This window comes from Mesorhizobium australafricanum (assembly GCF_033977265.1).
Lineage (GTDB): Bacteria > Pseudomonadota > Alphaproteobacteria > Rhizobiales > Rhizobiaceae > Mesorhizobium > Mesorhizobium australafricanum.
Genome location: NZ_JAVIIT010000005.1, coordinates 167,225 through 279,112, shown reverse-complemented (window position 1 = coordinate 279,112; position 111,888 = coordinate 167,225). Strand labels below are relative to the sequence as shown.

Here is a 111,888-nt window from a genome sequence, read left to right as displayed (position 1 = left end):
GATCGAGCCACGTGCCATGCCGCCGGCGCCGGCCGCCGCGAAGCTGATCGCGGAACACAACCTTGCGGTCGACCAGCTCTCCGGTTCCGGCAAGCGCGGCCAGGTGCTGAAGGGCGACGTGCTCGATGCCATCGCCAGGGGTGCGCCCTCGCAACCCGCCGAGACGCCGAAGGCGGCTCCCGCGCCCGTCGTGGCCCGCGCGCCGTCCTCGGCCGACGATGCGCCGCGCGAGGAGCGGGTGCGCATGACCAAGCTGCGCCAGACCATCGCGCGCCGTTTGAAGGAAGCGCAGTCGACCGCCGCCATGCTCACCACCTTCAACGAGGTGGATATGAGCGCGGTGATGGCGCTCAGGGCCAAATACAAGGACGTGTTCGAGAAGAAGCATGGCGTGAAGCTCGGCTTCATGGGCTTCTTTACCAAGGCGGTGACGCATGCGCTCAAGGAGATCCCGGCGGTCAATGCCGAGATCGACGGCACCGACATCATCTACAAGAACTTCGCCCATGTCGGCGTCGCCGTCGGCACGGACAAGGGCCTGGTGGTGCCGGTGGTGCGCGATGCCGACCAGATGTCCATCGCCGAGATCGAGAAGGAGATCGGCCGGCTGGGCCTCGCCGCGCGCGACGGCAAGCTCTCGGTCGCCGACATGCAGGGCGGCACCTTCACCATCTCCAATGGCGGCGTCTATGGCTCGCTGATGTCGACGCCGATCCTCAACGCGCCGCAGTCCGGCATCCTGGGCATGCACAAGATCCAGGAGCGGCCGATGGTGGTCGGCGGCCAGATCGTCATCCGTCCGATGATGTACCTGGCGCTCAGCTACGACCACCGCATCGTCGACGGCAAGGAGGCGGTGACCTTCCTGGTGCGCGTCAAGGACAGCCTGGAGGACCCCGAGCGGCTGGTGCTCGATCTGTGATCGGACCGGTCGCGCCGTGAGCGGCTGGCTGGAAAGGTTCGGTTTCAAGCTCGGCCGAGTGGCGCGGGGTTCGATGCGGGTGTTCCGGCGCAGTATCGTACCGCTTGGCCTCTCCGCCGCCATCCCGTCGATAGCAGTCGCCGCCGACTGGGATCCGGCGACGGCCAGCAGCAATTTCGGCATCTTTGCGCTCAGCGACGCGCAATTGGCGGAGCGCAAGATCACCGCTACGCCGATCGGCGAGCTCGAACTTCCGACCGGCGAGATCATCGCCTGCGATCCTCTGATCACGACCGACGACTGGCCGGCGCTGAGCCGCAGGGTGAAGCCCGGGCGCTACCCGGTCACGCTGTTCGAGGCGCAGGGTCGCGTGGCCGCCGCATTCCTCCGCTTCCGTTCCGGCGTGCCGGTGCGCTGGGAGCTCGCAACCTTGCCCGACCAGGACGTTTCGACGCTGAATGGCGACGAAATCTTCGGCTATCCCGTCGATGCCGGCCTCGGCTCGTTCATGGACAAGGCCGCGATGGCCTTGATGTCGGCCGCGCAGGACAAGCTCAAACCCGATCAGAACTACTATGACGATGTGCTGGCGGCCGAGTTCGCGCCCAACCAGGACCGGTTCGTCATGCATCATCCGGCCGCCGGCAATCCGGTCAACATCGCCATGTTCTGGAGCGGCTGGGGCGATGGTTTCTACCCGTCCTTCTGGGGACTGGACGCAGCCGGCGAACCGCTGGTCTTGATGACCGATTTCGGCGTGCTCGAAAACGCCGATGGCCGCGAGGGCGAGCAGGCCAACTGATGACGAACGCCGCCTCGCCCATGATCGGATTTGTGGCCGGGTCGCTGGCTCTCACAGCCGTGGGCTCCAGCGCCCAGGCGGCCTGTCCGATCCAGCTTGCCGTCTATGGCGAGGCGCAGAGCGGCGCCGAGATCGATTTCACCCCGACCGGAACCTCGGCGACGATCACCAACACTTTCCGCATGATCCTCGACAACAATGTCGTGCTCGACGGCATCGCCATGTGGACTGAGGGCAGCGCCGCGCGGCCGCACGGCTCTTTGATGTACAAATGCCCGACCGGCGACGTCACCGGCGAGGAGCTTGCAGCCTGCACGGTCTGGGAAGGCGTCATCTACAGCGCCGATGAGAAGGGCACGATCGGCCTGCTCCCGGCCGAAGGCGCGGGCGCGCCGAAAAGCCTGATCTTCCCCGATCTCGGGCCGTCGCTCGAAATGTCGGCCGCTTATGGTCCCGCCGGCTTTTCGAAAGTGCCATGGGACACATTCGTGCTGAAAGGCTGCCAGGAATGAACGGCGACAAGAAAACGCTGCTGGTCAGCGGCGGCAGCCGCGGCATCGGCGCCGCCATCTGCCGGCAGGCGAGCCAGGCCGGCTACCGCGTGGCGGTCAACTACGTCTCCAACCAGGCGGCGGCCGATGCGCTGGTCGCCGAGTTCAAGGCCGGCGGCGGCGATGCCGTTGCCGTCAAGGGCGACGTCGGCAACGAGGCCGACGTGATCGCGATGTTCGACGCGGTGGACCGGGTCTTCGGCCGGCTCGACGCCTTCGTCAACAATGCCGGCATCGTCGACGTCAAGGCGCGCGTCGACGAGATGAGCGCGGCGCGGCTGGAGCGCATGATGCGCATCAACGTCGTCGGCTCCTTCCTTTGCGCGCGCGAAGCGGTGAAGCGCATGTCGACGCGGCATGGCGGCAAGGGCGGCGCCATCGTCAACCTGTCCTCGGCGGCAGCCAGGCTCGGCTCGCCCGGCGAATATGTCGACTACGCCGCCTCCAAGGGCGCGATCGACACCATGACCATCGGGCTCGCGCGCGAGGTGGTGCTGGAAGGCGTTCGCGTCAATGCGGTCAGCCCCGGCATCACCGAAACCGAAATCCACGCCTCCGGCGGCCAGCCCGACCGCGTGGCGCGGATGCAGGATCTGCTGCCGATGAAACGCGCTGGCACGCCGGATGAAGTCGCGAGCGCGGTTCTCTATCTTCTGTCGGATGCGGCCTCCTATATAACGGGCGCGATCCTGAATGTGAGCGGCGGCCGCTAGAGCAATTCCAGGAAAAGTGCCCAGCGGTTTTCCGTCCGGAATTGCGTAAGAAGAAACAACCTGGAGCGGTTCGATCTCGAACCGCTCCAAAGCCCGGTAAGAAGGACACCATCATGGCATATGACGTCGTAATCATCGGATCGGGACCGGGCGGCTATGTCTGCGCCATCAAGGCGGCGCAGCTCGGCCTGAAGACGGCGGTGGTCGAGAAGAACGCCACCTTCGGGGGCACCTGCCTCAACATCGGCTGCATTCCCTCGAAGGCGCTGCTCTATGCGTCCGAGATGTTCGCCGAGGCCGGCCATGCCTTCGATACGCTCGGCGTCGAGGTCGGCGCGCCGAAGCTCAATCTGAAGAAGATGATGGCGCACAAGGACGCGACGGTCGCCTCCAACGTCAACGGCGTTGCCTTCCTGTTCAAGAAGAACAAGATCGATTCCTTCCGCGGCACCGGCAAGGTGACCGGCGCCGGCAAGGTTTCGGTCACCGGCGAGGACGGCAAGGTCGAGGAGATCGAGACCAGGAACATCGTCATCGCCACCGGCTCGGACGTCGCCGGCATTCCGGGCGTCAAGGTCGATTTCGACGAGAAGGTGATCGTGTCCTCCACCGGCGCGCTGTCGCTGGCCAACGTGCCCGCCAACCTCGTGGTCGTCGGCGGCGGCGTTATCGGGCTGGAGCTCGGCTCGGTGTGGGCCAGGTTGGGAGCAAAGGTCACGGTGGTCGAGTTCCTCGACAGTATCCTCGGCGGGATGGACGGCGAAGTGTCGAAGCAGTTCCAGCGGCTGTTGTCCAAGCAGGGTTTCGAGTTCAAGCTCGGCGCCAAGGTCACCGGTGTCGCCAAGGCCAAGAAGGGCGCCAGCGTCACCTTCGAGCCGGTAAAGGGCGGTGCCGCCGAAACCATCGAGGCGGATGTGGTGCTGGTCTCTACCGGTCGCCGTCCCTATGCCGACAGCCTTGGGCTCAAGGAGGCCGGAGTCGAGATGGACGAGCGCGGCCGGGTCAAAACGGACGGCCATCTCAGGACCAATGTGCCCGGCATCTACGCCATCGGCGATGTGATCGCCGGGCCGATGCTGGCGCACAAGGCCGAGGACGAGGGCGTGGCGGTGGCCGAGACGATCGCCGGCCAGGCCGGCCATGTGAACTATGACGTCATCCCGAGCGTCGTCTACACCAGCCCGGAGATCGCCTCGGTCGGCAAGACCGAGGAGGAACTCAAGAAAGCCGGCATCGACTACAAGGTCGGAAAATTCCCGTTCAGCGCCAATGGCCGCGCGCGCGCCATGCTGCACACAGACGGTTTCGTGAAGATCCTGGCCGACAAGGCCAGCGACCGCGTGCTCGGCGTCCATATCGTCGGCTTCGGCGCCGGCGAGATGATCCACGAGGCGGCGGTGCTGATGGAGTTCGGCGGCTCCTCGGAAGACCTCGCCCGCACCTGCCACGCGCATCCGACGATGTCGGAGGCGGTGAAGGAAGCGGCGCTGGCGACGTTCTTCAAGCCGATTCATATTTGACCGCAGGTTAGGCGCCGAACACAGCGCTTCGTCATGTATGGACGGCCCCTCTTAGGCAAGAGGCAAAATAGCGGCGGCGGCGCAAGTCTGGAGCGGTCATGTATTCGGCCTTTAGTGCGGTCGCTTTCGATGACCGCTGGCCCGCAAGGGTTACGCGGATCGAGTTCCAATCATTCTAGCGCGCTTTGTATCGCGATGACGAAGGCGGAGTGTCCCGATCCAGGTCCTGACCATTTTGCCGTGCTGCCTTTTGCTCCTTACGCTGTTAAGGGCCTCGATTGCGGTTAAGCCGCAGCTGGTGCCCTGTATTGTTGTCCCGATTGCAGCATGGCCCAGATGATGCGGGCGGTCTTGGCGGCCTGGGCGACGACGGCGACCTTGACCGGCCGCCTGGCCAGCAGGCCGCGAACCCAGGGCGAGCCCTTGTCGGGTTTGGCCCTGACCTGACGCAGCCAGGAACTGGCGCCGAGAATGAGCAGCCTTCGCAGGTCCCTGTCGCCGGCGCGGCTGATATGGCCCGTCAAGCTGTGCTTGCCGCCGGTGTCATGGCTTTTGCGGGTCAGGCCGACCCAAGCGGCGAAGTCCCTGGCCGAGGCGAACTGACGGCCGTCGCCGATGGCTGCGATGGTTGCATGCGCGATGATCGGGCCGACGCTCGGGATCGTCGTCAGCCGCAAGGCCGCTTGCTGCTGCCTGACCTGAGCCAGGATCTGCTTGTCCAGCTTGCCGATCTCGCCATCCAGCGCCCGCCATTGCCCGGCCAGAGGCGTCAAGCAAAACAGCAGCGCCGCGGGGATGGCTTCATCGGCTGCCTCGATGCGCTGCAGCAGGGCTTCGATGCCCGCAGCTCCCTTGGCGCTTGTCTGGCCCATCTCGTAGAGCAGGCCGCGCATGGCGTTGGCCAGTTGCGTGCGCTGGCGCACCAGAAGGTCACGCGTGCGGTGCAGCGCCCGGGCCCATTGCTGTTCGATCGTCTTGATCGGCACGAAGCGCATCTTCGGCCGGCTCACCGCTTCGCAACAACCGTCTGCGTCGCGTGCATCGTTCTTGTTGCGCGGCACATAGGGCTTCACATAGGCCGGCGGCATCAGCTTGACCTCATGGCCAAGCGCTTGCAGCGTGCGGCCCCAATGATGAGCCGAGCCGCAGGCCTCCATGCCGATCAGCGCCGGCGGCTGCGCGGCGAAGAACTTCTCCACCTGCGCGCGGCGCAGCTGACGCTGCACCACCACCTGCCCGCTCGCATCCACGCCGTGGACCTGAAACACATTCTTGGCCAGATCGATTCCAAATCTGATAACTTGCATGACGGACGGTCTCCTCCGCTGGGGTTTCAATAACGGCCAGCTTGGCACATTCGATGCCGCAAGGGGCCGTCCACCCATCATCCTAGGGCGGAGCAAGGAGCGAAGCGACGCGCGCAGACCCTAAAGCGCGTCGCGCTGAACCGGATTCAGGCGACGCGCTTCAAGTCTTTGTTTTGATGCATGTCGTTGTCCCAGACCCGCTGCACACTTCTGGGCGACATGCATTAGGATCCATGCCGCGACGCTAAGGCGTTGCAACGATTACAGAATTCTGCACCGTTGCACCCTATGGCAACGGTCACGGCATGGATACTCGGGTCAAGCCCGAGTATGACGAAGGCGCTGGGAGCTCAGTTCGCTGTTACCGAAAATGAAAACGGCCCGCCTTTCGGCGGGCCGTTCGTCGTCAAGCTGTAGCCTGATTACTGAGCCGGCGCAGGTGCCGGAGCCGGCGCAGGTGCAGGTGCCGGAGCAGGTGCTGGTGCTGGTGCTGGTGCCGGAGCGGGTTCTGGCGCCGGGGCCGGGGCGGGCGCTGGGGCCGGTTCGGCTGGCTTCATCGGCTCGGCCGGAGCAGGCGCTGGGGCCGGCGTGCTCGCGGCCGGCGGCTCAGCCGGGGCCGGGGCATGCTCGCCGCCGCTTCTGCCAAAGACATAATACGCAACAATGGCCAGGATAATGACAACTAGGGCGATCAGCCACCCGCTGCCGCCGCCACCCGACTTGGGAGGCGTGCTCGAAGGGGTGAAGGGGTCGTTAGGGTTCGCCATGAAACGTGTCCTCCTTGGATGAAAGCATCAAAATAACAGCCATCAACGCGCGGATCCCGCAATGGGTTTCACACGGACGGACCGAAAGCGCTGAAAAACAGGCGTTTTCGGGCCCGCCAACCGCCAGGCGACTCAGTTGACGACGGTAACACTATACCCTGCCTTGCGAAAATCCTCGACCAGTCCTTCCGGGCCGGGCAGATGCATGGCGCCAACGGCCATGAAGACGTTGCCTTTGGCCAATATCGGCCCGGCATGCGCCGCCATCACCTTGTTGCGGCTGGTGATCATGGTCTGCTCGAAGGCGGCATAGCCGGCCTTGTCGTCGGCCGAGTCCGGCAACACGGCCCGGAACAGCGGCCAGAACATGCCGACCTCGCCTCGCTGGTAGAGCACGATCATCGTCTCGTTGACGTCGTTCACCTTGTCGCCGAGCTTCATCGTCTCGACCAGGCTCTTCATGTGGAATTCGAGCGGCAGCGAGGCCATGGCGCGTAGCTGATCGACAGCGGTTTCGAGCCCTTCGACGTCTTTTCCCGAGGCCTTCGCGTCCGACGCGAGCTTGACGTCCAGCACCGGTTCGCCGGCGGTCTGGCGCGCCACCTCGCAGGCCGGCAACGCCATCATCGCCGACAGGATCCACGGCTTCATCTTGGCAACCGTCGCCGGCGGAATGCCGCGGGCGTCGAGCCCCTTGTCCAGCGCCGCCGCATCCTCAGGTGACAACAACGACGACAGCGTGGTGTTGTCGGTGAACATCATCAGCCCGGGTTCGCTGGCCATCGCGGCCATCATCTTGGCCTTGTCGAGCGCGTCGGTGGTCTCGATGATGATGGTGCTGGCGCCGTCATAGGCCTTTTGCGCGGCAGCCGGCAGCGTGGTGACGCGCGTGTCGGTCATGTGCATGGTGCCGAACAGGTAGGACGGTTTTTCGCCCGGCTTCTCCAGCTTCCACAGCAGGCCTTCGCCGTTGGGAACGGCCGTCGCCTCGGTCTCGACCTTCCTGAACGCCACGGGATCGTTCTTTTCCAGCGTGGTCAAAAGATCGGTGCCGGCGCAACTGGGCGCTTCGGCATGCGCCCGGACGGCGAGCAGCAGAACGGCGATGAAAGACAGGAAAAACAGCAGGTTGAGCGCCGCAAGCAGCTTCAACGAAACAAGGACCGCGCGGTCGGCGATGGCGATGACGCGTTTCATGAGGAAGCGTCTTAGCGATGAAAAGCGGCAAAACGGTTAACTGGTGGGGTGAAATTGTTTGCGGTGCGGTGCCCTTGGTGGTTAGCGGAAACGCCCATCGGGTCGTCATCCGCCCTAGAATGACGAAGTCCGGAGGGCTCAGGATGCCTCAGAGGCTATCACGCCCTCGGATGCGCCCGCTCGTAGATGTCGAGCAGCCTTGCCGTGTCGACGCCGGTATAGATCTGGGTGGTCGACAGGCTGGCGTGGCCGAGCAATTCCTGGATGGTGCGCAGGTCGCCGCCACGGCCGAGCAGATGAGTGGCGAAGGAATGGCGGAGCGCATGCGGCGTCGCGGTGTCCGGAAGGTTCAGCGCCGAACGGAGCTTCGCCATCTCGCGCTGGACGATGGCCGGGTTGAGCGGGCCGCCACGGGCACCGCGGAACAGCAGGCCCTTTGGATCGATATGGAAAGGGCAGAGCCGGCGGTATTCGGCGACCGCGCGCAACGCGACAGGCAGCACCGGCACCAGCCGCGTCTTGCCGCCCTTGCCGGTGACGCGCAGCACGGTATCGGCCTCCGTTGCGATGTCGGCGCCGGTCAGGCCGAGCGCCTCTGAGATGCGCAGACCGGAGCCGTAGAGCAGCGTCAGCACTGCGGCGTTGCGGGCGGCGATCCATGGCTCTTCCGCCAGTTGGCCCTCCATCGCCACGACCTGCTTGGCGTCGCTTGCCGTCAGCGGCTTGGGCAGCGATTTCGGCTGGCGCGGCGCGCGCAGTGCCGCCGCACCCGCCGCGTTGGCGAGACCTCGCCGTTCGAGATAGCGCAGCAGCGAGCGGACACCGGCAAGGCCGCGCCCCAGCGTGCGGGCGCCGGCGCCTTCATTGCGGCGCGCGGCGAGGAAGCCGCGCAGGTCGGCGGGGCGCAGGTCGGCGATGTCGGAAATGCCTGGCGGGCCGCCGCGGTGTCCGGTCAGGAAATGCAGGAACTGGCGCGTGTCGCGCTCATAGGCCTCGACCGTTTCCGGCGACAGCCGGCGCTCGCGCGCCAGCATCTTCAGCCAGGTCTCGCGCGCCGCCTGAAGGTCGGGTTTTGCCGGGATGAGGAATTGCTGCATGGCGGCAGTTTCAGGCATGCGGGTTAGGAAGCGGTGAACAGGCCGTCATTGAAATGGCGGCTTCAGGGGGTTAGAGCAGGGCAAAGGAAGTGGCGCCGATGTCGAAGCTCGAAAACCCTGTACAGATGGCCGTCATCGGTGCCGCGCACGGCATCAAGGGCGAGTTGCGGGTGAAAACCTTCACCGGCGATCCGATGGCGCTGGCCGATTACGGCCTGCTTCATGCCAAGGACGGCCGCACCTTCCAGATCATGGATATCAGGCCGGCGGGCACCGTCGTCGTCGTGCGCTTCAAGGGCATCGGTGACCGCAATGCCGCCGAGGCGTTGGCCGGCACCGAGCTTTTCGTCGACCGGTCGGTGCTGCCGGACGACGGCGAGGAGGACGAGTTCTACCACGCCGATCTCATCGGCCTCGATGTCAGGGACGATACGGGTGTCATCGGTAAGGTCGTCGCCGTGCATAATTTCGGCGGCGGCGACATCCTCGACGTCACGCTCGCCGGCCGCAAGGGCGTGCTGATCCCGTTCACGCAGGCCGCGGTGCCGCATGTCTCGATCGCCGACGGGTTCGTCGAGATCAATCCGCTGGCGGCGGGACTGGTCGATGACGAGGAAAGCGAGGCGCCGAGCCGCTCCGGTTTCGATCCGAAAGGCAGGCCGCGCGGACCGAAGGATGCCGGGGGCAACCGTTGAGCTTTGCCGCCTCGGTGCTGACGCTCTATCCGGAGATGTTCCCGGGCGCGCTTGGCCTGTCGCTGGCTGGCCGGGCGCTGGAGGCCGGGACATGGTCGCTGCAGGCGATCCAGATCCGCGATTTCGCCACCGACAAGCACCGCACCGTCGACGACACGCCGGCCGGCGGCGGCGCCGGCATGGTGATGCGAGCCGATGTGCTGGCCAAGGCGATCGACCACGCCTCGCCGCCGGACGATCCGCGCCCGCGCCTGCTGATGAGCCCGCGCGGCAAACCGTTGACGCAGGCGCGCGTGCGCGAGCTGGCCGATGGTCCGGGCGCCGTGATCCTGTGCGGCCGCTTCGAAGGCGTCGACCAGCGGGTGATCGATGCGCGCGGGCTGGAGGAAGTTTCCGTCGGTGACTTCATCCTGTCGGGCGGCGAGCCGGCCGCACTTGTGCTGCTCGACGCCGTGGTGCGGCTGTTGCCCGGCGTCATGGGCAACGCCGTCTCGGGCGAGGAGGAAAGTTTCGAGAACGGCCTGCTCGAGCACCCGCACTATACGCGGCCGCAGGAGTTTGAAGGCAGGCCGATCCCCGAGGTGCTGATTTCCGGCAATCACAAGAAGATCGCCGAATGGCGGCGCGCCGAGGCCGAGAAGCTGACGCGCGAGCGGCGGCCGGACTTGCTGGGCGTTCAGCCCTTGGTGAAATAGTAAAACGCCAGAAATAGGCCGACGGCGACGACGAAGCCGCGCACGACGCCTTGCGGCACGCGCCTGGCGATCCAGACACCGGCATAGCCGCCGAGCGCGCCGCCCGGAATCATGACGATCGCTTGCGGCCAGGCGACGACGCCTCCCGAGGCGAAGACCAGGATGGCGATGGCCGCGATGACCACGGCCAGCATGTTCTTCAGCGCATTGAGCCGGTGGTAGTCACCGGCCTGCGTCAGGCCGAGCGTCGCCAGCATCATCACGCCCATGCCGGCGCCGAAGAAACCGCCATAGACGGAGGTCGCGAACTGGGCGAGCGAACCGGCGAATGAGCCGAGCGAGGCCTTGTGCTCCGGTCCGGCCGCGGGCTTCAGCCACGGTCCGGCGGCGAACAGCGCGGTCGCGGCGATGAGCAGCCAGGGGACTAGGGCGCGGAACGACGGGTTGGACAGCGCAAGCAGGATCAGCGATCCCGCCAGCGCGCCGCAGGCGGAGATCACGCAGAGCAGCAGCGCCTGGCGCCAGAAATGCCTTAGGTCGTCGAGATAGGCGAGCGTCGAGGTGATGTAGCCGGGAAACTGCGTCACCGAGGAGGTGGCGTTGGCGACGATCGGCGGCACGCCGACTAAAGTCATGGCGCCGAAGGTAACGAAAGTGCCGCCGCCGGCGACGGCATTGACCGCGCCGGAGACAAAACCCGCGAGAAACAGCAAGGCGGCATCGAACATGGTCATTGAGAAGACGTCTGGGAAATACACATTTCCCCGCTTAGAAAGCTTGCAAGGCGCGCGCAACCGGGCACGGCGGGAATATCATGGTGCCATCAGGTTCAAAAAATACGCGTCAAAGTCCTTGTTTTGATGCATGTCGCGGTCCTAGAACCGCGCACACTTCTGGGCGACATGCATTAGGGGCGTGACAAAGCGCTGAAATAGCTGTATGTGCCCGCCCGAACCGGAAGAACGATCTTCTGGACCCGTCAACAAGTGCGGTGTAGTCGTCCCTGCCCAATGGGCATAGCCGAGCGGTCAATGGAACTGCAAGGCGAACGCAGGACGCTCTGACTGTCGGAAGAACAAGAAGTGGATATTTGAGATGGATCTCATCCGTCAGCTCGAGGCCGAACAGGCCGCTAAGATCGAAGCCAAGCGCAAGCTGCCTGAATTCCAGCCGGGCGACACCGTGCGCGTCCAGGTGCGCGTCACGGAAGGCACCCGCACCCGCGTCCAGGCCTATGAGGGCGTCGTCATCGCCCGCTCCGGCTCCGGCTTCCAGGAGAATTTCACCGTTCGCAAGATTTCCTACGGCGAAGGCGTCGAGCGCGTTTTCCCGGTCTACTCGCCGATGGTCGAGGGCGTCGAGATCGTGCGCCGCGGCAAGGTGCGCCGCGCCAAGCTCTATTACCTGCGCGACCGTCGCGGCAAGTCGGCCCGCATTTCGGAAAACACCGGCGTCCGCGCCCGCAAGCTTAACGACGAAGAGCGCGATGCGCTGAACGCCGAGCGCGCCCGCATCGAGGCCGAGAAGGTTGCCGCCGCGCAGGCGCTGGCCGCCGAGACGGCCGCCAAGGAAGCCGCCGAGAAGAAGGCCGCCGCCGAGGCTGCTTCGGCCGAGGCCGCCTCAGCCGAATAAGGCTTCGTCGAAACAGATTTTGGAAAGGCGGCTTCGGCCGCCTTTTTTCGTTGTGCGGCTATGGCAAGCGTTCGGAATTTGATCGAAGTCTTCGCGAAGGGGATAGGTCAGCGTTCCTTCACACCCCTTCTGTCCTGCCCATCCTCCGCGGCGGCTACGCCGCAGCTTCGGAGGGTAAACCGAACATCTCCCCGCAAGGGGGGAGATTGGCAGCTTGGGCGCAGCGCCCTCCTTTCAAAGTCGACAATTGGCGAAAGCCGCGGTGACGTCCGATCTCCCTCCTTGCGGGGGAGATGGCCGGCAGGCCAGAGGGGGGTGCTGTCCCGCCAGCGTTTCGAATGTCTACGCTGCAGCAGCGCTTTGATCCACGGGTCTGCCCTCAGCTTCACGTCGCTCCGCCCGTGCATGATGACATCGGGGTTGCCTCTCATCCATCCGAGCATCAGACGGGGGCGCACATCGTGCCCTTGACAGGCAATTATCTTGTACGCTAAATAATCGTGTACAAATCAAATGGAGATCAAGATGTCGGCACTTTACAGCACCCAGGCTCACGTTACCGGCGGTCGCGCCGGTCACGGCGAGACCAGCGACGGCCTGCTCAAGGTCGATCTGGCGATGCCGAAGGAGCTCGGCGGCAAGGGTGGCGCCACCAATCCCGAGCAGCTTTTCGCCGTCGGCTACGCGGCCTGCTTCGAAAGCGCGGTGCGCTTCATCGCGCGCCAGCAGAAGCTGCCGCTGCAGGATGCTTCGGTGACGTCCACGGTCAGCCTCTATCCGAACGACCAGGGCGGCTTCAAACTCGGCGTCGCGCTGGCGGCTGAGATCAAGGGCCTTGATCAGGCGGGCGCCGAGGCGCTTGTATCGGAAGCGCACAAGATCTGCCCCTATTCCAACGCCATCCGTGGCAATATCGATGTGGCGCTGTCCACCACTGGACTGCCGGCAAAGGCAGCATGACCAGAACGATCGACACGAATGCAAGCAATACCCCGGTGGCAAATGCCGCCGGGACGATCGACGTGCCGCGCCTCGACCAGCAGCTTTGCTTCGCGCTCTATTCGGCAAGCGGGCTGATGACCAGGCTCTACCGGCCATTGCTCGATCCGCTCGGCCTCACCTATCCGCAATATCTGGCGATGCTGGCGCTGTGGCAGCATTCGCCGAGCACAATCGGCGAGCTCGGCGCAGCACTCGGTCTCGATTCGGCGACGCTGACGCCGCTGATCAAGCGGATGGAAGCGGGCGGCCTCGTCACGCGCCGCCGCGATCATGCCGACGAGCGCCGCGTGCTGGTCGAGCCGACCGCCAAGGGCCAGGCGCTGCGGGCGAAGATGAAGGACGTGCAGGAAGGGCTGAGCTGCGGCGTGCCGCTGGGGCGGGCCGAGCTCAAAGCCCTGCATGGCACGCTTACCCGCCTGGTCGCCGGGTTGCGCGAGGCCACGGCCGATCAGGACTGATCGCCGCAACGGCCGTCCTCGAAACCGTCGCTGAAGAGCATCGGATTGCGTATTGGCGTGGCCGCGGCAGTGCGGACCGGCTTGCAAGGCGCCTGCGGCAAGCTAAAGTCGGGCCGGATTTTCCTGGCCGCGAGAATTGCATCGCGGCCCTGCACCTTCGGAGATTTGTCATGACCAAGTCGAAACTGCTGCTGGCCGCCATGGTGGCCTGCTTGCTCGCCCCCGTCGCCGCGCTTGCCGACAGCCTGCCCGATCTCGGCGGCAAGAAGGTCGTGGTGGTGACGGAGAACGCCTATCCGCCGCTGCAGTTCATCGACAAGAAGACCGGCAAGCAGATCGGCTGGGAATATGACGCGATGGACGAGATCGCCAAGCGGCTGAACTTCAAGGTCGAGTACCAGAACACCTCCTGGGACGCGATGATCCAGGCGGTTTCCGACAACCAGTACAACATCGGCATGACCGGCATCACCATCAAGGACGACCGCAAGGAGAAGGTCGACTTCTCCGATCCCTACATGCGCTCGGAGCAGTTCATGCTGGTGCGCGGCGATGAAAGCCGCTTCACCGACGCCAAGAGCTTCGGCGCCTTCAAGGACGGGCTGATCGGCGCCCAGCCCGGCACCACGCCGTTCTACACCGCCGTCTACAGCGTGCTCGACGGCAATGAGCAGAACCCGCGCATAAAACTGTTCGAGACCTTTGGCGCGACCGTGCAGGCGCTGAAGACGGGCGATGTCGATGTGGTCTTGACCGACGGTACCGCCGGCCGGGGCTATGTCGATGCTTCCGAAGGCAAGCTGAAGCTGATCGGCGGGCCGCTCGGCACCGAGGACTTCGGCTTCATCTTCCCGAAGGGCTCGGACCTGGTCAAGCCGGTCAACGCCGCGATCGCCTCGCTCAAAGCCGACGGCACGTTGGACAAGCTCAACAAGAAGTGGTTCCTTGATTACAAGATGGGGCAGTAGGCGCTTTTGTTGCCAATGATGCGCGACAGTGGCGGGCCGAAGTCTCCAAAGGCCTCATTCCTTCACACCCCCCTCTGTCCTGCCGGACATCTCCCCCGCAAGGGGGGAGATTGGCAGCTTCACCGCTGGCGCATTTCCTCCAACGTTGGAGATTGGCGAAAGCCTACGCGACATCTGATCTCCCCCCTTGCGGGGGAGATGCCCGGTAGGGCAGAGGGGGGTGTGCCGGAACGCGGCCTTCGCAACTACGCCGCTGTGGCCGCCTGATGTCCGCTGGACCATCCACCGCCAAGTCCGAATTCCCCTGGTGGCTGGCCGCCGCGACCGTGCTTGCTTTGGCCGCGGCGCTGGCCATTGCTTCCAGCGACCTCTACGCCGAGGTCTTCGCCACCGTCGCCAAGGGCATCGGCATCACCATCTTCGTCACCGCGGTCGCGTTCGCGCTGGCCTCGGCGTTCGGCCTCGGCATTGCGCTGATGGCGCTGTCGGGATCGCGGTGGCTGCGCCAGATCGCGCGCTTCTATGTCGAGATCATCCGCGGCGTGCCGATCCTGGTGCTGTTGTTCTGGATCGCCTTTGCCGGCGCGCCGGCCTTCGTCGCCGCCTGGAACGCGCTTGCCGCACCGCTGCAGAGCGCCGGGCTGATGGGCGAACTCCTGGTGCGCGACGTCTCGCTGCTCTGGCGCGCCATCATGGCGCTGACCATCGGCTATTCGGCCTTCATCTCGGAAGTGTTCCGTGCCGGCATCCAGTCGGTCGAAAAGGGCCAGATCGAAGCCGCCAAGGCGCTTGGTCTGACGCGCGTGCAGCGCTTCCGGCTGATCGTGTTTCCGCAGGCGATCCGCACCATCCTGCCGCCGCTCGGCAACGACTTCGTCGCCATGGTCAAGGATTCCTCGCTGGTCTCGGTGCTCGGCGTCGCCGACATCACCCAGATGGGCAAGGTCTACGCCGCGGGTTCGTTTCGCTTCTTCGAGACTTATTCGATCGTCGCCTATATATACCTCATCCTGACCGTCGGCCTGTCGCTGGCGCTGCGCGCGCTGGAACAGCGGCTGCGCCGGCAACACGGGGAATAGCCGGCAGTAAAAGTCCACGCTACGATCCTCAGCTGGATATCGCGGAGGAGACGCCCTATGAATTTCGACAAGGCCAACGCGGCGCTGGATTCCGTCTATTCGGCCGACACGCCGGAAGGGCTCGCCAAGGCTTATGCCGAATGGGCGGCGACCTATGACAGCGAGACCGCCTCGCTCGGCTATCTCCTGCCGTTCCTGATCACCGCCTGGGTGGCGCGGCACGTGCCGGCGGGCGAAGGCCCGTTGCTCGACGCCGGCTGCGGCACCGGCCTTTCGGGACCATCGCTCAAGGCGCTCGGCTATGGCGACATCGCCGGGCTCGATCTTTCCGACGACATGCTGAAGCTTGCCGGCAGCCGCAATGCCTATGGCGAGTTGAAGAAGGCGATGCTCGGCGGGCCGCTGCCCTGGCCCGACCGGCATTTCCGCGCTTTCTTCTCGACCGGCGTCTTCACCATCGGCCACGCGCCGGCTTCCGGGCTGCATGAACTGGTGCGCATCACCAGAAGCGGCGGCCACGCCATCTTCACCGTGCGCGACCAGGTGTTCGAGAGCGGCGACTTCCAGGCGGTGTTTGATGAGTTAACGCAGGCAGGGAAATGGCGGCTGGCCGAGGAGAGTCCGTGGTTCCGCTGCTATGCGATCGGCGACCCGGAAGCGCTGGTGAAGACGTTTGTGTTCCAGGTGGTTTGAGCGCGGTCTTCCCTTCTCCCCTTGTGGGAGAAGGTGGATCGGCGCGATAGCGCCGAGACGGATGAGGGGTGTTCCAGCGGAGTGAGACGCTGGCATTCCCTGGAGCACCCCTCATCCGTCGCCTTCGGCGACACCTTCTCCCACAAGGGGAGAAGGAAAGTCGTCGCAATTGCCGAAAAGCCAAAACATTGCTATTTAGCCGCCATGGAAAAGCTTTTCAGCGATCCGGCCTACAAGGGTTTCGTGCTGCAGGACAGAAAGCGCCTGCCGTCGCGGTTTGCCGCGCGCGTCTGCGGCGCGCCTACCAGCCGACTTAGCTGAGCCGACGGATCGCAGTCGTTGCGCCGGACTGCCGGCGCTCCCTCTTCCTATTCTCATATCGACGGATTTACGCACATGAGCGCACCGCGCACCCTCTACGACAAGATCTTCGACGACCACACGGTCGACCGCCAGGACGACGGCACCTGCCTGCTCTATATCGACCGCCACCTCGTGCACGAAGTCACCAGCCCGCAGGCCTTCGAAGGCCTGCGGATGAGCAACCGCAAGGTCCGGCATCCGGAAAAGACGCTGGCCGTCGTCGACCACAACGTGTCGACCTCGCCCGAGCGCAAGTTCGGCATCAAGAACGAGGAAAGCCGCATCCAGGTCGAGGCGCTGGCCAGGAACGCCAAGGATTTCGGCATCGAATACTACTCCGAAAACGATATCCGCCAGGGCATCGTCCACATCATCGGTCCGGAGCAAGGCTTCACGCTGCCGGGCATGACGATCGTCTGCGGCGACAGCCATACCTCCACGCACGGTGCTTTTGGCGCATTGGCGCATGGCATCGGCACGTCGGAGGTCGAGCATGTGCTCGCCACCCAGACGCTGATCCAGCGCAAGGCCAAGAACATGCTGGTGCGCGTCGACGGCCAGTTGCCGGAAGGCGTCACCGCCAAGGACATCATCCTCGCCATCATCGGCGAGATCGGCACAGCCGGCGGCACCGGCTATGTCATCGAATATGCCGGCGAAGCCATCCGATCGCTGTCGATGGAAGGCCGCATGACGATCTGCAACATGTCAATCGAGGGCGGGGCCCGTGCCGGCCTGATCGCGCCAGACGAGACGACCTTCGCCTATGTCAAGGACAAGCCGCGCGCGCCGAAGGGCGCCGCCTGGGATGCAGCACTTGCCTATTGGAAGACGCTGCAGTCCGACGAGGGCGCGCATTTCGACAAGGTGATCGTGCTCGACGCGGCGAAACTGCCGCCGATCGTCTCCTGGGGTTCCTCGCCCGAGGACGTCGTCTCGGTGCAGGGCATCGTGCCCAATCCCGAAGAGATCGCGGACGAGAACAAGCGCACGTCGAAGATCCGCGCGCTCGATTATATGGGGCTGACGCCGGGAACCAAGATCACCGACATCGCGCTCGACCGGGTGTTCATCGGCTCCTGCACCAATGGCCGCATCGAGGACCTGCGCGCCGCCGCCAAGGTGGTCGAAGGCAGAAAAGTCAATCCGCGTGTCAACGCCATGATCGTTCCGGGCTCCGGCCTGGTCAAGGAACAGGCCGAGGCCGAGGGACTGGACAAGATCTTCCTCGCCGCCGGCTTCGACTGGCGCGAGCCCGGCTGCTCGATGTGCCTGGCCATGAACGACGACCGGCTGAAGCCGCATGAACGCTGCGCCTCGACCTCGAACCGCAATTTCGAGGGTAGGCAAGGCTTCAAGGGCCGCACCCATCTGGTGTCGCCGGCCATGGCGGCGGCGGCGGCGATCGCCGGCCACTTCGTCGACATCCGCGACTGGAAATAACGGCGCGGTTTGGAAAGCAGTAGGGCCCGGAAATCAGCGCAAGCGCTGGGGATTGGCCGAATCCTCCCCAAACTCGTCAATCCCAGGGCGAGGCCGGAGCGTAAGCTCCGTCGCGGAGACCCTGGGATCCTGCCGTTACCTTGATCGAAGGGCGCAGTGGAGCAGAATTCTGCACTGTAGAAGCGCTCATGCCTCACGGCAGGATCCTCGGGTCTGCGCCGCGTGGCTTCGCGTGTGGCCGGACAACGCGGTTTCCGCGAGCCGGTTCCGCTCGTGTTCGCACAGTATCGGCCGCCGCTTAACCGCTTGTTTGGGCTTACATCCTAGTATCTCCCCCTGGGTAAGTTGGGGAAAGTCGCAGTCCTTTGGACACCGGTCTGCTCATAGCGCTGCTCAATCCGACGATAGCGTTGGCGCTTGGCGCGGCGTTCCTCGTGCTGTGGTCCTATCAGCGCCATCGTCCGTATCTGGCGGCGCTGGCGGCGAGCTACTGCCTGTCGGCCCCGGGCTTCCTGCTGCAATATTTCACGCTTCCGGTCGGCGTCGTGCTGACCAAGCTGATCTCCAACATATGCTTCACGATTGCCGCCTGCTGCCTTTCCGGCGCGATCGTGGCACGCTACGGCCGGCGCGTGCCCTATATCGGCATCGGCATCATGACCGGTGGCGGACTCGCCGCCTTCGCATGGTTCATGTTCGTCCAGCCGGATCTCACTTGGCGCGTGCTCGGCATGAACTTCGGCTTCGGCGGCTTGAGCCTGCTCGTCGCTGCCGAGCTCAGGCCGGTGCGCAACAATGGGCCGACCGAAAAGATCCTGTTCGTGCTGTCGCTGCTTTCAGGGCTGAACTTCACCGCCCGCACGCTGGTCGTCGTGATCGCGCATGGACCGTTCCCGAGCTATGACGGCTTCTACGGCTCGTCTTACTGGACTACGGCGCTGCTTTCGCATGCGCTTTTGTCGCTGCTGATCGCGCTTTGCCTGTTCACCGCCGCGGCGCTCGATGTGTTGAGGGCGCTGAAGGCGGAGACCCACACCGATCCGCTGTCGGGCATCCTCAACCGTCGTGGCTTCGAGGAGCGGTCGACCCTGCTGCTCGATCAGTGCGGCAAGGCCGGATTTCCCGTCGCCCTGGTGCTGGCCGACCTCGATCACTTCAAGGCGCTGAACGACCGGTACGGGCACGAGGCCGGCGACCGGGTGATTGCCGACTTCGCCGCCAAGCTGCGCTCCGCCACCGGTGCGCGCGGGGCCGCCGGCCGCATCGGCGGCGAAGAGTTCGCCGTGCTTTTGCCGCTCAGCGACCTTGCTTCGGCAAGGCTCTTTGCCGAAGCGATCCGCGCCTTCTATTCGGCCGGCGCGATCGACGGCCTGCCGCCCGGCACCCGGGTCACGGCAAGCTTCGGCGTTGCCGCCCGCACCGGCAAGGAAGGGCTGATGCCTTTGATGCGGCGCGCCGACGAGGCGCTCTACAAGGCCAAGAAGAACGGCCGCGACAGCGTCCGTCTGTCCTACGAGCGGCCCGAAACGACTTTCGTTGCCGACCCGCTCGCCGTCGGCTGAGGTAAGGCCACGGCGAAGTCGCCGAGCCCGAACGCTGCACGCTATTTCTGGGTTGCTTCAAGCAACTCATGCGCGCATTAACGTGTTCTTCGCCCGTCGATGGTTTTCTGTCCGGAACGTCCGACGAAGGAAGATATGGGCAGCGCCGACTTCATCCTGATGATCAACCTGCTCGTCGCCGGGCTCCTGGCAGCGGCGTTCATGGCGATTGCCGTCTATGATGCCGGGCGCGTGTCGGCGCGCTGGCTCGCCTTCAGCTACCTGCTCGGCATGGCCTATTTCGCCATCGAATTCAGCATCCCCGCCTTCGCGGACGCGCGGCTGCCGGTCGTTGCCGCCTTTGCCGTGTTCCTCGGCGCGACCATCGCCTTCAATGGCGGGCTGGCCCATAAATATGGCGTGCGGCCGCCCTGGGCGCCGATGCTGTGCTTCCTGGTCGTCGCCTCGGTCGCCGTCTATCTGGCGCAGGATCTGCCGCGCCACTCGCTCACGCGCATGATGGCCTACCAGCTTCCCTACGCCGCCATGCAGTTCGCCGCGCTCGGCATCGTGCTCTCCTCCCGGCAAAGGCTTGGGCGGCTCGACCACCTGCTTGCGCTGGTGCTCGGCGCCAGCGCCGTGCAGTTTGCTTCCAAGCCTCTCATCGCGGGAGCGCTGGGTGGCTGGGGCGCCAACCCGCAAGCCTATGTGCAGACGGCTTACGCGCTTGTGTCGCAATCGCTCGGCACCGTGTTCGGGCTGGCGCTGGCGCTGCTTGCCTTAGCCGTCCTGGTGCGCGACGCGCTGGCCGAGGCGACCTCGAAGTCGGAAACCGACGCATTGTCGCGGCTCTTCAACCGCGGCGGCTTCGAACGTCACGCGGACCTGGCCATGCGGGATGCCGTTCGGCGTGGCGTGCCGGTGGCGCTGGTGATCGCCGATCTCGACTATTTCAAGAGCATCAACGATAGCTATGGCCATGCCTGCGGCGATCGCGTGATCGAGACGTTCGCCGGTTTCCTGCGCGAAGCCGCCGCCAAGCACCATGTCGCCGGCCGTATCGGCGGCGAGGAGTTCGCCATCATCCTGCCAGGCACCAATCTTGCCGCCGCGCGGCTTTTCGCGGAGGGCGCGCGCAACGCGTTTGGAGCCTTGCCGATCGAGGGCGTGCCCGCCGACCATCGCTGCAGCGCAAGCTTTGGCGTGGCGGAGCTGGCCGCGGAAGAAGGTTTTGCCGATCTTTTGCGGCGCGCCGACGCCGCGCTCTACGAAGCCAAGAATGCCGGTCGCGACTGCGTCCGGGTATCAGGCTCGGCGCGGCGGCGCCAGGCGCCGACGGTTTTCAACGGCAAGGGCTGAGATTGGGCATCTCGCCGTCGGAAAGCCCGTACATATAGGAGCGGCCTTTCACCAGCACCGGCGCCTGGTAGCAGCCGGGCGCGCCAGGCTCGTCCGCATCGTCATAGACGACATCCGGCTGACCGGCGCCGGTGTATTCGGAAAGCTTCCTGGCAAGCTTGCCTTCGCCGACGATGATGCGCTTGTAGCCGGCGGCGCTGTCGATGACGAGATTGCCGAAGGAATCGGCATAGACGCGGTCGTGATGGCGCAGCCCCGCTTCGGCCGGCGCGGCGGCGATCGCCACGACAAGCGCCGCCAGTGATGCGGCCGCAAGAACTATCCGCACTGAATTCAAACGCATGTCGCTCTCCCTTGATGGGCGCGACAGGTCGCGCCCGGAATCCGGTACGAATCAGAAATTAACTCTTTATTAACCTTTGTTAAGAGGCGGGCGTCCTTCGACGCCGGTTCTTAAGGAACATGGTTAATTTCCGGGGCCGGTTTCCCAGGGGGAGTTGGAGGCGGAACCGGGCTGACTCTGGGTGAACTTGATCTTGGGGCGCCGCATGGCTAGAGCGTTTGACGCAATTCCGGACGGAAGGCTACGGCGAATGCGCCGAGCCCAGCCGTTTCACACTTTCCCTGGAATTGCTGTAGCGTGCCGCGCACGAAAGGGGCAGCGCATGAGCTTTGGCCATACGGTTCGGGTGTCGATAACGATCCCACTGCTTCTCGCGGCCGCGGCCTGCGTGCCGCAGGACAACGCGCCGAAGGCGGCGAATGCCGCGCCGCCGCCGGTCTTGCCCGCGCCAACCCAGCAGTCCGCTGCAGCTGGGGCGCCGCCGATACCGGCAACACCCCCGGCATCCGCAACGGCCAAGACACCGGCAACGCCTGCGCCACCCACAACCAAGACCATCACCGACCTTACCGTGCCGCGATCCGGTATCGGCACGGCCACCTACAGATGCGGCAATGGCGGCATGATCACCATCCAAAATCTCGGCGCGTCGCTGCGCGTGGTCCGGCCGGATGGCACGGCCGAGGAGTTTGCGGCTTCGCCCGCCAACCAGAGCAGCCGCTACCAGGAGGCTGCGACGCATGACGCAATCGTGATCGACGGACGCGAGGCGTTGGTGATGAAGCGGGGATCGACGCCGCAAACCTGCAAGCGCTGAGGGCGCGCTGCCATTCAGGTCCCGCCGGCCTGACAGCACACCCCGGGACTTGCCCGTACAGATGAGAATACCGCACTGCAGCGAAGCCTGCGCCGGCTTCAAAACAGCCGCTAATCGATTGAAGCGCGCAGCCGCCAATTTGTCAGACTAAATGATGTTTCCAAAACGATTTTCCGGCTTTGACGCGGTGCAAAAAGAGCATTAGAAACCGGCTGTCCGGAGCCATATATGCGGGCGGCAAACGCCGCATTCCATCGCGGCTCCAGGATGCCGTACTGGGGGAGCCATGAGCAAATCACCAGCCACCCGCGCAGTTGCCAGACGTGAACGGCCGCTCTCGCCGCATCTGTCGATCTACCGGCCGCCGATCACGATGACGATGTCGATCATCCATCGCATCACCGGCGGCGCGCTTTATTTCGGCACGCTGCTGGTGGCGGCGTGGCTGATCGCCGCTGCGAGCTCGCAGGCCGCTTTCGACCGGGTCGACTGGGCCTTCGGTTCCTGGCTCGGCCGGCTGGTTCTGTTCGTCTACACCTGGGCGCTGATGCACCACATGCTGGGCGGACTGCGCCACCTCGTCTGGGACACCGGGGCGGGATTGGAAAAACACACCGCTTCGAAGATCGCCTGGGCGACGCTCGCTGGCTCGATCGTGCTGACGCTTTTGATCTGGATCGCCGGCTACATGGCGCGGGGAGGCCTGGCATGAGCGGCAACAATAACGATATGCGCACGCCGCTCGGCAAGGTGCGCGGCCTGGGCTCGGCGCGCGAAGGCACGCAGCATTTCTGGCGCCAGCGGCTGACGGCGATCGCCAACATCCCGCTGCTGTTGTTCTTCGTCGGTTTCCTGATCGCGGTCAACGGCCACGGCTACACGGAAGTGCGAGCGGCGCTTGCCAATCCCTTCGTGGCGCTGGTGCTGGCGCTGGTGCTGATCTCCGGCCTCTACCACATGCGGCTCGGCATGCAGGTCATCATCGAGGACTATGTGCATGGCGAAGGCATGAAACTGGCGCTGATCGCTCTCAACACCTTCTTCGCAGTCGCAGTCGGCGTCGCTTCGCTGTTTGCCCTGCTCAAACTGGCATTCGGAGGCTGAAGTCTTGGCCAAGGACGCAAACAACACGGCTTCCGCTTACACTTTTGTCGACCACAAATTCGACGTCGTGATCGTCGGCGCCGGCGGTGCCGGCTTGCGCGCCACGCTCGGCATGGCCGAGCAGGGATTGCGCACCGCCTGCATCACCAAGGTGTTCCCGACCCGTTCGCACACCGTCGCGGCGCAGGGCGGCATCGCCGCCTCGCTCTCCAACATGGGCCCGGATTCCTGGCAGTGGCACATGTACGACACCGTCAAGGGCTCGGATTGGCTCGGCGATGTCGACGCCATGGAATACATGGTGCGCGAGGCGCCGGCCGCGGTCTACGAGCTCGAGCATTACGGCGTGCCGTTCTCGCGCACCGAAGAGGGCAAGATCTACCAGCGGCCGTTCGGCGGCCACATGATGAACTATGGCGACGGTCCGCCGGTGCAGCGCACCTGTGCCGCCGCCGACCGCACCGGCCACGCCATCCTGCACACGCTCTACGGCCAGTCGCTGAAGAACAACGCGCAGTTCTTCATCGAGTATTTCGCGCTCGATCTGATCATGGAGCCGGACGGCACCTGCACCGGCGTCATGGCCTGGAACCTCGACGACGGCACCATCCACCGCTTCTCGGCCAAGATGGTGGTGCTGGCGACCGGCGGCTACGGCCGCGCCTATTTCTCGGCCACCTCGGCGCACACCTGCACCGGCGACGGCGGCGGCATGGCCGCGCGTGCCGGGCTGCCGCTGCAGGACATGGAGTTCGTGCAGTTCCACCCGACCGGCATCTATGGCGCCGGCTGCCTGATCACCGAAGGCGCGCGCGGCGAGGGCGGCTATCTGGTCAATTCCGAGGGCGAGCGCTTCATGGAGCGCTATGCGCCGTCGGCCAAGGACCTTGCCTCGCGCGACGTGGTCTCGCGCTGCATGACGCTGGAGATCCGCGAGGGCCGCGGTGTCGGCAAGAAGAAGGACCACATCTTCCTGCATCTCGACCATCTCGATCCGGCGGTGCTGCATGAAAGGCTGCCGGGCATTTCGGAATCGGCCAAGATCTTCGCCGGCGTCGACCTCACCAAGGAGCCGATCCCGGTGCTGCCGACGGTGCACTACAACATGGGCGGCGTGCCGACCAATTACTGGGGCGAGGTGCTCAACCCGACGGCCGAGAATCCCGACCGCGTTTCGCCCGGCCTGATGGCGGTCGGGGAGGCCGGCTGCGCCTCGGTGCATGGCGCCAACCGGCTTGGCTCGAACTCGCTGATCGACCTCGTCGTGTTCGGGCGGGCGGCCGCCATCCGCGCCGGCAAGGTGATCGACCGCAAGTCGGCGATCCCGTCGCCCAACGAAGCTTCGGTCGAAAAGATCATGGAGCGCTTCGATCACCTGCGCCACGCCAACGGCTCGATCCCGACCGCGGTGCTGCGTGAGAGAATGCAGCGCGCCATGCAGGAAGACGCCGCCGTGTTCCGCACGCAGGAATCGCTCGAGAACGGCTGCAAGCGCATTTCGGAACTCTGGGGCGAGCTCAAGGACATCAAGGTCACCGACCGCTCGATGATCTGGAATTCCGACCTCGTCGAGACGCTGGAGCTGGAAAACCTGATGGCCAACGCCATCACCACGGTCTACGGCGCCGAGGCGCGCAAGGAGAGCCGCGGCGCGCATGCGCGTGAGGATTTCGACAAGCGCGACGACGCCAACTGGCGCAAGCATACGCTTGCCCATCTGAGCGAGGACGGCAAGGTGGCGCTGACCTATCGGCCGGTGCACACCGAGCCGCTGCTGGCGGAAAAGGACGGCGGCATCAACCTCGCCAAGATCGCGCCGAAGGCCAGGGTGTATTGATGATGGCGCAGGCGGCCACGGGATATTCCGGCACGCCTCTTCCGGCCAAGCTCGGCCTGAAGGACGGCATGGTCGCCGCCTTTATCGCGCTGCCGCCGGAGCTCGATGAACTGACCGAGGCCGTTTCCTTTGCCGGCGTCGATCGGCTCGCGGAGTGGTCGGCGATCTCGGGCAGCCAGAAATACGACGCCGTGCACGCCTTCACCCGGCAGCGCGCCGAGATCGAGGACGGCCTGTCCGGCATCGAGACGGCGATCAGGCGCGACGGCATGGTCTGGGTCTCGTGGCCGAAGAAGGCTTCGAAGGTGCCGACCGACGTCACCGAGGATGTCATCCGGTCGGAGGCGCTGAAGCGCGATCTCGTCGACGTCAAGGTCGCCGCCGTGAACGAAATCTGGTCCGGGCTGAAGCTCGTCATCCGAAAGGACCGCAGGTAATGGTCGAACTCACGCTTCCCAAGAATTCCAAGGTCCAGCAGGGCAAGACCTGGCCGAAGCCGGAAGGCGCGACCAACCTCAGGGAATACCGCATCTATCGCTGGTCGCCGGACGATGACGAGAATCCGCGCATGGACACCTATTTCGTCGACATGGACGATTGCGGGCCGATGGTTCTCGACGCGTTGCTGTGGATCAAGAACAAGATCGACCCGACGCTGACGCTGCGCCGCTCCTGCCGCGAGGGCATTTGCGGTTCCTGCGCCATGAATATCGACGGCTCGAACACGCTGGCCTGCACCAAGGGCTGCGACGACATTTCCGGCGCGGTCAAGGTCTACCCGCTGCCGCATATGGCTGTGATCAAGGACTTGGTGCCCGACCTCACCAATTTCTATGCCCAGCACGCGTCGATCCAGCCGTGGCTGCAGACGGTGTCGCCGACGCCCGCCAAGGAATGGCTGCAGAGCCACGAGGACCGCGCGAAGCTCGACGGGCTATACGAATGCATCCTTTGCGCTTGCTGCTCGACGTCCTGCCCGAGCTACTGGTGGAATGGTGACCGCTATCTCGGCCCGGCCACCCTGCTGCAGGCCTATCGCTGGCTGATCGACAGTCGCGACGAGGCGACGGGCGAGCGGCTCGACAATCTCGAAGATCCGTTCCGGCTCTATCGCTGCCACACCATCATGAACTGCGCGCAGACCTGCCCGAAGGGGCTGAACCCGGCGAAAGCTATTGCCGAGATCAAGAAGATGATGGTGGAGAGAAGGGTTTAGGAGCCTAGCGGTTCAAGTTCGTACGTAGCGATCCTTCGCGGGTGCTGTCCCGCCAGCCCTCAGAAAGGATAGCAAACCCAATGACCGATCTCCCCGTCCTCTCTCCCACCGAAGCCCGTGTGCTTGGTTCCTTGATCGAGAAGAAGGAGCTGACACCGGACGTCTACCCGCTGACGCTCAATGGCGCGCATCAGGCCGCCAACCAGAAGACGGCGCGCGAACCGGTGATGGCGCTGGAACTGGCGGAGATCAGGCGGGCGCTGAGCTCGCTCGAGCAGAAAGGGCTGGTGCGCCAGGCCTTCGCCTCGCGCGTCGAGCGCTACGAGCATCTGATGGCGCAGCGCTTTTCGCTGACCACGCCGCAGATCGCCGTTATCGGCCTTTTGCTCCTGCGCGGGGCGCAGACGGCGCATGAATTGCTTGCCCGTTCGGAGCGCATGGCGCGCTTTGCCTCGATCGAGGAGCTTCGCGACAATCTCGATCTCATGATCGGCCGCCGGCCGCCGCTGATCCAACTGCTGGAACGCGCGCCCGGGCAGCGCGAGGAGCGCTATGTCCATCTCTTGAGCGGGCCGGTGGAAGCGACAGCGGTGGCGGCGCCGTGGCAGCCGGCGGCGACAGCTGCGGATGTGGATCTCGAAGCGCGCGTGCGGGTGCTGGAGGAAGAGGTCGCGGCGTTGCGGGCGAAGATCGAGGCGCTGGGCGCGTAGTCCATTCGCCAGAAACGTTGGCGCGAGGCGCCCCCCTCTGTCCTGCCCATCCTCCGCGGAGGATGGGCAGGGCAGAGGGGAGTGTGAAGGATCGCGACCTTAGCCAAATATGCGCCTGATCACCCCAGCCTTGCGTCGAGCGAGACCTTGATGGCGCCAAGCGCCTTCGAGACCGGGCATTCGGCCTTGGCCTTCTCGGCCAGTTCCTTGAATTTCGCGGCATCGATGCCAGGTACCTTGCCGACCAGGGTGATGGCGCTGCCGGTGATGCCGGTGCCGGGGACCAGCGTCACCACCGCTTTGGCGTCGAGCTCGGCGGCGGGGGTGCCGTTCTCGGCCAGGAAGTGCGACAGCTGCATGGCGTAGCAGCCGGCATGCGCGGCAGCGATCAGCTCTTCCGGATTGGTGCCGGACTTGCCGCTCTCGTCCTCGAAACGCGCCTTGAACGAATAGGGCGTACCCTTCAAGGTGCCGCTCTGCGTGTCGAGCGTGCCCTGGCCTTCCTTCAGATTACCTTTCCAGACGGCGTTTGCGGTGCGGTCCATGAAATTCCTCCTGCGCGTCGGGGTTTCTCGCCGGCGGGCGCCGACGTTCTGTCGAACTATAGCGCGGGCGGGCCGGAAGACCATCCGTGGCTTGATATGATTGTGCTTGCGCGACGCACTTCGAAAATTTCTCGAAAAAATGCGCGTGCAAAAATGTCGACTTCCCATCGGCCCGGCCGTCCTGCGGGCGGCCACTTACGGCCGATGGAGATTAGGATGGACAATCTGTTTCTCGTGATCTGGCGAAAGCCGGGGCGAAAAGCCCAGCAATCGGAAGAGTTCTGGCTGGATCCGCCGTCGCCCGGCTTCGGTCGGCTGGCCGCGGCCATCGCCATCATCGGTGTCGCGGCATGTCTGCTCGATCATGCGGCAACGGCAAGCAAAACTGACACCGTCGCCTTCGCCCCCTATAACGCATCGACGGAAGGGAACCTGAAATGAAATATGTCCTGCTGGTCTATGGCGAGGAAAAGGATCTCTATGCGCTGACCCCTGAGCGCGCGGCCAAGCTCGATGCCGACTCGCTCGCCTATGACAGGGAGCTCGACCGACAGGGCAAGCTGATCATCGCGCAGGCGCTGCAGTCGGTGAAGACCTCGAAATCGCTCAGGCGGCGCAAGGGCAAGGCGCTGGTGACCGACGGGCCGTTCGCCGAGACCAAGGAACAACTGCTCGGCTTCGTCATGGTCGAGGCAGCGGACCTTACCGAGGCGCTGAAGCTTGCCGGGGGCATTCCGCTGGCCGAACTCGGCACGGTCGAGGTCCGGGCGATCTACGACGTACCGGGGTCATAACCGCCGCCGCTCAAGGACAGGATCCGGAACGGTCGAAGCGTTCTGAGGGGAAATCTTCAGCGTTTCTTCGCCACCGCAACCGTTGCGTGTTGAAGCGGAGCCGCGGTTCTCTTATCGTCGCCGCGATTTCGGGGGAATTCGGCATGCCTTTCCTGATCGCTATCCTTGGCTTGCTCGGAGCGGCCGCCATCTGGTGGTACCGGCTGAAATACATGAGCGACGCGGCGCGTGAGGTTGCCGACGTCGTCGGACGTGTTCAGGGCAACATGCGCCGCAAGAAATTGCGCAACCAGGCCGCGCTGTCACCGCTGACGGCGATCGACGATCCGGTGGTGGCCGCGGCGACACTGATCACCGCGATCGTTTCGGAACACGGCCCGGTCCTGCCGCAGCGCGAGGCGGTCATCCGCGAGGTGATCTCGCAGATCGCCGACAGTCAAAAGAAGACCGATGAGGCCGTGGTCTACGCCAAATGGGCGACCTCGCAGGTCGACGACACGACGATCGTCATCGACAAGCTGGCGCCGTTCCTGCGCGAGCGCCTCGATCCGCACGAGCGGGACGATCTGCTCAGGATGCTGAACCGTGTCGCGCAGCAGGGCGGCGAGCAGAGCCTCAAGATCGCCGACCAGCGGATGCTGAGGCTGCGGCAGAAGCTGGGTTTCGAGGTGAACTAAGTTTCTCTGCGTCACAAGGGGTCAGGTCGCCGGCCTCGGCGATTGACGCGAAACGCCTCTCGCATCGTCATACTAGGGCGGAGCAAGGAGCGAAGCGACGCGCGCAGACTCTAGGATCCATGCCGTGACGCTAAGGCGTTGCAACGGTTAAGAATTCTGCTCCGCTGCGCCCTTCGGCAACCGTCACGGCATGGATCCTCGGGTCAAGCCCGAGGATGACGAAGGCCGCGCGTCAGGGCGCTACAGTGTTCAGATCGCCTCGCCCTTCAACAGCCGTGGAGTATCCCCCGACAGGCCCGAGGCCTGGCGGATGAAGAAGTCCTTGAGCCTCGGCATGCGCTCGACGAGGCCAAGGCCCAGGTCGCGCACGGCGCGCAGCGGGCCTATGTCGTTGGAGAAGAGCCGGTTCAAAACGTCGGTGGTGACGCCCATCTGCAGCGTGTCGAAGCGGCGCCACTGCTGGTAGCGCTCGAGCACGTCGAGGGCGCCGATGTCCTGGCCGAGCCGATCGGCCTCGACCACGACTTCGGCCAATGCCGCGACATCCTTGAAGCCGAGATTGAGGCCCTGGCCGGCGATCGGGTGGATGCCGTGGGCGGCGTCGCCGGCGAGCGCGATGCGGGGCGCGACGAAGGCGCGGGCGAGCGTCAGGCCAAGCGGCCAGGCGCGCGGCTTGTCGGCAACGCGGATCTCGCCGAGCTTCAGGCCGAAGCGCTGCTCCAGATCGTGTTCGAAGACGAACTCGTCGCCCTCGACCAGCGCCTGTGCGTCTTGCGTGCGCTCCACCCAGACGATCGACGAGCGGTTGGTGCCATCCTTGTCCGGCTTCAGCGGCAGCGTGGCGAAGGGGCCCGCCGGCAGAAAATGTTCTTCGGCGCGGCCGTTGTGCGGACGCTCATGCGCCACCGTGCAGACGATGCCGGACTGGCCGTATTCCCATTTGACGGTCTTGATGCCGGCCATGTCGCGCAGCCTGGAGTTGACGCCATCGGCGGCAATCAGCAGCCGCGCCTTCAGCGTCGCGCCGTCGGCAAGATGCACCGTGATGCCGGCGCCGTTGGTATCGAAGGCGCTGACGGCCATGCCTTCGATGATATCGATGCCGAGCTTCGCGGCGCGCCGCCGCAGCGCGCCGTTGAGGTCGCGGTTGGCGACCATGTGGGCGAAGGGCTCGCCGGGCGCCACCTCGCCGTCGAAGGTCAAGAACACCGGGCGCACCGGGTCGGCAGCGCGCGAGTCGGTGATGATCATTTCGGTGATCGCCTGTGCTTCCGGCGCGATCTCTCGCCAGACGCCGAGCTGTTCCAGCATGCGGCTGGCGGCCGCCGCGATGGCCGAGGCACGGCCGTCGCGCTGCCAGGCGCCTGCAGGGGCGGCGTCGACGATGGCGATGGCGAGGCCGGGCCGTGCCTGCTTCAGCGACACGGCGGCGGTGAGGCCGACATAGCCTGCGCCGGCGATGAGCACGTCGAGCGGCGCCTCGCGGTTTCCATTGGTCCCTGTTGCATCCGGCTTGCGGTCGACCATGGCATCATCCTTTCGCGGCTTCGGCCGGCTGCCGTCTGCGGCCTTGACTGCATGCGCGTCCTGTCCGAAACCGGCCATGGCACATCTTTGAAGGATTTCAAACATGACAGCGGCCATGGACGAGCTTCTCGACATTCTCGACCTCGAGCAGCTCGAACACAATCTGTATCGTGGTCGCAGCCCCAAGGTCGACTGGCAACGCGTCTTCGGCGGCCAGACCATCGCCCAGGCGCTGGTAGCCGCGCAGCGCACCGTGGAGCCGGAACGCCACGTGCATTCGCTGCACGGCTATTTCATGCGGCCGGGCGACACCAAGCTGCCGATCGTCTACGAGGTCGATCGCATCCGCGACGGCGGCTCCTTCACCACGCGCCGTGTGGTGGCGATCCAGCATGGCCAGGCGATCTTCTCGCTGGAGGCTTCATTCCAGCAGGATGAGGTGGGCCTCGAACACCAGCTGCCGATGCCGCGCGATGTGCCGGCGCCCGACACGCTGCTGTCCCAGCGCGAGCTGCTGGGCAAGTTCGGCGAGGCGGTGCCGGAAGGCATCAGGCGCTATTGGGAGCGCGACCGGCCGATCGAGATGAAACCGGTGATGCTGAAGCACTACACAAGCCGCGAGAAGCTGGAGCCTGAGCAGAATATCTGGATCCGCACCACCGGCCCGGTGCCGGAAAACCGCGCCATCCAGGCAGCGGTGCTTGCTTATCTCTCGGACATGACGCTGCTTGACACCTCGACCTTCGCGCATGGCCGCGCCATCTTCGACCGCGACATCCAGGCGGCCAGCCTCGACCACGCCATGTGGTTCCACCGCAGCCATTCGCTGGACGACTGGATCCTCTACAATCAGGACAGTCCGTCGACGCAAGGCTCGCGCGGCTTCACGCGCGGTTCGCTGTTCGCGCGGGATGGCACGCTCATCGCCTCGGTCGCCCAGGAAGGCCTTATCCGTCTCAAACGCTGAGCCCGCTTCTGGTCAAAGCCTGCTAAGTAGGCATTTCCGAATTTTTGCCTATTTTTTAAGCAGATAGCTCGATGCGTTTGCGCACAAACAATGTGCGTGGGCCGTCCGTTCCCTTTATTTACAACAGGTTAACACCCTGCTTCGGCAATTGGCACGGAGCTTGAATCCTATTGGGCACTCTCCGGCTCTCCTCGGGATCGGTGAAGGTGTGCAAACGCGGGGGACCGCAACAGCAAAGGGTGAAACCTTATGAAAATCGTGATGGCAATCATCAAGCCGTTCAAGCTCGACGAGGTGCGCGAAGCGCTCACCGCCGTCGGCATCCAGGGCCTGACCGTCACCGAAGTCAAAGGCTACGGGCGTCAGAAGGGACACACGGAAATCTATCGCGGCGCGGAATACGCGGTCAGCTTCCTGCCCAAGATCAAGATCGAGGTCGCGGTCGGGGCCGACCTGGTCGACAAGGCCGTCGAAGCCATCACTTCGGCCGCCAAGACCGGCCAGATCGGCGACGGCAAGATCTTCGTCTTCGGCATCGACCAGGCGGTGCGCATCCGCACCGGCGAAACAGACACCGACGCGCTCTGAGCGGCGACCAGAAATTCCAACGGAGAGTTCAATGAATATTCCTTCCACCTTCAAGACGACGGGACGCGCGGCCGCTTCGCTCGCGCTCCTGGCCATGAGCACCGTCGCCGCCATCGCGCAGGAAGCCGCCCCGGCAGCCACCGCCGCGGCGCCGGCCGCGCCGGCGCCCGCGCTCGACACCGGCAACACCGCCTGGATGCTGACCTCGACGGCGCTGGTGCTGATGATGACCATCCCGGGCCTGGCGCTGTTCTACGGCGGCATGGTGCGCAAGAAGAACGTGCTCGCCACCATCATGCAGAGCTTCGCCATCACCTGCCTGGTGACGGTGCTGTGGTTCATGTTCGGCTATTCGCTGGCCTTCACCACCAACGATTCCGCCGGCCTGAACAACTATATCGGCGGCTTCTCGCGCTTCTTCCATCACGGCATCACGGTCTCGACCCTTTGGCTGCCGGGCGTGGCGAACATTCCTGAATTCGTTTTCTCGATGTTCCAGATGACCTTCGCCATCATCACGCCGGCGCTGATTGCCGGCGCCTTCGCCGAGCGCATGAAATTCTCGGCGCTGCTCCTCTTCATGGGCCTGTGGCTGGTCTTCGTCTACGCGCCGATCGCGCACTGGGTGTGGGGCGGCGGCTTCCTGGCCGCGGCCGGCGTTCTCGACTTCGCCGGCGGCACGGTCGTCCACATCAACGCCGGTGTCGCGGGCCTGGTCTGCGCACTCGTTCTCGGCAAGCGCGAGGGCTACGGCACCACCAACATGGCGCCGCATAACCTCGTCTATTCGGTGATCGGCGCCTCGCTGCTGTGGGTCGGCTGGTTCGGCTTCAACGCCGGTTCGGAACTGGCGGCCGACGGCCTCGCCGGCGCCGCGATGATGAACACGCAGGTCGCCACCGCCGCGGCGGCGCTGGCCTGGATGTTCGCCGAATGGATCGTCGCCAAGAAGCCTTCGGTGCTCGGCATCATCTCGGGCGCTGTCGCGGGCCTCGTCGCGGTGACGCCGGCCTCCGGCTTCGTCAACCCGACCGGCGCCTTCATCGTCGGCATCCTCGCCGGCGTCATCTGCTACCTCTCGGCGGTCAAGCTCAAGCATGCGCTCGGCTATGACGACTCGCTCGATGCCTTCGGCGTGCATGGTATCGGCGGCATCGTCGGCGCCCTGCTCACCGGCGCGCTCGCCGATCCGGCCATCAACGCGCTCGGCAAGGACGCTTCGATCGGCAAGCAGCTCTACGGCATCGCCTTCACCATCCTGTGGACGGCGATCGCCACCTTCGTGATCCTCTACATCGTCAAGGCGCTGGTCGGCCTGCGTCCGTCCACCCAGGAAGAGGTCGAAGGCCTCGACGTCACTCAGCACGGCGAAGTGGTGCCGTAAGGAAGCTTCTCTGGCTTGACGCAATTCCGGACGGAAAACCGTTTCACACTTTTCCTGGAATTGCGTCGGCCAAGGGCCGGCGGATCCTCCTCCCGCCGGCCCGGATTTTCCCTCCCAAGATCCCGTCGTGATGCTCTCAAAAGGGGCTCACGCCTTGAGGCCCGGAACGACCTTCCGGGCCTCCCTTTTTGTCAGGCTGCTGCCCATGCAGGCTTTCGATCACAGTCACTTGATCGCGCCGGCATGAAACGTTGGCCCCGTGGTTTCGTACCTGGATTGCGACCGCCACCGTGGCGCTCGCCAGACAGAGGGAAGGAAACACCTGATGAACATCAAGAACATCTTCCTGGGAGCAATGGCGCTTTCGATGGTCAGCGGCGTTGCACTTGCCGGTGCTCTCGATGAGCCTGACAACATGGCCCCGTTCTTCACCGATTCCAGCATGAAGACCATGAAGCCCGAGGCCGACTTCAAGGCCGCCTGGGCTTCGACGGCGAAGGACAAGCAGGACATGATGATGAAGGAGTGCCAGGACGCGGCGATGAGCAAGCCTCACGCCGAATTCTGCGCCAACCTGATGGCATATGCCGGTCACAAGTGATGTGCCGAAGGTCGGGTCCGCACGGGCCCGATCGTTTCGACGTTTCAAGCAAAGGATGGCGGGCCGCAAGGCCGGCCATCTTTGTTGGAGATGAAGCTCGGTAAAGGGCCATGGTTAATGCGGCCTTAACCTTCCCCCCGATAGTCTGGCGTTCGAATCTGCCGAGGTGCGCCATGCGCCCGGCCAGGCAACGATTACGGGGAAGAGGCATGCGTTCAGGCGCTTCAGCACCGCTCGCGCTGACCGATACGGGGCACGGCATCCAGGCATTCGCGCGGCGCCAGGTCGGGCGGCTGGTCGGCGCCGGGCTGTTCCTGTTCACCGCCTTCGGCATCGCAGCTTTAGCCACATGGAACGTGGCCGATCCGAGCTTCTCACACGCCACCAGCAATGTCGTCACCAACGCCATGGGCTATGTCGGCGCGGTGTTCTCCGACCTCGCCATGCAGTTCTTCGGCCTTGCCGCCGTCGCCGGCCTGGTGCCGGCGGTGATCTGGGGCTTTCTTTTGTTTTCCGCGCGCGGCGTCGACAAATTGCCGAAGCGCGGCTTTGCCTGGTTCGGCTTCGCGCTGACTGCCGCGGCGATCGCCGGCTGCGTGACGCCGCCCAACACCTGGCCGCTGCCCACCGGCCTCGGCGGCGTGTTCGGCGACATGGTGCTGAAGATTCCCGGCATCGCCGTCGGCGGTTACCCGAAAGGGCTTTTCGCCAGCATCATCGCGGTCATCCTCGCGGCGCCGATGTTGTGGCTGTTCGCCTATGGCTCGGCGCTGATCGCACGCAAGAACGGTTTTGCAGTCATGGAGCGCGCCGCCCGGCCCGATCCGCGCGAGCAGGACGAGATGCTGTTCGACGAGGACGAGGACGAAGGCGACGAGGGCATACTCGCGCTCGGTGCCATCACCCATTGGTGGCTGTCGTTCCGCGCCTGGATGCATCGCCGCGCCGCGCGCCGCAAGCAGGAGCGCGACGAGTTCGAACCGCCGATGGAACCGAAGGCCAGCGCCTGGCGGCGCGCCGCCGAGCGGGTCGAATCGGCCGAGTTTGCCGAGGCCCGCATGAGCCCCGGCGGCCGCGCCCGCGTCGAACCGGAATTCTTCGCCGCCATGGTCAATGACCGAAGTGCTTCGGTCGATCCGGTCGATGAAGACATTTTTGGCGACGACGAGGACGTCGACCTTGACGACTTCGATGACGAGCAGCCCATGCAGCGCCGCGCCGCGCCAACCAGGGTGCAGAATTTCCGTTCCGACGCGGCGACCCGCGTCGCGGCGCCGGCGGCGCGCCCCGTGCCGGGCGCCCGCATCCAGCGCGAGGCGCAGACCTCGCTGATCGGTTCCGACACGTTCGAGATGCCGTCGCTGCATTTCCTGTCGGAGCCGAAGAATGTCGCAAAGGACCCAAGCCTGTCGAAGGACGCGCTGGAGCAGAATGCGCGCCTGCTCGAAGGCGTGCTGGAGGATTTCGGCGTCAAGGGCGAGATCATCCATGTCCGCCCCGGTCCGGTCGTCACGCTTTACGAGCTGGAGCCGGCGCCCGGCATCAAATCCTCGCGCGTCATCGGCCTTTCCGACGACATCGCCCGCTCGATGAGCGCGATCGCCTGCCGCGTCGCCGTCGTTCCCGGCCGCAACGCCATCGGCATCGAGCTGCCCAACGCCAAGCGCGAGACGGTCTATCTGCGCGAGATCATGGCCAGCCGCGACTTCGAGACGACCAAGGCGAAGCTGGCGCTGGCGCTTGGCAAGACCATCAACGGCGAAGCCGTCATCGTCGACATCGCCAAGATGCCGCACGTGCTGGTCGCCGGCACCACCGGCTCGGGCAAGTCGGTCGCCATCAACACCATGATCCTTTCGCTGCTCTATCGGCTGACGCCGCAGGAATGCCGGCTGATCATGATCGACCCGAAGATGCTCGAACTTTCCGTCTATGACGGCATCCCGCATCTGCTTACGCCCGTCGTTACCGATCCGAAGAAGGCGGTGGTGGCGCTGAAATGGACGGTGCGCGAGATGGAGGACCGCTACCGCAAGATGTCCAAGGTCGGCGTGCGAAACATCGACGGCTTCAATGCGCGCGTCCAACAGGCCGAGAAGAAGGGGGAAAAAATCTCGCGCACGGTGCAGACCGGCTTCGACCGCCAGACCGGCGAGGCGATCTACGAGACCGAGAATCTCGATCTCGAGCCGATGCCCTATATCGTGGTCATCATCGACGAGATGGCCGACCTGATGATGGTGGCCGGCAAGGACATCGAAGGCGCGGTGCAACGCCTGGCGCAGATGGCGCGCGCTGCGGGCATCCATGTCATCATGGCCACGCAACGTCCCTCGGTCGACGTCATCACCGGCACCATCAAGGCCAATTTCCCGACCCGCATCTCGTTCCAGGTGACGTCGAAGATCGACAGCCGCACCATCCTGGGCGAGCAAGGCGCCGAGCAGCTGCTCGGCATGGGCGACATGCTCTACATGGCCGGCGGCGGCCGCATCCAGCGCGTCCACGGCCCGTTCGTCTCGGACGACGAGGTCGAGAGGATCGTCGGGCATCTGAAGCTGCAGGGCGTGCCGGAATATCTCGACGCCATCACCGAGGACGACGAGGAAGACGACGAGGACGGTCCGTCGGGCAAGGCCGGGTCCGGCGGCGGTGGCGGCGGCAATTTCGAGGATTCCGACGATCCCTACGACCAGGCGGTGGCAGTGGTGCTGCGCGACGGCAAGGCTTCGACCAGCTACATCCAGCGCCGGCTGGGCATCGGCTACAACCGCGCCGCCTCGATCATCGAGAAGATGGAGAAGGAAGGCATTGTCGGCCCGGCCAACCATGCCGGCAAACGCGAGATTTTGGTGCCGACGGAGGACGACAAATTCTAGGGTTTATCGATATTCAGGTGACATCGATCTCGACAAATCCTTGACCCGGCGCGAGGCGTCAACTCGGGTCGGCAGGCAACCGGAAATCGTCTGGCGCGTTTGTGCGACGGGCTGTCGCCCGCGCCAAACTTAAGCCCTACTGGGAGTCCAGATACTGCCACCACACGAATCACAGGAAGTGACCGGCATGAAGACCCAGATCGAATTCGCCCTCACCCGCCGCCAGGTTCTCGGCCTCGGCCTGATGCTTGGCGGAGCTGCCGCTCTCAACCTCGTGCCGGGTTACCAGCTTGTGGCCGCCGCGCAGGCCGCCGTGCCGCCGGCGGCGCAGAAGATCGCCGACCATTTCTCCTCGGTGAGGTCGATGAGCGGCGAGTTCGTCCAGTTCGGCCCGAAGGGCGAGCAGACCGGTGGCAAGTTCTTCCTCGAACGGCCAGGCAAGATCCGCTTCAATTATGACGGCTCCTCGAACTTCCGGGTGATCTCCGACGGCAAGTCGGTGGTGATCCTCAACAAGAAGCTCAACACCTCCGACCTCTACCCGCTGTCGAAGACGCCGTTGAAATTGCTGCTCGACGAGCGGATCGACCTCTCCGGCGGGCGCGTCAAGGCCGTCAAGGAAGAGGACGACCTCACCACCATCAAGCTCTCCGACAAGTCGGTCTTCGGCAATGCGATGATCACCATGATGTTCGATCCGAAGACCTACGAGCTGCGCCAGTGGACGATCACCGACGCGCAGGGCAAGGACACGACGGTGATGATCTTCAACGTCAAGGAAGGCGGCAGTTTCCCAGCCGACACTTTCGCGATCGACTATACGGCGAACCGCGAGCTGAATACCAAGACGCGATAAGCCTTCGTCCGCTTCGGATTTCTCCTGGGTAAGCTGGCGCCGCCCCTCATCTGGCTGCCGCCATCTTCTCCCCGTGAACGGCGTGAACGGGGAGAAGGGACGCTGTCATGGCGGCCTTCGCCAACCACCGACGTCGCAGCTGCTGCGGGTGGACCGGGCATTGAGGGGCGGCGCTGACCTCCGGGATATAGCCTGGCTTGTCTTTACGGCGCGCGGCTGGCACTAGATCGGCGATCTGTTGCCGGACCTCGCCGCATGCCCTTCACCATCGCCACCTGGAACATCAACTCCGTGCGCCTGCGCATGCCGATCGTCGAGCGGCTCCTGAAAGAGCATGCACCCGACGTGCTGTGCCTGCAGGAGACCAAGGTTCCCGACGAGCTCTTCCCGGAAAAGGCCTTCCGCAAGGCGGGCTACGAGCACATTCTGTTCCACGGCCAGAAGGGCTATCATGGCGTCGCCACCGTCGCACGCCGGCCGATCGAGCTGGTCGAAAAGCGGCGTTTCTGCGAGATCGAGGACAGCCGGCATCTGTCGGTCAGGGTGCAGGCGGGCGGCAAGTCGGTGCTGGTGCATAATTTCTACGTGCCGGCCGGCGGCGACGAGCCGGATCCGGAAATCAATCGCAAATTCAGGCACAAGCTCGATTTCGTCCATGAGATGAACGGCATGCCGGCGAGCCAGGACGGGGTATCCGCGTCGATCCTGGTCGGCGACTTGAACATCGCGCCGCAGGAGCATGACGTCTGGTCGCACAAGCAATTGCTCAACGTCGTCAGCCACACGCCGGTCGAGACGGAAAACTTCGAGGCTATGCGCAGAAGCGGCGGCTGGGTCGACCTGATGCGGCTCAACGTGCCGGCCGAGCAGAAGCTCTACACCTGGTGGAGCTATCGCGCGAGAGACTGGGAAGCTTCCAATCGCGGCCGCCGCCTCGACCATGTCTGGTCGTCCGCCAACCTGGTGCCGGATTTCACCGGCTACGACATCCTGCAGGCAGCGCGCGGCTGGGAAAAGCCGTCGGATCACGTGCCGGTGATTGCGCGGTTCGATCTGGATTGACGCCAGGCGGCGGTGGGGAAAGGGGCAGCTGTCCTTCGAAGGCGCTCCCTGGCCGACGCCTAACCGCTCACCCCGAAAACCTCGGCGCCAGCTCCTCGATGCGGGCGATCATCTGCTGGAATTCCTCCAGGATGCGCTCATGCAACAGCACCGCGATCTCCGGATATTCTTCCAGGATTCGGTGGAACATCTTGCGGCTCAATCGGATCACTTCCGAGTCGACCGCGGCCGAGGCGCTGGTCAGCCGGTTGGTATCGGCGATCAGCGCCAGTTCGCTCAGCATGGTGCCTGGGCCTGCCGTACCGATCGGGACGCGTTCACCGCCTAGCTCCCGATAGAGTGCGATCAAGCCGCTGACCACGATATAGGCAGAGTCAGCGACGTCGTCCTCGCGGTAGAGCTTATGGTCGGCCTGCAGCACGGTGGTCTCGGCGCCGAAGGCGAGCAGGCGCAGCTGTTCCTGCGTGAAGCCCTGGAAAAGCTTTACGCTGGACAGGATGTGGATGTCGTCATCCAGCGCCATCCTAGCTGTGTCCCCGAGCGGTCAGTCCAGTCCCTCCTTTGGAGCGGCGCGTTCTTATGGGACGCGCAAGAAACGCTCCAACACTTGCAGCCTGCACACCGTGCCAGGCATCCATCGAGCCGATCCGTCACCCTCCAGCACCAGGATCGTACCCGAAGCGGTCCCGCCCCGACCGCCCTGTCTGCTTGTTTGGCGCAATTCCGGACGGAAAACCGCCTCACACTTTCCTGGAATTGCTCTAGATCATGAAATGTTTAAGGAACCAGCTTGTAGCCGCCGCTTTCTGTCACAAGAATTTCGGCATTGGAAGGATCGCGCTCGATCTTCTGGCGCAACCGGTAGACATGGGTCTCCAGCGTGTGCGTGGTGACGCCGGAATTGTAGCCCCATACCTCTTCCAAAAGCACGTCGCGCGTCACCACTTTCTGGTCGGCGCGATAGAGATATTTGATGATCGAGGCTTCCTTCTCGGTCAGCCGCACCTTGGCGCCGCGCGGATCGATCAGCAGTTTCTGGCTGGGCTTGAACGTATAGGGGCCGACCGAGAAGGTCGCATCCTCGCTCTGCTCATGCTGGCGAAGCTGGGCGCGGATGCGCGCCAAAAGCACGGCGAAGCGGAAGGGCTTGGTCACATAATCGTTGGCGCCGGCCTCCAGACCCAGAATCGTGTCGGAATCGGTGTCGTGGCCGGTCAGCATGATGATCGGCGCCTTGTAGCCGCCCTTGCGCAGGATTTTCACCGCCTCGCGGCCGTCCATGTCGGGCAGGCCGACATCCATGATGAGCAGATCGACAACGCCGCCGCGCGCCGCGGCGACGCCTTTTGCGGCGGTCGATTCCTGCTGGACGTCGAACTCTTCGTAAAGCGCCAGCTGCTCCACCAGGGTGGCACGCAGGTCGTCGTCGTCATCAACGATCAGAATGGTGCGAGATGTCATGGATCAATCCGTTGTTTTAAAAAGAATATTCAGTTGACCTCCCCCCATTTATGCGGAAGCTCACCGGCGCAACAGCCGATCACAGTGATTTGTTCCGTGACCCAATCATACAAGAAAAAACGCGCGCGCAATGAGGCGGGCGCATTTTTGCCGAAAGCCCTAAGTGTTTTGGTCGTGCGGGCACGCCCCGGCAACCCTGCGCAAGGGTTCCTGCAAGCCGGCAAAACGGTGTTTCCCTGCGCACTGGGGCGCGGCGGCATCCTAGCCAACAAGCATGAAGGGGATGGCGCGACGCCGTTGGCGTCGATGCGCATCCTGTCGGGCTATTTCCGCAACGATCATTTTCCGGGCGGGCGCAGGACAAGGGTGCCGATGGCCCCGATCGGTCCGGATCTCGGCTGGTGCGAGGTGCCGGATGACCGCAATTACAATCGGCCGGTGAAGATTCCCTATGGCGCGAGCCATGAGCGGATGCGGCGCGACGACCGGCTCTACGATGTCTGCCTGGTGCTCGACTGGAACATCGCGCCGCGCCGTCGCGGGCGCGGCAGCGCGATCTTCTTCCATCTTGCACGGCCGGGCTTCACGCCGACGCAAGGCTGCGTGGCGGTGACGGCGCGGACCATGGCAAGGCTGCTTCCGTTGTTGTCGGACAGGACGGTGGTGAAGGTGGTGAGGTAGGGGAGTAGGGGAGTAGGGAGTAGGGAGTAGGGGAAACATCAGTTCCGTAGTCGTGCGTTCGCCGCCAAGTGCCCTACTCCCTACTGCCTCTTTCCAGATTGCTGCCAACCGGTGCCCAGAAGCCCGATCTCGCGCAGATCCCGGTCCATCGCCTTGGCGATGTCGCGGCGCTCGCCGCCTATATCGCGCAACTGGTGGTCCGAAAGATCCTCGACCGATTCGAGCGGAAGCCGGGCCGCGACACGCGCTTGGCGCAGCCAGTCGAATGTTGCCTGCAGCCAGTTCGGCAGGGATGATTTCAGGGCGGTGTGAGACTTCAAAACGATCTCAGACATGGCGCTATCCGTGTTCTCCGGATATCAAATCCGGTTTGATGGTGTTTCGATGAAGCCATCATGCCGGATTGAAAAACAAACGGGAAACGAGTAGTTCTTTCCTGATCATCAAGTTTTATTTGGAGATCGCATGTCCAAGCTGCTGCCCGGGACGCGTGCGCTGAGGACGTTCGAAGCGGCTGCCAGGCATCTCAACTTCACCCGCGCCGCCGACGAGCTAGGCCTGACGCCGGCGGCGGTCAGCCACCAGATCAAGGAAATCGAGGATCAGCTCGATTTGGTGCTGTTCACGCGCACCAGCCGCACCATCCGGCTGACGGAAGCGGGCAACGTGCTTCACGACGCGTCAATCGATGCGCTCGACCTGTTGAACCGCGCCGTCAGCCGCGCTCGCAAGTTGACGCGCGGAACCTCATTGCTGAAAGTGACGCTCGACGCCCAGTTCGCAACAAAGTGGCTGATGCGGCGCGTCGACGATTTCCGCCAGCAGAAGCCCGGTATCGAGCTGCGCTTCGACATTACCTACGACGTCAGGGATTTCGAGCGCGACGATGTCGATATCGGCATCCGCTTCGGCGCCGGCAAATATCCGGGGCTTTGCGCGCACAGGCTGTTCGAAAACATCATCATTCCCGTATGCAGCCCGGCGTTGCTGGCGTCAGGTCCGCCGTTGAAAGAGCCGCGCGATCTGTTCAACCATACGCTTGCGCATATCGAATGGTCGCGGCAGGGCGTGACCTGGCCGAACTGGAGCATGTGGATGCACGCGGCCGGCGTCGACGATTTCGACGACAGCCGCACGCTGGTGTTCGGATCTTCGACAGACGCCACGCAGGCGGCGCTCGACGGCAATGCCGTCGCGCTCGCCGACTTTGCCATGGTCGCCAACGATCTTTCGCAGGGGCGCCTGGTGCGGCCCTTCGAGCTCGGCATCAAGGTCGCGCCCGAATTCGCCTATTTCCTGGTCTATCCCGAGGCCGCAAAGGATGACGCGCGCATCGTCGCCTTCCGCGAATGGCTGCTGGACGAAGTGGCGAAGACGCCGACCTGAGAAGGCCTTCAGCCCGCCGGCGCGGCCGGCGCGCCGAACCAGCCGATCACCGCCCCGATGATCAGCATGACGCCCAGCCAGTGGCCGGCATCGATCAGCGTCAGCGCCCAGCCGAAGCCTTGATAACGGTGGTTGGCGGTCAGCGTGGTGGCGATGAAGCCGAGCCAGAGCACGAAGCCGAACAGCAGCCCAGCGATCGGGTTCGGCTCGCCGCCGGTTATCGCGCCCACCACCAGCGTCAGGACAAGCGCCATGACCAGTTCGGCGATGAAGCTGACGATGAAGGGAACGGCCGAGCGCTTCATGGTGGCCGGGTCGAGCCTGGCTGCGTTCATCCAGGGCTTGCTCAAGCCCATGTACCAGACGGCGCCGAACAACCATGCGACGACGGCGGCGACGATCACCGCCAGCCAGTTCACGACCGAAAAATCCATGCTTTTCCCCTCCAAATCGAAATGCGATGGAACGCTTGTTCGCTCATCGCGTCAAGCAAGGCGCCAGACGGTCGTGCGCTTGACCTCGGCGTCTTCCAGCACCCGCGTCACCGGGACCTGGTAGACGGCAAGCGACTGCAGTCCGGTCCTGGGGAGGTAGGCGCGGCCGGGGTCGCCGACGAGGATCTCGGCGCCGCGCGCCCGCAAGCCCGCGAACCAGGGTTTGAGCCTGGCGGCGAACGCCTCGTCATAGAAGACGTCGCCGGCAAGCACGACATCCCAGCCGTCGTCGGAGCCGACACAATCCGTACCGAGGAATTCCGCGTTAACGGCGTTGGCTTCCAGGTTGAGCGCGATTGCCGTCTCGCAGAACGGATCGATATCGGCGGCGATCGCCTGCGCCGCGCCGGCCTTTGTCGCCGCGATGGCGACGAGGCCTGAACCGGACGCGAAATCGAGCACCCGCTTGCCGCGCACCGTTCCGGGGTTGTCGAGCACATAGCGGGCGAGGCCCTGGCCGCCGGCCCAGGCAAAGGCCCAGAAGGGCGGCGGCAGACCGATCTCGGCCAGCTCCTCCTCGGTGCGCAGCCACAGATCATGCGCCTCGTCGGCGAGATGCAGCAGCACTTCCGGCACATGCAGCGGCGCCATCAGCGCCGTGTTGTCGAGGATGAACTTTTTCGCGCTTCCTGGCGTGAGCTTCGTCACGGCGCCGGGTTGAGCTCGGCCATGCGGCAGACTTCTTTCCATTCGGCAGGCGTCACCGGCTGCACGGAAAGCCGGCCGAGCCGGACCAGCGCCATCTCGGCGAGCTTGGGATTGGCCTTGACCTGTTCCAGCGTCACCGGCTTCGGCACGTCCTTGAAGGCGCGGATGTCGACGCATTCCCAGCGCGGATCGTCGGTCGTGGTGTCGGGGTGCGCCAGCGCGCAGACCTCGGCGATACCGACGATGTCGAGACCTTCGTTGGAATGATAGAAGAAGCCGAGATCGCCGATCTGCATCGCCTTCATGTTGTTGCGGGCGGCGTAATTGCGCACGCCGTCCCACTGCGTGCCGGCCTTGCCTTTCGCCTTCAGCGCCTCGAAGGAAAAGACCGAGGGTTCGGACTTGAACAGCCAGTAGTTCATATCAGTTGTCCCATCGCATTATCGGATCGCCACGTACGGCGTTCTCGTCACCGCTACCCTTAGCCTGTCGCCGTGGCTGCGGCGAGAGGGCGCAGAGCGGCCGCGCCGCGAACGATCATTCGCCGGCGGGCTTCTGGAAGACCCAGTTCCATGCGCGGATTTCGACGCTCTCGAACAGGCCGGCCCTGGCATAGGGATCGGCGGCAGCCAGGGCTTGCGCCCCGGCCATGTCCGGCGCTTCGATCATCACCAGGCTGCCGTCCGGCTTGCCGTCGGCGCCGAGGAAGGGACCTGCAAAGGCAAGCCTGCCTTCGCCGATCAGGCCTTCCAGGAAAGCCGCATGCGCGGGCCGCGTGTCGACACGCAGCTGCAGGCTGCCCGGCTTGTCCTTGCAAATCAACGCAAACAGCATGTTTTCAAACTCCGGCGGTTCAGATGTCGGTTTCGGTCTTGAGCGGCCGCGTCATCAGCGCGGTCACGGCCTGGCCGATGGTCACCTTGCCATCGAGGATGGCGGCGACGGCGGAAATGATCGGTGCCTCGATTTGGCGCTCGGCGGCGATGCGGGCGGCAATGCCAGCCGTCGGCACGCCCTCGGCCAGAGGCAGGCCGGCAAGCGGCTTGCCCTGGCCGAGCGCCAGGCCATAGGCGAAGTTGCGCGACTGCGCCGAGGAACAGGTGAGCAAGAGGTCACCGAGGCCGGAAAGTCCCATCAGCGTCTCCGGCTTGGCGCCGAAGGCGGCGCCGATGCGGCGCAACTCGACGAAGCCGCGCGTCACCATGGCGGCCTGGGCGCTGGCGCCGAGCCCGGCGCCGGTGACGGCGCCGGCGGCGATGGCGAAGACGTTCTTCAGCGCGCCGCCGATCTCGACGCCGATCAGGTCATCGCTGGAATAGCAGCGCAGGTTTTGCGCCGAAAAGCGGGCGGCAAGCCCGGCCGCCAATTCCGCCTCGCGAGCGGCAACCACCACGGCGGTCGGCAGGCCGCGCGCGACATCGCTGGCGAAGCTCGGACCGGACAGCGCGGCCACGGGATTGTCCGGCAGGCTTTCGGCGACGATCGCCGACAGCAGCGCGCCGGTGTCGCGCTCGATGCCCTTGGCGCAGAGCACCAGCGGCACACCCTGAGGCACATGGTTTCGAGCGGTGGCCAGGACGGCGCGCAGCGACTGTGCCGGCGTTACGGCCAGCACGCAGTCCGCGCCGTCGAGTGCCGCGGCAATATCGCCGGTGGCCGCGATGCCGGACGCGATCTTGATGCCGGGCAGATAGCGCGGATTCTCGCCCCTGGCGATGGCGGCGACGGTTTCGGCGTCGCGCGCATAAAGCCGGACATCATGGCCGGCACGCAGCATGGCCAGCGCCAGCGCCGTGCCCCAGGCGCCGCCGCCCAGCACCGCAATGCGCCAGCCGCGGCCCGATTTCTTGTCGCTCGTTCCCTTCGCAGTCATGCCTTGGCACCGCGCCGGCCCGAGCCGACCAGGGGCGTGGAAACGCCGTCGAGCGGCCAGCGCGAACGCGGCACGAAGTCGGCGGTGTTTTCGCCGGCGATGCCGGCGCGCAGCCGCTCGATGCCGGCCCAGGCGATCATCGCGGCATTGTCGGTGCAGAGTTTTTGCGGCGGCGCGACAAAGGCGAAGCCGGCTTGGGAACAAAGCGCTTCAAGCGTTGCCTTGATCGTGCGGTTGGCGGCAACGCCGCCGGCAACAACCAGCGCCGGCTTTGCCTGGTTGGGGAATTCCTGGCGGAAGCGGCCAAGGGCGCGGCCGACACGGTCGCCCAGCGCGTCGGCCACCGCCGCCTGGAAGGAGGCGCAGATGTCGGCGACGTCCTGGTCGCTCAGCGGGGCAATCGCCGTCGCCGCCTGGCGCACCGCCGTCTTCAGCCCGGAGAAGGAGAAATCCGGCTGCGCCGAGCCTTTCATCGGACGCGGGAAGGCAAAGCGGCGGGCATCGCCGCTGGCCGCCGCCTTCTCGACATTCGGTCCGCCGGGATAGGGCAGGCCAAGCATCTTGGCCGTCTTGTCGAAGGCTTCGCCGAGCGCATCGTCGATGGTGGTCGCCCAGCGCTGGTAATCGCCGACGCCGCGCACCGCCACGATCTGGGTGTGGCCACCGGAGACGAGCAGGAGAAGATAGGGAAAGTCGAGACCGTCGGTCAGCCGCGCCGTCAGCGCGTGGCCTTCGAGGTGGTTGATAGCGATCAGCGGCTTGTTGGCGGCGGCGGCGATCGCCTTGGCCGTCATCAACCCGACGATCAGGCCGCCGACCAGGCCCGGCCCCGCGGTCGCGGCGATCGCGTCGACCTCGTCCAGCGACACGGCCGAATCGGCCAGCGCGGCTTCGACGATGCCATCCAGCGCCTCGACATGGGCACGCGCGGCAATCTCGGGCACGACGCCGCCAAAAGCGGCATGTTCCTCGATCTGGCTCAGCACAATATTGGACAGGATTTCGGGCGCGGCGGTTCCGTCCAGCGCCACCACGCTGGCCGCCGTCTCGTCGCAGCTCGTCTCAATGCCCAGAACGCGGATCAATTGGTCGCTGTCCATGAAGATTGTGTCGCCGGAGGTCTATCGATATTCAGGTGATGCCGGCCTGCAAATGGCGGGTTCCTGGGCTTCCGGTGCTCACGTACTTCAAGTACGCTCCGCTCCGGTTCTCAGAACCCACCATTTTCGGCCCGGCCTGACCTGAATCTCGGCAGACCTCGCTTGCCGGGGGTTATCACGGACCGCGCGCCATGCAAACTTTGAAAATCGGAACACGCGGCAGCCCGCTGGCACTAGCCCAGGCGCATGAGACGCGCGCGCGGCTCATGCAGGCGCATGGCCTGCCCGAGCAGGCGTTCGAAGTGGTGGCCATCTCGACCAGCGGTGACCGCATCCAGGACCGGCCGCTTTCGGAAGCCGGCGGCAAGGGCCTGTTCACCAAGGAAATCGAGGAAGCGCTGCTCGACGGCCGTATCGACATCGCCGTGCATTCGTCGAAGGACATGCCGACGGTGCTGCCCGACGGATTGGAGCTTATCACTTTCCTGCCGCGCGAGGACGCGCGCGACGCTTTCATCGGCAAGCGGGTGAAGCGGCTCGCCGACCTGCCGCATGGCGCGACGGTCGGATCGTCATCGCTGCGTCGCCAGGCGCTGATCCGCCGGATGCGGCCGGATTTCGAGGTGGTGATGTTCCGCGGCAATGTGCAGACGAGGCTGCGCAAGCTGGACGAAGGCGTCGCCGAGGGCACCATCCTCGCCTATGCCGGGCTGAAGCGGCTCGGGCTGGAAAATGTCGTCACCGACCTGATGCCGCTGGACGCTTTCCCGCCGGCTCCGGGACAAGGCGCGATCGGCATCGAATCCCGCGTCGGCGACCGTGATGTCGAGAAAATGCTGGCGGCGATCCATCACGTGCCGACGGGCCAGGCCTTGGCCTGCGAGCGCGCCTTCCTCGCGGCGCTCGACGGCTCGTGCCGCACGCCGATCGCCGGCCATGCGACGATATCGGGCGAGAAACTTTACTTTGCCGGGCTGATCATCTCGCCTGACGGCACGGAATCGCACGAGGTGCGGCTGGAAGGCGAGGCCGCGGACGCGGCGGAAATAGGCCTGGAGGCCGCGCGGACGGTGCGCGCCAGGGCCGGCGCGAAATTCTTCGACGGCTGGGCCTGACATGGTCCGCATCCTGGTGACGAGGCCGGAGCCTGGCGCGTCGCGCACGGCACGACGCCTTGAAGCCGAGGGATTTCAGCCTGTCCTGCTGCCGCTGACCGAAACCAGCGCATTGCCGGTCGAGGCGGCCATCGGCGCCGATGCCGTCGCGGTCACTGTTACCAGCGCCAATGCGGTGCGTCATACATCGAAGGAAATGATCGCGGCGCTTGTGAGCCTGCCTTGCCACGCGGTTGGAAAAAGAACGGCCGAGGCCTGCCGCGCGGCGGGATTTTTATCCGTCACGGAAGGTCCTGGCGATGCCGAAGCGCTGGTTGACGCCATCGCCGGCGGCCTCGCCGGCAAAGCGATCGTCTTTTTGTGCGGCCGCGTTCGCTTCCCGGTGTTCGAGCAGCGGCTGGCGATGGCGGGGGTGCAAGTCCAGGCGATCGAGACCTACGACACGGCCGGGATCGACTATGACGATGCCGACGTGCTTGCCCGGTTGTCGAACCTGCCGGTCGAGGCAGCGCTGCTTTATTCGGCCAAGGCCAGCGCGGCATTGGTCGGCCTGATAGCACGACCAGCCCTGCGGCATGTCTTTGAAAATGCGGAATTTTTGGCACTTTCGGGGCGCGTTGCCGAGCCGCTGGACGGGGTTGTCCGTCAAACGATCCGCATCGCGTCGCGGCCCGAGGAAGATGCCTTGCTGGCGCTTTTGTCGCTGCCGGGCTGAGCCGCGTCATCACACCGCCCCTTTTCACCGCTTGGTGATGTGCTAGAGCATCTCCTGGACCCTTTGAACCATCCACAAGCCAGTTCGCGGAGCCCAAAGCATGGTCAAGACGCCGAAGATGCGACATTCGAAGACCCGGCGCGAGCCGGTGACCATCGAACTCGAGCCCGGCGCCGTGTCGCGAATCACCGACGAGGATGCCGCCAAGGCCGAGGCCAGCAAGGCCGATGCCAATGTCGGTCAGACCGACGAGGCGAAGGCGGAAGAAGCCGTCGCCGCTTCGCAGCCGGAAGCTCCGGAAGAGCCGATCCATGCCGAGCAGGCCGATATCGAGCCATGGGAACACAGCGACGCCGCGCAGGCGGCGGCTGCTAAGTCCGAGGCCGGCAAGGACGAGCCGGAGGCGCCGTATCCCAGCGGTTCCGACGCACCGAAAAGCCAGCCCAAGGGCTTCGAATATAATTTCGAGGACGCGTCCGCGGCCGGCGCCTCGACATCGAAGTCAAACGAGACACGAAGCGAGGATCGCGTGCCGCAACCATCGCGCAAAGCCGGTGTCAACGCCATCGCCGCCGGCGTGATCGGCGGCGTGATCGCGCTTGCCGGCGCCGGCCTGCTGCAGGCGGTCGGCCTGCTTGGCGCGCCGGGGTCGAACGGCGGATCGCTCGATGGCGTCAATGGCGAAATCGCTTCGCTGAAGAGCGAGGTCGCGGCGTTGAAGGAAGGCGGCGACACCGGCGCCGCTGCCAAGGTCGACGGTCTTTCGTCGGCGCTCGAGCAGGTCAAAACCGATATCGCGACACTGAAATCCTCGGCAGGGCAAGGCGGCGACGGCACGGCGCTGAAGGCGCTCGGCGACAAGGTCGGCCAGATCGAGACGGCCGTTGCCGACCTGCAGAAGAACGGTAGCGCGGCACCCGTCGATCTCGGTCCGCTCAACGAGAAGCTGGCCGGGCTCGACGCGCTTTTGAAATCGGCCGGCGACGCGGCCAAGGCCGCAGACGGCCGGGTGGCGGCGCTGGAGCAGTCCGTGTCGCAGCTTTCGGGCAAGGTCGAGGCACAGGCCTCGCAGCCCAAGATCGCGCTGGCGATCGCCGCATCGGCGCTGAAGGCGGCGCTCGATCGCGGCGCGCCGTTTGCCACCGAGCTCGACACGTTCGCGGCCATCGCGCCGGATGCGCCCGAGCTCGCGGCGCTGCGGTCCTATGCCGAGAAGGGTGTGCCGACCCGCGCCACCATCGCTTCGGAGGTGGGTGCCGCCGCCAATGCCATGGCCGAGGCGGCAACGCCTGTCGACCAGAACGCCGGTTTCTTCCAGAGCCTGGTGTCGAGCGCGAAATCGCTGGTTCAGGTGCGGCCGGTCGGCGCTATCGAGGGCAAGGGGGCGCCCGAAACCGTGGCGCGCATCGAAGTTGCGGTCAATCAGGGCGATTACGCCAAGGCGCTCAGCGAATATGACACGCTGCCCGATGCCGCGAAGGCTGCCGGCGCCGATTTTGCCGGCAAACTGAAGGCGCGGCTGGAGGTCGAAAAGCAACTTGAAGCGCTGATTGCCGGCGCGACGAAGGCGTGAGGACCACAAGATGATCCGCATCCTCGTCTTTCTCGCCGTCGTCTTCGCGCTCGGGCTGGGCTTCGCATGGCTGGCCGATCGTCCGGGCGAGATGCTCGTCACCTTCAACGGCTATCAGTACCAGGTCACGCTGATGGTGGCGGCGGTGGCGATTGTCGCCGTGGTCGCCGCGGTAATGATCGTCTGGTGGATGATCAAGTCGCTGTGGAACAGCCCGTACACGATCTCGCGCTATTTCCGGGTGCGCCGCCGCGACCGCGGCTACCAGGCGCTGTCGACCGGCATGATCGCCGCCGGCGCCGGCGACGGCGCGCTGGCGCGCAAGAAGACCAAGGAAGCGGCAAAGCTGATCAGCTCCGACCAGGAGCCTCTCATCAACCTGCTCGACGCGCAGGCCTCGCTGCTCGAAGGCGACCATGAAGGCGCGCGCGAGAAATTCGAGCGCATGCTCGACGATCCGGAAATGCGGCTGCTCGGCCTGCGCGGGCTCTATCTGGAGGCCGAGCGCCTCGGCGACCGCAATGCCGCTCGCCACTATGCGGGCCGCGCCGCGGCGGTTGCGCCGCAGCTCGCGTGGGCAGCGGAATCGACGCTCGAGGAATTGACCGAACGCGGCGACTGGGACGGCGCGCTGAAGCTGGTCGAGGCGCAGAAATCGACGCGGCAGATCGAGCGCGATGTCGCCAACCGCCGCCGCGCCGTGCTGCTGACGGCCAAGGCGCAGGCGCTGGTCGACAGCGACCCGAACGCGGCCCGCACAGCGGCGCTCGAAGCCAACAAGCTGGCGCCCGATTTCGCGCCGGCGGCGGTCATCGCCGCCGACATGGTTTTTCGGCAAAACGACGTGCGCAAGGGCTCCAAGATCCTTGAGGCCGCCTGGAAGGCGGAGCCGCATCCCGACATCGCCGAGCTCTACACCCATGCCAGGTCGGGCGACGCCGTGCTCGACCGCCTCAATCGGGCGAAGAAGCTGCAGGAATGGAAGAAGAACCACGCCGAGTCGTCCATGGCCGTGGCGCGCGCGGCGCTCGACGCGCAAGATTTCGCCACCGCCCGCCGCGAAGCGGAGGCCGCGATCCGCATGGATCGCCGCGAGGGCGCCTATCTTCTGCTCGCCGATATCGAGGAGGCTGAGACCAGCGACCAGGGCAAGGTGCGGCAGCTGCTGTCGAAGGCGGTGCGCGCGCCGCGCGATCCGGCCTGGGTGGCGGACGGCGTCATCTCCGAGCGCTGGGCGCCGGTGTCGCCGATCACCGGCAAGCTCGACGCCTTCACCTGGCGCGCGCCGATGGAGCGGCTTGGCCAGCTGATTGACAGCGACGCCGATGGGCCGGTGCCGGCAATCGCGGCGCCGCCGGTAGAACCGATTGCCGAAAAGGCGATCGACATCGTTGCCGATGCACCCGCCGAGAAGCCGGCGCAGGCTGGTTCGAATGGCGGCGAGAAGGACATGGCGGTTGCCGAGCCGGCCGGCGAGACGGAAACAATCGGGCAGGGTTCGGAGCTGCCGCCCTTGCCGGACGATCCGGGTGTCGCGCCGGAAGACGAGGCGGAAAAATCGCCGCGCCGGTTTCGTTTGTTCTAAAGCTGTGTTCTGGGGCCGGGTTTGGTGGGCAGGGAAAAAACATCGATGTTCGAGCGCGTATTGTCCTTCCTGAGGGATATTCCGGCTGCCGGCGAGACTAGGCCGAGCGCCGACGATCCGCGCGTCGCGGCCTCAGCGCTGCTCTACCATGTGATGAACGCCGACGGCGTGCGCCAGGATGTCGAGTGGGAGCGGTTCAAGCAAATCCTGGCCGAGACCTATTCGGTGAGCGGCGAGGAGCTCGATGCGCTGGCCGCGGCCGGCGAGCGTGCCGACAACGAGGCGATCGACCTCTACGCCTTCACCAGCGTTCTCAAGCGCGATCTCGACGCCGAGGCGCGCAAGGCCTTCATCGGCCTGATGTGGGAAATCGTCTATGCCGATGGCGAGTTGGACGAGCTCGAGGACAACACGGTGTGGCGGGTCGCCGAACTGATCGGCGTCGAGCGTCGTGACCGCATCGAGGCGCGCCGCAAGGCGGCGGCCGCGGTGCCCGGCGCGCGGGGCAAATCCAGCGACGAATAACAGGATCCTTCGCCTTCCATGCCATCCAGACCGAGGCCGAGACCAAAAATCCTGATCGTGCTGCATCAGGAGACTTCGAGCCCCGGCCGCGTCGGCCATATGCTTCTGGAAGAAGGTTTCGATCTCGACATCCGCCGGCCGCCATTGGGCGAGCAGTTGCCCTGCACGCTGGACGATCATGCCGGCGCGGTGGTGTTCGGCGGGCCGATGAGCGCCAATGACGAGGATGAATTCGTCCGCCGCGAGACCGATTGGCTGGAAATCCCGCTGAAAGAGAACCGGCCGTTCCTCGGCATCTGCCTCGGCGCCCAGATGCTGGCCAACCATCTCGGCGGCAAGGTCGAGGGCCATGGCGAAGGCCTGGTCGAGATCGGCTGGTACCCATTGAAGGCAACCGATGCCGGCAAAAAGCTGCTGCACTGGCCGGAGATGGTCTACCAGTTCCACCGCGAGGGCTTTTCGCTGCCGAAGGAAGCGACGCTGCTGGCGACGGCGGAAACCTATCCCAACCAGGCTTTCCGCTATGGCGACAATGCCTGGGGTATCCAGTTCCATGGCGAACTGACCCGGGCGATGATGCAGCGCTGGGTGGTGCGCGGCGCGCATCGCTTCGAGCTCCCCGGCGCGCAACCCGGCCGCGACCATCTCGGCGGCCGGCTGATCTGGGACATGCACCTCAAGCGCTGGCTGGGCGAGTTTCTGGGGCTGATTTTTGGCAGGCCGGCGGTGGGGTAAAGTAAAACGAATTTGCTTCGAACGGCTGTGCTCGACTCAAAAAATTGCCTCCGCCTTCAAGGATTTTGCTCGCTAGTAAGCTCCTGTATTTTCTCGAGGAGATTTTTGACGAGCAGCCGGTAGACGCGCGTGAGTTCGTCCGGGGACAGTTCAACCCTGATGTCGTACTTGCCGGAATAGTTCGCCTGGAGATCAACGGTTCCGAACAGCGTCGTCGCGCCATCGCGAATGTCGGTGGCCACGATCATGTTCGCCAATGGCTGATCCAGCAGAATAACGCCTGGTTCTCCGGGATGATTGTGCGTTGTCGTGCGTATTTTCACAACGTAAACCTCCTGTCAGGTGAGAGCCCGCCTCCACATCAGCATCGGGCTCTTTCCAAGATAGAAGCCATCCCCTCGAAACGCGAGGAACAAAAACGGATGGTATCGGTGCGGTCCCGAATCTGTGTTATGCGCCGCCCAATCAATCAAAAGGAAGATACTGTGAGCGAACTGACCCTGGCCGAGGCGACCGAGAATATCTACGCCTCACTCCGAGCGGATAATGCCGAACTCGATGCGCATATCGCGGCACTCAAGGCGGCGTTGGCACGAGAGGGGAAGAAACAGGCGGTGTTCGATCCGACCAGGCTGGTGCAGAACAACCGCGCGGGCCGCAAGTTGATGCAGGCCTATTTTCGGCAGCGCGGCGTCAGCGTGAGCTTTTCGGAGTAGATCCGCTCTCGACCCTATCTCGTTGGTCGACGGCGTAGCCTGATTGATTGGCCCAAGCGTCGGATCCAGCGGCTTAAATGCATGTCGCCCAGAAGTGTACGCGGTTCTGCGACAACGACATGCATAAAACAAGGACTTAAAGCGCGTCGCCTGAATCCGTTTCAGCGCGACGCGCTTTAGATCCAGCGCTCAATCAGTTCCGGCTGTTTAGATGCCGGACCTGCCGCAGCGCAGGGAACAGATAGGCCCACAATCCTGCAACGGCGACGGCGCCGATGCCGCCGATCACAACCGCCGGGACGGTGCCGATCAGCGCCGCCATGGTGCCGGCACGGAATTCGCCGACTTCGTTGGAGGCGCCGACGAACACCTGGTTGACGGCATTGACGCGGCCGCGCACCTCGTCCGGCGTCCAGAGCTGGATCAGCGTCTCGCGGATGTAGACGCTGAACATGTCGGTGGCGCCGAGCAAGGCGAGCGCTGTGATCGACAGCCAGGTGATGGTCGAGATGCCGAACAGCACCGTGAAGGCGCCGAACAAAGCGACGAAGCCCAGCATGATCTTGCCGGCATGGTTGCGGATCGGGTGGCCGGCAAGCCAGACGGCGACGCAGACGGCGCCGATGCCGGGCGCCGAGCGCAGCAGGCCGAGACCCCAGGGACCGAGATGCAGTATGTCGCGCGCATAGACCGGCAGCAGCGCCGAGGCCCCGGACAGAAGCACGGCGAACAGGTCGAGGGAGATCGCGCCAAGCACGATCTTCTCGCTCCAGATGTAGCGGAAGCCGGCAAACAGCGTCTCCATTGTCGGTTTGTCCGTGGCGGTCTGCTGCGCGGGCTTCGGAATGGTGTAGATCAGCAAGGCGGCGGCGAGCATCAGGATGGCGGCGGTGGCGTAAGCGACTTCCGCCGAGACGCCGTAGAGCAGGCCGCCGGCAACCGGGCCGACGATGGTCGCCGTCTGCCAGGCCGACGAGTTCCAGGCGATCGCGTTGGCGAAATCCTCCTGCGGCACCAGATTGGCGAACAGCGAGGACGAAGCCGGCCCATAGAACGCGCGAGCAATGCCGAACATGACGAGCACGGCGAAGATCGGCAGCGGGCTGGTAAGACCGCGCAGCGTCAAAAAGAGCAGGCCCAACGCGCAACCGGCCTCGATCAGCGTCGACAAGGCCATGATCAGGCGACGGCCGAAGCGGTCGGCAACGACGCCGGTGACCAGCACCAGGAGCAGCGACGGCAGGAACTGGACGATGCCGACAATGCCGAGGTCGAACGGATCGCGGGTCAGGTCATAGACCTGCCAGCCGACGGCGACCGACACGATCATGGTGGCAAAAGTCGTGAGGAAGCGCGCCGTCCAGTAGCTGAGGAACGGGCGGTGCCGGAAGGCGGCGTAGCGCTGGTCAGGTGAAGTTGCTTCGACGGTCATGATACAAGGGCCCCGTTGTGACAACGGCCGGCGGGGCACTTCCACGGTGGGCGCTGGTCCGACCGCAACCCTTTAGACCAGTTCGCTTCGCCATGCGCGCAAAAAATCCGCGCTGGATCCAAGAAAATCGAAATTCTGCGCGACTAAAGCGCGTCGCGCTGAACCGGATTCAGGCGACGCGCTTTTAAGTCTTTGTTTTGATGCATGTCGTTGTCCCAGAACCGCTGCACACTTCTGGGCGACATGCATTAGTTTCCCGACACAGGGATTTTGAAAGGTTGCCGTTTGTCTTGGTGCAAGATTTTCCGTTCATTTCCGTGAAATCAGCGCCAACGCCGGAGATTGGTTGAAGCCGCCCCAACGTCGTCATTCTATGGCGGAGCAAGGAGCGAAGCGACGCGCGCAGACCATAGAATCCATGCCGTGACTTGGAAGCGTTGCTGCGGTGCAGAATTCTGCTCCGCAGCGCCTTCGATCAAGGCCACGGCATGGATTCTAGGGTCTACGCGGTACGCTTCGCTTCCCGCTCCGCCCTAGAATGACGATGGGGTGAGCGTTTCGGCCAATCTCCAAGGCAGGCATGCCACCTGCCAACGCAAACAGAGCCGACCGGTCAAAATCCCTGTGCAGTGCCACTAGAGCGGTTCCCCGTTTCACAGAAACGGCGAACCGCTCTATCTCTTTGTTTCGACGCAAACTCCGGACGGAAGGCTACGGCGAAGTCGCCGAGCCTAACCGCTTTACACTTTTCCGGGAATTGCTCTGGTGGCCACATCCAAGCCAAAAGCAGGAAGCCTGCCAAGGCGGATTCCTCGGCAGGCTTCCTCAAATCATCGAGTGTAGGCGCGTTATTTCAGGCCGTCGCCTTGGCCTTCCTGCCCCTGGCGGGCTTCACCGGTTCCGGTTCGGCCTTGCGGCCAAGCCCGATCGACTTGGCGAGCTGTGAGCGCGACGCCGCATAGTTCGGGGCGACCATCGGGTAGTCGACCGGCAAGCCCCATTTGGTCCGGTAAGCCTCCGGAGTCAGGCCGAAATGCACGCCGATATGGCGCTTCAGCGATTTGAACTTCTTCCCGTCCTCGAGACAGATGATGTAGTCCGGCGTCACGGAGCGCTTGGGATTGACTGCGGGGGTCGGCGGGGGCGCCGCGGGCTCCGCCGGTTGGCTGATCTCGCCGATCGATGAGGCGACGCTGGCGATCAGCTCGCCCAGGCCTGAAGCGGGCAGGCGGTTTTTCGCGACATAAGCCGATACGATGTGAGCGGTGATCTCAAGCAGGTCGACTTCCTTGGCTGTGCTGGTGTCCTCGTCCACGTAATCCCTCCATTTCTGCCGCAAGGTCGCGAAAACGATCCGGTTTTCGCGATGTGTAATGTTAGAGCGCTGCGAGCGTTGTTTGCGAATCCGGAAAGCCGCAGGGGTCGCAGGCCGGCGAATTCCTAGTCGGCAAATCTGCGCGGCGCAATGATCTGCCGCATCATTACACGTTATTTTGAACACCTATACTGAAATGTAACAATATCAGACGACCAGTGCCTTGTCGCGCCAAAGTCGAAATCCACCCGCGAAAGCGCGAGTGTTATCGCCACGCCGGGATTTTTCGGGTAATTCATCGAGCTTGTCGACATTGCCGCCGCCAATCACGATATAGTCGGGCTGCAAGGCGGCGCGAAGCCTGTCGACCACGTCGAAAACGTATCTGCGCCACTTTTTCTTCCCGCGCTTTATCAGGCCGCGCTCGCCGACATAATCCTCGAAACTCGCCCCCTTTTTGTAGGGAAGGTGGGCAAGCTCCATCGGCTGGCCGACATTCTTGATGATCATGGCAGCACCCAGGCCCGTGCCCAGGCCGAGGAAGAGCATGCGGCCGCCATCATAGCTGCCGATCGCCTGCATCAGCGCGTCATTGACGAGCTTCACCGGCTTGCCGAAGGCGGCGGTGAAATCATAGCCGTTCCAGCCCTTGCCGAGATTGAAGGGATCGAGCGAGGGCTTGTTGTCCCGCACGGGGCCGGGATAGCCCATCGAGATGACGTCGTATTCCAGGTCCTCGGCCAATTTCTTGACCGAGGCGACGACCTGGTCCGGTGTCAGGTTCGGCCCGGACGCGGTGCGGCGCATCTCGCCGCCGGCGCTGGTGAGGATCTTCACATGCGAGCCGCCGACATCGATGGTGAGCACGATCGGATCGCTGCCCGCCGCGGTCGTTTTTGATGCCTTCGCCATTTTGCCCTCCCCAGTCTACTTCGTCGGATTGATCCAGCCGTCGGGTGGACCGAAGCCTTTCATGGCATCGGCCGGTCCCCAGGTCTTGGGCGCGTAGATTGCCGGCGCCGTGGGGTCGCCGAGCACCGGGCCGACGATGCGCCAGGCAAGCTCGGCCGCGTCCTGGCGCGTGAAGAGCTGGCCGTTGCCGTTCATGGCGTCGCCGATCAGCCGCTCGTAGGGCGGCATGTCGCCCTTCGAGTCGTCGAGCGCGGTGAGCTCCACCTGCTCGCCGACCATGTCGTCGCCGGCTCTCTTGCGCTGCGCGCCGATCGAGATCGCTACCTGCGGATCGATGCGGAAGCGCACATAATTAGCGTCGCCAGGCTTGATCGGATCGAAGACGTCGAGCGGCGGCCGCTTCATCCGCACGATCACCTCGGTGGCGTGCACCGGCATGTTCTTGCCGGCGCGGATGAAGAAGGGCACGTCCCGCCAGCGCCATGTGTCGACGAAGAAGCGCACCGCGGCGAAGGTCTCCACCGGCGAGTTCGGTCGGACACCCGGCTCGGCGAGATAGCCATCGAACTGGCCGCGCACGACATCGTCCTTGGTCAGCGTGCGGATCGCGCGCAGCACCTGCACCTTCTCGTCGATCAGGTCGTCGGCCGAGCGGCCGACGGGCGGCTCCATGGCCAGCAGCAGCAGGATGTTGAGCAGATGGTTCTCGATCACGTCGCGGATGCAGCCGACATCGTCGTAGAAGCGGCCGCGGCCCTCGATGCCGAAATCCTCGGCCATTGTGATCTGCACGCTCTCGACGAAGTTGCGGTTCCAGATCGGCTCGAGGAAGGCGTTGGCGAAGCGGAAATAGAGCAGGTTCTGGATCGCTTCCTTGCCGAGATAGTGGTCGATGCGGAAGATCGACTGCTCGTCGAACACCAGATGCAGCACCCGGTTCAGCCAGCGCGCCGACTGCAGGTCGTGGCCGAAGGGCTTTTCCACCATCAGCCGCGCGCCGCGCGCGGTGCCGGACTGCTCCAGGCCCTGGACGACCGTCTCGAACATCGTTGGCGGCACGGCCATGTAGTGCAGCGGGTGTTGTGCCGGGCCCAGCGCAGTCTTCAGCTTCTCGAAGGTCGCGCCATCACGGTAGTCGCCGCTGACATAGCGCAGCAGCGAGGCCAGCTTGGCAAAGACCGCGTCGTCTATGCTGCCCAGCGCGGTGACGATGCCGTCACGGGCGCGGTCCACCAATTTGGGCAGGTCCCAAGGGTCGAAGGCGACGCCGATCACCGGCTCGGTCAGCGTCCCCTTGGCGACCATCTGGTAGAGCGCCGGGAAAATCTTCTTATGCGCAAGGTCGCCGGTCGCTCCGAAGAGCACCATGGTGTCGGACCTGTCCTGGCTCATGCCGTCTTTCTCCTCACGCGCCGGTCTTGGGCTTTTCGAGATGGCCGCCGAAAGCATAGCGCATGGCGGACAAGAGCTTGTCGGCGAATTGGGATTCGCCCTGCGAGGAGAAGCGGTCGAACAGCGCCGAGGACAGCACCGGCGCCGGGACGCCGGTGTCGATCGCCGCCTTCAGCGTCCAGCGGCCTTCGCCGGAATCCGAAACGCGGCCGCCGAACTGGGCGAGCGCCGGATCGCTCTTCAGCGCGCCTGCGGTGAGGTCGAGCAGCCAGGAGCCGATGACGCTGCCATGCCGCCAGACTTCGGCGACCGCGGGCAGGTCGACATCGAACTGATAGTATTGCGGATTTTCGAGCGGGCTGGTTTCCGCGTCCGCCGTCCGATCGCGTTTGCCGGCATTGGCCGACTTCAGGATGTTCATGCCTTCGGCATAGGCGGCCATGACGCCATATTCGATGCCGTTATGCACCATCTTGACGAAATGGCCGGCGCCGCTCGGCCCGCAATGGAGATAGCCGAAAGGCGCCGTGCCGGCATCCTTGGGCGGATTGGCGCCGGCATCGGCGCCCGGCGCCAGCGTGGCGAAGACCGAATCCAGATGCTTCACCGCCTCATCGGGACCACCGATCATCAGGCAGTAGCCGCGCTCCAGGCCCCAGACGCCGCCGCTGGTGCCGACATCGACGAAGTTGATGCCCTTCACCGCCAGCTTCGCCGCTTGGTCGACGGCATCGTGATAGTAGGAATTGCCGCCGTCGATGATGATGTCGCCCGGCTCCATCAGCGCCGCCACCTGGTCGACGATCCTGCCGGTGATCGCGGCCGGCAGCATCAGCCAGGCACAGCGCGGCTTGGCGAGCTTGCCGACGAACTCTTCCAGCGAGGCGGCGCCCACGGCGCCATCCTTGACCATGCCGGCGACGCTTGCCGAATTGATGTCGTAGACGACGCATTCATGGCCGTCGCGCATCAGGCGCCGCACCATATTGGCGCCCATCCTGCCCAGTCCCATCATTCCGATCTGCATGGTTTCATCCCGATTGCTTGAGGAAAATCTACTGGCGGTCCTGTCTGATCACGATCTTTCCAAAAAACCGGTGCCACTTTTTGGGATCATGATTGGGCATCGATATCGACGGTGAAGTCGACATTCTCCCAACGCATCGCTTCGGGCCAGAAAAAAGTGAAGACGATGGCGGTTCCCGGCGGCAGGCGGTTAACGGGCAAATCCACCAGATGGACGCCGAACGCATTTTTGACAGTCCTGCTATCCTGCACCGTCAGCCATTTGTCGCTGCTCCAATGAACGACGCCCGGCGACGAGAGCTCGACGCGCAGCGCCTTGCCGGCGGGAATGGAGCGGATTTTGTTGTTGAAGCGCCACGTCCTCAGCGGCGAGGCCGTCTTGCCCTTGATGTAGCGTTCGACGCCTTGCGGCGGCAGGTCGAAGACAGCGCCGTCGCGCAGCGAGCGCAACAGCTTGATGTGCTCGGCATGCGCCCAGACCAGCGGCATGGCGCTGCCTGAAGGAGCGCCCAGGCGCAGTTCGCGGTCGGGCAGGTCGGGGCGATCCCAGACCTGCTCCGGCAGCAGGCCGCCCACGCCCGCCGAGCGTTCCAAGGTTTCAAGCAGTTGCGCCGCCTTGTCCTTGCGGCCGGCGGCCAGTTCGTAGTGGGCGCGCTCGCCGGCAAGCAGCGGCCAAGGCCGACCCTGGCCGGTGCCGTCGAAAGGCGCGCCGTCCTCGTGCTCGCCATAGCCGTCGCCGGTATAGCGGTACCAGAGCGGGCCTTGCGGCAGTTCACAACGCAAAAGCGCGTCGATGGCTTTGACGGTATTGACGATGCGCGGATCGTCCGCGGCTCTGAGGCCAAAACGGACCAGCGCCAGCGCATCGGGACTGATGATCGCCCCGGCCGGCTTGTCCGTGTCGGCAGGCGGCCGGTTCTTGATCGGCACGAAGCCGTCCTTCGGTGAGGCGGCGCCGCCATCGTCGGGTGGCGCGATGCGGACATAATAGCCTGCGACGCCTGCGCTCGCACAAAGTCCGGTGCCCGTGACATAGGTCCAGCGCTCGATCTGGTCGTTCCAGCAATCGGCGGTCTCGCGGAGATAGTTTGCCGGCTCATTTTTGCCGAAGATATCGAGCATGTCGGCTGCGGCAAGCAACGCCGCGATCTCGACGGCCAGCGTGAACGGGCTGTAGCCGGCATCCTCTTCCCAGCGGTCCTCGCCGGTGACCGGCCCGTTGCGCACCACATAGGAGGCCGCGCTTTCGATCATTCCTGAGAAGTCGGCGAGTTTCGCGCGCGGCAGATGGCCGGCACGGCGCAAGGCGTCGGCCAGAAGCAGCGGAAAGGCGCATTCGTCCATCTGGATGCCCGGCCAATAGGCCGTGCCGTCCGACCAGGCATTCTGCGGCCAGTGGCCGTCCGGTTGCTGGATCGAGCGCAGGTAGGTGAGGATCTGCAGCGCCTGTTTGCCGTCGCCGGCAGCCAGAAAACCGCCCGCCGTCTCGACCAGGTCGCGCGGCCAGACGAGGTGATAGCCGCCGAGGTCGTCGTCGCCCTTGTTGAAGCCCCAGGGGATCGACAGGCTGGCAACGGCGGCGCCGGGTCTGGCGACCGATAGATGCGAGGCCAGCACCGCGGTGCTGACGCGGTAGGTGTTCAGCCCGGAAGCGCCGTGACGGTCGAGCTTTTCGAGCCCTGCCTGGAATTTCCGCCAGTTTTCGACATAGGTTTTCGCGGCCGGCTCGAAACCCTGCTTCAGGCTTGCCAAGGCGAGGTCGGCCGCTTCTTCCGGCGAAGCGCCGAAGCCGAGCGCCAGCAGGGCAACCGTCTTGCCGGTCGAAAAGCCGATCTCGCCGGTCAGCGCGACATTGCCGTGTTCGGCCACCTGGCAGGAAGGTTCGAGCGCGCCGACGTCATACAGTTGCTGCCAGCCGTCGGAAAAGCCGACATAGCCGGCCGAACAGTCGCCCCAGGGCAAAGAGGAGGCAAGCGCGAGCGAGACGCCGCGTCCGCTGGCGAAAAGAATACGCTGCCCCTTGTGTTCGCCGATCCAGGCGGTGTTGCCCATGCCGGCATTGACGAGATGCGGTGCAAGCAGCGCGTAGACGCGATGGTCGGCGGCGGGGCCCTCGAGCGCGGTGAAACTGGTTTCCTGCAGCAGGACAGGTCGTTTCGAATCCGCAACGATACGCTTCTCAATCCGGTAAGCGCCGTCGGAAGCAGTGTTGGTCAGCCGGTAGCCAGGGACCCCGTCCTCGAAAGGTTCGACGGTATGGGCCGCGTCGCGCTTCTCTTCGGAAAAATAGCCGCCAGGGCCGGTCACGACCAGCCCCAGGTCGCGCGTGCAGGCGCTGTCGAGGCGCGGATAATAGATTTCGTTCAGAATGCCGTGGCTGACGGTGAACCAGAGCGGGCTTTTTGCCGAAAGCGCGGTGCCGACGCCGCTCTTGGCGCTCGACGTCCAGCGCGCCGGAATCCCGGGCGCGCCTTTAGCAACGGTCGGCGTTACTGCCATCAAATTCTCTCTCCTGCCGCGTTCCTAGACCAGGAGCCGCCGTCTTTTCAATCGTCGCACCGCAAGTTGATCGGGCAGTGCCAATGCTTTGGAGTTGACAGCTTGCGGTTCCTCTGAATTTGTCTGACAATAGATAAAAAACAGGCAATTCGAGTTACGACCATCCGTTAAGACCAGCAACCTCGGGAGGAACCGACATGAAGAAACTGCTCGTATTGGGTGCATTCGCTGCGATGCTCGCCTCGGGCACCGCGCTTGCCGACACCAGCGGCAAGAAGATCGCCTTCTCCAACAATTATGCCGGCAATTCGTGGCGCCAGGCGATGCTCGACAGCTACGGCATCGTCACCAAGAAGGCGGTCGAGGACAAGGTGGTCGCGGCCGCCGACGTCTTCACCACCGCCGACAAGGAAGTGCCGACCCAGGCCGCCCAGGTGCAGAACCTGATCCTGCAGGGCTATGACGCCATCGTCATCAATGCCGCCTCCCCGGATGCGCTCAACGGCGCCATCAAGCAGGCCTGCGACGCCAACATCGTCGTCGTCTCCTTCGACGGCATCGTCACCGAGCCCTGCGCCTACCGCGTCGTCGTCGACTTCAAGGACATGGGCAAGCAGGAAGTCGAGCAGATGGCCAAGTTCCAGCCCAAGGGCGGCAACCTGCTGGAAATCCGCGGCCTAGCCGGCACCTCGATCGACGATGCCATCCATGCCGGCATCCTCGAAGGCGTCGCCGCCCATCCCGAGTTCAAGATCGTCGGGTCGGTGACCGGCGACTGGGATCAGACCACGGCGCAGAAGGCGGTGGCGACCATCCTGCCGTCGCTCCCCGACGTCGTCGGCATCGTCGACCAGGGCGGCGACGGCTATGGCGCCGCGCAAGCCTTCGCCGCCGCCGGCAAGCCGCGCCCGACCATCATCATGGGCAACCGCCAGGACGAGCTGAAGTGGTGGAAGGAGCAGAAGGAGAAGGACGGTTACAAGACCTGGTCGGCCTCGATCGCCCCCGGCGTGTCGACGCTCGCCTTCTGGGTGGCGCAGCAGGTGCTCGACGGTCGCAAGGACATCCCGCACGATCTCCTGGTGCCCTATCTCGCCTTCACTCAGGACGATTTCGAGGCTGCTTTGCCGAAGATCAAGGAGGGCGGCGTCGCCACCCACGAATACACGCAGGAAGAAGCCATCGCGGCCATCAAGGCCAACATCAAGCAATAGAGCATGATCCCGAAAAGTGTGCAGCGGTTTTCGGAAAAAATCATGCTCAAACAATAAGATAAAGTGGGATGACGATTCGAAGAAAAGTCGTCCCATTTTCGCGGCCAACGTTGCCAGCCGCATCGCCAACCGGATAAAAGTTGAGGATGCTCCAGGCTATTGCAGACATTGTAAGACTGGACGGCGCCGAAAAGCATTTCGGCGCCGTTCGGGCGCTTAACGGCGTCGACTTCCATGTCGGCGCCGGCGAGTGCGTCGGACTGGTCGGGCATAACGGCGCCGGCAAGTCGACGCTGATGCATATGGTGGCCGGCACGCTGCGGCCGGATGGCGGGCAGATCGCGGTGCGCGGCAATGCGGAAGCGAGTTATTCGGTGGCGCGCGCGCTCGAGCTCGGCATACGCTGCGTCTTCCAGGAATTGTCGCTCTGCCCCAACCTCAGCGTCGCCGAGAACACGCGCATCAACCATCGCGCGCTTACCGGTCTCGGCTGGCGGCGCAGGGCTGCCGATCTCATTGCCACCAAGCTCGACGAGATTTTTCCGGACCACGGCATTTCGGCGGATGACATTGCCGGCGATCTCTCGATCGGAAGGCGGCAGATGGTCGAGGTGGCGCGCGCCTTCACGCTGACCAGCGAGCCGCTGCATCTGGTCATCCTCGACGAGCCGACCTCTTCGCTCGACGCGCATACGGCGGGCCAGTTGCTCGCCTTCGTGCGCCGCTTCGTCGAGAAGGGCGGCAGCTGCATCCTGATCTCGCATGTGCTGGGCGAGGTGCTGCAGAATGCCGACCGCATCGTGGTGATGCGCGACGGCAAGGTGGTCGCGGCCGATGCCGCAAGCGCCTTCGACCGCGACAGGCTGGTCGCCGCCATGGGCGGCGCCGAAGGACATCAGAAGGGCGCTACCGAAGCCCGGAAGACCTCGCCCGGCGTGCTCAGGGTGCGGGCGCGCCCGGCCAGGCAGCAGGACGGCAAGGAGCTCGTCGCCCGCGCGGGCGAGATCATCGGTCTTGCCGGGCTAGCCGGCCACGGCCAGACCGACCTTTTGCTGGCGATCTTCGCGGCCGCCGCCCGAGCCAAGGCAGGCATGGAGGTGACCGCGCCGGTGGCGCTGGTCGCCGGCGACCGCCAGTCGGACGGTATTTTCGCGCTATGGTCGATCGCGCAGAACATCGGCATCCGCTCGCTGGCCCGGCTGCGCAACGGCCTGCTGATATCGCCGCAGCGCGAGGCCGAGCTCGCCGAATTCTGGAAGCAGAAGATCGGAATCCGTACGCCCGACATGAACAACAACATTTATTCACTTTCGGGCGGCAACCAGCAGAAGGCGCTGTTTGCCCGCGCGTTCGGCTCCGACGCAAGAATCGTGCTCATGGACGATCCGATGCGCGGTGTCGATATCGGCACCAAGCTCGAAGTCTACGACCTGGTGCGGGAGGAGGCCGCCAAGGGCCGCACCTTCCTCTGGTACACGACCGAAACCGAAGAGCTCGACAATTGCGACCACGTCTATGTCTTCAAGAACGGTCGCATCGTCGCCAATCTGCGGCGCGATGAGCTGACGGAGGAAAAGATCATCCAGTCCTCGTTCGGCGACGCGGCCTGAAATGACGGCAATCGCTCCCGGTACGGTCCCGAAAGCTTCACCGCGCGGTAGCGCGGCCAGGGCGCGCATGCTGCGCGGCCTTTTGCCGGCTTTGTCGCTGGCGCTGGTGCTGATCGCCATCGCCTGGCTCAACCCGCGCGCCATCAGCTATTTCGGCTTCAACCTCATGCTGAACCTGGCGATCCCGATCGCGCTGGCGACGATTGCGCAGATGTTCGTCATCGCCGGCAACGAGCTCGATCTGTCGATCGGAACGTTCGTCGGCTTCGTCGGCTGCGTCACCGCCACATGGCTGAGGGACGCGCCGCTCATCGGCATTCTGGTGTTGCTGGGTTCGATCGGCGTCTATGCGCTGCTCGGCGCGCTGATCCATCTGCGCAATCTGCCGTCGATCGTCGTGACGCTCGGCATGAGCTTCGTCTGGCAGGGACTTGCCATCCTGGTCCTGCCCAAGCCCGGCGGCAAGGCGCCGGACTGGCTGCTGGCGATCATGTCCTTCAAGCCGCCCTACATTCCGTTCCCGATCCTGGCCGCGCTGCTCATCGCCGTGGTCGTGCATTTCGGCCTGATGCGCACATCCTACGGGGTGATCCTGCGCGGTTCCGGCGGCAACGCCGCGGCGCTCAGGCGCGCCGGCTGGTCGCTGCTCCGCACCAAGGTGGTGCTCTTCGCGTTGACCGGGCTGTTCGGCGTGCTGTCCGGCATGGCGCTGATCGGCATCACCACCTCGGCCGACGCCAATATCGGCAACGGCTACACGCTGCTTTCCATAGCCGGCGTCATTCTGGGTGGCGGCGAGTTCGTTGGCGGCCGCGTGTCGCCGATCGGCGCGGTGCTCGGCGCATTGACGCTGGCGCTGGCCGCTTCGCCGCTGCTCACCTTCATGCACATCCCGCCCGACTGGCAGGTGGCCGCCAACGGCGCGATCCTGATCATCGTGCTGGCGGCACGCGTGCTGATCAGCCGCAGGGAGAGGTGAGCGATGACCTCGGTGCGGGCTCTGCTTGAAAAACCGTGGATCTGGTCCTTCGCCGGCGCGCTCGTCGTCTGGTTGGCGACGGTCGCCTTCACCGGCGGGTACGGCGGCGGCGGCATGGTCACGGCCGCGCTTTCGCTTGCCGTCTTCACCGTCATCGTCGGCGTCGGCCAGATGTTCGTCATCACGCTGGGACCCGGCAATGTCGATTTGTCGCTGCCGGCCAATATCGGGCTGGCAAGCGCCGTTGCGATGAAGGTGATGGGCGGCAGCGATGCCATGATCGTCGTCGGGCTGCTTGCCGCGCTCGCTTGCGGCGCCGCGATCGGCGCCATCAACTACCTGCTGATCTGGGCGCTGCGCATCCCGCCGATCATCGCGACGCTGTCGGCAAGCTTCATCATCCAGTCGGTCGACATCAGCTACGGGCGCGGCCTGCAGATCAAGCCGCCGCCGGGCTTTGCCGATTTCACCAATTGGCAGGTGCTGGGCATTCCGGTGCTGGCGATGCTGACGGTGCTCTTCACGATCGGCGCCGCACTTGCGCTGCAGCGCATGATCTATGGCCGCTCGGTCTTGGCGATCGGCCAGAACATCCGCGCCGCCTGGTTGGCCGGCGTCAATGTCGGCCGCATCCGCTTCCTCACCTACACGCTGTGCGGCGCGCTGGGCGGCATCGACGGCGCGCTGCTTGCCGGCTATTTCCGCGGCGCCAATGTCGACATCGGCAACGAATACCTGCTCGCCTCGATCGCGGTCGTGGTCATCGGCGGCACGTCGGTTGCCGGCGGCAAGGCCAACGTGCCCGGCGTCTGGGGCGCCGGCCTGTTCCTGGTGCTCCTGCTCACCATGCTCAACACCTTCGGCGTCAGCGCCGGCGTGCGGCTGGTGCTGACGGGGCTGATCATCGTCGGGGTGATAACCGCCGCCGGCGGCGATAAGTCGGTGCGATAAGGGCCTCGGCCTACTTGACGGCCTTGGCCCGCGCGATCGCGTCGACGATCATCTTCTTGGCGTATTTGGAATCGTGCCAGCCCTCGATCTTGACCCATTTGCCGGGTTCGAGATCCTTGTAGTGCTCGAAGAAGTGCTGCACCTGCTGGCGCGTGATCTCGGGCAGATGCGTGTATTCGGTGACGTTTTCGTAGCGCAGTGTCAGCTTGGGCGAGGGAACCGCAATCACCTTCTCGTCCTGGCCGGCATTGTCTTCCATGATCAGCACGCCGATCGGCCGCACATTGATGACGCAGCCCGGCACCAGGGCACGGGTGTTGCAGACCAGCACGTCGATCGGATCGCCGTCGCCCGACAACGTGTGCGGCACGAAGCCGTAATTGCCGGGATAGCGCATGGAGGTGTGCAGGAAGCGGTCGACGAACAAAGTGCCCGCCTCCTTGTCCATCTCGTACTTGATCGGCTCGCCGCCGATCGGCACCTCGATGATGACGTTGATGTCGTCAGGCGGGTTCTTCCCGATTGGCACGGCTTCGATACGCATGGTCTATCCCTCTCTCGATTGAAAAGACCGATAGCGGGGGAAGCGTCATGGCGCAATGCGTCGAATAGTGCGGGACGCTAACGGAAGCGCACAGTTTGTGATGGATTGTAACCTGGGCGACGCTAGAGCTTTTCACCGTTCCACGGAACGGTGAAAAGCTCTATGTCGTCGTTTTCACGCAATTCCGGGCGGAAAACCGCCCACACTTTTCCTGGAATTGCTCTAGTCGTTCCAGACGAAGGCTACCTTCTTCAGCGCCTTCTGCTCGAAAACCTCGACGCCTTCGGCGACATCGCGGCCGCCATTGCCGGCATAGAAGGCCAAGGCGTTGTGGTTGTCTTCCAGCGCCCACACCACGAGGCCGCGCAGGCCATGGTCGGCGAGGCGCGCCTTCGCCGCCTTGAACAGGCGGCTGCCTAACCCGATGCCCTGATATTCAGGGCGGAGGTAAAGTTCGTAGATCTCGCCCTGCTGCCGGAGCTCGCGGGCGCGGTTCTTGCCGATCGTGGCATAGCCGGCGACGGTTCCGCCTATCTCGACCACCAGCACGGTTGCCGCCTTGCGAATCGCGTTGGCCCACCAGTCGACGCCGCGGCGATTGATCATCGAGGTCAGCGTGCGGTGCGGGATGATGCCCGAATAAGCGCCGCGCCAGGCCTGCTGGTGCACCTCGGCGATGGCGCTCGCGTCGCGCGGCTCTGCCTTCCGGATGTCGATCGTCAGCGTGTTCATGATTGGTTAACCATAAACCCGCGTCGCCTGATTGCAAAGAGTCCGGCACACGCCGTCGACGCTTTCGCACAGGCCAAAGGCGTGCTGGCGGACAAGGGGCCTAGAGCCGGATGATTTCAGGTCGAATCAACCTGAAATCTGAATCCGTCTCTAAATCCAAGAGATAGAGCATGATGTCGCCCGAAAACCGCTTCACACTTTTCGGCATCATGCTCTTGTCAGATTTCGACGAGGTGGTCGTCGAGCTCGTTGGTGTCGCCTTCGGTGACCGGGAAATGCTGGGCGAGCATTGCGCCGACAGTCTCGATCGCGTGCACAAAACCTTCGGCCAGCCGGTCGTCGCCGGCATGTTTTGTGAGGTCGCGGATCACGCCGTCCCAGACATGCTGGTCGACCTTGGCATTGATCCCTGCGTCGGCGACGATCTCGGCATAATGCTCGGCGATGGAGACGAAGATCAGCACACCGGTGCGCGCCTGGGTGCGATGCACATTGCGCGCCAGGAACTGCTTCATCGCATTGGCGTGGGCCGCCTGATAGCGCAGCCTTCTCGGCACGAAATGAATGCGTAAGGCGGGCCACAGCCAGAGCAGGACGAACACCGAGGCCAGCGCCAGCAGTTGCGCCAGCACGAAATGCGGCAGCCGGATGCTCAGCCACCAGGCCTCCAGCCCATAGGCGACGGCCAGGCTGGCGATGAACAGGCCGATCGTCGCCGTGAACGCGGCCGCAAAGAAGTAGCCGTCGCTCGAATGGGCGACGACGCAGTAGACTTCGCCGTCGGTCTTCAATTCGGCCGCACGGATCGCCTCGGCGATGCGGTCATGGTCCTCGGCGCTGATCGATCGCGTTGCCATGATGCCTCACCAGCTTCCCGAAGAGCCGCCGCCGCCGGACGAACCGCCGCCGCCGGAAAATCCGCCACCGCCGCCTCCCGAGGACCAGCCACCGCCGCCTGACGACCAGCCGCCACCGCCCGACGAAGAGGATCGCCGGCTGGGTTCGAAAGTCATGCCGAGCCAGCGATAGCGGCCGGGTCCGATCCTCTGGCCGAAGATCGGCGGCAGCACCGTCATTGCGATGCCGCCGAAGAAGATCAGCGCCCAGATGGTGATGAAGATGGCGAAGAAAAGGTCGTCGGAGTTGAACGGCGCCTGCTCGTTGCGCTTGCCGCGCGCTTCCAGTTCCTCCGGGTTGCCCTCCAGCACCATGATCATGTCGTCGACGGCCTTGGTAATGCCGCCGGAGAAGTCGCCGGCGCGGAAGGCCGGCACCATGTCGTTCTCGATGATCAGCTTGGTGTGCAGGTCGGTCAGCGTGCCTTCCAGCCCGTAGCCGACCTCGATCCGCATCTTGCGGTCATTGGGCGCGACCAAGAGCAGCACGCCGTTGTTCTCCTTGGCCTGGCCGAGCTTCCAGAAGCGGAACAGCCGGTTGGCGTAAGGCTCGATCTCCTCGCCGCCGAGGCTGGGAATCGTGGCGACGACGATCTGGTCGGAGCCCTTGGTCTCGAAGTCCGCCAGTTTTTGCGTCAGTGCCGCGCGGGTGCCGGCATCAATGATGCCGGCATTGTCGACAACACGGCCGGTGAGGGCCGGAAGGTCGGCGGCGAGGGCGGCGAGCGGGAGGAGGGCGAGGAAGACGCTCAGCAAAATGCCAACGAAGGAGCGGTTGGCGTGAGGCGCCCCCCTCTGTCCTGCCGGACATCTCCCCCTCAAGGGGGGAGATTGGACGTCACCTTGGCCTTCGCCAATCTCCATCGCTGCAAGGGGACCGCCGTCGACGGCACAGCTAATCTCCCCCCTAGAGGGGGAGATGCCCGGTAGGGCAGAGGGGGGCGCGAAGGAACGCAACGTTGACAGGCTCAATGAAATTCAGTCGAAGCGCTCACCCGCCCTGCTTCGTGCTCGTTCCGAAATCGACCTTCGGCACCTGCATCTTGTCTTCGTCGACGGTGAAGTTCGCGAACGGCTCGTTGCCGCGGAACCAGAAGGTCGCCCACAGCACGGAGGGGAAGGTCTTCAGGGTCAGATTGTAGTCCCTGACCGCCTGGATGTAGTCGCGCCGCGCCACGGCGATGCGGTTCTCGGTGCCTTCCAGCTGCGCCTGCAGCGCCAGGAAGTTCTGGTTGGCCTTGAGGTCGGGATAGGCTTCCGACACCGCGATCAGCCGCGACAGCGCGCTTGTCAGCCCGGCCTGGGCATCCTGGAACTTCTTCAGCGCATCGGGATCCTTCAGCGTCTCGGGCGTCACCGTGATCTGCGTTGCCTTGGCGCGCGCCTCGACGACCGCCTCGAGCGTGTCCTTTTCATGCGAGGCATAGCCTTTCACCGTCTCGACCAGGTTAGGGATCAGGTCTGAACGGCGCTGATACTGGTTGAGCACCTCGCTCCAGGCGGCTCTGGCGTTCTCTTCCGCCGTCGGAATGGTGTTGTAGCCGCAGCCGGCAAGCAGCGGCAGCACGAAAACCATCATCAGGAAAGCGGGCAGGGTACGGAAGGAGGAGCGTAATGAGAGGCGCTCGGTAATCATGATTGGTTCCTCGACAGAAGTTGCAGGCGAAGCATTACCACAATCCACGCGCAAGAAAATGTCCGGCTCGTGACGCCGATTTCGTTCAGCCGTGCGCCACTGTGAATAGAAGCGAGAACAGGCTAAGCTGCGGGCAGGAAAGGGCAATTGCCATGGCCGAGCGCCGGGACGACGAGACCGAATCGCGCCGCATCCTCGAACGTGTGGCGCAAGAGACGGAGCCAGGCGGCGCATCGTTCATCGCCCGCGCGGCGAAGGACGCACGCGACCGCGTAACCGCTGCCGACGCCGATCGCGCCGATCCTATCGAATACTGGGGAACCCGCATTGGCCGAACGCTCGGCTTCTTCATCGCCATTGGGCTATTGGTCTGGCTGGTGTATGCCGCCACGCGTGGCGGCTAGAGCAATTCCAGGAAAAGTGCGAAACGGTTGGGCTCGGCGGCTTCGCCGTAGCCTTCCGTCCGGAATTGCGTCAAACAAGGAGATAGAGAGGCTCGCCGTGTCTGTGAAACGGTGAAACGCTCCAGGATCGAATTTCATGAGTGCAGAAAAAACCGACGCGCCGGGCGCGGTCATCGTCATCTCCAGCCATGTCGCCCGCGGCTCGGTCGGCAACCGCGCGGCGGTGTTCGCGCTGGAGACGCTGGGCTTCCCGGTCTGGGCGGTGCCGACCGTCATCCTGCCGTGGCACCCCGGCCACAGCCGGGCTACGCGCATCGTGCCGCCTCTCGATCAGTTCAAGGCGCTGATGGCCGATCTCGAGCGCGCGCCCTGGCTGGGCGAGGTGCGGGCCGTGCTTTCGGGTTATCTCGGCGAGGCAGGGCAGGCTGAGGCGGTCGCCTCGCTGGTTGCTGCCGTCAAGGAAAAGACGCCGAATGCACTTTACATCTGCGACCCGGTGATGGGCGATTCCGGCGGACTCTACGTGCCGGAGCCGACGGCCGTCGCCATGCGCGACAAATTGATGCCGATAGCGGATATCGCCACACCCAACCGCTATGAGCTGGAATGGATGGCCGGCGCGCCATTGCCCGACATCAAGGCGGTGACGGCGGCGGCACTTCATGCCGGCCCGTCCACCATGCTGGTGACTTCGGCGCCTGCGATGATGACGGGTGGCACCGGCAATTTCCTGCTTGATGGCAGCCATGCGCTGCTCGCCGAGCATCGTCTCATCGAGAAGCCGCCGAACGGGCTTGGCGACCTGACTGCCGCCGTCTATCTGGCGCGCGTCCTCTCCGGCCAGCCGGCGGTCAAGGCGCTGCAATCGACCACCGCCGCCGTCTACGAGATACTCGCCCGCACCGCGAAGCGCGGCGGCGACGAGCTGCAACTCGAAACCGACGCGCAGAGCCTGTCGCACCCCATGGCCATGGTGCAACTGCGCCATCTCTTGCATCCCGGGCGGGACAAGCGGGCGTGAAGCCAGACGGCGGGCTGGCAGGCGTCGACGGCTGCAAGGCCGGCTGGATTGCCGTCCACCGCGAGTTGGATACGCCGCCATCGGTCTCGGTCTTTCCGAGTTTCCAGCTGCTGCTCGACGCGTTGCCGGACGCCACGATCGCCGTCGACATGCCTATCGGCCTGCCGGATTCTTCGAGCAAGGGCGGCCGCGGACCGGAAGCGCTGGTGCGGCCGCTGCTCGGGGCGCGGCAATCGAGCGTTTTCGCCATTCCCTCGCGGGCGGCGCTCTACGCCGACACCAGCGACTTCACCACGATCGAGGCCTGGCATGCGGCGCATCGGCTGGCAAGCGCGGTGGCGATGGAGACCTCCGACCCGCCGCGCGGCGTTTCCATCCAGGCTTTCGGCATTTTCTCGAAGATACGCGAGATCGATTCCTTGCTGATCGCGCGGCCGGAACTGCGTCGCCGCATCTTCGAATCGCATCCGGAAGTGGCGTTCTGCCGGCTGAATGGCGGCACGGCGATGGCCCTGCCGAAGAAGATCAAAGGTTCGGTCAATCCGGCCGGCATGGAGGAACGCAAGGCGCTGCTTTGCCGGCATGGCTACGACAAGCGCTTTCTCGACCAGGCACCGCCACGAGGCGCGGCGAGCGACGACTTCCTCGACGCGGCGGCAATGATGCTGATTGCCGGACGTATCGCCAGCGGCGAGGCGCGGCCTTCGCCCGACCCGCCGCTGGCCGACCGCTTCGGTATTCCAATCGCGATCTGGGCGTAGATCGAGCCATGCCGGATCCATCGCGATTGCGACGGAGCCGTCCGCGATTCGGCATTGCCCGCGGACACCTTTTGCCGGTAGAGCCTTTGCCGCAATAGAACGTGCTGCCGCCTCCAACCCGGAAAAAGGGTCAAGACGCCGCCCATGCCCCATCTCCCCGAACATCTGCTGACCGGCTACCGCAACTTCATGAGCGGCCGCTATCCCGCCGAAAGCGGCCGCTATCGCTCGCTGGCGCGCGAGGGTCAGGCACCCGAGACGATGATCGTCGCCTGCTGCGATTCGCGTTCGGCGCCAGAAGCGATCTTCGATGCCGGTCCGGGCGAGCTCTTCGTGCTGCGCAATGTCGGCAATCTGGTGCCGCCCTATGAACCGGACGGCGAGTACCATTCGACCTCGGCCGCGCTCGAATTCGCGGTGCAGAGCCTGAAGGTCAAGAACATCGTGGTGATGGGCCATGGCCGCTGCGGCGGCATCCGCGCCGCGCTCGACACCAACTTTGCACCGCTGTCGCCTGGCGACTTCATCGGCAAGTGGATGAGCCTGATCGCGCCGGCCGCCGAGACGGTGGCCGCCAGCACGATGATGACGGCAACGGAGCGCCAGACAGCGCTGGAGCGCATCTCGATCCGCTATTCGATCGCCAATCTCCGGACCTTTCCCTGCGTTTCGATCCTCGAAGGCAAGGGGAGGCTGTCGCTGCACGGTGCCTGGTTCGACATCTCGACCGGGGAGCTTTGGGTGATGAACAAGGAAACCGGCGATTTCGAGCGGCCCGAGCTGTAAGGGAGGGGTGATGCACTGCGCCTTGTGGAGGTTCTTTGTCGCGGCGACGCTGCTGTTGTCCTCGATCGTCCGCGCCAGCGCCGATGACGGCGCCATCATCGACCGCTGGTATTCGGCGCTGCTGGCCGCCGACCGCGGCGAATTGGCGGAGCTGCTCGCCGACGACGTGCGCATGACGCTCGACGACATCGGCGTCGTCCAGACCAAGCAGGACTTCATCGCCTCGATCGACGAATGGCAGGGCGCCGTCGCGGGCGCCACGATCCGGCATCGCATCGAAAAGAGCGAGAACGGCCAGACCACGGTGCTCGCCTGCTACGACTTCCCCAACAACGACACGCTGATGCGCGAGACCTTCACCGTCGCTGGTGGGCGTATCACCGCCAGCACCCAGACGGCGGTGGCGCAGGACTGCAGCGGCTACTGAGCCAGGCGCGAGTTGCGCGATGCGCGGCATCGCCCTACATCCGTGCCACCCGCCTTCCAATCAGCTCACCGGAACAGTCCATGCCATCCTCGAAAACCGTCGACCTCGCCGCCCATCCCCTGACTGCCTGGCAAGGGCCGCTCGGCCTGCCGGATTTCTCGCGCATCGGCGACAATGATTTCGGTCCCGTCTTCGACGCGGCGCTAAAGGCGCATGAGGCAGAGATCGATGCCATCGCCGGCAACGGCGAGGCGCCGACCGTCGACAATACGCTGGCAGCGCTGGAGCTTGCCGGCGAGCCGCTGGACCACGTCTCGTCGATCTTCTGGTGCCGCGCCGGCGCCCACACCAACGACACGATCCAGGCGCTGGAGCGCGACATTTCGCCGAAAATGTCGCGGCATTTCTCGGCGATCTCGATGAACGAGAAGCTGTTTGCCCGCATCGACGACCTCTACCAGCGCCGCGAAAGCCTGGACCTCGATCCGGAAACGCTGCGCGTGCTGGAAAAGACCTGGAAGGGCTTTGTCCGGTCGGGCGCGAAACTGGACGCCGAAGGCAAGAAGCGGCTCGCGGCAATCAATGAGGAGCTTTCCTCGCTCGGCACCAATTTCGGCCAGAATGTGCTTGCCGACGAGCGCGACTGGGCGCTGTTCCTCGACGAGGCCGACGTTGCCGGCCTGCCCGATTTTCTGAAGAGCGCCATGGCCGAAGCGGCCGGGATGCGCGGCCAGAAGGGCCGCTATGCGGTGACGCTGTCGCGCTCGATCTACGAGCCGTTCTCGACCTTCTCGGAGCGCCGCGACCTGCGCGAGATCGCCTTCCGCGCTTTCACCATGCGCGGCCAGAATGGCGGCGCCACCGACAACACCGACGTTGTGCGCGACATGCTGAAGCTGCGCGCCGAAAAGGCGCAGCTGCTCGGCTACGGCTCCTTCGCGGCGCTGAAGCTCGACGACACGATGGCGAAGACGCCGAAGGCCGTGCACGACCTGCTCGATCCTGTCTGGGAAAAGGCGCTGGAAAAGGCCGCGACCGACCAGAAGGACCTGGAGCGACTTGCCGCGGAAGCCGGCAGCAACGAGAAATTCGCGGCCTGGGACTGGCGCTTCTACCAGGAGAAGCTGCGCGCCGAGAAATTCGCCTTCGACGAAGCGGAGCTGAAGCCATACCTGCAGCTCGAGCGTGTCATCGAGGCCTGCTTCGACGTCGCCACAAAACTCTTCGGCATCACTTTCGAGGAGAAGAAGGGCATTGTCGCCTGGCATCCCGACGCGCGTGCCTTCGTGGTGAAAAATGCCGACGGCAGCGAGCGCGGCCTGTTCCTGGCCGACTATTTCGCGCGGCCCTCAAAACGCTCCGGCGCCTGGATGAGCGCGCTGCAATCCGGCTACAAGTTGGGCAACGGCGCCAAGCCGGTGATCTACAACATCATGAATTTCGCCAAGCCGCCGGCCGGCGAGGCTGCGCTTCTCTCCGTCGATGAAGCGAAGACCCTGTTCCACGAGTTCGGCCACGCTCTGCACGGTATGCTGACCGACGTGACCTGGCCATCGGTTTCGGGCACGTCCGTGAGCCGAGATTTCGTCGAACTGCCCTCACAGCTCTACGAGCATTGGCTGACGGTGCCGGCGGTGCTGGAAAAGCATGCGCTGCACGTCAAGACCGGCAAGCCGATGCCGAAGGCGCTGCTCGACAAGATGCTCGCCGCCCGTACCTTCGGCGCCGGCTTCGCCACGGTCGAGTTCACCGCCTCGGCGCTGATCGACATGGCCTATCATGCCAGGCCGGACGCACCCGCAGAGCCGCTTCGATACGAGGCTGAAACGCTCGAAAAGCTGCATATGCCGGACACGATCGCGATGCGCCACCGCACCCCGCATTTCGGCCATGTCTTTGCCGGCGACGGATATTCAGCCGGCTATTATTCCTACATGTGGTCGGAAGTGCTCGACGCCGACGCCTTCTCGGCTTTCGAGGAGACGGGCGATCCCTTCAATCCGGCGCTCGCCGAGCGGTTGAGGAAGAACATCTACGCCGCCGGCGGCTCGAAGGACCCTGAAGAGCTTTATACCGCATTTCGTGGGAAGATGCCTTCGCCGGAAGCGATGATGGTGAAGCGGGGATTGGTGTAGCGCGCCTTTTCCTTCTCCCCTTGCGGGAGAAGGTGGATCGGCGCGCAGCGCCGAGACGGATGAGGGGTGCTCCAGCGGAATGAGGCGTTGGTGTTCTCTGGAACACCCCTCATCCGGCCGCTTCGCGGCCACCTTCTCCCACAAGGGGAGAAGGGGAAGCGCTCCACGGATCCGCCACCCGTGGCCAGATCGGCCTGGTCAGCTTCCTGTAGTCCGTCACTGCCGGGTTGCTCGGATAGGAGCTCGGCGCCGCGACGTAGATGATCTCGGCGGCGATCGGTTCGAAGCCGGCATAAAAATGGTTGGTCGACTTGATCAGCAGGATGTCCTTCGACAGCGGATCGATGCCGATGTTGGAGAAGATATCCGGCTCGAAAGTCTGGGTGCGGTTGGTGTTCAGGATGATTTCGACCTCGGTGCCTTCGACGCGCACCACCGCTGAGGGCCCCAGCGTCACGCGGCTCGGCCCGAAACTCTGCCAGCCCTCGCTGACCGCCTTCAGCACCGTGACACGTGCGTCGATCGGCTCGCCGGCCTGCGGCCCGGCCTTGCCGCCGAAGCGCAGGTCGATGACAGCGCCTTCGCCGGCGGCATGGCAGAAGGTCACGGCGATCGGATCCCAGATCGTCGCCACGCCGACATTGCGCACGCCACGCGAAAGCAGCTCGCGCAGCACGATGGTGCCGTCGCCCGGCACGCCGCCGCCTGGATTGTCCCAGATGTCGGCGATCACCGCGGGCTTGTCCTTGCGCTCTGCCCGCACCGCTAGTGCCTGCTCGATACCCGCCGAGGCGGACAGCATCGTCATGGCGGTCTTCTCGCGCAGCCCATAGAGCTCACGCCCCAGCGCCTCGGCGAGCTTGTCGCCTTTCGCCTTGTCGTTGTCGGTGACGACCAGGATGCGCGTGCCCATCTCCGGCACGTCGGCCGCCATGAAGCCGTGGATGACCGAGACCGACAGCACGCCGTCCTTGCCATGCAGCGCCTTGATCTTGTCGACGAAGGAGCGCATCGGCTCGCGGCTGGTCGGCAGCACCTGGATCATGCGGCAGTCGAAGGTCGAGATCACCGGCTTGATCTCGCCGCGCGCCGCGGCAAGGCCAAGCTCGACGACATGCTCGCCACGTTCGTAGAAATCGGTGTGAGGGAATTCGAGGAAATAGGCCATGACATCGCAAGCCGCGACGCGCTTCGGTGTCAGGTGGCTGTGCGGATCGAACTCCGAGGCGATCACGACCTTCGGCCCGACGATGGCGCGCACGCGCTCCAGCAGATCGCCTTCGCAATCGTCATAGCCTTGTGCCACCATCGCACCATGCAAGCCAAGGATGACGGCGTCGACTGGCAGCGCTTCCTTTAGCTGGCCAAGGATCTCGTCACGCAGCGCTTCGTAGGTCTGCCGTTGCACGAGGCCGCCGGGCTCGGCCCAGGTGGCGGTGCCTTCGATGACGGTCAGCCCGTCCTTCGCGGCGCGCTTGCGCAATGCCACGATCGGCGAGGAGCAGAGCGTCGGCGTCTCCGGATGCTTGCCCGGGCCGGCATAGAAGGCCATCTCGAACGATGCCCGGTCGGTCGGCACCGGCGAGAAGGTGTTGGTTTCGGTCGCCAGCGAGGCGGTGAAGATGCGCATCAAAACTCCGTGGTGGACTTCTTGTTCTTCGCAAACGGAAACCGCTGCACACTTTTCCCGGAATTGCTGGGATTGCTATTTAACGGCCCCGAGCGCAAGGCCCCGGACCAGATAGCGCTGCAGCCAGATGAAAAGGATCGCCACCGGCAGGGTCGCCAGCAGCGTGGCCGCCATGACATGGTGCCATTCGATCGTATAGCGGCCGGCGACCAGCGAGAAAACCTGGATCGGCAGCGTGTAGCTCTCCTGGCTGCGCAGCATGGTGAGCGCGACGACGAATTCGTTCCAGGCGTTGATGAAGGTGAAGATCGCCGTCACCGCGATCGCCGGCAGGCAGAGCGGCAGGAATACTTTTCGCAAGGTCAGCCAACGGCCGGCGCCTTCCATCCAGGCGGCCTCCTCGAGATCGCGCGGGATGGTGTCGAAATAGCTCTGCAGCATCCAGACCGTGAAGGCGACGTTGAAGGCCATGTAAATGAAGCCGAGCGCCGTGGTGCTCTCGACCAGCCCCCAGGCGGCCATCAGGCGGAACAGGCCGAGCACCAGCACGATCGGCGAGATCATCTGCGAGATCAGCAGGAACTGGCGGAAGGAGCCATAGCCGGCAAAACGAAACCGCGACATCGCGTAGGCGGCCGGCACCGAGATCAGGATGGCGCCGATTGTCGCCAGTGCCGAGACATAGAGCGAATTGAGCAGCGCCTGGCCGAAGCCGGTCGCCACCCACATGTCGGCAAAATTCGACCAGCGGAATTCGCTCGGCCACCAGCTTGGGGTCAGCACCTCCGTGCGCGGCTTGACGGCGGTGAGGAACATCACCGCGAAGGGAAAGATCGTCACCACGATCAATGGGGCCAGCAGCAGCCAGGCGATGATGGTGCGCTTCAGTTTGGCTCTCATGCCCGCTGCTCCCGCATGGCCAACCGCACATAGATCATGGTGAAGACGAGCAGGATCGCGAACATCACCAGCGATACCGCCGAGGCCTCGCCCAGTTTGCCGATGCGGAAGGCGAGCTTGTAAAGATGCGTGACAAGGATATCGGTCGAGTTCGCCGGCCCGCCCTGCGTCATCACCCAGATGATCGGGAAGGAGTTGAAGACGTAGATGGTGTTGAGCACGATCGCGATGTTGATGAAGGGTTTCAGGAGTGGAAAGGTGATCTCGCGGAACTGCTGCAACGGCGTTGCGCCTTCAAGTGCGGCCGCCTCATAGAGATCGTCGGGGATCGAGGACAGGCCGCCGAGGAAGATCGTGGTGGTGAACGGCACCGTCACCAATATGCCGATCAGCACCTGCATCGGGAAAGCGGTCGCGGCGCTGGCCAGCCACTGAATGTTCTGGCTGATCATCCCAAGCTTCATCAGTGCCGAATTCAGCATGCCGCTTTCGCCGTTGAGCGCCCAGCGCCAGACCACCGCGGTCATGGTCAGCGACACCGCCCAGGGCAGCATGATGATCACGCGGGCCAGCCCACGGCCATAAAAATCCATGTTGAGGATCATCGCCACCGGGATCGACAGAAGCAGCGCGCCGCCGACGACCAGCACGGTCCACAGCCCGGTGCGCCAAAGCGCTGCGACAAAATCGGGGTCGGCGAACAACTCGGCGAAATTGGCGAGACCGCTGAACTCGCGCAACTGGCCGAAGCGATTGACGTCATGCGTCGAGATCTGCACCAGGTCCCAGACCGGCCAGAAGATCACCAGCGCCGCCAAAAGCAGGCTGGGCAGCGTCAGCAGATAGGGTAGGATCCGGCTTTGCATCGGGCTGGTTTGTACCGTGTTGCGAGACATCGGCAGCGCTGGCTTGCCAGCTAGCCTAATCTCGACCGTTCGTTCTGGGGGTTCAGTTCAAATTCTTTGCCGGCGTCTGCGCTGCCCCTCACCTGCCTGCCGGCATCCTCTCCCCGTATAGTGACCGGGAGAGGGGCGCTGTCGCCGCCGCTTTCGCCAATCACCACGTTGCAGGCATGGCGCCGAGGTTGCGGCCAGTTTCTTTCTCCCCGTCACTATACGGGGAGAAATGCCCGGCAGGGCAATGAGGGGCGGCGCAAACTTTGGCAATTTATCCTCTGGTCCGGGATGAATGCCTTGTCGGTTTAGCCATTTCCGCGGCCGTTGCTGCCTCTTCTAAAAGGTGCGGCGCGCCCCGACGGGGTGAGGGCGCGCCACGGGGGCAGGGAGATACGCCCTTATTTCTTCTTCAGCACGGCGTCGGCCTTTGCCGCCGCGTCCTTCAGACCAGCCTCGGGGTCGCCGCCGAGATAGATCTTCTGCATGGCGTCCGAGGTGATCTGGGCGATTTCTTCCCAACCCGGGATGACCGGCGCAAAGCGGGCGTCGGGCAGAAGTGCGGTGAAGGCGGCGAGATCGGCATTGTTGACGTAGTAATCCATTTTCGCCTCTTCCTTGTTCACCGGCAGGAAGCCTTCGCCCTGCGTGAACTTGGCGCGCTGCTCCTTGGTGAACAGGAAGTCGAGCAGCTTCCAGGCCTCGTCCTTGTTCTTGGAGTTCTTGAACATGATGATGGAGTCGGTGACACCATAGGTGCCGCGCGCGCCGGTCGGGCCGGCAGGGATGGCGGCGACGCCATATTTCAGGCTCGGCGCTTCGTCCTTGATCTGGTTGGACAGGAAGGGCGCGGTGATCATCATGCCGACCTTGCCCTGCTTGAACAGGTTCTGCACGTCCTCGCGGTTGTTGGAGGTGACGCCCGGTTGCGTCAGGCCCTCGTCGATCATCGACTTGTAGAGCTTGGCGGCTTCGAGTGCGCCGGGCGTGCTCAAACCGGACGTGCCGTCCTTGTTGAGGATCTCGGTGCCCTGCGACCACATCGCATAGTAGTAATAGACGTCGGTCTCGATCTCCTTGCCCTGCAGGCCGAAGCCGAAGGCGCCTTGAGCCTTGATCTTGCGGGCGTCTTCCTGCAGCTCGGTCCAGGTTGCCGGCGGCTTGGCGATGCCTGCTTTCTCGAACAGTTCCTTGTTGTAATACATTGCGCGCGCGGAAGCCGCGATCGGCAGGCCGTAGGTGTGACCGTCCATGATCGAGGGCTGCAGGAAGGTGTCGATGAAGCGGTCCTTGAATTCGGGCTTGATGTAGCTGTCGAGCGGCTCGGCGACATCCTGCTGGACGAAGTCGATCAGCCAGCGCGTGCCGATGATCGAGAGATCCGCATTGGTGCCGGCGGTGATGTCGGTGGTGAGTTTTTGCAGCAGCACATCCCACGGAACCACTTCATACTTGATGGTGATGCCGGGATTGGCCGCCTCGAACTCCTTCTTCACCGCTTCGAAATAGGGGCCGGTCTTGGCGCTGTACTCGGCGACGGTGACGCGCACCTCGCCCGCATCGGCGGATGCGGCAAAAGTCAGCATGCTCATTCCGGCCAACAGGCCGACAGTCCATTTCGCAAGGCTCATCTGATTTCTCCCGTTGATGCACGTTGGCGCCCTGACTCTTACAAGCGCAGGATTTATGTGACTTTCCTACATTATCCATCATTTCCCGCGATGCAAGCGGATTATCATGTTGCTTAATTACATTTGCTTGGCTAGCCTATTGGTTCAAAATGAGCGGTGAAGGAGCGCGCGGCGTGGGTTCGAAAGCCGAGTTCGAGGGCAAGACAATTGTCGTCACCGGCGCAGGCGGCGGCCTCGGCTCGGCGATCGTCAAGCTCATGGCCGAGCGCGGCGCGCGCATCGTAGGCTGCGACCAGTCGGCGGAGGCGCTGGCCAGTCCGCACATCGCCTCGCGCCATGTCTTCGACCTGCTCGACCGGGCCTCGATCGAAGCGGCGATCCCCGCGCTGCTGGACAAAGACGGCGTTCCCGACATCCTGATCAACAATGCCGGCTGGACACGCGCCGAGACGTTGAAGGCGCTGACGGCGGACAGGATCGAGCAGGAGCTTGACCTCAACCTGACCGGCGTGATGATTTTCGCCGATCCGCTGATCAAGGCGATGGCCGGGCGCGGTTCGGGCAGCGTCGTCTTCATCTCCTCGGTCAATGCCATCGCGCATTTCGGCAATCCGGCCTATGCCGCGGCCAAGGCCGGCATCAACGCCTACGCCAAATCGATCGCCGTCGAGCTTGGCCGCAGCGGGTTGCGCGCCAATGTCGTCTGCCCGGGGTCGATCCGCACCGCCGCCTGGGACCATCGCCTGGCCAAGGATCCCGAGATCCTCGGCCGGCTGCAGCGGCTCTATCCGCTCGGCCGCATCGTCGATGCATTGGAAGTGGCGGAAGCCGTGGCTTTCCTTGCCTCCGAGCGCGCTTCCGGCATAACAGGTGCTGTGGTGCCGGTGGACGCCGGACTGACAGCCGGCTACCTGCCTTTCATCGACGACATATTGGGAGCGTGACCATGACCGACGTCCAGTTTCGCAACCTGTCGAAATCTTTTGGCCAGCACAAAATCCTCGAGGACATCAACCTCGACATCAAGACCGGCGAGTTCGTCGTGCTGGTCGGGCCGTCCGGCTGCGGCAAGTCCACCCTGCTGCGCATGCTGGCCGGGCTGGAGACAATCACCTCCGGCGATCTCGTCATCGGCGGCTTAAGGGCCAACGAGCTGCCGCCGCAGAAGCGTAACATCGCCATGGTGTTCCAGTCCTACGCGCTGTTCCCGCATCTAAGAGCTTCGGAAAATATCGGCTTCGGCCCGAAAATCCGCGGCGAGAACCGCGCCGCGATCGACGACAAGGTGAAGAAGGCCTCCGGGGTGCTGAACCTCTTCTCCTATCTCGACCGGTATCCGAGGCAATTGTCGGGCGGGCAGCGCCAGCGCGTCGCCATGGGCCGTGCCATCGTGCGCGAGCCGTCGGTCTTCCTCTTCGACGAGCCGCTCTCCAACCTCGACGCGCAGCTGCGCGTGCAGATGCGCACCGAAATCAAGGCGTTGCACCAGCGGCTGAAATCGACCATCGTCTACGTCACCCACGACCAGATCGAGGCGATGACCATGGCCGACCGCATCGTGGTGATGGATCGCGGCCGCATCCAGCAGGTCGGGCAGCCGCTGGAACTCTATGATCGGCCGGCCAACAAATTCGTCGCGGGCTTCATCGGTTCGCCTTCCATGAGTTTTGTGTCGGGCGCGCTGAAGACCGCCGGAGCCAAGTCCTGGTTCGAGACCAGCAGCGGCGGCCGGCTGGCGCTTGCCGGCGAGGCGGCGTCCGGCAGCGATACGGTCGAGATCGGTATCCGGCCCGAGCATTTCATGGTTGGCGCTGGTGACGATGCCATCGCCATCAAGGTCGATGTCGTCGAGCCGACCGGTTCGGAAACCCATGTCTACGGCTCGGTCGGCGACGACACGGTTCGCGCGGTGTTCCGCGACCGGCTGCAGGTGAAGCCGGGCGACCGGCTGCCGGTGAGCGTCGACCCGCGCAACATCCACCTGTTCGACAAGGCGACGGGCCTGCCCCTGTGAAAATGCAGACGTGAAGATCGATAAATGAAGACCCCGGCCGACATTATCACCCGCCTGCAACTGATGTCGCAGGATGGCACCAAGTCGGACCGCCGGCTGGCCGGGCTGGTGCTTTCCGATCTCGATTTCGCCTCCAAGGCCGCCATCTCGGAGATTGCGGCCCGCGTCGGCGTCAGCGAGCCGACCGTCACCCGCTTCTGCCGCAATCTCGGCTGCGAAGGGCTGCGCGATTTCAAGTTCTACCTTGCGCAGGCGATCGCCATCGGCGGCCAGTATCTGTCGCCGGAACCGCTCAGCCGCGACGCGCGCGAGCAGCGCATCGCCTCCGCAATTACCGAAGCGGCGATCGCCGCCATCCAGCGCGCCAGCGAAAACCTCGACATGACGACGCTGATGGATGTCGCTGCCCGCATCGCAAGCTCCGGCAACATATTGTGCATCGGCTCCGGCGGCATTTCCTCGATGATGGCGACCGAGATGCAGAACCGGCTGTTCCGGCTCGGCCTGTCGGCGCTCGCCCAGATCGACGGCCAGCTGCAGCGCATGTATGCCGCCGTCGCGACGCCCGAGACGACGCTGGTCGCCTTCTCGGTCTCGGGCTATGCGCGTTCGGTGATCGAAGCGGTCGAGGTCGCCCAGCAATATGGCGCGGCGACCGTTGCCATCACCGCACCGGACTCGGCTTTGGCCAAGGTCGCCGACACGGTCATCCTGCTGCAATCCGTCGAGGACGGCAACATCTACAAGCCGACCTCGTCGCGCTACGCGCTTTTAGCCATTCTCGACATGATCGCCACCACGGTGGCGGAATCGCGCGGGCCGAAAGTGCTGGAGAACCTGCGCCGCATCAAGCAGAGCGTGAACACGCTGAAGGTGGACGATCCGAGGTTGCCGCTGGGCGATTGAGTGATTTGGAGACTCGCCCTCACCCGGATTGCCAACCGAATTGCGAAGAGCAACTCGGTTGGCAATCCGACCTCTCCCCGAGGGGAGAGGAGCAGGTCGGCGCCCGGCGCCAACCCTCCTCTTCTCCCCGCCGGGGAGAAGGTGGCCGCGTAGCGGACGGATGAGGGGGCGCCGCCAGCGTTATTTGCTGAGCGTCTGAAGCCGCTCCACCAGCGCAGCCGCATCACCCAGTATCCGCAGCGTCTTCAGCCGCGATGTGCCGCCGGCAACGACCGAAACGGCCGACACTGGTACACCCAGCGCCTTGGCCATCATTCGTTCCAGCGCCGCGTTGGCGGCGCCGTTCTCCGGCACGGCGCGCACGCGGGCCTTCAGATGACTGCGTCCGTCGGCAGCCGTCTCGACGCCGTCGATGCGATCGAGCGCGGCCTTCGGCGTCAGCCGTACGTAGAGGTCGATGCTGTTCTCGCGCAGCCGAAACGACGTGTTCATCAGCCGCCGGTGACGACCCACGACCAGACGGTGGTGACCAGAAACTGCCGGATGAAGAAAATGACCAACAGGAGGATGATCGGCGAAATGTCGATGCCGCCGAGATCGGGCATGAAGCGGCGGATCGGGCGCAATGCCGGGTCGGTCAGCCGATAGAGCATGTTGCCGACGGTGCCGACGAACTGGTTGCGCGAGTTGACGACATTGAAGGCGTAGAGCCAGGAAAAGATCGCCGAGGCGATGATGATCCACCAGTAGATATCAAGTGCCATGACGATGGTCTGAATAAGGGCGATCATGCCGGTCTCCAAATTGTCGCCGACATGTAGCCATTGCGTGTGGAGCCGGCAAGGCCCGCAAGCTACAGCGCATCGACGCCAGGCAGCCGTTTCGCCTTGACATCAAACGGCTGCGACCGATACAAGCCGATCCGCTGGAACGGGGCTGTAGCTCAGCTGGGAGAGCGCGTCGTTCGCAATGACGAGGTCAGGGGTTCGATCCCCCTCAGCTCCACCAGCCAGCATAAGCTTTGCTTCGCGTCGGCTTTTGCCTCTCTCCCTCAGCATTTCGTGAACGCCGGATTTCAGGCCGCGTGCCTGGAACCAATGACGGGTCGAGACTGTTCAACTAGACTTTGATACGAAGCTGACGTGCCCGGCCGGTTGGGCAAGCGGCGATCCTTGAGGAGTTCCCATCATGACGATTTCGTCCAGGTTCCGTTCAGTCGCGGTCGCGGCAATCGCCGCAGCGGGCGTGAGCATTGCAAGTGCTGCGCATGCCGACAGCGGCACGATCCGCTTTTCCGTCTACAAGGCAGCCTTCTTCATCGGCGGCTCCGGCGGCGACGGCACGCTGACTTTCCATGGCAAGCGCTATCCGATCTCGGTCGGCGGTGTCTCGGGCGGACTCGCCTTCGGCGCGTCCAAGACCTATTTCCAGGGCAGGGTGAGCCACATCCGCCGCGCCAGCGATGTGACCGGTGTCTACGGCGCAGCCGGCGGCGGCGGCGCGCTCGGCAAAGGCGCCCAGGTGATCGTCATGACCAATAACAAGGGCGCCCAGCTCGAGCTCACCGGCAGGCAGGTCGGCCTGCAGGTGAACGCCGATCTCAGCGGCATCAGCATCGCCCTGAAGCGGTAGGAGCCGCGATTCTCCGCTCTTCGTGGATGGGCCGGCAAAGGCGCTGCCTGGCGCCGAATGCCGGCCACTGCGGGCCAAGCGACCGAAAGCAGGCCGCTTGGCAACGGAGCGCGGCTCCGGGGCTTAGGCGGGGTCAATCGTCCCAATCATCCCAATTGTCTTCGTCCCGCGGCGGGTAGTTGGGAACGACCCGGATAATCGTCCGTGGACGCTGATAGCGCCAGTCATACTCGTCCGGCGGCTGCGGTTCATAGGTGCGGTATGCGGGCTGGTAGTAATGCTGCCGCTTCCAGTATTTGTGCTTTTTGTGCGGCCGCACGCAGTAGCCGTCCTCGGTCAGATAGGCGCATGTCACGCGCGCCTCCTGCACCAGGCTATTTCGAGCCGGCACGCCGATCATCGGCGCCGCCTGGACCGCAGCTGGCATCACCGCCAGCATGGTTCCGGCGAGGGCAAGAACAGGTAATTTCATCGGGCCTCTCCAACTCTCAAGGTAGGGGCCGGAAGAACGTCCTGATTGGGGGCGATTTGCGGCGGCCGAGATCACTTTGATTTTCGGCCGCACATATGAGCGTTAGATCATGTATCGAGCCGACGTCAGGCTGAGGTCACAAGAGCGACCGCTGTCTTTCATACCATCCCGCGAGCGGAGGCCACCCTATAGCGCTAGCGGCACTGCACAGGGATTTTGATCGGCGGCTGTCTTTGCGTTGGCAGGCGGCATGCGTTGGTGATTGGCCGAAACGCCCATCGCGATCGTCATTCTAGGGCGGAGCAGGAGCGAAGCTCCGTCGCGAAGACCCTAGAATCCATGCCGTTACCTTCGCCATGGAGTGCAACGGAGCAAAATCTGCACCGCAGCAACGCTTCGACGTCGCGGCTGGATTCTATGGTCTGCGCGCGTCGCTTCGCTCCTTGCTCCGCCATAGAATAACGACGTTGGGAGGCTTCAACCAAATCCCCGGCGTTTGCGCTGATTTCACGGAAATGAACGGAAAATCTTGCACCAAGACAAACGGCAACCCTTTCAAAATCCCTGTGTCGGGGAACTAATTCGCCAGCTGATCGAGAAGCGTGTCTATTTCCCCTTTCTTCGGGGCCTCGGGCGAAGCAGGGGCGGCTTGCGGGTCGACCGGGGCGGGTTCCACCGCCGGCGCGGCGGCCTCGGCTTCGGTCTCGCCGCCGGTGTCCGAACTTGTTGGCGGTGGCGCCGCATTTTCCGTATTGCCAGTGTCTGGCGCCACGGCTGCTTCCGGAGGAGCTGCCGGGGCTTTGGGCCGGGGCGCGGCGTTGCGCAGAAGATCGCCGATCAGATCAGCAGCGCCCTTGCCGGAACCGTCGCCGTCCGAGCCTGTCTGACCCGGGATCAGCTTGTCGAGTTTCAGTTTTCCGGTTGGCAGCCCGAGGCGGCTCAACATATCCAGCGCGCCCTGCGGGTCCTTGGCCAACGCGCTCAGGTCCGGATAGGCACGGGGCGCGGACAGCGGACCCTGGACCATGATCGGCACCCCGATGCCCTTTACGGCAACGTCGCCTCCTTGCCCGGCAAGCGAAGCGACGACGCGGGGGTTGAGATGCATGTCGAGCGTCTGGTCGGCGAGGTCGATCTTGCCCGAGCCGTCCATTCGCAGCAGCGGGCCCAACAGGCTGATGTCCGTCGTCTGCGCGACGCCGTTCTCGATCGCGAATGAGGCGCCGAGTTCCGTGAATGTCGTCTTCTTGGCCTGATCCTGCTTGAAGCCGCCGGCGAGCAGTCCGACCAGGTTGTTGTAGACCTCCGCTATGTCGATGCCGCGGAAGGCGCCGTCGCTGAATTTCGTCGCTGCCTTGCCGCCGAGCGAACGGGCAAGCGATTTTGCGGTCTTTCCCGAGCCTGAAACCGCGACCGTTGCATCGAGCGTTCCTTCGATGCGGTCAAAATCGGCCGCGTCATGGAGCAAGGGAGCCGCAGCCGCGCCCGCGATTGCGGCGTTGAGGTCCAGGGAAGCGGCGTCGCTGGAGCCGTCGGCGGTCATTTCCGCGGCAATCGTGCCGCCGTAGAAGGGGCTTTGCGGCACATTCAGGTGAGCCTTGCCGTCGGCAATCGTCAGGACGGTTGCGACCGGCCCCGCGAAGGCTTTTCCATAGCCGAGCTTGTCTGCCGCGACCTCGATCCTGGCATCGATTCCCTTGAGGAAGGAAAGATCGATCGGCGCGTCGGCTGCCCCGCCCGGTTTCTGTTTGCCGCCGGCCGAGGCCCCGCCGCCGCCGGCGAGCGCTGCAAAGTCGAGTTTCGCGAAATTGAGCGACGTCCGGATTGTGAGCAACTCCCCCAGTTTCACCGAGCCTTGCCCCGACGCCTTGACGCCGTTCAAGGTGACGGTGGCCTTCTGGAAAGAGAATTGCTTCGGGCCGGCATCGACATCGCCCTTGAAGGCAAAGTCCTGCAGACTGGGGGAAGCGCCTTGTCCCAGCCAATGCATCAGCTTGTCGACCGAGGGCGATGTGACTGAAGCCTGGCCCTTGAACGTGCCACCGCCTCCGGCAACGCCGTTTATGCTGCCTTCGAGGTATTTGGAGGAAACCGAAAGGCTGATTGGCCCGGATGCGTCGGCAACAGAGGCACGGCCAAGAAAGGATGCGGGCGCGACCTGGGATTTGAACGTCACGACCTGCCCCCGCCAGGCGAGCTTGCCCGTCAAATCGACCGGCTTGCCGATATCGTGAACCTTCGCGTCAAGATTGAGCCCGGTGATGTCGTTGGCCGTTCGGGCATCGGCAAGTGCTGCAAGCGGAAGCTTGCCCTCGCGAATCCCGACCGTTCCCTGCAGATTGACGCTGCTGTGGATGCGTTCCGCGGTGAGCCCGCGAAAAGCGAACCCCATATCGGCCGTGAGCTTGCCGGACAACGGCACGGATTGTCCGGCCAACTTCGCTATCGAGCCGATGTCCAGCCCTGAGCTCGCAACATTGCCCCGTATGGTCGGAGGCGTTTCACCGACATTCGTCGAGACTTTCGCGGTGACGCTTCCCGCATCGAGGCCAAAGTGCTCCAGCTTTGCCTCGAGATGCCCGTCGCGCAACGTTGCGGCGAGCTGGACGTCGGAAGCCCGTACCTTGCCGCCGACCAACTCATCGATGGCAACGCTGATGTCGGCGTCGAAAGCGGACAGCATGGCAAGGTCGGGTTCTGCGGAACCGGCGGCAGGTTTACCCGCGCTGGAACCACTCTTTCCAATATCGCTCAAGGCGTCGATATCGACGCGCTTCGCTGAGAGGTCGGCGAAGAAGCGATGCCGAGCCCCAGGCTGGAAGAGCGCATTCATCTGGAAGCTCTGGTCGCCAATATCGAATTTTCCACCCTTGATCTGATAGCTGCCATTGCCGTTGAGCTGGATCTCGCCGCTCGCATGCAATGAAGAGAATTTGGGAACCGGCGCCGGGTCGAGCCGCGCCTCAATGGCGATCTGGGCCGGGAGCCGTTTGAGGATCGGCCTCAACGCGGAAAGGCTCCCGCTCATTTCGACCCGGCGGCCGTTACTCGTGGCTGCCAATGAAAACGAGGTCTCCCGGTCGAGGTCCGGAACCCTCAGATCGGCGTCGATTGCCGTAACCGTGGCGGAATTGCCGGCAGAAGCGCCCGAGGTAAGGGTGCCATTCGTTATGGTCAGCTGGTTGATTGCCAGCCGCTCCAGCGTATCGACAATCGCCGCGAACGGATCAGCCCGAACATCCTTCGGTTCCGCAGGCGACGCCGCGTTTGCCGAAGCCTTGAGCGCGATTGTCGGATCCGCCAGCGCGACGGACTGTATCTCAAGCTTTTTCGACCATATCGACGACAGCGTTACCGACGTCGAAAAACGCGGAGCGGATATCGCGATGTCGCCTGTGCCGGTCGAGAGCGAGATATCGTCCGCGACCACCGCCAGCCTGGGCAGCAACGACAATCTGACCGGCCCGTCCAGCCGAATGGTCATTCCGGTCGCGGATGACAGTTGCCGGCTCAATTCGGCACGAACCCAGTCGGTTGAAACAAGAGCGGGCAAAAGGAAGAGCAGCCCGACGACAAGAACAACAGCTACGGTGAGTGCAGTGACGATTTTTCTCACATCGACCAGCCAAATGATCGTAAGAATCAGTATCGTTGAGCATACATGCTTCTGGCGTCTGACTGAATCCAGCGTCGATGGACGTTGCGCCGGACGAATTGGGATTGCTCCACAGCCTTACTGGCGGTTCAACGACGCGGCTTCGATGCGCTACCAGGAATGCCCGCATCCGATGTCTGAAAATATCATCCGCCCGCCGTGGTGCTCCGCCTATCTTGATACCGCCGGCGCGCTGTAACGGTGTTGGCGCGCATAAGCCACGCAGGCGTCCACCGTGCTGACGCAGAGCGCGTCGCGGCTGTTCGGCAGGTTGTTGTCACCGGCATAGGCAACCTCGGCGACGTGGCCGTTGAGCATGCGAATCTGCGTGTTGCAATAGCCGCCGGGGGCGACATTGACCGAGCCGCCGACAGCGGGGACCGCACCCATGGCCAAAGTCGGCACCACGATGTTGAGATTGCCGCGCTGCACGGTGCGCTGATAGGTCCAGATCTGGCCGGATGATCCCACATCGGCTGTTGCGCTCGGAAAGCCCGCGCACATGCGAATGTCGGCCTCGCTGAGGCCGACCATCTCCCTGCGGGCGGCGGCAGCGGTGACGTCCTCCTTCGCGACCCGCGACGTATCGTCGGGGATGACGCAGGAAGACAGGATTGAGATACCTGCCGCAACAAGGGCAAGTTTTCGAATGCGCGAAGATGTCATGCCGTCGGTCGAAGTTGGATGTCGCCCCGCCTGCCAGTTGCCTACCTAGGCAATCGGACCGCGGGGTCAACCCGCCTCACCAAAACGAGATGCTCTTCACACCACCCGAAGATAGCTCGTCATTCCCGTCTTCTGATGCTCGATGATGTGGCAATGCAGCAGCCAGTCGCCGGGATTGTCGGCGACGAAGCCGAGCTGAACCTTCTCATTGGGCTGGATCAAATAGGTGTCGGAGACGAGCGGCTGGACAGCCCTGGTCGATGACGACAGCACCTTGAAACTCATGCCGTGCAGGTGGATCGGGTGCGAGTGCGGGGTGAGGTTTTCCATGTCGATCACATAGCTCTGGCCGAGCTTCAGTTCGGCCAGCGGCGCCGTCGGGTCCGGCGTGTCGCCGGGCCAAGGCACCTTGTTGATCGCCCAGAAACTATAGCCGAGCGAGCCGCAAATGCCGTCACCCGGCACGTCTTCGGCCGTGGCGCTCAGCGCCAGCGGAATGCGCTTGGCGCCGGCGACATCCACTTCCGCCACCGGATTGGCTTCGAGCCGGCCGAGATCGCGAAGATCGTGCTTGAGCGATCTGCCGACCGAACGCAGCGTCGCCAGGATTTTCGGCTTGGTGCCCCTGACATCGCGCAGGCTGACGATCGCTCCTTCGTCGTCGGGCATGCGGATGGCAAGCTCCAGCCGCTGGCCGGGGCCAAGCTGCAAGCCATCGGGCGTAAAACGTTGCGGCACCGGATTGCCGTCGAGCGCGATGACCGTCGCCTCGGCGCCGTCGACGCGGAAGGCATAGATGCGGGTGACGTCGGTGATGGCGGTCCGAAGCCGCACCAGCCCGCCGGCCGGCGCATCGAATTGCGGCTGGTCGAGCCAGTTGGCCGTGCGCACCGTGCCGAAGGTGCCGGTTTTGGCCGCGTCGCGCGGCCTGAACGGCTCGATGAACTGGCCATCGTCGCCCAGCCGCCAGTCGCGCAGGTTGACGACCATCTCGACATCGAAGACCGGATCGTTCGGGTTCTCGACCACAATCACGCCGGTCAGGCCGTGACCCATCTGGATCAGTGTGTTGCAATGCGGGTGGTACCAGAAGGTGCCGGCATCGGGCGGGGTGAAGGCATAGTCGAAACGGTCACCCTGATAGACATAGGGCTGCACCAGGAACGGCACGCCGTCCATCTTGTTGGGAACGCGGACGCCATGCCAGTGGATGGTCGTCGGATCGTCGATGCCGTTGATCAGCCGCGCGGCGAACGGCTCACCCTTCCTCATCCTGACGACCGGAGGCATGCCTGCTTCACCATAGGTCAGAACATTCTTCGTCGGCGCACCGTCCATCAGCCGCGCCTCGATGCTTGCGGTCTTCAGGATCAGCGGCTCGGGCTTCGCTGCTGCAAGTCCGGCAAGCTTGCCAGCAGCCGAGAGGCCGATACCGGCCGCGCCAGTGGCCGCGGCGCCCTGCAGGAGTTTGCGGCGTGTGAGGACCGACATTGGAATTCCGAAAATAGATGAGTGGCTGCCTCAGGCTTTATCATCATTCGGGCACATCCCGAAACGGACAGATCGCCGCCCCGCAGACCAAATCAACATATCGAGCCGGATGCGGCGGGCCGTGGCGCGCTTCAATCGCCGACGGCGGCGAGATGCCCGCCGCCGAAATCCCGCAGCACCAGTTTCGGCACGCTTTCGCCGATCCGCCGCGTCGCGCTTGGAATTTCGCGGTCGAGATGGGCAAAGCGTGTCCGGCGTCGCGACGGATCGGGAACCGGAACCGCCTCGATAAGCCGCCGTGTGTAGGGATGGCGCGGGTTGGAAAAAACCTGGTCGCGGCTGCCGATCTCGACGATCTGGCCGAGATACATGACGGCGACGCGGTCCGAGATGTTCTCGACCACCGCCATGTCATGCGAGATGAACAGATAGGCGACGCCGAACTCGCGCTGCAGCTGCTTCAGGAGATCGAGCACGCGCGCCTGCACCGAGACGTCGAGCGCCGACACGCTTTCGTCGGCGATGATCAGCTTTGGCCTGAGCGCCAACGCCCGCGCGATGCAGATGCGCTGGCGCTGGCCGCCGGAGAATTCATGCGGATAGAGCTCCATCTGCCCTGACGACAGGCCGACCCGTTCGAACAACGCGGCCACGCGTTCCCGGCGCTCCTGCCTTGACCCGATGCCGTGGATCAGCAGCGGCTCGGCCACCAGGTCGCCGACGCGCATGCGCGGATCGAGCGACGCATACGGATCCTGGAAGACCATCTGCACGTCGCGCCGCACCGCCTTGCGCGCGTCGCCGCCAAGTCCGGAGATCTCCCGGCCGCCGATCTTCACCGCGCCGGTATAGGGTACCAGGCCGGCAAGCGCCTTGGCGGTGGTGGACTTGCCGCAGCCGGATTCGCCGACCAGCGCCAGCGTCTCGTTGGGCGCGATCGAGAAGCTGACGCCTTCGACAGCATGCACCCGCCGGTTGACGCGGCCGAAGAAACCGCCGCGCAGGTCGAAGCGGACATGGAGGTCGTTTACAACCGCCACCTTGTCCCGCTTTGCCGGATCGCCCGGCTCGCCGGAAGCGCGGCGCCCCGCTCCCGAGCCAATTCGTGGAACCGCCGCAAGAAGCTCGCGCGTGTAGGCGGCCTGCGGCCTGGTAAAAATATCGACGGTGGCGCCCTCCTCGACCATGCGGCCATTGCGCATGACGATGACGCGATCGGCCATTTCGGCGACGACGCCCATGTCGTGGGTGATCAGGATGACGCTGGTGCCGTGCTGGCGCTGCAAGTCGCGCAGCAGCTCCAGCACCTCGCCTTGCACCGTTACGTCGAGCGCCGTCGTCGGCTCGTCGGCGATCAGCACGTCGGGCTCGAGCGCAAGCGCCATGGCGATCATCACCCGCTGGCGCATGCCGCCCGACAATTCGTGCGGAAATTGTTTTAGCCGGCTTTCGGCTTCGGAAATCCGAACCGCCTTCAGCGCCTCGACCGCGCGCCGTTGCGCGTCGGCATGGGAAAGACCGGTATGCGCCTCGATCGATTCGGTGAGCTGCCGGCCGATCGACAGCACCGGATTGAGCGAGGTCATCGGCTCCTGGAAGATCATGGCGATGCGGTCGCCGCGAATGTCGCGCATGCGGCGCTCGTCGAGAGCCGTCAGCTCGATGGCGCCGCGATCCCTGTCGTGGAGCCGGATCGTTCCGGAAGCGATGCGGCCGGCCGGCTGCGGCAGGAGTTGCATGATCGCCAGCGCCGTCATCGACTTGCCGGAACCGGACTCGCCGGCGATGCACAGCGTCTCGCCGCGTTTGAGCGACAGCGACAGGCCGGACACCACTTCGCGCTCGCCATCCTCGCCGCGTACGCCGACGGAGAGGCCGATGATTTCGAGCACCGGCCCCGCGGCCACCTTTCCGGCGGCGTCGGCGTGTTCGTCGACTACGCCTGCGCTCATTCGAAGACGCAGCGCGGGAAGTAGAACGACACCACCCAGTTGGGCATGTCGACGATCTCGCTGATCCTCAGGTCGCCGCAGACCGAGACCAGCATGTAGGCGTCGACCGGGTCGAGCTTGTAGCTGGCCGACAGCAGGTCGACCATCTGGCTGACGGCCTCCTTGGCCCCGGTGATCAGGTCGGGCCCGATGCCGGTCGTCACCTCATAACCCTTGGCGTCGAGGTGGCGCGTCACCGGGCCCGGCGTGGTGAAGCGTGGCGTCTTCAGCCGCGCATCCTTCACGAGGTCGAGTTTGAGCACGACATCCATCGGGCTTTCGATCGCCGTGCCGCACACCTCGCCGTCGCCCTGCGCGGCGTGGGTGTCGCCGACCGAAAACAGCGCGCCCGCTACTTCCACCGGCAGATAGAGCGTGGTGCCGGCGGCAAGATCGCGGATGTCGAGATTGCCGCCGACGCGCCGCGGCGGCACCACCGAGTGGTGGCCCATCTCGGCCGGCGCGTTGCCGATGGTGCCGGCGAACGGCTTAAGCGGCACGCGCGCATTCTTGCCGAACAAAGCGGGTTCGAGCGAGGCGGCGTCATACTTCCAGATGTTGAGCGCCGGTTCCTTGAAATCGTCGGCGAGCAGCCCAAAACCGGGGATGTTCGCCGTCCAGCCGAAGCCAGACGGTTTGAACGTCTCGATCGTCACCTTCAGCGCGTCACCCGGCTCGGCGCCTTCGACGAAGATCGGCCCGGTCACCGGGTTGACGGTGGCGAAGTCGAGCTTGGTGACGTCGGCGACCTTGCTGTCGGCCTTCAGCTGGCCGCCGGCGGAATCGAGGCACTGGAACTCGATGGTCGAGCCGGGCGCCACCCGCTCGACCGGGGCAAAGGAATTGTCCCAGCCGAAATGGTGATGGCGCCCGTGGATGGTGTAGTCGCAGTTACTGCACATCTTTTACATACACATTGTCGTAGTTGATCGGGATATGGACCGGGTCGACATAGAGATTGTCGGCGCCGCCCATGCGGGCTGACTTCAGCGTGAAGCGCTGCTCGTTGAAGACCGGCGCCCAGGGCGCGTCCGCCATGATCTTGTCATAGATCGCGCTCCACATCTTTTCGCGCTCCTCCGACTTGGCCGGATCGACGACGGAGTCGGCCTCGGCCGCCTTGGCGTCGAGATCCTTGTTGCAATACCACGACCAGTTCCAGCCACCCGGCACGGCGCCGGCGCAGCCGAGGATCGGGCCGTAGAAGTTCGAGGGATCCGGGAAGTCGGCGATCCAGGCCATGCCGCCCGACCAGATCATCGGCGCGCCGGCCTTGTCGCCGCCGGCGGCAATGACATTGGCCTGAGCGAGCGACTGGATGCTGGCCTTGATGCCGATGGCCGCCAGATCCTGCTGGATCGCCTGGGCGATGCGCGGATTGGGGTCGGTGTTCATGGCGAAAAGCTGCGTCTCGAAGCCGTCTGGATGGCCAGCCTCTGCCAGCAGGGCCTTGGCCTTGGCGACGTCATGGGCATAGCCCTTGAAAGCCTTGTCGTAGCCGGGCATCGAGGGCGGCAACGGCTGGTTGGCCGGCACCGCGCGGTTGTTGATCATCTGGACGATACGGTCCTTGTTGATCGTCATGTTGACGGCCTGGCGCACCTTCACATTGTCGAAGGGCGCCATGGTGGTGTTCATCGTGATGTAGCCGGTGTGCAGCTGTCCGCCCACCACGACGCGCGCCTTCTGCTCCGGATCGTTCATCACCTCCTGGAACTTGGCCGGCGGAATGCCGTCGCCGGGCACGTCGATCTCGCCCTTCTGCAGGCGCAGCAGCGCCACGATCGGCTCCTGGCCGATCTCGAAAGTGATCTTGTCGAGATGCGGCAGGCCCTTGTGCCAGTAGTCGGGATTGCGCTCGAAGACGATGCGCTGGCCGAGCGTCCACTCGGCGAGCTTGAAGGCGCCGGTGCCGACCGGATGCTTGCCGAAGTCGGCGCCGTATTTCTCGACCTCCTCCTTCGGCACGACATGCGAGAAATTGATCGCCATGACATGCAGGAAGGTGGCGTCCGGCCGGGTCAGCTCGAACTTGATCGTATAGGGATCGACCACGGTGATGCCGGAGAGGCTGTCGGCCTTGCCGGCGGCGACATCGTCATAGCCCTTGATCGAGCCGAAGAAGCCGGCGCCCGGGCTCTGCGTCTTCGGGTTGGTGACGCGGTCGAGCGAATATTTGACGTCGTCCGCGGTCATCTCGCGGCCGTTGTGGAACTTGACGCCGTGGCGCAGCCTGAAGGTGAAGGTTTTGCCGTCCGGGGAGATCTCGTAGCTTTCGGCGAGATCGGGCCTCAGCTTGGTGGTGCCCGGCTCATAGTCCATCAGACCGTCGAACAGGCTCTTGATCATCGACCAGTTCTGCCAGTCATAGCCGATCGCCGGATCGAGCGTCGCGACGTCGTCCTTGTAGGTGATGGTGACGGCGCCGCCCTGCTTGATGTTGGGGTCGACGGCGTCGTCGGCGTGGACGCTTGCCATGCCGAGCATCAGCGCAAGCGCCGACGCCGCCACGGTGGAGGCAAGAAATCGTCTCATGTCAGTGTTCCCTTTCGCTGGTTGTCGTCGTTTTCATCTCAGTTTGATTCGGGGATCGATGAAGGGCGCGATGATGTCGGCCAGCAGGTTGCCGAGCACGATGGCGAAGGCCGAGACCAGGGTGACGCCCATGATGATCGGGATGTCGACGCGCTGGATCGCCTGCCAGGCGAGCTGGCCGATGCCGGGCCAGCCGAAGACGCTTTCGACCACCACGATGCCACCCATGAAGATGCCGATGTCGATGCCGATCATGGCCACGACCGGCAGGATGGCGTTGGGCAGCGCGTGGCGAAACAGGATGGCGCCACGCGCCAGGCCCTTGGCGCGGGCGGTGCGCATGTAATCCTGGCGCAGAACGTCGATCATCGACGAGCGCATCATGCGCGCGTACCAGCCGGCGCCGAGAATGCCCATGGTCAGCGACGGCAGCACGAGGTGGCGCCAGCTTCCGTAGCCGCCGATCGGGAACCAGCCGAGCCTGACGGCGAAGACGTAGAGAAGCAGCAGGCCGACGACGAACTGTGGCGCCGAGACGCCGACGAAGGAGGCGACCATCAAGGTCTGATCGGTGGCGGTGCCGCGCTTGACGGCGGCGATCAGTCCCATGGTTAGGCCGATCGCCAGCTCGCACAGGATGGCGCCAACCATCAGCAGCAGGCTGGCGGGCAGCCGCGAGACGATGAGTTCGGTGACTTCCGAGCGCTGGATGTAAGAGCGACCGAGATCGCCGCTGACGAGCCTGGCGAGATAGTGCCAGTACTGGACGATGAAGGGCTGGTCGAGGCCGAGCTGGCGGCGGATGTTCTCCACCGTTTCGGGCGTGGCGCTGCGGCCGGCGATCTGGCGCACCGGGTCGGCCGGCAGCAGATAGAGCAGTGCGAAGGTGATCAGCGAAACGCCGAGCAGGATGAGCAGCGACTGGATGAGCCGTCGGCCGAGATAGGCGATCATGCCCTTCCCCTCTGCGTCGGGTCGAGAATGTCACGCAGCGCGTCGCCGATCAGGTTGAAGGCCAGCGCCAGCGCCAGGATCGCGGCGCCGGGGAAGAACACCAGCCAGGGGGCGGCCTGGAAATAGGTCTGGTTCTCGAAGATGACGTTGCCCCACGACGCCGTCGGCGGTTGCACGCCGATGCCGAGATAGCTGAGCGTGGCTTCGAGCAGCACCGTGGTCGAGATGCCGAGCGTGCCCCAGACGATGATGGTCGGCAGAAGATGCGGCAGGATGTGGCGTACGAGGATGCGCGGCGCGCTCGCCCTATCGTGCGCTCGGCATCGATGAACTCGCGCTCGGAGAGCGACGAGGTTTCGGTGTAGATGACGCGCGCGGTCTGCACCCAGTTGACCAGCGCGATCACCATGGCGACGATCCAAAGGCTCGGCTCGAACACCGCGGCCAGGCAGATGGCGAGCAGCAGTGCGGGAAAGGCCATCATCAGGTCGGTGAAGCGCATCAGCGCGCTGCCGATCCAGCCGCGGAAATAACCCGCCGTGACGCCGACCAGCGTGCCGATCACAAGCGCCACGCCATTGGCGACGATGCCGATGATCAGCGAGGTGCGGGCCCCGAACAGGATGCGGGTCAACAGGTCGCGGCCGAGCAGATCGGTGCCCAGCCAGAACTTGGCATTCGGCGGCAAGGGCGAGCCTTCGAGCGTCAGGCCGTCGAACATCTGCTCGTTGGGATCGTAGCCGGTCAGCCATGGCGCGAGGACGGCGCCGGCGAGCACGATGGCGACGATGAGCAGTCCGAGCAGCGCCAGCGGCCGCTTGACCAGCCGGCGCCAGACGCCGGCGCGCGGCCTTACCGGCATCTGGCCCGGCGCCGGAAGGTCAGGCGCGATGGGATTGGTCATCGCCGCCCTCGTCTCCCGTCATCGCCACGATGCGCCGCGCCGCTTCCTCGACGCTGATCTGCCAGCTCATCGCCAGCGATCTGAGCTGCGCGTAGGCGCGATCGTCATCGCTGCCTTTCGACAGGGCCGCGACCGCGCGCACGATGGTCTGGCGCTCGCCGACCCGCTGGCGCAGCGACGCGATCTCGCCGGCTAGCTGGCCGCGCGCTTCGAAACTCTGCCTGGCGATCAGCAGCGCGCTGTAGACCCCGGCGGTCCCCACCGGTTTCAGCAATTGCGCATCGGCCTTGTGCGACAGCGCCCATTCAATGCGGCCCGGCGCCTCCGAGCCGATCAGCGCCACCAGCGGCATCGGCGCCTCGCCGGCCTTCCACGGGAACTGCTCGTCGAAGCCGAGATCGGTATCGAAGAAAACGAAATCCGCCGCCAGCGCCTCCGCCGGCAGATGCGGCCAGCACTCGACCGCCTCGAGGCCGATCGCCGACAACTGCCTGGTGATCGCCTGCACCGTCGTGTGCGGGCGATGCAGCACGAAGGCCTTGGCGCCGCCGAGATTGGGGATGCGCGCGGCGCGGCTCACGACACCACCCTGAGCCGCGGACGGCCGAAGACCTTCGCCGGATCGTAGCGCGAAAGATAAGGATCGGGCGCCACCTCGTCCTCGCGGCTCACCACCTCGAAGAATCCGTCGGCAATGCGCCCGATGATCACCGGCAGGGTCGCATGCTGCGTGTGCGGATCGATGGCGATGGGCCCGAGGCGCGTCGAGAAGCGGCGTTCGGCGAAGGCTCTGGAGAACGCCGCCGGACCGGCATCGGGATCACCGGAAAGCACATCCGCCATCACTTGCACCGAGGCATAGGCGGACGCCTCGAAGGACGAGGCGAAGGCGGCCGGGCGCGGCGCGAAATAGGGTCCAGCCGACAGATGACCGTTGCCCGTTTCGCCGATTGCCGGCAGCTCGCCCTCGGTGAGGTTGCAGGAGATCACCGGGCAGGTGTCGGGCTTGAAGGCAGCATCCTCTCGTCCCAGGTCGCGATAGGCGGCGAGGAAGGCGTAGGACGAGGTGCCGATGAGGTTGTTGAGGATGAAATTCGGTCGCGTGACGCGGATTTCGTCGATCAGGCGCGAAACGTCGGTCTCGCCGATGCGCAGATAGCGTTCGCCAAGCACCTTGCCGCCGGCGTCCGCGATCAGGTCGCGCGCGACGCGGTTCATCTCCCAGCCCCATATGTAGTTCGAGCCGAGCAGGAAACCGTTGGCGCCGAAACGCGGCGCGACATGGGCCATCAACGGCACCAGATGCTGGTTCGGGCAGGCATGCATGTAGACGACATGCTCGTTGGCCTCGAACCCTTCATACGGGCAGGCATACCAGAGCATGCCCCCCGCTTTCTCCAGCACCGGGATCGTCTCCTTGCGACTCCAGGAGGTGATGCAGCCGATGACATGGCGGGCGCTGCTGGTCCGGAAGATATCCTCGCAGAGCGTCGCGTAGCGGTCGGCATTGCTTTGCGGGTCGCGCTCGACCGGGACAAGCTCGATGCCTTGCGCGCGATCGGCATTGATGTCGGCGATCGCCCGCATCGCGCCCAGCCGGGAGGCGTCGGAGACGAGCTGGTAGCTGCCCGACCGGGAATAGAGGATGCCGATCTCGATGCGTCGTTTCAAGCAAGGCCCCAAAATGAAAAAGCCTCGCAGCCAGCGCCGGATAGGCGAGGCATACGAGGCATTTTTGCCGCCCGGCGACCAAGGCCGGTATTTTCACGGGCTACCCTATTCCGTACCGTCCACCAGTCAAGCCTGAAAGTTGAATGGCCGTTTAGTCCCGCACGCTGAAGACGAAAGGCGCGGTTCGGGTGACGCGGGCGCCGAGTTCCGCCGGCGGCGCCGGCACCGAGGCGCCCTGCAATGCGCCGAGAGCCGCGCGGTCGAGATCGCCGTCGCCCGACGAACGTGCCAGCCGGGCCGAGATCACCCTGCCGGAGGTGTCGACCGTGAAGGTCACGCTGGGCGTGCCCTCGGCCCGCCTGGAGCGCGCCGCGCTCGGATAGCGGGTGTGCCGCCTGATCCACACCGCCAGGCTGGAATTCCAGCGCGACGGACTGACGCTCGGGCGCGGCGCCGCATTGGAGAATTGTGGCGCAGCCGCTTTCGCCGTGGCCTTGGCGTCGATGCTGGCGGTGGTCGTCGTCCTGGGCGGGGGCGACTTTTCCTTCTTGACCCGTTCTTTCGGCTTTTCGACCGGTTTCTTCTCGGCCTTCTTCCTCGGTTCGGCCGGCTTCCGCGCCTTCACCTGCGCTTCGACGGGTTTGGGCTCCGGCAGCGGAATGACGACATCGGGCGCGATAGCCTCGACAGGGTCGGGCACGACCTCGTCCAGCGGCGACTGCTCGCTCAGCGCCGCAAGCGCTGCCGGCGCGGCCTGCTCAGGCTCCTGCGTGTTGTCGGTATCGAGTGGCTGTTCAATGGCTGGCTTGGTCTGTTGCACCACCGGCGCCGGATCGCTCACCGGTCTTGCTTCGATGGGTTTTTCGGCCGCCTCGGCCGCATCGGGTGGCTCCGCTGTCACCGTGTCCACCATCGCCGTCTCTTCCGGCACCGCAGGCGCGATCACCAGCGGCGCCATTTCGATCGCCAGCGCCGGCGGCGGGCCGCCATCCTGCGTCTCGGCGAAACTCAGGTTCTGCACCGCATAGGCAACCGCCACATGCGCGGCCAGAATGATCGCGGCCGCACTCGTCCACAGGCCGGCTTCACGCGCGCCGAAGCGGGGCCGGGAAATCCGGGACAGGGCGGCGACCGTCATTGCGCCGAGCTTCCATCCGGTGCCGGGGAGGGGTTCGCGCCAGGGGCCGGCGTTCCAGGCGCGGCCGGCCCGGCTGTTCCGCCCGATGTCGTATCGAGCCCGACCAGCGCGACCTTCAGATAGCCGGCGGTACGCAGCAGGTTCATGACTTCCATCAGGTCGCCATAGCCGACCGTCCTGTCGGCGCGCAGGAAGATGCGCGTCTGCTTGTCGCCCCTGGTGCGGCTGTCGAGCACCCCGGCAAAGGCCGGGCGCGGCACGCCCTCATTGCCGATCGCCAGCGTGAGATCGCTTTTCAGCGTGAGGAAGAGCGGCGTCTCGGGGCGGGGCGCGGGCGTTGCCGTCGAGCCCGGCAGGTCGACATCGACGTCGACGGTGGCGAGCGGTGCCGCGACCATGAAGATGATCAACAACACCAGGATGACGTCGATGAACGGCGTCACGTTGATGTCGTGGCTTTCCTCGAGATCGTCGCCGGAAGTCTCGCGTATCCGCGTCGCCATCGCCGTTACTCCGCCGCCATCGCCGTCGCCGGCGGCACCGTGCGGAAGTCGAGATCGCGGCTCACCAGCTGCTCGACGCCGGCGGAAGCGTCGGCAAGGAGCTGCTTGTAGCCGGCTATCGAGCGCGCGAAGACGTTGTAGATGACGACCGCCGGAATGGCCGCGACCAGGCCCATCGCGGTGGCGAGCAGCGCCTCGGCAATGCCGGGCGCGACGACAGCCAGGTTGGTGGTCTGCGCCTGCGAGATGCCGATGAAAGCATTCATGATACCCCAGACGGTGCCGAACAGGCCGACGAAGGGCGCCGTCGAGCCGATGGTGGCGAGCAGGCCGGTGCCGCGCGACATGCGCCGTGCCGCCGCCGCCTCGATGCGCGAAAGCCTGGAGGCGACGCGCTCCTTGAGGCCGTCGCCCGAGGCGTGATCGAGGGCGCCGGCTGAAAGCGCTCGTTCTTCTTCGGCCGCCCGCACCAAAAGCGCGCCCGGACCGCCGCTGTGGCCAAGTTCCCGGCCGGCCTGCATCAGCGTCGCGGCGTTTCCGATCGCATCGGCGGCGCGACGGACCCTCAGCTTGCCGCCGAAGACCTCCAGCGACTTGGCGAGCCAGATCGTCCAGGTGACGAGAGAAGCGAAAGCCAGCCCGACCATGACCGCCTTCACGACGATGTCGGCATTCATGAACATGCCCCAGGGCGACAGGTCATGCGGCAGCGTCAGCGAGATGGAAGGCTCGTCGCCGATGGCGCCGTTCGGAGCCCGCGGGATGCCCGGTTCCGCCGCTGCGGTTTCAGCCGGCGTTTGCACCGTGGCCGGTGGATTGGTGGTGGCTGCGACAGGCGCTGGGGGCTGGGCGGCCGGTGCCGGACTGGTCGCGGGCGGTGTTGTCGGCTGCTGCTGCGCCACGGCTATCTCAGCCGAAAAAATCACGGATGCGGCCAGCGCCGCGAACAGAACGCTCCGGGACAAGTCTCGTCCTCGCTTTGTCATGGCACGAGCCAGCAGGACTTGTCGGCTGGCTGGTGCGAACCTCGGTCACGGCTTTCCGCCATGGCTTGCCGACTGAGTATGAAACATGACTATGATAGTCAAGATTAAGATGGGAATCCAGGCAACAAATCCGGCGAACCGCTGCTTAATCGCCCTGGGGCGGACGCCGGCGAGCACCACCGGGCTTCCGCTGCATGCGCGGCGGGCTATGCTCGACAACGAAGAAGGAGGCCGCGGATGATCAAGGCGATACCGTTCGACTTTCCCTATGACGGCAGGCTGGTGCCGCAACATACGGCGGTGCTGGTCATAGACCTGCAGGAGGATTTCCTGTCGCCGACCGGGTATTTCGCCAGGAAAGGCTATGATCCGTCGCCGCTGAGAGCCATCCTGCCAGCGGTGAACCGGCTGATAGCCGCCGCTCGTGCCGCCGGCCTCACCATCGTCCTCACCAGGCAGGGCTACCGCGCCGACATGGCCGGCATGACGCCTTACGAGAAATGGCGGCGTAAGCGTGCAGGGCTCGACGGCACCGACATCCTGCTGCGCTCCAGTCCGGGCTTCCAGATCGTTTCCGATATCGAGGTCGAACCGCAAGACATCATCGTCGACAAGACCTGCAACGGCGCCTTCACCTACACGGATCTCGAGCTGATCCTGCGCGCAAGGGGCATCACGCATCTGATGTTCACCGGATGCACGACGGATGTCTGCGTCCACACCACGCTGCGCGAAGCCTGCGACCGCAATTTTCAGTGCCTGACGATCGCGGATGCCTGCGCCAGCGGCGACCAACGAGCCCACGAGGCCGCGCTGCATATGGTGACGGTGGAGGACGGCGTGTTCGGCGCGCTGGCGGAGTCGGCGGCCGTCATTGCCGCGCTATCACGACTCGCGGACGGGGCGAACTGACGGCTTCGGGATCGCCCGGATCGCCGACCTCCGGCCAGCCGATGTCCTTGCGGATGTCGAGCGGCAACAGATAAAGTGTCCGCGCTGCCCGGTAGCGGGCGCGGGTTGCTGCATAGTTGGTCGCGATGCGACCGATGGATGACAGGATCGACATTTTGCTTCTCCCTTGGTTGATGCCGGCGTCGCAAGCCCGCCGCACTCACCAAGACGAAACAGGGATGGCTGTTGGAACGGTGAGGAGAATTTTTTCTGAACGTAGGGGCGCAACGGCCGCTCGATAGGTTCATGGCAGCGTCCGGATCGCGAACTTGATCGATTGTCGAAAATCTTTTGCATGCACCGTTCCGTTGTCGGTTCCGGGTTCGTCTTGAGGGTCGTAACGGGTGTGAGAGCCGAGACGGCCTCCGCCAAAGGACAAACGGAGCCAAGCCATGTCGACCACGCTGACCTTGATCAACGTCTTCACCGCCAAGCCGGGCAAACAGCAGGAGCTGGCCAAGACCCTCGCCGAGGGCACGAGAAGCTTCTTCAGCAAGCAGCCGGGCTCGCTGTCGTCGTCGGTGGTCGTCGGTGGCGACGGCAGCAAGGTCGCCAACATCTCGCAATGGCGTTCGGCCGAGGACATCGCGGCCTTCCGCAGCGATCCGCGCTTCGCCGATTACATGAAGAGCATCGTCGAGCTGGCCGCCGGCGAGAGCATGATGGGTCACACGACCTATTCCCATACGGGCGGGGTGGAAAACCAGGAGGACGCGTGACCGGTTCGCAGGATCAGTCCTTCGCGGCGACCGAAGCCAGGCTTCGCGCCTTCGAGCGCGAGGCGGCCGGCTTGAGGGCCAAGCTGCACCGCTACTCTTCGCGGATGGTGGGATCGGTCATCGATGGCGAAGACATCGTCCAGGAGGCTCTGGCCAAAGGCTTCGTGGCGATCAGGAATGGCGACATGCCCGACAGGACGGAACCCTGGCTGTTTCGCATCGCGCATAACGCGGCACTCGATTTTCTGCGCAAGCGCGCCCGTTCGCGCGGGCGCGAAAGCGAGGTCGAGCTCGATACGATCGCCGACGAAGACTCGCCCATCGATGCGCGTATTGCCGCCGAGGCGAGCCTGGCCGAACTGATGCAGCTGCCGCCGGCGCAACGATGCACGGTGGTACTGAAGGATGTGCTTGGCCACAGCCTGGAGGAGATCGGCGAAATCCTCGAGACCTCCGACACCGCGATTAAGGGCGCGCTGCAGCGGGGCCGCGAGAGCCTGCGCAAGCATGCGGCGGCGCCCAGGGCAACGTCGCCGCGCCCGACCCTCAACCGAGAGGAAATGCGGCGCCTCGGCGACTATGTGGCCGCCTTCAACGCCAGGGACTTCGATACCTTGCGCGGCCTTCTGGCCCAGGACGTCAAGCTCGAGCTGGTCAACCGCTTGCGCGCCGACGGCAAGGAGTATGTCGGCAATTATTTCGGCCGCTATGCCGACGAAACGCATTGGCATTTCACGACCGGGCTTGTCGAAGGCCGGCCCGCCATCCTGGTCACCAGCCCCGACCGTCCGGACGGGCCGCCGCGCTACTTCATCCTGATCCATTGGGAGAACGGCCGGATCGCCGGCATCCGCGACTTCCTGTTCGCGGATTATGTGATGGACGGCCTGGACTACTCTGGGGCGGAATGACCTTAGCCCGCGCGGTGTTCGGCATTGGTGTGGGAGGCAAACGCGCCCGGTTGCGGGATCTCCGCCTCGCGGCGCGCCAGCGAATTCGCGACCAGCGTGATCGTCTCGCGCCCGATGCGGGCGATCTCGCCTGGGCGGTCGATGCCGCCGATCATGAACTCCTCGATGCCGAGCGCCGCATAGGGTAAAAGCGCCAAGGCGAGCCGCGCCGGCGGCCCGGCAATCTCGACCGCCTTGTGATCCGGGGTGCCGGTACAGCCGTCCGGGCGGATGCGGACCGGAAGCGCGAAGCGCAGCCTGCCGCCCCGACCGTGCTCGGCGGCGGCGGCGCGCGCACGCTCGATCAATTGCCGCACCTCGTCGGGCGAGCCGGCGGCGAGCTCGAAGACATCGGCGTGCTTGCCGGCGACTTTCAGCGCCGTGCCGGACTGTCCGCCGAGGCGGATGGCGAGGTCGGCGCCATGCGGGCCCTTGCGCGGTACGAAGCCACCCCTGACGCTGTAGAAGGCGCCTTCGTGATCGAAGGGCCTGTCGTTCGACCACAGCCGCTTCAACAGCACCAGATATTCGTCGATGCGCTGCCAGACCACGCTGTGGCCGGCCGGCCGCGCCTCGGCGTCGCTGTCTTCCAGCGGCTCGCTCAACATGCGCAGCGACAGGCGGCCGCCACTTCTGCGATCAAGCGCGGCGAGCTGCCTTGCCGCCACCGTCGGCTCGATCACGCCGGCCCAATGCGTCAGCACCACCTCCAAGGAGCCGGTGCGGTCGAGCGTCTGCGCGGCGATGTCCATATTGGTGAGCAGGCCGGCCGGATCGTCCACCACCAGCTTGCGAAAGCCGGCATCCTCGATCAGCGACAATTTGGTCGCCGTCTCGGCGAAATCATAGAAGAAGCTGCCGTTGGCAGCTTTACCGGGAACATGCGTGAACTCGATCGGCATTGCCATCTCCTCCATCACGTTGGGTCGCCCCGCTCCGAACCCGAATGAAATCCATGCGTCGGCACGCGATAGCGCACCGGCCCGCGGCCAGTCTTCAGCTCCGATTACTCAACTCAGATTATTGGACGGCGGGGCTTCGGCCCGCCTTGACTCAGGGGATCAGCCCCATCACCACCGCGCCGGTGAACACGAACGCAAGCGCGAAGACGATATAGGCGAAGGTACCGCCATAGGCGGGCCTCCAGCTCTGGTCGGCGGTCAACCTTTGTCCCTTGCGGGCGGTCTGAGCGTTCTGGATATAGGACATATCGGCCTCCGTCTCGGCCATTAATCTATAAAGTTAGTAGACTTTGTCGATTGCTATTTTTGAGCAATTTCCGAAAACGCATTTTCAAAATCCGGCGGATTGGGGATTTTCATGCTCACGATCCGGGTGCCGCCATGCTGCGCAGTAGGGCCGCATCGGCGAACCGGAGGAACTGGCGAAAGCAGCGCTGTTCCTGGCAAGCGACGAATCCAGCCTCGTCAATGGCGCGCATCTGTTTTGTGGACAACGCGTTTACGGGATGTGAGGCTGCCCGGGCTCCAGGTTCTTCAACCCAGGGACAGCTTGGCGCTCTTCCTCTACCCCGTCGGTCGGGGAGAGGTGTCGAGCGCAGCTCGACGGAGTGGAGGTCGACCCTTGGCGCCGCGCAGGAAGATTCTTGCACCTTTTTCAATATTCGTCGGCGGCGGTTGCCAAGTGGTTCCCCCACTCCGTCGCTGCTTCACAGCGCCACCTCTCCCCCTCCGAAGGGAGAGGAAAGGACGCCGGTCCTACTCCCTACCGCTCCTCGCGTCGGAACGGCTTGAGCAGCGCCGATGGCGCCACCGCGTTGCGCGACATGACAGCCATGGCGACGATGGTGAAGATGAAGGGCAGCATCAGGAACGCCTCGTAGGGGATGTGGCCGAGGCCGCTCGCCTGCATCCTGAGCTGCAGCGCGTCGACGAAGGCGAAGAGCAGCGCAGCACCGGCCGAACGCCACGGATCCCAGCGACCGAACACGACCAGCGCGATCGCCACCCAGCCGCGCCCGGATACGACGCCGAAGGTGAAGGCGTTGAACTGCGCCATGGTCAGGAAGGCGCCGGCAAGGCCCATCAGCGCGCCGCCGAGGATCACCGCCTGGAAGCGTGTCGCGACGACGCTGACGCCGGCCGAGTCCGCCGCGCGCGGGTTTTCGCCGACCATGCGCACCGACAGCCCCCACGGCGTGCGATAGAGCACGAAGGCGGCGAGCGGGACGGCGATGATCGCGAGATAGACCAGCGCGAACTGGTTGAACACGGCCGGGCCGAGCACCGGTATGTCCGAGAGCAGCGGGATCGGCACCGGCTTGAAGCCGTCGATGCTCGGCGGCACGGATTGCTGACCGAAGATCAGCCGGTAGAGGAAATAGGCAAGGCCGGATGAGAACAGCGTCACGCCGATGCCGCAGACATGCTGGCTGAGGCCCAGCGCCACCGTGAACAACGCATGCAGCGCGCCCATCAGCGCCCCGACAAGCACGGCCACCAGCACGCCGAGCCACAGGCTGCCGCTCAGGCTGGCGGCGGTGAAGCCGGCCATCGCCGACAACAGCATGATGCCTTCGATGCCGAGATTGAGGACGCCGGCGCGCTCGGAAAACATCTCGCCCAGCGTGGCGAAGGCTAAAGGCGTGGCGATGCGGATGATGGCGGCAAGGAAGCCGACCTGGAAAATCTGCTCGAACACCGCGCTCATGCCGGGGCTCCGGCGCGGCGGATGCGGTAGGCGGTGAAGAGCAGCGCCACCAGCATGGAAAGCAATGCAGTTCCCTGAATAACATCGCTGAGGAAGGCCGGCACGCCGGTTGCCCGCGACATCGCCTCGGCGCCGGTCATGACCGCGGCCAGGAAGATCGCCGCCGGCACCACGCCGAGCGGATTGAGCCGAGCCAGCATCGCGACGACGATGCCGGAATAGCCGTAGCCCGGCGAGATGTCGCTCATCACTTGGAAATGCACGCCGCCGACCTCGCCGACGCCGGCAAGTCCCGCCAGCGCGCCCGAGAGCAGCGCGGTGGAGAGCAGCACGCGCTGCACGTTGATGCCGCCATAGCGCGCCGCTTCCGGATTCTCGCCGGTGACGCGGATGCGGAAGCCGAGCGTGGTGCGCGCGATCAGGAACCAACACAGCGGTGCGGCGATCAGCGCCACGATGACGCCGAGATGCAGCCGCGTGCCTTCGATCAGCACCGGGAAATTTGCCGAATCCTCGATCGGTGGCGAGATCGGGTAGCCGCTGAAGGTGTCCTTCCACGGCCCTTCGATCAGCGCCATCAGCGCGTAATAGATGACCGAGTTGAGCAACAGCGAGCTCACCACGTCGTCGACCTTGAATTTGACCCTGAGCGTTGCCGGCACCAGCGCGACGAGGGCGCCCGCAGCAGCGCCAGCCAACGCCATCAGCAACATGGCGAGGTAACCCGGCATCGGGATCGCGCCGACCGCGCAGCTCGCTACCGCCCCGGCCAGCAACTGGCCCTCGGCGCCGATGTTCCAGAATTTGGCGCGGAAGGCGATCGCCACGGCAAGACCGGTGAAGATCATCGGGGCGGCGCGCACCAGCGTCTCGGTGATGGCGTAGCTGTCGCCGAGCGAGGCGGCCAGCATCACGCCATAGGCGTCGGTGACGCCGGCGCCGGCGACCGCGATCAGCCCGCTGCACAGGATGAGTGTGGCGGCGATGGCGACCAGCGGCAGCGCGAGATTGAACCAGGCCGGTGTCGACGTGCGGGCTTCGAGGCGAAACATCAGGCGTGGCCCTCCGCGCCGGTCATCATCAGGCCGAGCCTCGCGACCGTGGCGTCAGCACCCGAAAGCGTCCCGGCGATGCGGCCCTCATACATCACGGCGATACGGTCGCAGAGCATCAGCAATTCCTCGAGGTCCTCGCCGATCACGATGATGCCGCAGCCCTTGGCGCGCATGGCCAGGAATTTCTCGTGGATGAAGCGGGCGGCGCCGATGTCGAGGCCGCGTGTCGGCTGCGAGACGATCAGCACTTTCGGGTCGAAGGCGAGCTCGCGCGCAAGCAGCGCCTTCTGCAGATTGCCGCCGGACAGCGCGCCGGCGCGCACCATTGGCCCGGGGCAGCGTATGTCATAGGCCTTGATCTGTTCCTCGGCGAAGGCGCGGATGGCGGTCGGATTGAGCAGCCCCTTGCGGCTGAAGGCTTCGGTGCCGATGCGCGGCAGCACCATGGAGTCGGCTAAAGGCAGGTTGGTGACAAGCCCGGTCGTCATCCTGTCTTCCGGGATACGGCCGAGGCCGAGCGCCTGCAGCTCGCGCGGAGAAAACTGCGCGACCGCTTTGCCGGCTATCGTCATCGTGCCGGCCTTGGGCGGCAGCATGCCGGAAATCACATCGGCAAGCGCCCGTTGGCCGTTGCCGGAAACGCCGGCGATACCCAGGATCTCGCCTGCACGGACGGAAAGCGAGACGTCACGCAGCGGCGTGCCGGCATGGCCGGAGGTGGAAATGCTATCGAGCGTCAGCACGGAAGCGCCGGGCGTCGAAGCCTCCTTGACCGGCGGCACGATTTCGTGGCCGCACATCAGCTTCGCCATTTCGGCCGAGGTCGTTTGCGCCGGCTGATCGACGCGGCCGGCGACCTTGCCGTGGCGCAGAACCAAGCAGCGATGGGTGAGCGCCCGCACTTCGTTGAGCTTGTGCGAGATGAAGATGATGCCAAGCCCTTGCGCGGCCATGGAGCGCAAGGCGGCGAACAGGCCATCGACTTCCGAAGGCGCCAGCACCGCCGTCGGCTCGTCGAGGATCAAGAGCCTGGCGCCGCGAAACAGCGCCTTGATGATTTCCAGCCGCTGCTGCTCGCCGACCGACAGCGCCGAGACCGCCAGGTCGGGTTCAAGGCTCAAGCCATGTTGGCGGCCGATCTCCTTCAACCGCGCCAGCCCGCCGGCGCGGTCGATGCGGCCCGATTTGCCGGGAATGCCGATCAAGAGGTTCTCCAGCACCGTCAGCCGTGGCGCCAGATGAAAATGCTGGTGCACCATGCCGATGCCGGCGGCCAAAGCGTCGGCGGAATCGTGGATAGAGACCGGCCTGCCCTCGACCAGGATATCGCCGGCATCCGGCGCATAGGCGCCGAACAGCACGTTCATCAGCGTCGTCTTGCCGGCGCCGTTCTCGCCCAAAAGTCCGAGGATTTCACCGGGCGCGACGCTGAGATCGACGGCCTCGTTCGCCTTGACCGCGCCGAAGCTCTTGGTGATGCCGCGCATTTCGATGAGTGGGGCGGACAAGGGTGCTCCTGACTTTGCCATCCAGCTTAACCGTGAAGGACGGCGCTGTACCCCCCTCTGGCCTGCCGGCCATCTCCCCCTCAAGGGGGGAGATCAGATGTCATTTTGGCTTTCGCCAATCACCAACCTTGAAACACCAAGCGAAGTCGGCAAAGCTGCCAATCTCCCCCCTTGAGGGGGAGATGTCCGGCAGGACAGAGGGGGGCGCCTCGCGCCGCCCCTCAACCAGGCGTCAGTCCGAAACCGGCGTGTTCTCGTCGACGTCGACGCGGAAATTGCCTTCGAGGATCTCGGCCTTTTTCTTCTCGACCAGGTCCTTCACATCCGCGGGCAGCGTCTTGTCGAACTTGTGGAAGGGCGCGAGATACGAGCCGCCCTTGGCCATGCGCGAGAAGTCGCCATAGTCCTGCGCGGTGAAGACGCCGGCCTTGACCAGCTTGATCGCCTGCTCGACCGTCGGATACATGTCCCACACCGGACCAGTGATGACCGTGTCGGGACCGAGGCTCGACTGGTCGGACATGTTGGAGATGGCGAAGATCTTCTTCTCGACAGCCGCCTCGATGACGCCGAAACGCTCGGCATAGATGACGTCGACGCCGGCATCGATCTGCGCCACCGCTGCTTCCTTGGCCTTAGGCGGATCGAAGAAGGAGCCGATGAAGGCGACCTTCTTCTTGATGTTCGGGTTGACCTCCTTGGCGCCGGCAAAGAAGGCGTTGACCAGCCGGTTCACTTCCGGAATGCCCATCGCCGCGACAGCACCCACCGTGCCCGACTTCGACATTTTGCCGGCGATCATGCCGGAGAGATAGGCGGGCTCATGGATCCAGTTGTCGAAGACGCCGAAATTGGGCTCGGCCGGACCGGCGCCGGAGCCGAACAGCCAGGCGGTCTTCGGGAACTGTTTTGCCGTGCGGCGCGATTCACGCTCGGCGGCGAAGGCGTCGCCAAGCACCAGTTGGTAGCCGCCCTGCGCATATTCGCGCATGACGCGGCTGAAGTCGGCGGTCTGCACCTTTTCCGACCATTTGTATTCGATGCCCAGCTCCTTCTCGGCCTTCTGCAGGGCGACATGGATCTGGTTGTCCCACGGCTCCTCGATCGGCGTGGCGAAGATCGCCGCCACCTTCAATTTCTTGTCCTTGGCCAAGGCCGCGCCGGGCAGCACGGTCGCCGCCAGGCCGAGCGCGCCGAGTTCCAGCACGTTGCGCCGCGACAGGCCGGCGCGTTGCGTTTTGCTACGTTCGTTTTCCATTTGAAGTTCCCCTCTGCTCGACGGCCGTGTCGAGCCGGCCGTTCAAAAAAATGTCAGACGAGGGACTATGGAACGGCGCCTGAGTTTTGTCCACATGGTCAAATTTGGCTTCGCCGCCTCCGGGTTCGTCATCCACGGGCGGAGCAAGGAGCGTAGCGACGCGGCGCAGACCCGAGGATCCATACCGTAACTGTCGAGCGCCGCAACGGTGCAGA

General features: G+C 64.6%; 114 protein-coding genes, 1 tRNA gene and 3 pseudogenes (1 of these 118 running past the window's edge). 62 read left to right on the top strand and 56 right to left on the bottom strand.

Annotated features, from left to right (window positions below):
- From odhB to lpdA, 5 genes are all read left to right on the top strand, one after another.
- On the top strand, positions 1-922 hold the 3' portion of the coding sequence (gene odhB / locus RFM98_RS12695) for a 2-oxoglutarate dehydrogenase complex dihydrolipoyllysine-residue succinyltransferase (protein WP_320309182.1). Its footprint begins 359 nt before the window's first position; only the last 922 of its 1,281 coding nucleotides appear in the window; the start codon falls outside the window, past its left edge; it ends in the stop codon at positions 920-922.
- A 73-nt stretch (positions 923-995) separates the two neighbouring features.
- Entirely contained in the window at positions 996-1,724 is a 729-nt protein-coding gene (locus tag RFM98_RS12690) for a DUF4241 domain-containing protein (protein ID WP_320309289.1), read from the top strand.
- The gene (locus tag RFM98_RS12685; protein ID WP_320309181.1) at positions 1,724-2,236 is read left to right on the top strand and encodes a hypothetical protein; all 513 of its coding nucleotides are present in this window, start codon (positions 1,724-1,726) and stop codon (positions 2,234-2,236) included. The genes RFM98_RS12690 and RFM98_RS12685 overlap by 1 nt, the downstream gene beginning before the upstream one ends.
- The gene (locus tag RFM98_RS12680; RefSeq protein WP_320309180.1) at positions 2,233-2,988 is read left to right on the top strand and encodes an SDR family oxidoreductase; all 756 of its coding nucleotides are present in this window, start codon (positions 2,233-2,235) and stop codon (positions 2,986-2,988) included. Before RFM98_RS12685 ends, RFM98_RS12680 begins: the two co-directional genes overlap by 4 nt.
- A gap of 113 nt (positions 2,989-3,101) precedes the next feature.
- Positions 3,102-4,508: a dihydrolipoyl dehydrogenase gene (gene lpdA / locus RFM98_RS12675; RefSeq protein ID WP_320309179.1), complete on the top strand. Its 1,407-nt coding sequence runs from the start codon at positions 3,102-3,104 to the stop codon at positions 4,506-4,508.
- 284 nt (positions 4,509-4,792) lie between these two features.
- On the opposite strand, the gene RFM98_RS12670 is transcribed toward lpdA, so the two are convergent.
- From RFM98_RS12670 to RFM98_RS12660, 3 genes are all read right to left on the bottom strand, one after another.
- Positions 4,793-5,815, bottom strand: a complete 1,023-nt coding sequence (locus tag RFM98_RS12670; protein ID WP_320309178.1) for an IS110 family RNA-guided transposase — start codon at positions 5,813-5,815, stop codon at positions 4,793-4,795.
- An 899-nt stretch (positions 5,816-6,714) separates the two neighbouring features.
- A complete protein-coding gene (locus tag RFM98_RS12665) occupies positions 6,715-7,779 on the bottom strand; it encodes a TraB/GumN family protein (protein WP_320309177.1) in 1,065 nt (354 codons plus the stop codon).
- A 158-nt stretch (positions 7,780-7,937) separates the two neighbouring features.
- Complete coding sequence (locus RFM98_RS12660; protein WP_320309176.1) at positions 7,938-8,876, bottom strand: tyrosine recombinase XerC; 939 nt, start codon at positions 8,874-8,876, stop codon at positions 7,938-7,940.
- 98 nt (positions 8,877-8,974) lie between these two features.
- On the opposite strand from RFM98_RS12660, the gene rimM reads away from it, so the two are divergent.
- Positions 8,975-9,571 carry a ribosome maturation factor RimM gene (gene rimM, locus RFM98_RS12655; RefSeq protein ID WP_320309175.1) on the top strand — a complete coding sequence of 199 codons (597 nt, stop codon included), beginning with the start codon at positions 8,975-8,977 and terminating at the stop codon, positions 9,569-9,571.
- Entirely contained in the window at positions 9,568-10,266 is a 699-nt protein-coding gene (gene trmD, locus RFM98_RS12650; RefSeq protein WP_320309174.1) for a tRNA (guanosine(37)-N1)-methyltransferase TrmD, read from the top strand. The genes rimM and trmD overlap by 4 nt, the downstream gene beginning before the upstream one ends.
- Here the strand turns inward: trmD and RFM98_RS12645 are convergent.
- Positions 10,248-11,000, bottom strand: coding sequence for a sulfite exporter TauE/SafE family protein (locus tag RFM98_RS12645; RefSeq protein WP_320309173.1), 753 nt, complete (start codon positions 10,998-11,000; stop codon positions 10,248-10,250). The two genes, trmD and RFM98_RS12645, sit on opposite strands and share 19 nt — an antisense overlap.
- Before the next feature lie 361 nt (positions 11,001-11,361).
- Here RFM98_RS12645 and rplS point away from each other — a divergent pair, with 361 nt between their 5' ends.
- From rplS to RFM98_RS12595, 10 genes are all read left to right on the top strand, one after another.
- Positions 11,362-11,898 carry a 50S ribosomal protein L19 gene (rplS, locus tag RFM98_RS12640; protein ID WP_320309172.1) on the top strand — a complete coding sequence of 179 codons (537 nt, stop codon included), beginning with the start codon at positions 11,362-11,364 and terminating at the stop codon, positions 11,896-11,898.
- Positions 11,899-12,423: 525 nt separating this feature from the next.
- A complete protein-coding gene (locus RFM98_RS12635; protein WP_320309171.1) occupies positions 12,424-12,858 on the top strand; it encodes an organic hydroperoxide resistance protein in 435 nt (144 codons plus the stop codon).
- Positions 12,855-13,358 carry a MarR family winged helix-turn-helix transcriptional regulator gene (locus RFM98_RS12630; protein ID WP_320309170.1) on the top strand — a complete coding sequence of 168 codons (504 nt, stop codon included), beginning with the start codon at positions 12,855-12,857 and terminating at the stop codon, positions 13,356-13,358. The genes RFM98_RS12635 and RFM98_RS12630 overlap by 4 nt, the downstream gene beginning before the upstream one ends.
- Before the next feature lie 170 nt (positions 13,359-13,528).
- Positions 13,529-14,326 carry a transporter substrate-binding domain-containing protein gene (locus RFM98_RS12625; protein ID WP_320309169.1) on the top strand — a complete coding sequence of 266 codons (798 nt, stop codon included), beginning with the start codon at positions 13,529-13,531 and terminating at the stop codon, positions 14,324-14,326.
- A 266-nt stretch (positions 14,327-14,592) separates the two neighbouring features.
- On the top strand, positions 14,593-15,405 hold the full coding sequence (locus tag RFM98_RS12620) for an amino acid ABC transporter permease (protein WP_320309168.1): 813 nt from the start codon (positions 14,593-14,595) through the stop codon (positions 15,403-15,405).
- 57 nt (positions 15,406-15,462) lie between these two features.
- Positions 15,463-16,098: a class I SAM-dependent DNA methyltransferase gene (locus RFM98_RS12615; protein WP_320309167.1), complete on the top strand. Its 636-nt coding sequence runs from the start codon at positions 15,463-15,465 to the stop codon at positions 16,096-16,098.
- 33 nt (positions 16,099-16,131) lie between these two features.
- Positions 16,132-16,419, top strand: a complete 288-nt coding sequence (locus RFM98_RS12610; RefSeq protein WP_320309293.1) for a hypothetical protein — start codon at positions 16,132-16,134, stop codon at positions 16,417-16,419.
- Between the two features lie 75 nt (positions 16,420-16,494).
- A complete protein-coding gene (gene leuC, locus RFM98_RS12605; protein ID WP_320309166.1) occupies positions 16,495-17,904 on the top strand; it encodes a 3-isopropylmalate dehydratase large subunit in 1,410 nt (469 codons plus the stop codon).
- A gap of 365 nt (positions 17,905-18,269) precedes the next feature.
- Entirely contained in the window at positions 18,270-19,466 is a 1,197-nt protein-coding gene (locus RFM98_RS12600; RefSeq protein WP_320309165.1) for a GGDEF domain-containing protein, read from the top strand.
- A 135-nt stretch (positions 19,467-19,601) separates the two neighbouring features.
- Positions 19,602-20,804 (top strand): GGDEF domain-containing protein, encoded by a 1,203-nt coding sequence (locus RFM98_RS12595; protein ID WP_320309164.1) that lies wholly within the window; start codon positions 19,602-19,604, stop codon positions 20,802-20,804.
- Here the strand turns inward: RFM98_RS12595 and RFM98_RS12590 are convergent.
- Complete coding sequence (locus tag RFM98_RS12590; protein ID WP_320309163.1) at positions 20,788-21,147, bottom strand: hypothetical protein; 360 nt, start codon at positions 21,145-21,147, stop codon at positions 20,788-20,790. The genes RFM98_RS12595 and RFM98_RS12590 overlap by 17 nt on opposite strands.
- A gap of 322 nt (positions 21,148-21,469) precedes the next feature.
- Here RFM98_RS12590 and RFM98_RS12585 point away from each other — a divergent pair, with 322 nt between their 5' ends.
- The 7 genes from RFM98_RS12585 (at position 21,470) to RFM98_RS12555 (ending at position 26,831) form a co-directional block, all read left to right on the top strand.
- The gene (locus tag RFM98_RS12585; RefSeq protein WP_320309162.1) at positions 21,470-21,964 is read left to right on the top strand and encodes a hypothetical protein; all 495 of its coding nucleotides are present in this window, start codon (positions 21,470-21,472) and stop codon (positions 21,962-21,964) included.
- Positions 21,965-22,250: 286 nt separating this feature from the next.
- A complete protein-coding gene (gene sdhC / locus RFM98_RS12580; RefSeq protein ID WP_320309161.1) occupies positions 22,251-22,676 on the top strand; it encodes a succinate dehydrogenase, cytochrome b556 subunit in 426 nt (141 codons plus the stop codon).
- On the top strand, positions 22,673-23,068 hold the full coding sequence (gene sdhD / locus RFM98_RS12575) for a succinate dehydrogenase, hydrophobic membrane anchor protein (RefSeq protein ID WP_320309160.1): 396 nt from the start codon (positions 22,673-22,675) through the stop codon (positions 23,066-23,068). Before sdhC ends, sdhD begins: the two co-directional genes overlap by 4 nt.
- 4 nt (positions 23,069-23,072) lie before the next feature.
- Positions 23,073-24,905 carry a succinate dehydrogenase flavoprotein subunit gene (sdhA, locus tag RFM98_RS12570; RefSeq protein WP_320309159.1) on the top strand — a complete coding sequence of 611 codons (1,833 nt, stop codon included), beginning with the start codon at positions 23,073-23,075 and terminating at the stop codon, positions 24,903-24,905.
- A gap of 2 nt (positions 24,906-24,907) precedes the next feature.
- Positions 24,908-25,342 carry a DUF3052 domain-containing protein gene (locus RFM98_RS12565; RefSeq protein WP_320309288.1) on the top strand — a complete coding sequence of 145 codons (435 nt, stop codon included), beginning with the start codon at positions 24,908-24,910 and terminating at the stop codon, positions 25,340-25,342.
- The gene (locus RFM98_RS12560; protein WP_320216821.1) at positions 25,342-26,121 is read left to right on the top strand and encodes a succinate dehydrogenase iron-sulfur subunit; all 780 of its coding nucleotides are present in this window, start codon (positions 25,342-25,344) and stop codon (positions 26,119-26,121) included. Before RFM98_RS12565 ends, RFM98_RS12560 begins: the two co-directional genes overlap by 1 nt.
- An 80-nt stretch (positions 26,122-26,201) precedes the next feature.
- Positions 26,202-26,831 (top strand): YceH family protein, encoded by a 630-nt coding sequence (locus RFM98_RS12555; RefSeq protein WP_320309158.1) that lies wholly within the window; start codon positions 26,202-26,204, stop codon positions 26,829-26,831.
- A 119-nt stretch (positions 26,832-26,950) separates the two neighbouring features.
- On the opposite strand, the gene RFM98_RS12550 is transcribed toward RFM98_RS12555, so the two are convergent.
- A complete protein-coding gene (locus RFM98_RS12550; RefSeq protein WP_127229047.1) occupies positions 26,951-27,376 on the bottom strand; it encodes an OsmC family protein in 426 nt (141 codons plus the stop codon).
- Positions 27,377-27,592: 216 nt separating this feature from the next.
- On the opposite strand from RFM98_RS12550, the gene RFM98_RS12545 reads away from it, so the two are divergent.
- The 3 genes from RFM98_RS12545 to RFM98_RS12535 all read left to right on the top strand — a co-directional run bounded on the left by RFM98_RS12545 (position 27,593) and on the right by RFM98_RS12535 (position 28,847).
- Complete coding sequence (locus RFM98_RS12545) at positions 27,593-27,817, top strand: hypothetical protein (RefSeq protein WP_320309157.1); 225 nt, start codon at positions 27,593-27,595, stop codon at positions 27,815-27,817.
- Positions 27,814-28,170, top strand: a complete 357-nt coding sequence (locus tag RFM98_RS12540; RefSeq protein ID WP_320309156.1) for a YciI family protein — start codon at positions 27,814-27,816, stop codon at positions 28,168-28,170. Before RFM98_RS12545 ends, RFM98_RS12540 begins: the two co-directional genes overlap by 4 nt.
- A 143-nt stretch (positions 28,171-28,313) precedes the next feature.
- Positions 28,314-28,847, top strand: a complete 534-nt coding sequence (locus RFM98_RS12535; protein WP_320309155.1) for a hypothetical protein — start codon at positions 28,314-28,316, stop codon at positions 28,845-28,847.
- A 249-nt stretch (positions 28,848-29,096) separates the two neighbouring features.
- Here the strand turns inward: RFM98_RS12535 and RFM98_RS12530 are convergent, their stop codons facing one another.
- Positions 29,097-30,374 carry a ubiquinone biosynthesis hydroxylase gene (locus RFM98_RS12530; protein WP_320309287.1) on the bottom strand — a complete coding sequence of 426 codons (1,278 nt, stop codon included), beginning with the start codon at positions 30,372-30,374 and terminating at the stop codon, positions 29,097-29,099.
- A gap of 103 nt (positions 30,375-30,477) precedes the next feature.
- Here RFM98_RS12530 and tesB point away from each other — a divergent pair, with 103 nt between their 5' ends.
- From tesB to xth, 7 genes are all read left to right on the top strand, one after another.
- Positions 30,478-31,341 carry an acyl-CoA thioesterase II gene (gene tesB, locus RFM98_RS12525; protein WP_320215683.1) on the top strand — a complete coding sequence of 288 codons (864 nt, stop codon included), beginning with the start codon at positions 30,478-30,480 and terminating at the stop codon, positions 31,339-31,341.
- A 249-nt stretch (positions 31,342-31,590) separates the two neighbouring features.
- Positions 31,591-31,929 carry a P-II family nitrogen regulator gene (locus RFM98_RS12520; RefSeq protein ID WP_127865987.1) on the top strand — a complete coding sequence of 113 codons (339 nt, stop codon included), beginning with the start codon at positions 31,591-31,593 and terminating at the stop codon, positions 31,927-31,929.
- Positions 31,930-32,023: 94 nt separating this feature from the next.
- Positions 32,024-33,313, top strand: a complete 1,290-nt coding sequence (locus RFM98_RS12515) for an ammonium transporter (protein ID WP_320309286.1) — start codon at positions 32,024-32,026, stop codon at positions 33,311-33,313.
- 325 nt (positions 33,314-33,638) lie between these two features.
- The gene (locus RFM98_RS12510; protein WP_320309154.1) at positions 33,639-33,914 is read left to right on the top strand and encodes a hypothetical protein; all 276 of its coding nucleotides are present in this window, start codon (positions 33,639-33,641) and stop codon (positions 33,912-33,914) included.
- Between the two features lie 209 nt (positions 33,915-34,123).
- On the top strand, positions 34,124-36,793 hold the full coding sequence (locus RFM98_RS12505; protein WP_320309153.1) for a DNA translocase FtsK: 2,670 nt from the start codon (positions 34,124-34,126) through the stop codon (positions 36,791-36,793).
- Positions 36,794-36,980: 187 nt separating this feature from the next.
- The gene (locus RFM98_RS12500) at positions 36,981-37,649 is read left to right on the top strand and encodes an outer-membrane lipoprotein carrier protein LolA (protein ID WP_320309152.1); all 669 of its coding nucleotides are present in this window, start codon (positions 36,981-36,983) and stop codon (positions 37,647-37,649) included.
- 255 nt (positions 37,650-37,904) lie between these two features.
- Entirely contained in the window at positions 37,905-38,711 is an 807-nt protein-coding gene (gene xth / locus RFM98_RS12495; RefSeq protein ID WP_320309151.1) for an exodeoxyribonuclease III, read from the top strand.
- 67 nt (positions 38,712-38,778) lie between these two features.
- On the opposite strand, the gene RFM98_RS12490 is transcribed toward xth, so the two are convergent.
- Positions 38,779-39,234, bottom strand: a complete 456-nt coding sequence (locus RFM98_RS12490; RefSeq protein ID WP_320309150.1) for a Crp/Fnr family transcriptional regulator — start codon at positions 39,232-39,234, stop codon at positions 38,779-38,781.
- 254 nt (positions 39,235-39,488) lie between these two features.
- Entirely contained in the window at positions 39,489-40,172 is a 684-nt protein-coding gene (locus tag RFM98_RS12485) for a response regulator transcription factor (protein WP_040991447.1), read from the bottom strand.
- A gap of 174 nt (positions 40,173-40,346) precedes the next feature.
- On the opposite strand from RFM98_RS12485, the gene RFM98_RS12480 reads away from it, so the two are divergent.
- Complete coding sequence (locus RFM98_RS12480) at positions 40,347-40,853, top strand: L,D-transpeptidase family protein (protein WP_320215689.1); 507 nt, start codon at positions 40,347-40,349, stop codon at positions 40,851-40,853.
- An 80-nt stretch (positions 40,854-40,933) separates the two neighbouring features.
- On the opposite strand, the gene RFM98_RS12475 is transcribed toward RFM98_RS12480, so the two are convergent.
- Complete coding sequence (locus RFM98_RS12475) at positions 40,934-41,188, bottom strand: hypothetical protein (protein ID WP_320309149.1); 255 nt, start codon at positions 41,186-41,188, stop codon at positions 40,934-40,936.
- A 130-nt stretch (positions 41,189-41,318) separates the two neighbouring features.
- Here RFM98_RS12475 and gcvA point away from each other — a divergent pair, with 130 nt between their 5' ends.
- Positions 41,319-42,239 (top strand): transcriptional regulator GcvA, encoded by a 921-nt coding sequence (gene gcvA / locus RFM98_RS12470; protein ID WP_320309148.1) that lies wholly within the window; start codon positions 41,319-41,321, stop codon positions 42,237-42,239.
- Positions 42,240-42,247: 8 nt separating this feature from the next.
- Here gcvA and RFM98_RS12465 read toward each other — a convergent pair whose 3' ends face one another.
- The 6 genes from RFM98_RS12465 to tsaD form a co-directional block, all read right to left on the bottom strand.
- A complete protein-coding gene (locus RFM98_RS12465) occupies positions 42,248-42,673 on the bottom strand; it encodes a DUF1761 domain-containing protein (protein ID WP_320309147.1) in 426 nt (141 codons plus the stop codon).
- Positions 42,674-42,724: 51 nt separating this feature from the next.
- A complete protein-coding gene (locus RFM98_RS12460; RefSeq protein ID WP_320309146.1) occupies positions 42,725-43,381 on the bottom strand; it encodes a class I SAM-dependent methyltransferase in 657 nt (218 codons plus the stop codon).
- Positions 43,378-43,803 (bottom strand): EVE domain-containing protein, encoded by a 426-nt coding sequence (locus RFM98_RS12455; RefSeq protein ID WP_040991460.1) that lies wholly within the window; start codon positions 43,801-43,803, stop codon positions 43,378-43,380. The genes RFM98_RS12460 and RFM98_RS12455 overlap by 4 nt, the downstream gene beginning before the upstream one ends.
- A 115-nt stretch (positions 43,804-43,918) precedes the next feature.
- The gene (locus RFM98_RS12450) at positions 43,919-44,215 is read right to left on the bottom strand and encodes a YciI-like protein (protein WP_320309145.1); all 297 of its coding nucleotides are present in this window, start codon (positions 44,213-44,215) and stop codon (positions 43,919-43,921) included.
- 19 nt (positions 44,216-44,234) lie between these two features.
- Positions 44,235-45,254 carry an NAD(P)H-dependent glycerol-3-phosphate dehydrogenase gene (locus tag RFM98_RS12445; protein WP_320309144.1) on the bottom strand — a complete coding sequence of 340 codons (1,020 nt, stop codon included), beginning with the start codon at positions 45,252-45,254 and terminating at the stop codon, positions 44,235-44,237.
- Positions 45,251-46,336: a tRNA (adenosine(37)-N6)-threonylcarbamoyltransferase complex transferase subunit TsaD gene (gene tsaD, locus RFM98_RS12440; protein WP_320309285.1), complete on the bottom strand. Its 1,086-nt coding sequence runs from the start codon at positions 46,334-46,336 to the stop codon at positions 45,251-45,253. Before tsaD ends, RFM98_RS12445 begins: the two co-directional genes overlap by 4 nt.
- A 209-nt stretch (positions 46,337-46,545) precedes the next feature.
- On the opposite strand from tsaD, the gene hemC reads away from it, so the two are divergent.
- The 6 genes from hemC to RFM98_RS12410 all read left to right on the top strand — a co-directional run bounded on the left by hemC (position 46,546) and on the right by RFM98_RS12410 (position 52,602).
- The gene (gene hemC / locus RFM98_RS12435) at positions 46,546-47,469 is read left to right on the top strand and encodes a hydroxymethylbilane synthase (protein WP_320309143.1); all 924 of its coding nucleotides are present in this window, start codon (positions 46,546-46,548) and stop codon (positions 47,467-47,469) included.
- A gap of 1 nt (position 47,470) precedes the next feature.
- On the top strand, positions 47,471-48,184 hold the full coding sequence (locus tag RFM98_RS12430) for a uroporphyrinogen-III synthase (protein WP_320309142.1): 714 nt from the start codon (positions 47,471-47,473) through the stop codon (positions 48,182-48,184).
- Between the two features lie 100 nt (positions 48,185-48,284).
- Positions 48,285-49,757: a COG4223 family protein gene (locus RFM98_RS12425; protein WP_320309141.1), complete on the top strand. Its 1,473-nt coding sequence runs from the start codon at positions 48,285-48,287 to the stop codon at positions 49,755-49,757.
- 10 nt (positions 49,758-49,767) lie between these two features.
- Positions 49,768-51,342, top strand: coding sequence for a heme biosynthesis protein HemY (locus tag RFM98_RS12420; protein WP_320309140.1), 1,575 nt, complete (start codon positions 49,768-49,770; stop codon positions 51,340-51,342).
- A gap of 45 nt (positions 51,343-51,387) precedes the next feature.
- Positions 51,388-51,867 (top strand): tellurite resistance TerB family protein, encoded by a 480-nt coding sequence (locus RFM98_RS12415; RefSeq protein ID WP_320309139.1) that lies wholly within the window; start codon positions 51,388-51,390, stop codon positions 51,865-51,867.
- Between the two features lie 18 nt (positions 51,868-51,885).
- Entirely contained in the window at positions 51,886-52,602 is a 717-nt protein-coding gene (locus RFM98_RS12410; protein ID WP_320309138.1) for a glutamine amidotransferase, read from the top strand.
- 56 nt (positions 52,603-52,658) lie between these two features.
- Here RFM98_RS12410 and RFM98_RS12405 read toward each other — a convergent pair whose 3' ends face one another.
- The gene (locus RFM98_RS12405; protein WP_292330702.1) at positions 52,659-52,925 is read right to left on the bottom strand and encodes a hypothetical protein; all 267 of its coding nucleotides are present in this window, start codon (positions 52,923-52,925) and stop codon (positions 52,659-52,661) included.
- Between the two features lie 129 nt (positions 52,926-53,054).
- On the opposite strand from RFM98_RS12405, the gene RFM98_RS12400 reads away from it, so the two are divergent.
- Positions 53,055-53,318 (top strand): hypothetical protein, encoded by a 264-nt coding sequence (locus RFM98_RS12400; RefSeq protein WP_320309284.1) that lies wholly within the window; start codon positions 53,055-53,057, stop codon positions 53,316-53,318.
- A gap of 193 nt (positions 53,319-53,511) precedes the next feature.
- Here the strand turns inward: RFM98_RS12400 and RFM98_RS12395 are convergent, their stop codons facing one another.
- The 6 genes from RFM98_RS12395 to RFM98_RS12370 form a co-directional block, all read right to left on the bottom strand.
- Positions 53,512-54,750 (bottom strand): MFS transporter, encoded by a 1,239-nt coding sequence (locus tag RFM98_RS12395; RefSeq protein ID WP_430682297.1) that lies wholly within the window; start codon positions 54,748-54,750, stop codon positions 53,512-53,514.
- Positions 54,751-55,603: 853 nt separating this feature from the next.
- On the bottom strand, positions 55,604-56,065 hold the full coding sequence (locus RFM98_RS12390; RefSeq protein ID WP_320309137.1) for a Ros/MucR family transcriptional regulator: 462 nt from the start codon (positions 56,063-56,065) through the stop codon (positions 55,604-55,606).
- A gap of 207 nt (positions 56,066-56,272) precedes the next feature.
- Positions 56,273-56,977 (bottom strand): ROK family protein, encoded by a 705-nt coding sequence (locus RFM98_RS12385; RefSeq protein ID WP_320309136.1) that lies wholly within the window; start codon positions 56,975-56,977, stop codon positions 56,273-56,275.
- Between the two features lie 15 nt (positions 56,978-56,992).
- Positions 56,993-58,369 (bottom strand): glucose-6-phosphate dehydrogenase, encoded by a 1,377-nt coding sequence (gene zwf / locus RFM98_RS12380; RefSeq protein WP_320309135.1) that lies wholly within the window; start codon positions 58,367-58,369, stop codon positions 56,993-56,995.
- Positions 58,370-58,382: 13 nt separating this feature from the next.
- Entirely contained in the window at positions 58,383-59,396 is a 1,014-nt protein-coding gene (gene gnd, locus RFM98_RS12375) for a phosphogluconate dehydrogenase (NAD(+)-dependent, decarboxylating) (protein WP_320309134.1), read from the bottom strand.
- A gap of 86 nt (positions 59,397-59,482) precedes the next feature.
- A complete protein-coding gene (locus RFM98_RS12370; RefSeq protein WP_320309133.1) occupies positions 59,483-61,894 on the bottom strand; it encodes a glucan 1,4-alpha-glucosidase in 2,412 nt (803 codons plus the stop codon).
- 197 nt (positions 61,895-62,091) lie between these two features.
- Here RFM98_RS12370 and RFM98_RS12365 point away from each other — a divergent pair, with 197 nt between their 5' ends.
- From RFM98_RS12365 to RFM98_RS12350, 4 genes are all read left to right on the top strand, one after another.
- Positions 62,092-63,108 (top strand): ABC transporter substrate-binding protein, encoded by a 1,017-nt coding sequence (locus tag RFM98_RS12365; RefSeq protein WP_320309132.1) that lies wholly within the window; start codon positions 62,092-62,094, stop codon positions 63,106-63,108.
- Positions 63,109-63,254: 146 nt separating this feature from the next.
- Positions 63,255-64,718, top strand: coding sequence for a sugar ABC transporter ATP-binding protein (locus RFM98_RS12360; protein WP_320309131.1), 1,464 nt, complete (start codon positions 63,255-63,257; stop codon positions 64,716-64,718).
- A gap of 1 nt (position 64,719) precedes the next feature.
- Complete coding sequence (locus RFM98_RS12355; RefSeq protein ID WP_320309130.1) at positions 64,720-65,697, top strand: ABC transporter permease; 978 nt, start codon at positions 64,720-64,722, stop codon at positions 65,695-65,697.
- Between the two features lie 3 nt (positions 65,698-65,700).
- Positions 65,701-66,648: an ABC transporter permease gene (locus RFM98_RS12350; RefSeq protein ID WP_320309129.1), complete on the top strand. Its 948-nt coding sequence runs from the start codon at positions 65,701-65,703 to the stop codon at positions 66,646-66,648.
- 10 nt (positions 66,649-66,658) lie between these two features.
- On the opposite strand, the gene ppa is transcribed toward RFM98_RS12350, so the two are convergent.
- From ppa to RFM98_RS12325, 5 genes are all read right to left on the bottom strand, one after another.
- Entirely contained in the window at positions 66,659-67,192 is a 534-nt protein-coding gene (ppa, locus tag RFM98_RS12345) for an inorganic diphosphatase (protein ID WP_320309128.1), read from the bottom strand.
- A 222-nt stretch (positions 67,193-67,414) separates the two neighbouring features.
- Complete coding sequence (locus RFM98_RS12340; protein ID WP_320309127.1) at positions 67,415-67,924, bottom strand: GNAT family N-acetyltransferase; 510 nt, start codon at positions 67,922-67,924, stop codon at positions 67,415-67,417.
- Between the two features lie 218 nt (positions 67,925-68,142).
- Positions 68,143-68,781: a TPM domain-containing protein gene (locus RFM98_RS12335; protein ID WP_320309126.1), complete on the bottom strand. Its 639-nt coding sequence runs from the start codon at positions 68,779-68,781 to the stop codon at positions 68,143-68,145.
- 6 nt (positions 68,782-68,787) lie between these two features.
- Positions 68,788-69,642, bottom strand: a complete 855-nt coding sequence (locus RFM98_RS12330; RefSeq protein ID WP_320309125.1) for a TPM domain-containing protein — start codon at positions 69,640-69,642, stop codon at positions 68,788-68,790.
- A 169-nt stretch (positions 69,643-69,811) separates the two neighbouring features.
- On the bottom strand, positions 69,812-70,456 hold the full coding sequence (locus RFM98_RS12325) for a LemA family protein (RefSeq protein WP_320309124.1): 645 nt from the start codon (positions 70,454-70,456) through the stop codon (positions 69,812-69,814).
- Positions 70,457-70,608: 152 nt separating this feature from the next.
- On the opposite strand from RFM98_RS12325, the gene RFM98_RS12320 reads away from it, so the two are divergent.
- From RFM98_RS12320 to RFM98_RS12295, 6 genes are all read left to right on the top strand, one after another.
- On the top strand, positions 70,609-70,860 hold the full coding sequence (locus tag RFM98_RS12320; protein ID WP_320309123.1) for a hypothetical protein: 252 nt from the start codon (positions 70,609-70,611) through the stop codon (positions 70,858-70,860).
- A 136-nt stretch (positions 70,861-70,996) separates the two neighbouring features.
- The gene (gene pdxY / locus RFM98_RS12315) at positions 70,997-71,881 is read left to right on the top strand and encodes a pyridoxal kinase PdxY (protein ID WP_320309122.1); all 885 of its coding nucleotides are present in this window, start codon (positions 70,997-70,999) and stop codon (positions 71,879-71,881) included.
- Positions 71,878-72,642 carry a DUF429 domain-containing protein gene (locus tag RFM98_RS12310; protein ID WP_320309121.1) on the top strand — a complete coding sequence of 255 codons (765 nt, stop codon included), beginning with the start codon at positions 71,878-71,880 and terminating at the stop codon, positions 72,640-72,642. The genes pdxY and RFM98_RS12310 overlap by 4 nt, the downstream gene beginning before the upstream one ends.
- Before the next feature lie 144 nt (positions 72,643-72,786).
- The gene (locus RFM98_RS12305) at positions 72,787-73,428 is read left to right on the top strand and encodes a carbonic anhydrase (RefSeq protein ID WP_320309120.1); all 642 of its coding nucleotides are present in this window, start codon (positions 72,787-72,789) and stop codon (positions 73,426-73,428) included.
- Between the two features lie 10 nt (positions 73,429-73,438).
- The gene (locus RFM98_RS12300) at positions 73,439-73,855 is read left to right on the top strand and encodes a DUF4440 domain-containing protein (RefSeq protein WP_320309119.1); all 417 of its coding nucleotides are present in this window, start codon (positions 73,439-73,441) and stop codon (positions 73,853-73,855) included.
- A gap of 80 nt (positions 73,856-73,935) precedes the next feature.
- Positions 73,936-75,990, top strand: a complete 2,055-nt coding sequence (locus RFM98_RS12295) for a M3 family metallopeptidase (RefSeq protein ID WP_320309118.1) — start codon at positions 73,936-73,938, stop codon at positions 75,988-75,990.
- A gap of 109 nt (positions 75,991-76,099) precedes the next feature.
- On the opposite strand, the gene RFM98_RS12290 is transcribed toward RFM98_RS12295, so the two are convergent.
- From RFM98_RS12290 to RFM98_RS12275, 4 genes are all read right to left on the bottom strand, one after another.
- The gene (locus tag RFM98_RS12290) at positions 76,100-77,620 is read right to left on the bottom strand and encodes a M81 family metallopeptidase (protein ID WP_320309117.1); all 1,521 of its coding nucleotides are present in this window, start codon (positions 77,618-77,620) and stop codon (positions 76,100-76,102) included.
- 75 nt (positions 77,621-77,695) lie between these two features.
- Positions 77,696-78,520 (bottom strand): carbohydrate ABC transporter permease, encoded by an 825-nt coding sequence (locus RFM98_RS12285; protein ID WP_320309116.1) that lies wholly within the window; start codon positions 78,518-78,520, stop codon positions 77,696-77,698.
- Complete coding sequence (locus RFM98_RS12280) at positions 78,517-79,386, bottom strand: carbohydrate ABC transporter permease (RefSeq protein ID WP_320309115.1); 870 nt, start codon at positions 79,384-79,386, stop codon at positions 78,517-78,519. The genes RFM98_RS12285 and RFM98_RS12280 overlap by 4 nt, the downstream gene beginning before the upstream one ends.
- A gap of 428 nt (positions 79,387-79,814) precedes the next feature.
- Positions 79,815-81,044 (bottom strand): ABC transporter substrate-binding protein, encoded by a 1,230-nt coding sequence (locus RFM98_RS12275; protein ID WP_320309114.1) that lies wholly within the window; start codon positions 81,042-81,044, stop codon positions 79,815-79,817.
- Between the two features lie 173 nt (positions 81,045-81,217).
- Between RFM98_RS12275 and RFM98_RS12270 the strand changes: the two genes are divergently transcribed.
- Genes RFM98_RS12270 through RFM98_RS12260 form a run of 3 tightly spaced genes read left to right on the top strand, consistent with a single transcriptional unit; the run spans position 81,218 to position 83,964 of the window.
- On the top strand, positions 81,218-81,988 hold the full coding sequence (locus tag RFM98_RS12270; RefSeq protein ID WP_320309113.1) for an SDR family NAD(P)-dependent oxidoreductase: 771 nt from the start codon (positions 81,218-81,220) through the stop codon (positions 81,986-81,988).
- Between the two features lie 2 nt (positions 81,989-81,990).
- Positions 81,991-83,058: an ABC transporter ATP-binding protein gene (locus RFM98_RS12265; protein WP_320309112.1), complete on the top strand. Its 1,068-nt coding sequence runs from the start codon at positions 81,991-81,993 to the stop codon at positions 83,056-83,058.
- Between the two features lie 24 nt (positions 83,059-83,082).
- Complete coding sequence (locus RFM98_RS12260; RefSeq protein ID WP_320215730.1) at positions 83,083-83,964, top strand: MurR/RpiR family transcriptional regulator; 882 nt, start codon at positions 83,083-83,085, stop codon at positions 83,962-83,964.
- A gap of 180 nt (positions 83,965-84,144) precedes the next feature.
- Here RFM98_RS12260 and RFM98_RS12255 read toward each other — a convergent pair whose 3' ends face one another.
- A complete protein-coding gene (locus RFM98_RS12255) occupies positions 84,145-84,456 on the bottom strand; it encodes a DUF167 family protein (RefSeq protein WP_320309111.1) in 312 nt (103 codons plus the stop codon).
- Positions 84,456-84,755 (bottom strand): YggT family protein, encoded by a 300-nt coding sequence (locus tag RFM98_RS12250; protein WP_320309110.1) that lies wholly within the window; start codon positions 84,753-84,755, stop codon positions 84,456-84,458. Before RFM98_RS12250 ends, RFM98_RS12255 begins: the two co-directional genes overlap by 1 nt.
- Before the next feature lie 141 nt (positions 84,756-84,896).
- Between RFM98_RS12250 and RFM98_RS12245 the strand changes: the two genes are divergently transcribed.
- Both RFM98_RS12245 and RFM98_RS12240 read left to right on the top strand, forming a co-directional pair.
- Positions 84,897-84,972: transfer RNA gene (locus tag RFM98_RS12245), tRNA-Ala, on the top strand.
- 180 nt (positions 84,973-85,152) lie between these two features.
- A complete protein-coding gene (locus tag RFM98_RS12240; RefSeq protein WP_320309109.1) occupies positions 85,153-85,596 on the top strand; it encodes a lipid-binding SYLF domain-containing protein in 444 nt (147 codons plus the stop codon).
- A 133-nt stretch (positions 85,597-85,729) separates the two neighbouring features.
- Here RFM98_RS12240 and RFM98_RS12235 read toward each other — a convergent pair whose 3' ends face one another.
- The 15 genes and pseudogenes from RFM98_RS12235 to exbB form a co-directional block, all read right to left on the bottom strand.
- Positions 85,730-86,068 carry a hypothetical protein gene (locus tag RFM98_RS12235; protein WP_320309108.1) on the bottom strand — a complete coding sequence of 113 codons (339 nt, stop codon included), beginning with the start codon at positions 86,066-86,068 and terminating at the stop codon, positions 85,730-85,732.
- A 577-nt stretch (positions 86,069-86,645) separates the two neighbouring features.
- On the bottom strand, positions 86,646-89,129 hold the full coding sequence (locus tag RFM98_RS12230; RefSeq protein WP_320309107.1) for an AsmA family protein: 2,484 nt from the start codon (positions 89,127-89,129) through the stop codon (positions 86,646-86,648).
- A gap of 273 nt (positions 89,130-89,402) precedes the next feature.
- A pseudogene (locus RFM98_RS31370) lies at positions 89,403-89,684 on the bottom strand (AsmA family protein); the annotation flags it as partial.
- A gap of 210 nt (positions 89,685-89,894) precedes the next feature.
- Positions 89,895-90,389, bottom strand: a complete 495-nt coding sequence (locus tag RFM98_RS12220; protein ID WP_320309105.1) for a hypothetical protein — start codon at positions 90,387-90,389, stop codon at positions 89,895-89,897.
- Positions 90,390-90,485: 96 nt separating this feature from the next.
- Positions 90,486-91,880 carry a multicopper oxidase family protein gene (locus RFM98_RS12215; RefSeq protein ID WP_320309104.1) on the bottom strand — a complete coding sequence of 465 codons (1,395 nt, stop codon included), beginning with the start codon at positions 91,878-91,880 and terminating at the stop codon, positions 90,486-90,488.
- Positions 91,881-92,011: 131 nt separating this feature from the next.
- Positions 92,012-93,832, bottom strand: coding sequence for an ABC transporter ATP-binding protein (locus RFM98_RS12210; protein WP_320309103.1), 1,821 nt, complete (start codon positions 93,830-93,832; stop codon positions 92,012-92,014).
- A complete protein-coding gene (locus tag RFM98_RS12205) occupies positions 93,829-94,773 on the bottom strand; it encodes an acetamidase/formamidase family protein (RefSeq protein ID WP_320309102.1) in 945 nt (314 codons plus the stop codon). The genes RFM98_RS12210 and RFM98_RS12205 overlap by 4 nt, the downstream gene beginning before the upstream one ends.
- On the bottom strand, positions 94,763-96,406 hold the full coding sequence (locus tag RFM98_RS12200; protein ID WP_320309101.1) for an ABC transporter substrate-binding protein: 1,644 nt from the start codon (positions 96,404-96,406) through the stop codon (positions 94,763-94,765). Before RFM98_RS12200 ends, RFM98_RS12205 begins: the two co-directional genes overlap by 11 nt.
- Before the next feature lie 33 nt (positions 96,407-96,439).
- Complete coding sequence (locus tag RFM98_RS12195) at positions 96,440-97,360, bottom strand: ABC transporter permease (RefSeq protein ID WP_320215741.1); 921 nt, start codon at positions 97,358-97,360, stop codon at positions 96,440-96,442.
- A pseudogene (locus RFM98_RS12190) lies at positions 97,357-98,222 on the bottom strand (ABC transporter permease). The gene RFM98_RS12195 and the pseudogene RFM98_RS12190 overlap by 4 nt, the downstream one beginning before the upstream one ends.
- 19 nt (positions 98,223-98,241) lie before the next feature.
- A complete protein-coding gene (locus tag RFM98_RS12185) occupies positions 98,242-98,844 on the bottom strand; it encodes an ANTAR domain-containing response regulator (RefSeq protein ID WP_320309100.1) in 603 nt (200 codons plus the stop codon).
- Positions 98,841-99,935 carry a transporter substrate-binding protein gene (locus RFM98_RS12180; protein WP_320309099.1) on the bottom strand — a complete coding sequence of 365 codons (1,095 nt, stop codon included), beginning with the start codon at positions 99,933-99,935 and terminating at the stop codon, positions 98,841-98,843. Before RFM98_RS12180 ends, RFM98_RS12185 begins: the two co-directional genes overlap by 4 nt.
- 151 nt (positions 99,936-100,086) lie before the next feature.
- Positions 100,087-101,073 carry a TonB family protein gene (locus RFM98_RS12175; protein ID WP_320309098.1) on the bottom strand — a complete coding sequence of 329 codons (987 nt, stop codon included), beginning with the start codon at positions 101,071-101,073 and terminating at the stop codon, positions 100,087-100,089.
- Entirely contained in the window at positions 101,070-101,576 is a 507-nt protein-coding gene (gene exbD, locus RFM98_RS12170) for a TonB system transport protein ExbD (protein WP_320309097.1), read from the bottom strand. The genes RFM98_RS12175 and exbD overlap by 4 nt, the downstream gene beginning before the upstream one ends.
- A gap of 5 nt (positions 101,577-101,581) precedes the next feature.
- Complete coding sequence (gene exbB, locus RFM98_RS12165) at positions 101,582-102,541, bottom strand: tonB-system energizer ExbB (RefSeq protein WP_320309096.1); 960 nt, start codon at positions 102,539-102,541, stop codon at positions 101,582-101,584.
- Positions 102,542-102,799: 258 nt separating this feature from the next.
- Between exbB and RFM98_RS12160 the strand changes: the two genes are divergently transcribed.
- The gene (locus RFM98_RS12160; protein ID WP_320309095.1) at positions 102,800-103,474 is read left to right on the top strand and encodes a cysteine hydrolase family protein; all 675 of its coding nucleotides are present in this window, start codon (positions 102,800-102,802) and stop codon (positions 103,472-103,474) included.
- On the opposite strand, the gene RFM98_RS12155 is transcribed toward RFM98_RS12160, so the two are convergent.
- Positions 103,434-103,628, bottom strand: coding sequence for a hypothetical protein (locus RFM98_RS12155; RefSeq protein WP_320309094.1), 195 nt, complete (start codon positions 103,626-103,628; stop codon positions 103,434-103,436). The genes RFM98_RS12160 and RFM98_RS12155 overlap by 41 nt on opposite strands.
- A gap of 277 nt (positions 103,629-103,905) precedes the next feature.
- Between RFM98_RS12155 and RFM98_RS12150 the strand changes: the two genes are divergently transcribed.
- Positions 103,906-104,232: an antibiotic biosynthesis monooxygenase family protein gene (locus RFM98_RS12150; protein WP_320309093.1), complete on the top strand. Its 327-nt coding sequence runs from the start codon at positions 103,906-103,908 to the stop codon at positions 104,230-104,232.
- A complete protein-coding gene (locus RFM98_RS12145) occupies positions 104,229-105,143 on the top strand; it encodes a sigma-70 family RNA polymerase sigma factor (protein ID WP_320309092.1) in 915 nt (304 codons plus the stop codon). Before RFM98_RS12150 ends, RFM98_RS12145 begins: the two co-directional genes overlap by 4 nt.
- Positions 105,144-105,145: 2 nt before the next feature.
- Here RFM98_RS12145 and RFM98_RS12140 read toward each other — a convergent pair whose 3' ends face one another.
- Together RFM98_RS12140 and RFM98_RS12135 are read right to left on the bottom strand one after the other, a co-directional pair.
- Entirely contained in the window at positions 105,146-106,084 is a 939-nt protein-coding gene (locus tag RFM98_RS12140; protein WP_320309091.1) for an LLM class flavin-dependent oxidoreductase, read from the bottom strand.
- 151 nt (positions 106,085-106,235) lie between these two features.
- Complete coding sequence (locus RFM98_RS12135) at positions 106,236-106,391, bottom strand: hypothetical protein (protein WP_320215751.1); 156 nt, start codon at positions 106,389-106,391, stop codon at positions 106,236-106,238.
- Between the two features lie 148 nt (positions 106,392-106,539).
- Between RFM98_RS12135 and RFM98_RS12130 the strand changes: the two are divergent.
- Positions 106,540-106,648: pseudogene (locus tag RFM98_RS12130) on the top strand (SDR family oxidoreductase); the annotation flags it as partial.
- 259 nt (positions 106,649-106,907) lie between these two features.
- Here the strand turns inward: RFM98_RS12130 and RFM98_RS12125 are convergent.
- From RFM98_RS12125 to RFM98_RS12110, 4 genes are all read right to left on the bottom strand, one after another.
- Entirely contained in the window at positions 106,908-107,852 is a 945-nt protein-coding gene (locus RFM98_RS12125; RefSeq protein WP_320309090.1) for an ABC transporter permease, read from the bottom strand.
- Positions 107,849-108,904, bottom strand: a complete 1,056-nt coding sequence (locus RFM98_RS12120) for an ABC transporter permease (protein ID WP_320309089.1) — start codon at positions 108,902-108,904, stop codon at positions 107,849-107,851. Before RFM98_RS12120 ends, RFM98_RS12125 begins: the two co-directional genes overlap by 4 nt.
- Positions 108,904-110,415 carry an ABC transporter ATP-binding protein gene (locus tag RFM98_RS12115; protein ID WP_320309088.1) on the bottom strand — a complete coding sequence of 504 codons (1,512 nt, stop codon included), beginning with the start codon at positions 110,413-110,415 and terminating at the stop codon, positions 108,904-108,906. Before RFM98_RS12115 ends, RFM98_RS12120 begins: the two co-directional genes overlap by 1 nt.
- A 232-nt stretch (positions 110,416-110,647) precedes the next feature.
- Complete coding sequence (locus tag RFM98_RS12110; protein ID WP_320309087.1) at positions 110,648-111,673, bottom strand: BMP family protein; 1,026 nt, start codon at positions 111,671-111,673, stop codon at positions 110,648-110,650.
- Between the last annotated feature and the right edge of the window lie 215 nt (positions 111,674-111,888).

Coding starts and splice junctions, on each gene's coding strand:
- RFM98_RS12210 (WP_320309103.1), bottom strand. CDS start 93,832: ATGAGCGCAGGCGTAGTCGACGAACACGCCGACGCCGCCGGAAAGGTG.
- lpdA (WP_320309179.1), top strand. CDS start 3,102: ATGGCATATGACGTCGTAATCATCGGATCGGGACCGGGCGGCTATGTC.
- xth (WP_320309151.1), top strand. CDS start 37,905: ATGCCCTTCACCATCGCCACCTGGAACATCAACTCCGTGCGCCTGCGC.
- RFM98_RS12200 (WP_320309101.1), bottom strand. CDS start 96,406: ATGAGACGATTTCTTGCCTCCACCGTGGCGGCGTCGGCGCTTGCGCTG.
- RFM98_RS12680 (WP_320309180.1), top strand. CDS start 2,233: ATGAACGGCGACAAGAAAACGCTGCTGGTCAGCGGCGGCAGCCGCGGC.
- RFM98_RS12340 (WP_320309127.1), bottom strand. CDS start 67,924: ATGAACACGCTGACGATCGACATCCGGAAGGCAGAGCCGCGCGACGCG.
- RFM98_RS12485 (WP_040991447.1), bottom strand. CDS start 40,172: ATGACATCTCGCACCATTCTGATCGTTGATGACGACGACGACCTGCGT.
- RFM98_RS12565 (WP_320309288.1), top strand. CDS start 24,908: ATGGCGCAGGCGGCCACGGGATATTCCGGCACGCCTCTTCCGGCCAAG.
- gnd (WP_320309134.1), bottom strand. CDS start 59,396: ATGCAGATCGGAATGATGGGACTGGGCAGGATGGGCGCCAATATGGTG.
- RFM98_RS12360 (WP_320309131.1), top strand. CDS start 63,255: ATGCTCCAGGCTATTGCAGACATTGTAAGACTGGACGGCGCCGAAAAG.
- hemC (WP_320309143.1), top strand. CDS start 46,546: ATGCAAACTTTGAAAATCGGAACACGCGGCAGCCCGCTGGCACTAGCC.
- rplS (WP_320309172.1), top strand. CDS start 11,362: ATGGATCTCATCCGTCAGCTCGAGGCCGAACAGGCCGCTAAGATCGAA.
- RFM98_RS12670 (WP_320309178.1), bottom strand. CDS start 5,815: ATGCAAGTTATCAGATTTGGAATCGATCTGGCCAAGAATGTGTTTCAG.
- RFM98_RS12475 (WP_320309149.1), bottom strand. CDS start 41,188: ATGTCTGAGATCGTTTTGAAGTCTCACACCGCCCTGAAATCATCCCTG.
- RFM98_RS12445 (WP_320309144.1), bottom strand. CDS start 45,254: ATGACTGCGAAGGGAACGAGCGACAAGAAATCGGGCCGCGGCTGGCGC.
- RFM98_RS12280 (WP_320309115.1), bottom strand. CDS start 79,386: ATGCAAAGCCGGATCCTACCCTATCTGCTGACGCTGCCCAGCCTGCTT.
- RFM98_RS12550 (WP_127229047.1), bottom strand. CDS start 27,376: ATGGACCGCACCGCAAACGCCGTCTGGAAAGGTAATCTGAAGGAAGGC.
- RFM98_RS12500 (WP_320309152.1), top strand. CDS start 36,981: ATGAAGACCCAGATCGAATTCGCCCTCACCCGCCGCCAGGTTCTCGGC.
- RFM98_RS12125 (WP_320309090.1), bottom strand. CDS start 107,852: ATGAGCGCGGTGTTCGAGCAGATTTTCCAGGTCGGCTTCCTTGCCGCC.
- RFM98_RS12110 (WP_320309087.1), bottom strand. CDS start 111,673: ATGGAAAACGAACGTAGCAAAACGCAACGCGCCGGCCTGTCGCGGCGC.
- RFM98_RS12265 (WP_320309112.1), top strand. CDS start 81,991: ATGACCGACGTCCAGTTTCGCAACCTGTCGAAATCTTTTGGCCAGCAC.
- sdhD (WP_320309160.1), top strand. CDS start 22,673: ATGAGCGGCAACAATAACGATATGCGCACGCCGCTCGGCAAGGTGCGC.
- RFM98_RS12140 (WP_320309091.1), bottom strand. CDS start 106,084: ATGCCGATCGAGTTCACGCATGTTCCCGGTAAAGCTGCCAACGGCAGC.
- RFM98_RS12305 (WP_320309120.1), top strand. CDS start 72,787: ATGCCCCATCTCCCCGAACATCTGCTGACCGGCTACCGCAACTTCATG.
- RFM98_RS12590 (WP_320309163.1), bottom strand. CDS start 21,147: ATGCGTTTGAATTCAGTGCGGATAGTTCTTGCGGCCGCATCACTGGCG.
- RFM98_RS12620 (WP_320309168.1), top strand. CDS start 14,593: ATGTCCGCTGGACCATCCACCGCCAAGTCCGAATTCCCCTGGTGGCTG.
- RFM98_RS12540 (WP_320309156.1), top strand. CDS start 27,814: ATGAAATATGTCCTGCTGGTCTATGGCGAGGAAAAGGATCTCTATGCG.
- RFM98_RS12420 (WP_320309140.1), top strand. CDS start 49,768: ATGATCCGCATCCTCGTCTTTCTCGCCGTCGTCTTCGCGCTCGGGCTG.
- RFM98_RS12120 (WP_320309089.1), bottom strand. CDS start 108,904: ATGTTTCGCCTCGAAGCCCGCACGTCGACACCGGCCTGGTTCAATCTC.
- RFM98_RS12235 (WP_320309108.1), bottom strand. CDS start 86,068: ATGAAATTACCTGTTCTTGCCCTCGCCGGAACCATGCTGGCGGTGATG.
- RFM98_RS12175 (WP_320309098.1), bottom strand. CDS start 101,073: ATGACGGTCGCCGCCCTGTCCCGGATTTCCCGGCCCCGCTTCGGCGCG.
- RFM98_RS12425 (WP_320309141.1), top strand. CDS start 48,285: ATGGTCAAGACGCCGAAGATGCGACATTCGAAGACCCGGCGCGAGCCG.
- sdhC (WP_320309161.1), top strand. CDS start 22,251: ATGAGCAAATCACCAGCCACCCGCGCAGTTGCCAGACGTGAACGGCCG.
- RFM98_RS12505 (WP_320309153.1), top strand. CDS start 34,124: ATGCGTTCAGGCGCTTCAGCACCGCTCGCGCTGACCGATACGGGGCAC.
- RFM98_RS12535 (WP_320309155.1), top strand. CDS start 28,314: ATGCCTTTCCTGATCGCTATCCTTGGCTTGCTCGGAGCGGCCGCCATC.
- RFM98_RS12335 (WP_320309126.1), bottom strand. CDS start 68,781: ATGGCAACGCGATCGATCAGCGCCGAGGACCATGACCGCATCGCCGAG.
- RFM98_RS12320 (WP_320309123.1), top strand. CDS start 70,609: ATGGCCGAGCGCCGGGACGACGAGACCGAATCGCGCCGCATCCTCGAA.
- RFM98_RS12295 (WP_320309118.1), top strand. CDS start 73,936: ATGCCATCCTCGAAAACCGTCGACCTCGCCGCCCATCCCCTGACTGCC.
- RFM98_RS12160 (WP_320309095.1), top strand. CDS start 102,800: ATGATCAAGGCGATACCGTTCGACTTTCCCTATGACGGCAGGCTGGTG.
- RFM98_RS12595 (WP_320309164.1), top strand. CDS start 19,602: ATGGGCAGCGCCGACTTCATCCTGATGATCAACCTGCTCGTCGCCGGG.
- RFM98_RS12135 (WP_320215751.1), bottom strand. CDS start 106,391: ATGTCCTATATCCAGAACGCTCAGACCGCCCGCAAGGGACAAAGGTTG.
- RFM98_RS12150 (WP_320309093.1), top strand. CDS start 103,906: ATGTCGACCACGCTGACCTTGATCAACGTCTTCACCGCCAAGCCGGGC.
- RFM98_RS12415 (WP_320309139.1), top strand. CDS start 51,388: ATGTTCGAGCGCGTATTGTCCTTCCTGAGGGATATTCCGGCTGCCGGC.
- RFM98_RS12155 (WP_320309094.1), bottom strand. CDS start 103,628: ATGTCGATCCTGTCATCCATCGGTCGCATCGCGACCAACTATGCAGCA.
- RFM98_RS12385 (WP_320309136.1), bottom strand. CDS start 56,977: ATGGCGAAGGCATCAAAAACGACCGCGGCGGGCAGCGATCCGATCGTG.
- RFM98_RS12635 (WP_320309171.1), top strand. CDS start 12,424: ATGTCGGCACTTTACAGCACCCAGGCTCACGTTACCGGCGGTCGCGCC.
- pdxY (WP_320309122.1), top strand. CDS start 70,997: ATGAGTGCAGAAAAAACCGACGCGCCGGGCGCGGTCATCGTCATCTCC.
- RFM98_RS12430 (WP_320309142.1), top strand. CDS start 47,471: ATGGTCCGCATCCTGGTGACGAGGCCGGAGCCTGGCGCGTCGCGCACG.
- leuC (WP_320309166.1), top strand. CDS start 16,495: ATGAGCGCACCGCGCACCCTCTACGACAAGATCTTCGACGACCACACG.
- RFM98_RS12520 (WP_127865987.1), top strand. CDS start 31,591: ATGAAAATCGTGATGGCAATCATCAAGCCGTTCAAGCTCGACGAGGTG.
- RFM98_RS12260 (WP_320215730.1), top strand. CDS start 83,083: ATGAAGACCCCGGCCGACATTATCACCCGCCTGCAACTGATGTCGCAG.
- RFM98_RS12560 (WP_320216821.1), top strand. CDS start 25,342: ATGGTCGAACTCACGCTTCCCAAGAATTCCAAGGTCCAGCAGGGCAAG.
- RFM98_RS12255 (WP_320309111.1), bottom strand. CDS start 84,456: ATGAACACGTCGTTTCGGCTGCGCGAGAACAGCATCGACCTCTACGTA.
- RFM98_RS12510 (WP_320309154.1), top strand. CDS start 33,639: ATGAACATCAAGAACATCTTCCTGGGAGCAATGGCGCTTTCGATGGTC.
- tesB (WP_320215683.1), top strand. CDS start 30,478: ATGACAGCGGCCATGGACGAGCTTCTCGACATTCTCGACCTCGAGCAG.
- RFM98_RS12355 (WP_320309130.1), top strand. CDS start 64,720: ATGACGGCAATCGCTCCCGGTACGGTCCCGAAAGCTTCACCGCGCGGT.
- RFM98_RS12215 (WP_320309104.1), bottom strand. CDS start 91,880: ATGTCGGTCCTCACACGCCGCAAACTCCTGCAGGGCGCCGCGGCCACT.
- gcvA (WP_320309148.1), top strand. CDS start 41,319: ATGTCCAAGCTGCTGCCCGGGACGCGTGCGCTGAGGACGTTCGAAGCG.
- RFM98_RS12195 (WP_320215741.1), bottom strand. CDS start 97,360: ATGATCGCCTATCTCGGCCGACGGCTCATCCAGTCGCTGCTCATCCTG.
- RFM98_RS12455 (WP_040991460.1), bottom strand. CDS start 43,803: ATGAACTACTGGCTGTTCAAGTCCGAACCCTCGGTCTTTTCCTTCGAG.
- RFM98_RS12450 (WP_320309145.1), bottom strand. CDS start 44,215: ATGCTGTTTGCGTTGATTTGCAAGGACAAGCCGGGCAGCCTGCAGCTG.
- RFM98_RS12660 (WP_320309176.1), bottom strand. CDS start 8,876: ATGCAGCAATTCCTCATCCCGGCAAAACCCGACCTTCAGGCGGCGCGC.
- ppa (WP_320309128.1), bottom strand. CDS start 67,192: ATGCGTATCGAAGCCGTGCCAATCGGGAAGAACCCGCCTGACGACATC.
- RFM98_RS12465 (WP_320309147.1), bottom strand. CDS start 42,673: ATGGATTTTTCGGTCGTGAACTGGCTGGCGGTGATCGTCGCCGCCGTC.
- RFM98_RS12395 (WP_430682297.1), bottom strand. CDS start 54,750: ATGACCGTCGAAGCAACTTCACCTGACCAGCGCTACGCCGCCTTCCGG.
- RFM98_RS12220 (WP_320309105.1), bottom strand. CDS start 90,389: ATGACATCTTCGCGCATTCGAAAACTTGCCCTTGTTGCGGCAGGTATC.
- RFM98_RS12365 (WP_320309132.1), top strand. CDS start 62,092: ATGAAGAAACTGCTCGTATTGGGTGCATTCGCTGCGATGCTCGCCTCG.
- RFM98_RS12490 (WP_320309150.1), bottom strand. CDS start 39,234: ATGGCGCTGGATGACGACATCCACATCCTGTCCAGCGTAAAGCTTTTC.
- RFM98_RS12350 (WP_320309129.1), top strand. CDS start 65,701: ATGACCTCGGTGCGGGCTCTGCTTGAAAAACCGTGGATCTGGTCCTTC.
- RFM98_RS12555 (WP_320309158.1), top strand. CDS start 26,202: ATGACCGATCTCCCCGTCCTCTCTCCCACCGAAGCCCGTGTGCTTGGT.
- RFM98_RS12625 (WP_320309169.1), top strand. CDS start 13,529: ATGACCAAGTCGAAACTGCTGCTGGCCGCCATGGTGGCCTGCTTGCTC.
- RFM98_RS12300 (WP_320309119.1), top strand. CDS start 73,439: ATGCACTGCGCCTTGTGGAGGTTCTTTGTCGCGGCGACGCTGCTGTTG.
- RFM98_RS12400 (WP_320309284.1), top strand. CDS start 53,055: ATGCGCCGCCCAATCAATCAAAAGGAAGATACTGTGAGCGAACTGACC.
- RFM98_RS12285 (WP_320309116.1), bottom strand. CDS start 78,520: ATGAGAGCCAAACTGAAGCGCACCATCATCGCCTGGCTGCTGCTGGCC.
- RFM98_RS12290 (WP_320309117.1), bottom strand. CDS start 77,620: ATGCGCATCTTCACCGCCTCGCTGGCGACCGAAACCAACACCTTCTCG.
- RFM98_RS12410 (WP_320309138.1), top strand. CDS start 51,886: ATGCCATCCAGACCGAGGCCGAGACCAAAAATCCTGATCGTGCTGCAT.
- RFM98_RS12585 (WP_320309162.1), top strand. CDS start 21,470: ATGAGCTTTGGCCATACGGTTCGGGTGTCGATAACGATCCCACTGCTT.
- rimM (WP_320309175.1), top strand. CDS start 8,975: ATGTCGAAGCTCGAAAACCCTGTACAGATGGCCGTCATCGGTGCCGCG.
- RFM98_RS12615 (WP_320309167.1), top strand. CDS start 15,463: ATGAATTTCGACAAGGCCAACGCGGCGCTGGATTCCGTCTATTCGGCC.
- RFM98_RS12250 (WP_320309110.1), bottom strand. CDS start 84,755: ATGATCGCCCTTATTCAGACCATCGTCATGGCACTTGATATCTACTGG.
- exbD (WP_320309097.1), bottom strand. CDS start 101,576: ATGGCGACGCGGATACGCGAGACTTCCGGCGACGATCTCGAGGAAAGC.
- RFM98_RS12545 (WP_320309157.1), top strand. CDS start 27,593: ATGGACAATCTGTTTCTCGTGATCTGGCGAAAGCCGGGGCGAAAAGCC.
- RFM98_RS12665 (WP_320309177.1), bottom strand. CDS start 7,779: ATGAAACGCGTCATCGCCATCGCCGACCGCGCGGTCCTTGTTTCGTTG.
- RFM98_RS12645 (WP_320309173.1), bottom strand. CDS start 11,000: ATGACCATGTTCGATGCCGCCTTGCTGTTTCTCGCGGGTTTTGTCTCC.
- RFM98_RS12690 (WP_320309289.1), top strand. CDS start 996: ATGCGGGTGTTCCGGCGCAGTATCGTACCGCTTGGCCTCTCCGCCGCC.
- RFM98_RS12685 (WP_320309181.1), top strand. CDS start 1,724: ATGACGAACGCCGCCTCGCCCATGATCGGATTTGTGGCCGGGTCGCTG.
- RFM98_RS12515 (WP_320309286.1), top strand. CDS start 32,024: ATGAGCACCGTCGCCGCCATCGCGCAGGAAGCCGCCCCGGCAGCCACC.
- zwf (WP_320309135.1), bottom strand. CDS start 58,369: ATGAGCCAGGACAGGTCCGACACCATGGTGCTCTTCGGAGCGACCGGC.
- RFM98_RS12240 (WP_320309109.1), top strand. CDS start 85,153: ATGACGATTTCGTCCAGGTTCCGTTCAGTCGCGGTCGCGGCAATCGCC.
- RFM98_RS12275 (WP_320309114.1), bottom strand. CDS start 81,044: ATGAGCCTTGCGAAATGGACTGTCGGCCTGTTGGCCGGAATGAGCATG.
- RFM98_RS12205 (WP_320309102.1), bottom strand. CDS start 94,773: ATGTGCAGTAACTGCGACTACACCATCCACGGGCGCCATCACCATTTC.
- RFM98_RS12630 (WP_320309170.1), top strand. CDS start 12,855: ATGACCAGAACGATCGACACGAATGCAAGCAATACCCCGGTGGCAAAT.
- RFM98_RS12370 (WP_320309133.1), bottom strand. CDS start 61,894: ATGGCAGTAACGCCGACCGTTGCTAAAGGCGCGCCCGGGATTCCGGCG.
- RFM98_RS12325 (WP_320309124.1), bottom strand. CDS start 70,456: ATGATTACCGAGCGCCTCTCATTACGCTCCTCCTTCCGTACCCTGCCC.
- RFM98_RS12530 (WP_320309287.1), bottom strand. CDS start 30,374: ATGGTCGACCGCAAGCCGGATGCAACAGGGACCAATGGAAACCGCGAG.